The following is a 115,343-nucleotide window of genomic DNA, read 5'->3' as shown; positions in this document are numbered from 1 at the left end:
TCCCGAGACCGTCGACGCCATCCTCGAGACCCTGCAGATGGCCGTCATCGCGACCGCCATCGGTGCCGCGATCTCGTTTCCGTTGAGCTTCGCGGCGTCACGCGTGACCAACCCGAACCGGCCGCTGCTGACGGTCGTGCGCGGGATCATGAATGTCGTTCGCGCAGTGCCGGATCTGCTGTACGCGGCGGTGTTGGTCGCGGTGGTCGGCACCGGGGCGCTGTCGGGAATTCTGGCGCTGATCGTGTTCAACGTCGGCATCATCGTCAAGCTCGTCTCCGAGGCGTTGGACTCGGTCGATCGCGGACCGCAGGAAGCCGCTCTCGCGGCGGGTGGCTCCTGGATCGCAGCGGATCGCAGTGCCGTTGCGCCGCAGATCTTTCCCGCCTTCGTATCGCAGAGTCTCTACACGTTGGAATTGAACGTACGCGCGTCGGCGGTGATCGGACTCGTCGGTGCAGGCGGACTCGGCATGCTCATCGACAATGTTCGGACCTTCTACAAGTATCACCAGCTCAGCCTCATCATCCTCGAGATTCTCGTCATCGTCCTGGCATTGGAGCTGCTCTCGTCCTGGGCCCGTCGAAAGTTGGTCGGATGACCGTCATCGACCGCACCACCCGTGCCACTCCGGCCCGGCCGCGCAAACCACGCAACCCCCTGCGCACCGCCGTGTGGGTGGGCATCCTCGCCGTGTTCGCACTGTCGTTGTACGGCATCGAGATTCGCTGGGACAGGTTGCTGGACCTGCCGCAGAACCTGGTGCGCTACGCCGGCCTGATGTTCGTGCCACCGGACGTGTCCGCACTCGGCAAGGCCGTCTCGGCCACCATCGAATCGGTGCAGATGGCCTGGTTCGGAACGGTGCTCGGCATCGTCGTGTCGTTTCCGCTGAGCTTCCTCGCAGCCGCGAACATCGGGCCGCTCTGGCTGCGATGGCCGCTGCGCATCGTGTTCGCCGTCATTCGCGCAGTCCCCGAGGTCGTCATCGCCATCCTCATCCTGTCTGTCACCGGGCTGACCGCGTTCACCGGCGCACTCGCCATCGCCATCGGCTCGGTCGGCACCCTCGGCAAGTGGGGCTACGAGGCCATCGAAGGCGCGGAGAAAGGTCCGATAGAAGCGGCCCGAGCGGCAGGCGGCTCGACGGCCCAGATCGTGCGGTGGGGACTGTGGACCGACGTCGCACCCGAGGTGTTCGCCTTCTGGCTCTATCGCTTCGAGATCAACGTCCGTGCGTCGGCCATCCTCGGTCTGATCGGTGCAGGCGGCATCGGCAGCATGTTGGTGGACAACGTGCAGTACCGGCAGTGGGGCGCGGTCGGCATGCTGCTGATCGTCGTCGTGGTCATCACCGTGATCATCGACCAGGTCTCCGGTCAGGTGCGTCGACGCATCATCGACGGGAGCTGGGGATGGCAAAGAAAAGTATGAGCAAGATATGAGCATGGATCTCGCGCCCGGTGGAGTCGTGCCGCACATCCGATCGATCATTCCGTCGTTGCTGCCGGCCGAGCGGGCCGTCGCCGAGGTGTTTCTCGAACGTCCCGCCGACATCGTCGAGATGTCCTCGCAGCAGGTCGCCGACGCGGCCGGAGCGTCACGGGCGTCGGTGGTGCGTACCTGCCAGAGTCTCGGCTTCGGCGGTTATCAGCAGCTGCGGGTCTTGCTGGCGCGTGATGCGGCTCGGGCGTTGCCCGCGCAGGAGCGGTCGGCGGACGGTCCGTTCGCGATCGTGACGGAGACGTTCGCCCACGTCGGAGATTCCATCGCGGCGATGACCGCACTGTTGACCACCGAGGACGTCACTCGCGCGGTGGCTGCGCTCGCCGGTGCCGAGTCCATCGTGGTCATCGGCAACGGACTCTCAGCGGCGCTGGCTGCCGATACCGACGCCAGGATGCGCTCGCTGGGCCTGCGCTCGCACGCACCAACCGACTCGATCGCGCAGCAGGTCGCCGTCCGGCTTCTCACCGATCGCGATGTGGCCCTGATCATCAGCGGATCGGGTGCCACGAGCGCGTCGACCAAGGCCGCTCAGGCCGCACGGGAACGCGGGGCCACCGTGGTCTCGGTGACGTCCTTTGCTCGCTCGACCCTGGCGGCCGCGTCGGACATCGCACTGGTGGTGGGCATGCGCGACCTCAGCTTCCAGCGCGAACTCGCCGTGACCAGCAGAATTCCGCACGTGATCCTGCTCGAAGGTCTGATGGCCGCTCTGACCGACGCCTTGGGTGACAGAGCGTCGGCAGCGATGGCCGCGACACTGGAAGTGATCTCCGGCAACCTCGGTGAGTGAAGCGTCACCTGTGGTCGGTGACACCGTCCCTGCGGTGCGCACGCTAGGTTCACTACGGTAGAAGGCGAGCAACGGCGCTTCGCCGCTGCCGCCGGCATGTCGACGACAGGACAGGGACCAACATCGTGAGTACAGACGACGCTGCCGTAGCAACGGTCGTTGCCGGAGTCGACCTGGGTGACCCGGAGCTCGCGCGATCCGTCGCCGACGGCCTCGCACGCGTCGAAGAACTGATGATCAGCGAACTCTCCGACGGTGAGGAGTTCCTCACCGAGGCCGCGTTGCACCTGGCCAAGGCCGGCGGAAAACGATTCCGGCCCCTGTTCACCGTGCTCACCGGCCAGCTGGGACCGTCTCCGACCGATCCGGCGATCGTCACCGCGGCCACGGTCGTCGAACTGGTCCACCTGGCGACGCTCTATCACGACGACGTCATGGACGAGGCGTCGATGCGTCGAGGCGCCGAGAGTGCGAACTCACGCTGGGGTAACAGTGTGGCGATCCTCGCGGGCGACTACCTGTTCGCGCACGCGTCTCGTCTGGTGTCCACGCTCGGACCCGACGCCGTGCGCATCATCGCCGAGACTTTCGCAGAACTCGTCACCGGTCAGATGCGCGAAACCATCGGAGCCAAGAGCACCGACGATCCCGTCGCGCACTATCTGAAGGTCGTGTGGGAGAAGACCGGTTCGCTCATCGCATCGTGCGGACGCTTCGGTGGAACCTTCAGCGGCGGCGATGCCGAGCACGTGGGACGACTCGAGCGCCTCGGGGACGCCGTCGGTACCGCCTTCCAGATCTCCGACGACATCATCGACATCTCCTCGGCCACCGAGCAGTCCGGCAAGACTCCCGGCACCGACCTGCGGGAGGGCGTACACACTCTGCCGGTGCTCTTCGCGCTGCGCGAGGAAGGGGCCGACGGCGATCGACTGCGCGAGATCCTGGCCGGTCCGGTCACCGAGGACGCCCTGGTCACCGAGGCTCTGGAGCTGCTGCAGCGTTCACCCGGAATGGTCTCGGCCAAGAAGACACTCGGCGAATACGCCGCTCGGGCGCACGCAGAACTCGCACTGCTGCCGCAGGGGCCTGCCAACGATGCACTCGGCCGGTTGGTGGATTACACCGTCGAACGCGTGGGCTGACGACCGGGAACTGCCGGTCGGGGTGTTTTCGTTGAATCGGGTAGTAACACCCGGTACGAGGAGGCACCTTCAGTCATGAACGGTTACGCGAACGGCGCAAAGACATTCGGCCTGCTGGTCGGGATGTCGGCGCTCATCGTCTTCATCGGTTCGCTGTTCGGTAACGCGACCATTCTGATCGGCTCGATCGTCCTGGCGGTGGGCGTCAACGGCTACGCATACTTCAACAGCGCGAAGATGGCCCTGAAGTCGATGCACGCGGTGCCGGTCAGCGAACTCGAGCAACCGGCGATGTATCGGATCGTGCGGGAGTTGGCGACGACGGCCCATCAGCCGATGCCTGCGCTGTACGTCAGTCCCACCAACAACCCCAACGCGTTCGCCACCGGACGCAATCCGCGCAACGCTGCGGTGTGCTGCACCGAGGGCATCCTGCGCATCCTCGACGAGCGTGAACTACGAGCGGTGCTGGGCCACGAGCTCTCGCACGTCTACAACCGCGACATTCTGATCTCGTCGGTGGCCGGGGCGATGGCTGCTGTCATTTCGGGCCTGGCCAACCTGGCCTTCTTCGCCAACGTCTTCGGCGGCCGCGGCAGCGGAGGCGCGAACCCGCTCGCGTTGTTGCTGGTGTCGATGCTGGGGCCCATTGCGGCCACCCTGGTACGGCTGGCGGTCTCTCGTTCGCGGGAGTATCAGGCAGATCAGTCGGGAGCCGAGCTGACCGGAGATCCGCTGGCGCTGGCGTCGGCGCTCCGCAAGCTCGAGCGGGGAGTGCAATTGGCACCGTTGCCGCCCGAGCCGCGCTTGGCCGCCGAGTCGCATCTGATGATCGCCAATCCGTTCCGCATCGGCGACAAGGCGGGTCGACTGTTCGCCACCCACCCGCCGATGGCCGACCGCATCGAGCGACTCGAGCGGATGGCCGGCCACCGGCCGTAGTGCAGAGCAGTGGTGTGCTCGAGTGCCTCCTGGGGCACTCGAGCACACCACTGCCGAAGGCACTATCGGTAGTTGACGAACTGCAGTGCGATGCCGAAGTCCTCGTTCTTGAGCAGCTGCTGGATGGCTTGCAGGTCGTCGCGCTTCTTGCTGCTCACGCGCAGTTCGTCGCCCTGGATCTGGGCCTTGACGCCCTTGGGGCCGTCGTCGCGGATCTTCTTGGAGATCTTCTTGGCGTTCTCGGTCGTGATGCCCTGCACGAGCTTGCCGGTGACCTTGTAGACCTTGCCGGACGCGGCCGGATCGTTGGTCTCGAAGGCCTTGAGGGAGACGTCCCGTCGGATCAGCTTCTCCTTGAACACGTCGAGGGCGGCCTTGACCTTCTCCTCGGATTCGGACGTGATGACGATGGTCTCGGACTCTCCGCTGCCGGACCATTCGATGCTGGTGTCGGATCCGCGGAAGTCGAAGCGCGTCGCCAGTTCCTTCGCGGCCTGTCCGACGGCGTTGTCCACTTCCTGTCGGTCGACTTTGCTCACTACGTCGAAGGACGAATCAGCCACTTCTCACACTCTCCAGTCGAATCGAAATTTGTTTTGGCGGTGGTGTCGGTCCACATCCCGCAGGGACTTTATCGGCCCGCTACCGACCGTATCCACCCGGTTTGCGTTCCGGGGGGACGTTCGTTGTATTCTTCTCACCGCGCCGAAGAGCAGTACGGGCTTCGATCGCATCACGGCAGATTGCCCGAGCGGCCAATGGGAGCGGACTGTAAATCCGTCGGCTTATGCCTACGTAGGTTCGAATCCTACATCTGCCACACCTGGAACCCCGGCGAGGTTTTCCCTCGCTGGGGTTTCCATGTGAAGAGGGACTGGAAGGGCTCGCTGACCACGCAATTTGGTACTGGGCGCTCCGAATGTGTAACCTCTTGAAGGCTTCAGCGCACGGCTTGATGTGCTCTGATCCCGCCCCCTTAGCTCAGTCGGTAGAGCGTTTCCATGGTAAGGAAAAGGTCAACGGTTCGATTCCGTTAGGGGGCTCGCTGGATTGGATGGCTCGACGTCGCGTTCCCCACGTGGGATGGTGGACGGTGAGCACCTGAGGCGGTGTAGCTCAGTTGGTAGAGCAAACGACTCATAATCGTTGCGTCGCCGGTTCAAGTCCGGTCACCGCTACACAGTAGGCAAGCACGACCCGTAGCACTCATGAACAGTCCTGATTGACCCTGATCAGATTTACCCGAAAGTAGGCGTCCAGTGGCCTCCTCCACCGATGTGCGGCCCAAGATCACCTTGGCCTGCGAGGTTTGCAAGCACCGCAACTACATCACCAAGAAGAACCGTCGGAACGATCCCGACCGCATCGAGCTGAAGAAGTTCTGCTCCAACTGCGGCACGCATCGGGCTCACCGCGAATCTCGCTAGTCCGCTCGGCTCGCTGGTTCGCATTTCCGTTCACCAGTCGGCGCCCGGCGTTAGGACACACTTCTTCCCCTAACGGCTCTTGCGTCCAGGGTAGAAAAGGTTGTCTTTCCGTGTCACAAGCTCCGCACGACGTCCCGGCCATGGATGCATCCGCTCACGCGGCGTCCATGGTCGGTTCTCATTTTCGCGTCGACGACTTCTACGAGGTCGGCCGCGAGAAGGTTCGTGAATACGCGCGTGCCGTCCAGGATTTTCATCCCGCGCATCACGACGAGGACGCTGCGAAGGGCCTCGGTTACGACGGTCTCCTCGCGCCCTTGACCTTCGTTTCCCTGCTCGGAATCATGTCGCAGACCCGGATGTTGCAAGAAGTCATCACGGGCTACGACCCGAGTCAGATTCTGCAGACCGATCAGAGACTGGAATTTCATCGCCCGATCCAGGTGGGCGATCGAATCTTCTGCGACGTGTATCTCGAATCGTTCCGGCAGATGAGCGGCAGCGACATCATGACCACCAAGAACATCATCACCGATCAGAACGGCGATCTCGTTCAAACGACCTGGACGACCATCGTGGCGCGTACCGGCGGGGAGATCGACGAGAACATCGCCCATGCGGTGAAGGAAGTGATCAGGCATGGCGCTTCGTAACTTCGACGAGGTGTCGGTCGGCGAGGAGCTTCCCGAGCGCATCGTCGCACTCACCCGCGGCGACCTGGTGAACTACGCAGGCGTATCGGGCGATCCCAACCCGATCCACTGGAGCGACGAAGTCGTCGAGCTGGCCGGATTGGACGACGTCATCGCGCACGGAATGCTCACGATGGGTCTCGGGGCCGGTTTCGTCACCTCGTGGCTCGGCGACCCGGGTGCGGTCACCGAGTACAACGTGCGCTTCACCAGTGCAGTGTTGGTCCCGGCCGACTCCCCGGCGTCGGTGGAGTTCACCGGCAAGGTCAAGTCCGTGGACGCCGAGAAGCGGACCGCGACAGTCGCCATCGTCGCGAAGTCCGCAGGCAAGAAGATTTTCGGGCGAGCCACCGCAACGGTGCGCTTGGCCTGAGCATGGTCGATCCGGTCGAGCTCGTTCACGGCCGGGACGACGGGATTTATCTGTTCCGAAGGGCGTGCAGTACACTGAGATTTCTGGGGTAATCCGGCGCTCTGCGCTGCCCGCGTCCTCTTCCGGAGGGTGTGCGGGTGGGGTGAGAGCCCGGATGGACACCAGAGCGGCCGAGAAAGTTTCGGCCGAAGGGGCGTAGCTCAATTGGTAGAGCAACGGTCTCCAAAACCGTAGGTTGCAGGTTCAAGTCCTGTCGCCCCTGCCCAAGGTGTCAGCAACTGAGAGGAACGACGTGAGCGAGGAGCGCGGTAAGCGCGACGGTCGATCGGAGGAGTTCGAGAACTCTTCGGCTGCAGACGACGTCGCACCTGGCTCCGAGGGCCGTCCTTCCGATGCTGACACCGCTGCCGGTGAATCCGCTGCAGACGCCGTGGTCCCCACCGGTAAGCGATCGACCAGCAGGTCCCGCGGTAGCGCTGCGGGCGTGTCGATGTCCAAGGCTCCGGCCGCATCCACCGCGCCGGCGAAGGCCAAGGCCGGTAGGACTCGTCCGGGCAAGGTCAAAGCCGACAAGCGGCCGAACGTGTTTCTGCGTCTGTTGCAGTTCTTCCGTGAGGTCGTCGCCGAGCTTCGCAAGGTCATCTGGCCGAACAAGAAGCAGATGGTCACCTACACCACCGTCGTGCTCGTCTTCCTGACGTTCATGGTTGCGTACATCAGTGGCCTCGACGTGCTCTTCATCCAGGGCGTCGGCTGGCTGTTCGGCTGACCGATCGCAGCTGCGCGACCTATCGACGATCGAACCGAGCAGGAACTAGAGAAAGGGTGCTGACGTGAGCACGCCGCACAACGACGCCACCGAAGTGGCCGCATTCGACGCCGATGTCGAGGCGACCAAGCAGGGCCTCGAAGCGGAGCAGGCCGCTCAGGACCGCGAGACCGACGAAGCAATCAAGGCCGATGTTGCCGCTGCCGCCGGTGAGGACGTCCCCGCCGACGACGGCGAGACCGTCGACGCAGATGTGACGGCCGAGCCCGAGGATCCCGTTGCCGAGATGAAGGCGGCTCTGCGCCGCGCTCCCGGCGACTGGTACGTCATTCACTCGTACGCCGGATACGAGAACAAGGTCAAGGCCAACCTCGAGACCCGCGTGCAGAACCTCGACGTCGGCGACTACATCTTCCAGGTGGAAGTTCCCACCGAAGAGGTCACCGAGATCAAGAACGGCCAGCGCAAGCAGGTCAACCGCAAGGTTCTGCCCGGTTACATCCTCGTTCGCATGGAACTCAACGACGAGTCCTGGGGAGCGGTCCGCAACACCCCCGGCGTCACCGGCTTCGTCGGAGCCACCTCGCGGCCGTCACCGTTGACCATCAACGAGGTCGTCAAGTTCCTGATGCCGCAGGAAGGTGCCAAGAAGGACGCGAAGGCGACCGCTGGCGCAGCCGATCAGAGTGGCGACACCACGTCGAAGCCGACCATCGAGGTCGACTTCGAGGTCGGCGAGTCGGTCACCGTCATGGACGGCCCGTTCGCCACCCTCCCCGCCAGCATCAGCGAGGTCAACGCAGAGCAGCAGAAGCTCAAGGTGCTGGTATCGATCTTCGGCCGTGAAACACCGGTCGAGCTCGGCTTCACTCAGGTCTCCAAGATCTAGAAGCCGACCACACAGACTTGCAGTAGCAACCGCAAGAAACCCGAGCGAATACAAGGAAAAAGAAATGCCCCCGAAGAAGAAGAAGCTAGCCGGGATCATCAAGCTTCAGATCCAGGCCGGTGCCGCCAACCCGGCACCGCCCGTCGGCCCCGCACTGGGCCAGCACGGCGTCAACATCATGGAGTTCTGCAAGGCGTACAACGCCGCGACCGAGTCGCAGCGCGGCAACGTCGTGCCGGTCGAGATCTCGGTCTACGAAGACCGCACGTTCGACTTCAAGCTGAAGACTCCTCCGGCTGCCAAGCTGCTGCTCAAGGCTGCAGGCGTGGCCAAGGGCTCCGGCGAGCCGCACAAGACCAAGGTCGCCAAGGTGACCATGGATCAGGTGCGCGAGATCGCCAAGACCAAGCAGGAAGACCTCAACGCCAACGACATCGATCAGGCCGCGAAGATCATCGCCGGCACTGCTCGCTCGATGGGCATCACGGTCGAAGGCTGATTTCCAGCCTCTCCAAGCATCACACGTGGGAGAGCCGGCCAGGCTCGTCAACCACACTGAACTCGAACGAAGGACAGTAAGACATGGCAAAGCGCAGCAAGGCCTACCTCGAGCAGGCCGCAAAGATCGACCAGGACAACCTCTACTCGCCTCTCGAAGCCGCCAAGCTGGCCAAGGAGACCGCGTCGAGCAAGTTCGACCCCACCGTCGAGGTCGCAGTGCGTCTCGGCGTCGACCCTCGCAAGGCCGACCAGATGGTGCGCGGCACCGTCAACCTTCCCCACGGCACCGGCAAGACCGCTCGGGTTATTGTTTTCGCCGCTGGTGAGAAGGCTGCAGAGGCCGAGGCAGCAGGAGCCGACGTCGTCGGCGCAGAAGATCTGATCGAGCGCATCCAGGGCGGATTCCTGGACTTCGACGCCGCGATCGCCACCCCGGATCAGATGGCCAAGGTCGGCCGTATCGCCCGTGTCCTCGGACCGCGTGGCCTGATGCCGAACCCGAAGACGGGCACGGTCACCAACGATGTGACCAAGGCCGTCAACGACATCAAGGGCGGCAAGATCAACTTCCGCGTCGACAAGCAGGCCAACCTGCACTTCGTCATCGGCAAGGCCTCGTTCGACGAGACCAAGCTGGTGGAGAACTACGGCGCAGCGCTGGACGAGATCCTGCGTGCGAAGCCGTCGTCGGCCAAGGGCCGTTACGTCAAGAAGGTCACCGTCTCGACCACCACCGGACCCGGCGTCCAGGTCGATCCGAACCGCACGCGCAACCTCCTCGAGGACGACGCGAACGCGTAAATCAGCTCAGCACCACAACGAAGGCCGGCACCGATACCTCGGGTGCCGGCCTTCGTTGCGTGACGAGGCCCGTCGCGCCTAGGCGGCCCGCGCGAAATTCGCCAGGATGATCCCGGCGATGCGGTCGATCAGCGCGGCAGGCAGGTCGTGGGCCATACCGTCGATCAACGTCAGCTCGGCGTCGGGGACGGCACGGGCGATGGCCTTCCCGCCCGACGGCCGCACCAGTTTGTCGGCGGTGCCGTGGATGACCGTGGTGGGTGCGGTGATCTTCTTCGCGTAGGGCCGCAGACTGCCGGTGCCGGTGATGGCGGCCATCTGCCGGACGACACCGGACGGGTTGTAGTTCCGCTCGTACATCACCTGCGCGATCTCGAGCTGCTCCTCTAGTGGAGTGCGGTAGCCGGGGGAGCCGATCGCGGCGAGCGTCTTCGCCGAGTGCGCGATGATCTCGTCCTTGGTCGCGTCCTTCCCGACGCCACCCATGAGCGGCAGCAGCGCGCGTGGGTCGGGCGGCGGCAGGAACGGCTCGTTGGTGCTCGAGAAGAGGATCCCGACCGACTTCGTTCGGTCGGGATAGCTTCCGGCGAAGACCTGGGTGATCATCCCGCCCATGGACGCCCCGACGACGTGCACCGAGTCGATGTCGAGATGGTCGAGCACGCCGACGGCGTCGGCCGCCATGTCCGTGATGGTGTACGGCACGTCCGAGGACATCCCGAACTCGTGCCGGATCAGGCGAAGAATCTGGGAACCTCGCACCTTCTGCCCGGTCATCTTGGTGGACAACCCGATATCGCGGTTGTCGATGCGGATCACCCGGTAGCCCGCGTCGACGAGACGGGTGCAGAAGTCCATGGGCCACAACGTCAATTGCGCAGACAGACCCATGATGAGCAGCACCGCGGGATCGTCGATCGACCCCATGTCCTCGTACGCGATCTCGACGGAGTTCGTCGGCGCGACACCTTGTTCGATTCTCATGCTCTCGTTCCTACCAGCCGGGCTCACCGAGTACCGGCACCACCAGGTAACTCGGACTCTCCGGGTCGATGTCGATGTCCTGCCTGCGCAGGCGGGTACGCACCAGATCCGGCAGGATCGGGATGAACCGCGGTGTGTCGGTGGCGAATACGCTCACGCGCAGGCGGTGGCCGGATGCGATGACGGCCTCGGTGGTCAGGATGTCGATGTCGAGATCGATGGGTTCCCCCACGGGTACCGGGAGCAGCGCTGCCTCGGTGAGTGGATGGTACGGACGGGTGTAATCACCGTTCGGGGCGAACAGTGATCGCTCGTCGTCGACGGCTCGGCGTGATGCGAGCAGGGCGCCGTTGCTCAGCACGATCGATCGGCCGCTCGGGGCGACGTCGCAGATCATGATGGCCCACATCGCCTCCGGCGCATGGCAGACCACACGCAGATGCAGGTTCATGGGACCGGACAGCACGGTGTCCGACTCGGCGGGCGCGGTGGTGAAGGTGACTGCGGCACCCTCGGCGAATCGATTGTCGTAGGTGAAACCGCCGCCCAGGACTGCCGTCACGCCTGCGAGAACCTGTGTGGTGTCACGAGATACGACGGCCCGCAGTGAGGGCCGGACCGTCAGGACGTCGGACTCGGCGGCCGGATCGCCGGTGAGGCTGCCGTCGGCGACGGCATGGGGCGCGGTGCCCGACGCCGCTGCCGACAGGTAGAGCCGGCGAGGTTGCGCCCGAGGAGCCGGAAAGCGCCCGTGCGCAGTCCAATTGCCACCCTGCTGACGCAGGGTGACGGGGCCGTAGTTCTCGATTCCGTTGTCCACGTCGCGCAGCCACTTGTCGAACCAGGCCCGCTCGAGTACGTCCAGGCGAGGCGGAAATCCCGGTTCGCCGAACCCGATTCCCGGGTTGCCGTGGTACCCGTCGCCGACGAGCAGCTGCTTGTATCCGCGTTCGAGAGCGAGCCGGTTGTAGATGTCCGGTGCGGAACCGCCGAATATGTCGTGCCAGCAGCCGTACAGAAATGTCGGTGCCGCGATGTCTTCGATGACGGCATCGATGGTGTCGTAGTACTCGTTGTCGTAGATTCGCGGATCTCCGCCCGAGACAAACCCTTTGGCCAGGTCGAGCAGATTCGTGGCCGGGGATCGAGCGCGATCGCGGAGCCAGGCGAGCGTGTCGATTCCGCCGACCGCAGGCGCCCATTTGAGCCCGTTGACGGCCGCGAGCCACAGCGGAATGAACGCCGAGGTTGCGCCTCCGGTGGCGAAGATCTCCCGCACGATGTCCACCGACCCCTCGACCGCGAACACCGCGTCGAGGCCTGCAGGCTGCTTGGCTGCGGCCTGCAGGGCGTTGATGGCGGAGTACGAGATTCCGGCCATCCCGATCCTGCCGTTGCACCACTGCCTGCGTCGCGCCCACTCGATCACTTCGAGCGAGTCGAGCTGCTCTCGGGGGCCCAGCACGTCCCAGGTGCCCGAGGAGCTGCCGGTGCCGCGGACGTCGACGATCATCTGCACGTACCCGCTGCGCACGAGATGACGGTTGACCGAGAGCAGGTCGGCCGCCCCGCCCGCCACCACCCGGGTGATCTCGGTGATGCCGTCGAATCTGGTTCCGGTCAGGTCGAACGCAGAGGAGAAAGCTCGGATCGCGCGACCGAGAACCGGGGTCTCGAGGATGGTGTCGATGCCCTTGATCAGCAGCTTGTTGTAGGGCGTGAGGTTCAGGACGGTGGGAAACACGCCCTCCACCGCCCGTCCCGACGCGTCCGCGGGGCGAAAGACGTATGCGCGCAATGCCGTTCCGTCGCTCATCGGTATGCGCACGTTCGCCGTGATGGACACCCGCGGGTAGCGCGGTTGCTCGCGCACGATGGTCGCCCATGCCGCCGCTGCGTCGCCGCCGCTCGGATCGCGTGCGGGTTGCAGGAGGGGGTGTGGCTGTACTGCCGTCATGGGAAACGATTAGACCGTCGAAGGGCCTCGTTTGTCTCGACGAATGGAAATCGCTGGAGATCGCCCCTACCGGCGCAGGGCGATTTGCCTAATTCGATTGGGAACACTCTCAACGCCGGTTGAGCGGCGCTGTGGGGGTTCCCAGACTTTTGTGGTCGACCGTTTATGGGCCCGCGTCATTGCTAACGTCTGCCCGTCCGAGTGATGTGGGACACCGACCGTTGCAGGGGAGCGCGAATGCACGTAGAAGCACTGTTCGGAGACGGATCGTTGCGTCCGATCTGGCCGCACGCAGATGCACTGATCACCAGCGAATGCCCGGGGCTTCGCTTTGCCGGGAAGTACGCCGACGTCGTCGCACTGAGCAACGGTGATCCGACGGCTCTGCGTCCGTTCATCGACGAGGAGACTCGCCGCCGCTTGGCGGACATGGCAGCGCCGCGCACCGACACCGCGCTCGTGTTCGGGGCCAACGGCTTTCTCGGTGCTCACCTGATCGGCCGTCTGACTCGTGATTCCGCCGTCGAGGTCGTGTACGCGATGGTTCGTCCCACCGAGGAGGAAACGGCTTTCGAGCGTCTGCAGCGCACGTTCGATCAGTACGAGATCGCGGTGGATGCCGACAAGATCCGCATCGTCGAGGGCACTCCGACGAAGTTCCGGTTCGGTCTCGACAAGGCCGCCTACTACGACCTGGCTGCCGGAGTGGGGCAGATCTTCAACTGCGCCAGTTCGACCGATTACACCGAGAGCTACGCCGACCTGCGCGACGACTGGTTCGTCAGCGTGCTGCGCATCCTCGAATTCAGCATCACCTCCACCCGCAAGCATCTGACGTACGTGGGCAGTATCGGTGCCCACCTGTACCAGAAGCCCGAGGACTTCCGTCGTCCCGATTCCTGGTGGTACTCCGGATACGCGCAGATGAAGTGGGTCAACGCAACGCTGCTCGGATGGCTGTCGATGTCGGACACCTACTCGGTCACCCTGTGCGAGGCTCCCTACATCCTCGGCAGCACCGAACTCGGTCGCGATCCGGGGCGGGTCTACAGCTTCTGGCGCATCATCGAACTGGCGATCGCTGCCGGTGCCATCTGGGACGGCCCGGGAATGAACTACGTTCCCGTCGACGTGATGTGCGACGTCATGGCGAGCAACTCGCTGCGCAGTCATCCTCTGACGAGGCTACTGCCGAGCAATCCCACCGGTTACGGTCACGATCTCTACGCCGACCTCCTCGGACTCGATCTGGTGAGCTGGGAGGAGTTCAAGGAGCGCGTCAGCGCACGCATCTCTCCTCGATTCGCCGAGACGATGCTGGCCGACAACATCGACAAGCTCATGCGCCTGGTGCACAAGCCCGAGGCGATCCTGCCCGTCGACCACGACATCTCCTGGTGCGATCACCGCCGACTCTTCGAGCTCTACTTCGAGAAAGCACAGCTCAAGACGCTCACGCCCGCCGCCGTCAACTGACGTGACGGACGGATTCGAGCCCACCTCGGTGCGCCTGCGGGACGTACCCATCGGCCGTGAGGTGACCAACGGCGTTCTCTCGCTCGGCTTCTACGTGGTGTGCGGGCTGATCGGGGTGCTGCCCGGCTCGGTGCGGATCCGGGCGGCCGATGCCTTCGTGACCTGGTCGGAGAGCGTCGACGAACAGCGGCACAGCTGATGTCCTGGGTTCGGTGGGCAGTCGGCCTCGGCGCGGTGCCAACAGCTCTGTTCGCGTTGTTCGTGTACTGGCGGACCCGGTTCTTCTTCCGCGATCCGCACCGCGAACCACCGGCCGATCCGCGGGCGGTACTCGCCCCGGCCGACGGGTTCGTCACGTACGTCAAGCGAGTGGAGGCGGGCAGTACCGCGTTCGCCGTCAAGAAGGGGCGGACGATCGTTCTCGACGAGATCGCAGGAGTCGGCTCGACCGACAGCGGTTACCTCATCGGGATCTACATGTCCGAATACTCGGTGCACCGCAATCGAATTCCGGTGTCGGGCACCGTCGGCATGCGTCGCCACCGGTCCGCGGCACCGTTCAACAAGTCGATGGCCAGGGTCGGCGCGAATCTGTTGACCCGACGCACTCCCTACGACGAGGGCTGCGACTACCTGCTCACCAACGAGAGGCTCACCATCTCGATCGAGCACGAGTCCGGTGCCGTGGTGACGGTGACGCAGATCGCCGATCTCTGGGTCGACCGCATCGTCGCGCACGTGGCCGTCGGTGACACCGTCGAACGCGGCCAGCAGTACGGGATGATCCGCTTCGGTTCTCAGTGCGACGTGTTCGTGCCGGACGCACTCGTCGACGAAATCACCGTCCGGCCAGGCAATTACGTGTTCGCCGGGGAGACGACGGTGGCCCGTTCACCGATCCTCGTCGACGGCAGTCAACGGAGCGAAGAGGAACGATGATCACGATCGAAGAGGTCGACGGCAAAGCAGGCTGGCGCGAGTTCGAGGCCGTCTCGGACCTGGTCTACCAGGGCGATCCGTACCGTCTTCCCGACGAGTCGATGGACCTGCGTCGAGTGCTCATCGCACCGCCGTCCTCGGTCGCGGCCACCCGCATCACGAAAGCATTCCTGGCGCGCGAGAACGGAATTGCCGTCGGTCGCGTCGTGGCCATCCACGACCTGTCGTTCACCGAGTACACGGGGGAGTCGATCGGCTTCTTCGGCTTCTACGAGGCCGTCGACGATCACGACGTCGCGAAGGCGTTGCTCGACGCTGCGGCACAATGGCTTTCGGCCCGCGGGCTCGCGACCATATCGGGGCCGTTCGGGCCGTCGATGTTCTACAGCGCAGGCGTCGTCGTCGACGAGATCCCGGCACTGCCCCTGGTGGGGATGCCGCACAATCCGCTCTACTACGCGGCCCACTTCGAGAAGTGGGGTCTGATGGCGGTCAAGGACTTCTACAGCTACCTCTTCGACGATCCGTGCATCATCTACAACGACCCTAAATACGCGCGGCACATGCAGATCTTCGAGAAGATCAAGGCGCGATCCGAGGTGACGTTCCGGTCGATGAAGTACCGGACGCTGCGGCGCGACGCGCGCATCGTGCGGGACCTCTACAACAAGACGTTCGTGAACTTCTGGGGCTTTTCGCCGCTGTCCTACACGGAGCTGTTCGAGTTGCTGAAGATGATGCTTCCGGTCATCGACCGCAGGCTCACCCTGCTGGCCGAACTCGACGGCAAGCCCGTCGGCTTCCTGATGGGAATCCCGGACGTCAATCAGGCCGCCGCGAAGGCGTCGCACCTGAAGTCTCGCTGGGCGCGAGACCTGGTGACGCTGTGGCACGTCAAGCGTCCGGGTCGCACGGAGGTCATCGACGGCGTGCGGGTGGACATGCTGTTCGTCGACCCCGATTGCCCGGATCGAGCCGTGTCCTCCCTGCTGATCATGGAGATGTCGGTGCGCATGCGCGACCTCGGGTTCACCCGTGTGGAAGCGGCTCCCGTGCTCGACGACAGTCCGTGGATGAAGGGCTCGGTCCTGTCCCGGACGAAACTCGCTCCGCATCGCACGTACCGCATCTTCAGCCGGGAGTTGACGTAGATGACCGAGACGATCTCGCGAATCGACCCGCAGGTGAGCAGGGGAAACATCGGCGACCGGTGGGGTCGACTCGTCGCCCGTCGGCGCTGGGTGGTGCTGGCGATCTGGACTCTGCTGGCGGTGGGATCGGCGGTTCTGTACCCGGCGCTGCAGAATTCGCTGGTCGGAGCCAACTTCTCGGTGCCGGGCACCGAATCGAGCCGGGCCGATGATCTGATCGAGCGTCACTTCGAGTCGTTCGGCTCCGAACAACTCGTCGTCACGTTCACCTCCGAATCGGTGAACACCTCGGACCCGGCGTTCCGCGAGCGAGTGGGGGAGGTCGTCGGTCAGCTCCGGCAGTCCCCGGACGTGCTGCGGGTCGTCGACCCCTACGAGACCGCAGGCTTCGTCCCGACGATCTCCGAGGACGGCACGTCTGCGCTCGCGTTCGTCGGTATCGGCGGAGAGGCCAGCGATCGGATCGCAGTTGCCGAACGCGTGCAGGAGATGATCGGCTCGGCCTCCGGCAACGGCGTCGAGGTCGCGGTGACGGGGTATTCCCCGATGACGGTCGATCTCACCCGTGTCGAATCCGAGGACGCGGTGCGGGCGGAGAGCATCGGTCTTCCCATCGCGTTCGTGGTCCTGATTCTGGCGCTCGGGTCGGTGGTCGCAGGCATCGTGCCGTTGGTCTCCACCGGCATCGGCGTGCTGGCGGCGTTCGGGATGTTCGCGCTGTTGTCCAACGTGATGACGTTCGACGTCCTCGTCACCACCGTGGCCGCGATGTTCGGTCTGGGTCTGGGAATCGACTACGCGCTCTTCATCGTCAGTCGATTCCGGGAGGAGATAGGGCGGACACCCTCGGACGATCCGGACCGGACGGAGCGCGCCGTCGGGGCTGCCATGGGCACCGCCGGGCACACCATCGTCATTTCGGGTCTGGTCGTGTTGATCGCACTCGGTGCCCTCGCAATCGTCGACGTTCCCGCGGTACAGAGCATCTCGTTGGTCGTCGCGCTCACCATTGCCACCGTCGTCGTGGTCGCGTGGACCTTGCTGCCGGCGATTCTTGCGGTATTGGGAACGCGCATCGGGGCCTGGTCTCTGCCGCGCCGATTCCAACCTCCGTCGGTCGACGAGCACGACGCCGCCGTGCCCACGTGGTGGTCGCGGTGGGCGCAGCACGTCATCGAACGCCCGTGGCGGTACACGGCGGCGTCGGCCGCGGTCCTTGTCGTCTGCCTGATTCCCATCGGTTCCATCTCGTACGGCGTCGACCTCGGCGCCGAAGCGCTCAGCGCGGAACCGTCCGGACGGGCCAACACGGTCCTGACCGAGAAATTCGCGCCCGGCACCATCTCACCGATCACCATCGTGTTCACCGGCGAGGACGACAGTCCGTTGGGACCGCAACAGATGGCCACCGTCAACGCGTTCGCCGACTCCGTGCGCGGCGACGATCGCGTCGCCTACGCGTTGGCTCAGCCGGAGGGCGGGCGGTCGTTGCTGATCGTCGTTCCGTCGGTGCCGATCGACTCGACGGAGGCTTCCGATCTCGTCGGATCCCTGCGTGAGCAGGCGGTCGCCGCAGGTGACCGGGACGGCACGAACGTCTCCGTCGGTGGCACCACCGCATTGGTGGTCGACGCCTCCGACGAGATCTCGGGCAAGTTCGCCTGGGTCGTCGCCGCGGTGCTGGCCTTCTCGCTCTTCTACCTGGCCGTCGTCTTCCGCAGCGTGGTGATTCCGCTCAAGGCCGTGGCCATGAACCTGCTGGTCACCGGCGCGGCGTTGGGTGCGACCGTCGCCGTCTTCCAATGGGGTTGGGGTTCGAGCCTTCTCGGCTTCGAGAGCCCTGGCTACATCCAGGTGTATCTACCGGTGACGGTGTTCGCCGTGGTCTTCGGCCTGTCGATGGACTACGAGGTGTTCCTCATCGGCCGCATGCGTGAGGTGTTCGTGCGGGGAGCGAGCAACGACGTGGCCGTCGTCGACGGCATCGAGCACACCGCCAGGCCGATCACGGCCGCCGCCGCGATCATGATCGCCGTGTTCGCCAGCTTCCTCACCGCCGATGTGCTCGAGCTCAAACAGTTCGGCTTCGCTCTCGCCATTGCCGTGCTGTTCGACGCGGTGCTGGTGCGCATGATGATGGTGCCCGCGATGATGAAGCTCTTCGGTGAGCGCAACTGGTGGCCCGGCTCGAACCGCAGCCGAGCCGACTCCGGACGCTACGAGGCCGTCGGCAGCTGAGCGCGCGCCAGGACGGCGCCGCCGGATGTGCGGATCTCGATGTCGGTCACGTCCTGGCGCAGTACCGCGGCGTTCATGCGGCACTCGATGGTGATGTCGCTACCGAGGAACGTGCCGGACGGGCGTTCGACACCCGTCCGGTCGACGAGAACCACCTCGTAGGGCCCACGATCGGAGATGCCGTCCATCTCCAGGACGGTCTCGGTGCCCCAGGTGTGGGCGACCAGACCTCCTTCTATGTCGACGCTCGGCGCAGTCGTGGTGAACGCGATTTCCTCGTATGCGCCGAGGGTTCCGGGTGGACCGGTGATCGCGGTGGGTGGATTCGCGGGCTCGCGGTAGGCGTCGACCCCGAGCACGACCCCACTGCCGACCACCACCCCCACGATTGCGGCCGCAGCGGCCAGACCTGCTGACCTGCGCTGCATTCCGAATCGCTGCGATCCGGACCGCTGTCGCGGGGAGTGTCCCGTCGCGACGAGGATTCGTTCGCGCAGGTCGGGTGGCGTCGCAGGTTCGAGCCAGGGCTCGCTCGGTCCGTGGTGGCCAAGGATGTCCGTCATCGCGCGCAGTTCGGCGATTTCGGTGTCGATCGTGGGGTCCGCCGCGGCGAGCTCGCGCAGTTCGGAGGCTTCGGCGTCGTCGAGGTCGTCGCCGACGGCAGCGGCGATCAATTCGGCTCGGCGATCGGGTGATGCGCTCATGTTTCCTCCTTTCCGTCGAGGTGCTCTCGTAGTGCCCGCAGTGCGTAGAAGGTGCGGGTGCGCAGTGTTCGTACGGCAACCCCGGTCGATTCCGACAGTTCCGCGTAGGTGCTGCCGCCCAGGTGCACTGCGACCACGACCTGCCGATGCTCGGGAGAGAGCAGAGCAAGCGCGGCGATGATGCGGAGCCGCTCGTCGACGTCGGGACTGGTGTCGCGCGTGACCCCGCCCGGCCCCCGATCGACGTCTTCGATCCGGTCCGAAGCCGGCATCGGCATTCTCGTCAGCGACCGCTGAACATCGACGATCACGTTGCGTTCGATGGCGAACAGCCACGTTCGCAGCGACCCGCGCCTCGGCTCGAATCGGGATCGCGCTCGCCATGCCCGAAAGAAGGTCTCCTGAACGCAATCCTCGGCCAGAGTTCTGTCCCGCAGAGCGTTGACGGCGAACCCGAGCATGGCCGACGCGTGCTCGTCGTACGCGGCAGCGACGTCGAAGTCCAGTTCGATCACGCTCCCGATGCTCATGACAGTGGATACGTCGGTGGACCCTCGGACGTTCATGTCGAGGGCGGGAAACATTTCTTTACCGAGCTTTGAACATTCTGGCATCGGCGCTCGTACACCTTGCACGGGCTCGCCTGCCCGATACTCCCACGGAAGGCACACGAGATGACCAGACGCTCGATTCCACGCCCGGCAACGTCGATCCGATCCACCGCCACAGCACTCGTCGGTGGTACCGCGGCCCTGATGCTGTTCGCCGCTGCCCCGGCCGGTGCCGATACCCCTGTCGCCGAACCGGATTCGTTCACCAGCGCATTCACGGCCATGGCCACTCCCGACCAGGTGCTCAACGGTGAGGGCGTCGCCACTCCGGGCCAGCCAGGCGCGATGGGTACTTTCACGCTGCGCATCAACTCCGACCTCGACATCATCTGCTACGACATCGCGCTCGAAGGCGTGACCGGCGACTACATGAGCCCGGCCAAGACTGCCACGCACATTCACCAGGCGGCGGCGGGCGCAGCAGGTCCTCCGCGTCTGGCATTCCCGAACCCGACCCCCATCGGCGACGGCCCGCGTACCAGCAGCGGCTGCATGCAGGGACCGTTCACCACCGGCCTCACTCCGGCCGGTGCCACCGCCGACAGCGGTACCGGGTTCACCCTCGATCAGATCGAAGCCGATCCCGCGGCCTTCGCCGCCGACACCCACACCGTCGACTTCTCGGCGGGAGCGGTGCGCGGCCAGCTCAGCCAGATCCCGGTCGGGTCCGTTGCGACCGGTGGCGGTGGGTCGGCGCTCGCGGCGTCCGATTCGGCGTCGAGCTCGGTGCTGCCCGTCGCAGGCGCGGTGGCTCTGGGTGCGATGGTCGTCGCGGGCGTGACGTTCGCGGCTCGACGCGAGGTGCGGAGCTGAGATATTCGGTTCTGATCGCGGCGGCGGCCGCGACGGTGGTGGTGGGCTGTTCCTCCCCGCCACCACCGTCACCGGCGCCGCCGCCATCGTCACCGACGCAGGCCGCCCCCGAGTCCTCGCAGCCGTCGTCGGGCATCGCCCCGACTGCGCCCGCAGCGGACTCGGTCAGACCTGCCCCGACGCGGGTGAGCGCCGTGGACATCGGTCTTGACGAGCCGTTGATCGGCTTGGGTCTCACCGCATCGGGGGAGATGCAGGTGCCCACCGACTACGACGACGTCGGGTGGTTCACCGGAGGTGGCCGACCCGGCGCGATCGGCAGTCCGACGGTCCTGGCCGGGCACGTCGACTCGACGACCGGACCCGCGGTGTTCGATCGGCTGTCGGAACTCGGACCCGGCGATGTCGTCGCGGTCGAGGACGAGGCGGGTGGTCGAGCCGAGTACCGCATCGTCGAGGTCGGTGACTACGGCAAGGCCGAGTTCCCGACCGCGCTGGTCTTCGGGGCGGTGCCTGCCGACGAGATCCGGCTCATCACCTGTTCGGGTGACTTCGACGCAGCCGTGGGCAGCTACGAGCGCAACCTGGTTCTCTACGGGGTGCGCATCTGACTGTGCGTACACGACTGCGAACGCCGAACGTTTTGGAGTTGACGCCGAACGTGTTGTAACCTGGGCGACGGTTCGGATCACGAGTGCTCGCACTGGTGCCCAGACCGCCCAATCAAGTTCTACCCAAGACCGTTGGTCACCGCCTTCTCGAAGGATTCACTTCCGGGAGTTGCGCGGTTGAAGGTCCGAGATCGCTTCGGACGGCCCACGCAGGAGAACGAGGTAGGGAACCGGTATGCAGTCCTCGTGGCTGCCACTCGTTCACGCCCCGTGTGCTTCTTGCGCCGGGGCGTTCGTCGTTTTCCGGCCCTCTCGCGATCGACACAACTTCCCACGAGAGGAGGCGAAGTATGGCAAAGCCCGAAAAGGTCTCAGCAGTATCGGAGATCACCGAACAGTTCAAGGGTTCGACGGCTGCCGTCGTCACGGAATACCGTGGTCTTTCGGTGTCCGGTCTGACTCAGCTCCGGCGTGCGCTCGGCGAAGGTGCCACGTACTCCGTCGCCAAGAACACCCTGGTCAAGCGCGCAGCAGCCGAGGCCGGCATCACCGGTCTCGACGACTTGTTCGTCGGACCGACCGCCATTGCATTCATCAAGGGCGAGCCGGTCGACGCAGCGAAGGCCATCAAGGCATTCGCCAAGGACAACAAGGCCTTGATCGTCAAGGGCGGCTACATGGACGGCGCAACGCTGTCCGTGGACGAGATCAACAAGATCGCAGACCTCGAGTCGCGCGAAATCCTGTTGGCCAAGCTCGCCGGCGCCATGAAGGGCAACTTGTCGAAGGCTGCAGGCCTGTTCAACGCTCCCGCATCGCAGTTCGCGCGTTTGGCGTTCGCGTTGCAGGAGAAGAAGGCTGCCGGCGCACCCGCCGCAGCCGAGGCGCCTGCAGAAGCAGAAGCACCGGCGGAAGCTCCCGCCGAAAGCTGATCCGCTGGTATCGGCGAACAGCTCAGCTCCACACCATCACCGAACACCAGTCGCGGATCAGCGACCAGGTACTTACAGGAAGGACCCGCCACCATGGCGAAGCTCAGCACCGAAGAATTGCTCGACCAGTTCAAGGAGCTCACCCTCCTCGAGCTCAGCGAGTTCGTGAAGGCATTCGAGGAGACCTTCGAGGTCACCGCAGCCGCTCCCGTCGCAGTTGCCGCAGCAGGCGCAGCCGGTGCTCCGGCCGAAGCTGCCGAGGAGCAGGACGAGTTCGACGTCGTCCTCGAGTCGGCCGGCGACAAGAAGATCCAGGTCATCAAGGTCGTCCGTGAGGTCGTCTCCGGCCTCGGCCTGAAGGAAGCCAAGGACCTCGTCGAGAGCGCTCCGAAGGCAATCCTGGAGAAGGTCGCCAAGGACGCAGCCGAGGCTGCCAAGGAGAAGCTGGAAGCTGCCGGCGCAAAGATCTCCGTCAAGTAAGACCGCTTCGTTGCAGTCGTACTTCACGCTCTGAATTCGAGGGCGAGTCGAGGGGCCGTTCCCACTCCGGTGGGGACGGTCCCTTTTCTGTGTTTCCGGTGGCACCGAATGACTCGTCGTTGTGATCGGTCACGGACTCCGCCGGATCGCGTGACACTCGCTCCGCGTCGCTGTTTACTCGACCTCGCCGAAGTCCGAAGCGTTACGAAGGGTTTCGGCAGTCATTATTTGTGGTGTGTCACAGCTTCCTGGCGCAGGGACTTGTCACAGTTCTGGCGAGTCGGCGACCGTGTCGCGTGAGATGAGCCACACTGATGCAAGCTCTACAGCCTGACTCGGGGAAGTTCTTACTGGGCGGTAAGCTCCTGTGTCGGAGCGGACACGTGCATGGGTTACAGTGACGCAACCCACATCTGGGTCGATGTGTACGAATTGTGGAGGTCAGCGTGGGAGTCGAGGTTTCGGTCGAGGGATTGACCAAGTCTTTCGGGGTACAGAAGATCTGGCAGGACGTGACGTTGACCCTGCCGAAGGGTGAAGTCAGCGCTCTCCTCGGCCCCTCCGGTACCGGCAAGTCGGTCTTCCTGAAGTCGCTGATCGGTCTCCTGCGGCCCGAGCAGGGCAAGATCTTCATCGACGGAACCGACATCCTGCAGTGCTCCTCGCGAGAGCTCTACGAGATCCGCAAGCTGTTCGGGGTGCTGTTCCAGGACGGCGCACTGTTCGGCTCGATGAACCTCTACGACAACGTCGCGTTCCCGTTGCGCGAGCACACCAAGAAGTCCGAGTCCGACATCCGCAAGATCGTGATGGAGAAGCTCGAACTGACCGGTCTGCTCGGTGCCGAGGACAAGCTGCCCGGTGAGATCTCAGGCGGTATGCGCAAGCGCGCCGGACTGGCCCGCGCCCTGGTGCTCGACCCCGAGATCATCCTGGTCGACGAGCCGGACTCGGGCCTCGATCCCGTGCGTACCACCTACATTTCGCAGACCCTGATCGACATCAACGCCGAGATCGACGCCACGATCCTGATCGTCTCGCACAACATCAACCTCGCCCGCACGGTGCCCGACAACATCGGCATGCTCTTCCGTCGCCAGCTGGTCATGTTCGGACCCCGTGAAGTTCTCCTGACGAGCGACGAGCCGGTGGTCAAGCAGTTCCTCAACGGAACGATGATCGGCCCTATCGGCATGTCCGAGGAGAAGGACGAGGCGCAGATGGCGCAGGAGCAGGCCATGGTCGACGCCGGGCACCACGCCGGTGGCGTCGACGACGTCGAAGGCATCGTGCCGCAGATGAAGGCCACCCCCGGAACTCCGGTGCGCCAGGCCGTCGGACGCAGGCAGGAACGGGTGCGCCAGATCATGCACACCCTGCCGCACAACGCGCAGGTCGCGATCCAGGAGAGCCTCGACACCACCGACCCCGGTCAGCGGCAGCCCGTGTACGCGGACCAGCAGCAGGGTTACGACCAGCAGGGTTACGACCAGGGCTACGGCCAGCAGGGTTACGACCAGCAGGGCTACGGCCCGCAGGGGTACGACCAGCAGGGGTACAGCGGGCAAGGTCATGAACAGCCGGGCTACCAAGCTCCAACACAAGGTCGGGGTCAATAGCAGACATGGGGGGATCGAAGAAGTCCGCGTTCGCTCCGGCGAACGCCGCTCTGACTCAAGCCGGCAATATCGTCGAACTGTTCGTCGAGGTGGTTCGGAACACCTTCCGTAGGCCGTTCCAGTTCCGTGAATTCATCGAGCAGGCCTGGTTCATCGCCAGCGTCACGATTCTGCCGACGGCACTGGTTGCGATTCCGTTCGGCGCGGTTGTCTCGCTGCAGACCGGATCGCTGATCAAGCAGCTCGGTGCCGAGTCGTTCACCGGCGCGGCCAGCGTGCTCGCGGTCATTCAGCAGGGCAGTCCGATCGTGACCGCGCTGCTGGTGGCCGGTGCCGCCGGTTCTGCTGTCACCGCCGACCTCGGCTCCCGCACCATTCGCGAGGAGATCGACGCCATGCGGGTGCTGGGAATCGACCCCGTGCATCGCCTCGTCGTTCCGCGAGTGCTTGCGATGATCCTCGTCGCACTGTTGCTCAACGGCCTGGTCTCGGTGGTCGGCATCGCCGGCGGATACTTCTTCAACGTGATCCTCCAGGGCGGTACCCCCGGTGCCTATCTGGCATCCTTCGGGGCCCTGGCGCAGCTCCCGGATCTCTATGTCGCAGAAGCCAAAGCGGCGATCTTCGGACTCATCGCGGGCATCATCGCCTCCTACAAGGGGCTCAATCCCAATCCCGGACCCAAGGGCGTCGGCGAGGCAGTGAACCAGACGGTTGTCATCACGTTCCTGCTGCTCTTCTTCGCCAACCTGATCCTGACCCTGGTGTATCTCCAGGTCGTCCCAGCAAAGGGAGCGTAACCGCGATGACTATCGCAAGAGGTCGCGGCGACCGCACGCTGATGCGCGTCAAGCGCGTCGGCAATGCCCCATTGAACGTGCTCGACCGCGCAGGCGAACAGATGTCGTTCTACCTGCGGGCGATCGGGTGGATTCCCAAGACCGCGGTGCACTACAAGAAGGAGGTGCTCCGCCTGCTGGCAGAGGTCACCTTCGGCAGTGGTGCGCTCGCCGTCATCGGCGGAACCATCGGCGTGATCGTCATGATGTCGGGCTTCACCGGCATCGTCGTCGGCCTGCAGGGTTACGCCGCACTCGAGCAGCTCGGTAGCTCCGTGCTCACCGGCTTCCTGTCCGCGTACGTCAACACCCGCGAAATCGCGCCGATCGTTGCCGGACTCGCACTCTCGGCCACCGTCGGCTGTGGCTTCACGGCCCAGCTCGGTGCCATGCGGATCTCGGAGGAGATCGATGCCCTCGAGGTGATGGCGGTACCCAGCGTGCCGTTCCTGGTGACCACCCGCATGATCGCCGGCTTCGTGGCCGTGATCCCGCTCTACATCGTCGGACTGCTGGCGTCGTATGTCGCCTCCCGAGGGATCAGCACCATCTTCAACGGGCAGTCCACCGGGTCCTACGACCACTACTTCAACCTCTTCCTACCTCCGGAAGACGTGTTGTATTCGTTCCTGAAGGTGTTGATCTTCGCCTTCGTGCTGATCATGATCCACTGCTACTACGGCTACCACGCCTCCGGCGGACCTGCCGGTGTCGGCGTCGCAGTGGGCCGTGCCGTTCGTACCGCGATCGTCACGATCGCGGTGCTGGACTTCTTCTTGAGCCTCGCCATCTGGGGCACGACCACCACAGTGAGGGTTGCGGGATGATCGACTCGCCGTCGCGACTGAAGCGAGTACTGCTCGGTTTGGCGTTCTTCCTGGTGCTCATCCTGTTCTTGGGATGGAGCATCACGTCCTACAACAAGACGTTCAAGTCGGTGGTGAACGTCAGTCTCGAAACCGACTCCGTCGGCAACGCTCTCCCGATGAACGCCGACGTCAAGGTGCGCGGAATGATCGTCGGTGAGGTGCGCTCGGCATCCACCGTCGACGGCGTCGTCACCTCTCGGCTCGCCATCGACCCGGACAAGGCTCCACTGATTCCGTCCAACGCGACTGCGCGGCTGCTTCCCAAGACATTGTTCGGTGAGCGTTACGTCTCGCTGATCGTGCCCGAGAACGACTCTGCGTCGCCGATCACCGAGGGCACGGTCCTTCGACAGGACACCAGCGGGAACGCCATCGAGGTCGGGCAACTGCTCGACGGCTTGCTCCCACTGCTGCAGGCGATTCCGCCGCAGGATCTGGCCAACACCCTCGGATCTTTGGCACAGGGCCTCAGCGGTCGCGGCGAGCAGCTCGGACAGACCATCGACAATCTGACCAACGTCGTGTCGGGACTGAACACGGAGTTGCCGAACATCCAGCAGACGCTGGTCGGTCTCGCCGACTTCTCGCAGACCTACGCAGACGCTGCGCCCGAGTTGATCTCGGCGCTGGACAACCTGAGGACGACGGGCAACACCGTGGTCGAGAGGCAGTCCAGCCTCGAAACGCTGTACGGCTCGTTGAGCTCCGCGTCCTACACCACCGCGGACTTCCTGCAGACCAACTCCGAGAACCTGATCGGCTTGGCCGCGAACTCTCGTGAAGCGCTCGAGCTGTTGGCAGAGTTCTCCCCGACGTTCGGTTGCACGTTCACCCAGTTCGCCGAAGGTGCCAGGCGCGGCAAAGTCGTGCTCGGCGAAGGCGACGAGTACCCCGGCATCAACGTCTCCGCATCGTTCGTCAACCCGAAGGGCCGTTACTTGCCGAACCAGGACGAGCCTCGCTTGTTCGACGATCGCGGAGCCACCTGCTTCGAGCCCGCAGCACCGGGTGAGTTCTTCCCGCAGTATCCGGGAGGTTCGATCAACGACGGCTCCTACCAGGTGCCGACCCGCAACCCGGGCCCGCAGGTGATCGAAGGACAGGGACCACCGAAGTCCGCTCAGAGCTCCATCGTTCCCGCCGTCTCCGCATCTGCGCAGCCGGCGAGCTACGAGGGCTCGGACTTCGAGCGTGACACTCTCTCCGTGATCTACGGACAGGCCAATGGTGTTGCACCGGACAGTATTCCGTCGTGGGCTGCCGCTATCGGCGCACCGGCATTGAGGGGAGTGGAGGTGACCGTGCCATGAGAGGCCTTCTCGCGCCGATCATCAAGTTGATCGTGTTCGCCGTGATCACGATCCTTGCCACGGCCACCCTTGCCTTCACCATCGCCAATTCCAGCGGCGGCGGCGGAACCAAGTTCTCGGCGATTTTCACCGACGTCACCTCACTGAACGAGGGCGACGAGATTCGCATCGCGGGCGTTCGCGTCGGCCAGGTCGACTCGATCGAGATCGCCAACGAGCGCGAAGCCAAAGTGGACTTCACCCTGAGCAGTCGCGACTGGCTGCCTGCCAGCTCGACGGCGACCATCCGGTTCAGGAACCTGGTCGGTCAGCGCTACATCGCCATCGAGCAGGGCTCGGGGGACCAGGGCCGGAAGATCACCGAAGGTGCGACCATTCCGTTGGAGCGGACCAAGCCTGCGGTGAATCTGACCACGCTCTTCGACGGCTTCCGGCCGCTGTTCACCACGCTCAGCTCCGATGACGTCAACAAGCTGTCGTACCAGATCATCCAGGTGTTCCAGGGGGAGTCGGGAACCATCAACGAGTTGGTGACCAACACGGCGACCCTGACGAACACCGTCGCAGACAAGGACCAGGTGATCGGCCAGGTCATCACCAATCTCAACAACGTGCTGGCGACGGTCAACCAGAACGACGGTCAGCTCGACAGCTTGATCGTCAACACCCAGCAGCTTGTCTCGGGTCTGTCTGCCGATCGCGGCGTGGTCGGCTCCGCCGTCACCTCGCTCGCCGGTCTGACCAACGCGACCGCCGACCTGCTCGAGCCGACCAGGCCGTCGATCCAGGGATCGGTGACTGCGTTGAACACACTGTCCGAGACGATCAACCGCCGCAGCGACGACGTCGACGCTGTCCTCGGAAATCTGCCCGTCAAACTCGACAAGCTCATTCGCACGGCCCAGCAGGGATCCTGGTTCACGTTCTACCTCTGCGGCATCGACATCGTCGCCGGACCGGGTAACTCGCCGAACCTGAATCTGCCGACCGGGCTTCCGACCGTCAACCAGCCGCTGTACACGAACTCGGCAGAGCGTTGCAAAGCTGGGGGGATCAAACAATGAAATCTCGTCGTAGTCCGGCCACCATCGGTGCACTGGGAATCGCCATCATCCTGCTCGCCACGATGTCGGTCTTCTTTCTCGACCGGCTCCCGATCATCGGTGCCGGCTCGGTGTACACCGCCGAGTTCAGCGAGGCAGCAGGTCTGAAGCCTTCCAACGAAGTGCGCATCGCGGGCGTCAAGGTCGGCAAGGTGACCGACGTGCGTCTCGAAGGCGACCGGGTGCTCGTGGACTTCACGGTGCAGGACGCCTGGGTCGGCAACGAGTCACGGGCCGCCATCGCCATCAAGACCCTCCTGGGACAGAAGTACCTGGCACTCGACCCGAGCGGTCCGGAGACACTGAGCCCGAAGGATCCGATCCCGCTCGAGCGCACCACGTCCCCGTACGACGTCATCGACGCGTTCTCCGATGCAGCGTCGACCATCAACGACATCGACACCGATCAGCTCGCAACGAGTATGCGGACCCTGTCCGAGGCGTTTTCCGAAACCCCCGCGAACATCCGTGCCTCGCTCGACGGCGTCACTCGGTTGTCGCAGACCGTGGCCAGCCGCGACGAGGAGCTCAAGAAGCTGTTCGCGGCCACCGGTGAGACGTCGAAGGTGTTGGCCGACCGCAACGAGCAGTTCAACAAGCTGATCACCGATGCAGGTCCGCTTCTCGAAGAGCTCAACAACCGCCAGCAGGCGATCTCGCAGCTGCTCACCGGCACTCAGCGTGTGTCGCAGGAGCTGACCGGCCTCGTTCGCGACAACGAGGCGACGATCAACCCGATGCTGCAGCAGCTCAACGGAGTCATCGAGATCCTGCAGCGCAACAACGACAACCTCGACCGTGCGCTCAAGCTGTACGAACCGTTCATTCGGCTGTACACGAACGTGACCGGAAACGGTCGATGGCTCGATATCACTCTGGCCAACCTCACACCTCCCGGAGTTCCGTTGATACCTGGCTACCGCCAGCCCTCGCTCGACACGTTGGCGGGGAACTGATGACAGACACGCAGGCAGCACCGAGGAACAAGAACAAGCTCGCGCTGATCGCCGTCGTGGTGATCGTGGCGCTGGTGTTGGCCGTGGCCGGCTGGTGGTTGTTCACCAGGGCCGGTACGACCAAGATCACCGCGTACTTCGACAAATCGGTCGGCATCTACTCCGGCTCGGAGGTGCGGGTGCTGGGCGTCAAGGTCGGCACGGTCGACTCCGTCACGCCGCTCGGTGACGACGTCGAGGTCGTGCTTCGTGTCGACCGTGGGGTCGACATTCCGGCCGACGCCAAGGCCGTACAGGTCAGCCCGTCGCTCGTCGCCGATCGCTACGTCCAGCTCTCGCCCGTCTACACCGGCGGCGACACCATGGCCGACGGCACGACGATCGGTCGCGATCGCACCGCCACCCCCGTCGAGGTCGACGAGCTGTACAAGTCCATCAACGACCTGTCGACCGCCCTCGGTCCCGACGGTGCGAACAAGGACGGCGCACTCACCGACCTCGTCAACACCGGTGCGGCGAACCTCGACGGCAACGGTGAAGCGTTGGGCGACAGCATAACTCAGCTTTCGGCCGCAGGCCGCACGCTGAGCGATTCGCGCACCGACGTCTTCGACACGATCAAGAACCTGCAGACGTTCGTCAGTGCCCTGGCCGTCAACGATCAGCAGGTACGCAACTTCAACACCCAGTTGGCCGACCTGACCGGTTTCCTGTCGGGCCAGCGTGAGGACCTGGGGGCTGCGCTCGAGCAACTTTCGATCTCGCTCGGAGACGTCGCGACGTTCGTCGCGGACAACCGGACCGAACTGACCGATGCCGCAAACGGTCTCGTGGTTCCGACTCAGACGCTCGCCGACAATCGTGAGCAGCTGGTGCAGACGCTCACGTTGCTGCCGCTGGCCATCAGCAACCTGGTCAACGCCTACGACGCCGAGTCCGGCACGCTCGCCTCGCGCGCCAACCTCCAGAACGAGACGCAGGATCCGCTCGGCACCGTGTGCAAGCTCCTCGATCTCGGTGCGCTCGTTCCCGGCGATCCGCGCTTCGAGGCCCTCGGTGCGCAGATTCAGCCGATCATCGATCAGTGCGCCAACATCACCACGATGATTCAGGCCCCGATCACCGACCAGAACCGGATCGTGCTGCCGTTCGGTGTTCTCACCAACGACATCGAGCAGAACGTATCCGTTCCCGGCACCGTTCCGGGCGTCGTTTCGCCGAGGCTCGGAAACAGCACGATGCCCGGACTGGAGCAGTCGTACATCGGAGGTGGGGGACAGTGAGAACCTCTGTGAAACGGAATCGAGTTCGTGTGAAGCGTTCCCTGGTCGTCGGAGCGGGTGTCTGTGTGGTCGCTCTGTCGGCCGGAGCCTGCTCGTCGGCCGGCATCTACGCCATACCGCTTCCCGGCGGTGCCGATGTCGGTGACAACCCGTTCAATCTGACGGTGCAGTTCGACGACGTGCTCGACCTCGTCCCGCAGTCGACGGTCAAGGTCGACGGTGTGGCTGTCGGCCGAGTCGACTCCATCTCCGTCCCGAACGACGGGTGGACGGCCGATGTCGACGTAATCCTCAACTCCGACGTTGATCTGCCCGCCAATGCGATTGCATCGGTGCAGCAGACCAACCTGCTCGGTGAGAAGTTCGTGCAGCTCTCGGCACCTCCCGGTGACGAGGCGGCAGCGCGGTTGCAGGACGGCGACACCATTCCGCTCGATCGCACCCGTCACGCCACCGACATCGAGCAGGTACTCGGCGCGCTGTCGCTGCTGCTCAACGGAGGCGGCGTCGGGCAGCTCTCGCCGATCATCAAGGAACTGAGCACGGCCTTCGACGGTCGCGAAGGCAAGACCAAAGAGCTTCTGCAGCAGGCGAACACGCTGATCGACGGCCTCAACCAGCAGCGTGACGACATCACCCGCGCCATCGATGGTCTCGACACTCTCAGCGGCCGCGTCAACACGCAGACCGACAAGATCGACGCAGTGCTCAAGGATCTGCCGATCGCCACCGAGGTTCTCGAGCAGCAGCGTCCGCAGCTGACCGAGATGCTCGGAGCGCTCGACCGCCTCGGAGCCGTCGGCACCGACGTGATCGACCGTTCCAAGGACGATCTGATCGCGGACCTGCGGGCCCTGCGCCCGACGCTGCAGGCCCTGGCCGATTCGGCGGACGACGTGGTGACCTCGCTCGCGGTTATCCCCACGCTCCCGTTCGCGGACGGTACCGAGAAGATCATCGAGGGCAACTCCGCCAACCTGTTCCTCTCACTGGACCTGTCGATCGGAACTGCGCTGCGGAACTTCGGCGTCGGTGAAGGCGATCCGGTCTACATCCAGCCCAAGTACGGCAACACGCTGCCGGTGGTCGACCCGTCGAATCCGTACTACAACGGAAACGGACCTCGGCCGGGTTGGCCGACGATCTCACTGCTGCCGTTGCCGCCGATCATCCCGTCACCGGTTCCCGGCCCGGGTGCACCTGCAGGAGAGGCCGCAGCGCCAGCAGCCCCCGCGCCGTTCGACCCGTTGGCACCGTTGAACGATTTGCTCGAGCAGTTCGGAGTTGGACAGTGAGATCGAGACTGGTTCGCATTCAGTTGGTCCTATTCGTCGTCGTAGCGGTTCTGGGTCTGGTTTTCGTCGGTGCCAAGTACGTGCGGCTGGACAACATGCTCGGGTTCGGGCAGTACCAGGTCGATCTGAACCTGGCCGATTCCGGTGGCATCTTCTCCAACGCCGAGGTCACCTACCGAGGTGTTCCGGTGGGAACCGTCGGAGATCTGGAACTGACACAGGACGGTGTTCGAGTCGCGCTGATGCTCGACAACGGAGGGCCCGACATCCCGGCCGACACGAAGGCCGTGGTGGCCAACCGATCTGCTATCGGTGAGCAGTACGTCGACCTCCAGCCCGACACCGATCAGGGCCCGTTCCTGGTCGACGGTTCGCAGATCGCTCAGGCCGACACCACCACGCCCGTGCCGGTGGAGGACGTCCTCGCCAACACGAACACGTTGGTCCGGTCGGTACCTCTGGACACGCTGACGCGCGTCGTCAACGAGCTCGGTGTGGCGTTCGACGGCAAGGGCACAGATCTCGCGTCCCTCGTAGATTCGCTCGGGAACATCTCCGAGGCAGGCAACGAGGCGCTGCCGCAAACGCTCGCACTGGTGCGTGACGCGGTGCCGGTGCTCAACACGCAGTCCGAGCAGTCGGATCTGATTCGTGAGTTCAGCACCAGCCTGGATCAGGTGACGGCTCAGCTGAAGTCCAGCGATCCCGACATCCGCCGCCTGATCGATACCGGTACCGCGGCCGGAGATCAGCTCGGTGGTCTCATCACCGATGCGGGTCCGGCTCTGACCACCGATATCAACAACCTTGCGCTGGTTGCCGCTCAAGCCGAACCGCGATACGTCGCGCTTCGTCCGTTCCTGACGTTCCTGCCTGCTCTCGGTGCCGGTATCTCGACGATCGTCCCGAACGACGGCACGATCCATCAGGGTCTGTTGCTCGAGGTCAACAATCCGCCGCCGTGCACGGTCGGCTACGAGGGAAGCCAGGCGATCCTCGACGAGGAGAAGCGGAAGAACCCGAACTTCGATCCGACTCGGGAGAACTACCCGCTGAACCTCGACGCGAACTGCGCTACACCGCAGGGCAGCGTGACGGGTGTCCGTAGCGCGAACCGCATCGTGTTCGCCGATCCGGACGTGCCGCAGCCGTGGGATCTCAAGCCCAAGGTCGATCCGGAGAAGCTCAACCTCAACCCCATCGCCACTCAGTTGGCACCGCTGATCGGCGTCACGCCGAAGTAGTGGAATCGGTGAAACTGCTGCTCAGCACTATCGTCGGGCCGAGGGCGGTTCGGCCGGATATTACCGAGTAGTAGGGTGGAAAGTGTGAACTCGAGCACCGAAGCCCTGGAGTCCCCAGCGACTCCAGGGCGCAACAAGACCGCGAAAATTCTGTTTGCCGTCGTCACGGTGATCGCCGTGGCCGCTCTCGCAGCGGCAGTGTTCTTCGGGTACGGCTGGGGCAACGCGCTTCTGAGCCAGAAGCCCACCGCGGACACCAGGGACGCGGCGCTCACCGGAGCGCAGCAGGCGGCAGTCAACCTCAACACGGTCGACGCGGCTCAAATCGATCAGTCGTTCGACAACATGAAGTCGTCCATCACCGGCGACCTGATGCTCAACGACCTCGAGCAGACGCGCTCGGGCATCACCGATCAGGTTCGTCAGTCCGGTGCCAAGAGCGAGGCCGAGGTGTTGCACGGCACGCTGACGGAGCTGAGCACGGACGAGAACACCGCCACCGCTCTTGTGGTCATCGCGACAACGACCACCTGGCCCGATCGCGTCGAGCGAAGCAAGCTGACGATGCGCCTGGCCATGGAGGAGGTCGACGGGGTGTGGAAGACCAACAAGGTCGATCCCATCGGTTCACGGATCTCGCTCGACAACCCGAACACCAACCCTGTCGTCCCGACCGATCCGGGCGGCCCCGCCGACCCGAACGCGGCCGATCCGAGTGCGGAAGCGACGCCGGCTCCCCAGCCGGACACCGGCGGCAACTGAGATACGTGGCAGTGGTGTTGTCCGTCTGTACCGAAGTGAGTTTCGAAGGAGTTCTGTAGTGCCTCCCCAGCGTCGCAAGATCGTTCCACCCACCACCACCAGCAAGGTTCGCCGCAAGGTGGCCGGTACCGGGAAGCCCACTGCTGCCAGCTCCGACACGGGCTCGACGACCGAGGGATCCGCGGCCGACGATACGACGGCTGTCACGACTCCATCGGCGAGCACGCCGGTTCTCGACAAGCCCGCGGCAGACAAGCCGGTTCTCGACAAGCCTGCACTCGACAAGTCCGCGACCGAGGAACCTGCACTCGACGAGTCCGCAACCGACGAGCCCGCTGCCGATTCCGCGTCGACCGACTCGTCCTCCGCCTCCGCGTCGGGTATCGGCTGGAAGCACGTGATCATCGTTGCGGTCATTGCCGTCGTGCTCGGCGCGTTCGCTGCGATTGCCGCGTTCAAGCCGTTCGCGACGATCGACAATTCGGCCTGGGTGGATTCCGCGGCCACGCAGGAAGTCACCTCGGCCGCGACCGATGCGTTGCAGACTCTGTACACGTACAAGGCCGCCACGATCGATGCCGATTTCGATGCGGCCCGTGCGGTGCTCAATCAGTCGATGCTCGACGAGTTCAACTCCACCGCCGAAACCACCAAATCTGCTGTGGTGCAGACGGATACGGGAACCGAGGCGATGGTCACCGATATCGGAGTCTCGCGGCTAGAGGACGGCATGGCCGAGTTGATCGCCAACGTGAACATCAGTGCCACCCAGAACGGCGTTGCCTCGGGCAGTGCCGAGGGGCCGTTGACGGTGAACATGGAGAAGGTCGACGGCACCTGGAAGCTGTCTGCCATCGACGATCAGTAGTAGCCCGGCCGGCATTCGACAAGGCCCCGTTCGACGCAGAAGCCCTGCTCGGACGGGGCTTTTTCGTGTGCTTTTCGGCCATCTGTCACCGGCTTTCCTTCGAGTTACCATCGCGTTTGCGTCCTGGCTTGGGACGAGCCCTGGTTGTTCGGGACAACCATTCGAAGCTCGACAGCCAGGGGTGGATCCGATGAAAACGGAGCATGCTGGTCATGACTGACACAACTATCGATTATTCCGTGGTGGAATCCAGGTCCGGTCGATCGGGGTTTGCCGAGCACGTCAATCCCGAACTGTATCGGCTGTTGTCTGCGCTGAATCTGGATCGCGAGTACGTGCGCGGCGACGGGACGGTTCTCTTCGACGCCTCGGGTCGTCGCTATCTCGACTTCGCCGGGGCGTACGGTGCGCTCCCGTTCGGGCACGGTCCGACTCCGATCTGGCAGGCGGTCAACGACGTTCGTTGCAGCGGGGAGGCGATTTTCGTACAGCCTTCGGTGCTGACCGCGGCCGGTGAACTGGCAGATCGGTTGGGGCGCATCGCACCCGACGGATTGACGCGGGCGACGTTCGTCAACAGTGGTACCGAGGCGACGGAGGTGGCGCTCAAGATCGCGCGAGCGCACACCGGTCGGCTGGGTGTACTGACCACCGGGAACAGTTTTCACGGCAAGACTCTCGGTGCTCTTTCTGCGACGGGAAACATCAAGTACCAGAGCGGTTTCGGTGCACCGGTCGAGGGCTTCGATCACATCGAATTCGGAGACTCGGACGCGCTCGACACGGCCTTGGCGGCGGCACCCGGGCACTACGCGGTGTTTCTGGTGGAGCCGATTCAGGGTGAGGGCGGAGTGGTGTGTCCGCCCGACGGTTACCTGCGCCGCGTGCGCGAGATCTGTGATCGGCACGGGGTGCTGATGGCTCTCGACGAGGTGCAGACCGGGCTCGGCCGGACCGGCAGGATGTTCGCGGCGGAGCACGAGGGTGTGGTGCCGGACATTCTGACCGTCGCCAAGGCACTCGGTGGCGGCATAGTGCCGGTGGGTGCGGTGTTGTGTGCGCCGAGGCTGGTGAACGAGAGTTTCGCGCTGCGCCACACGTCGACCTTCGCGGGGAACGCGTTGGCTGCGCGGGTGGGTATCGCGGTTCTCGACGAGTTGACTCGGGACGACTGCGCGGTGGTGGAGAATGTGGCCGTTCTCGGGCGGCAGTTGAAGAACGATCTGAGCGCGTTGGCCGAGAAGTATCCGTCGGTGGTCACCGAGGTGCGCGGGCGTGGGTTGTTGCTCGGCATGGAATTCACCGCGGACGTCAACATGGTCGGGCGGCAGTCGCTGCTGGGATCGATTGCCGACCAACACAATCTGGCGGTGGTGATCTGCTCGTACCTGCTCAATGTCGAGGGGATCCGAGTGGCTCCGACTCTGTTCGGTAACAGGGTGATTCGGATCGAACCGCCGCTGACGGTGTCGGCGGTGCAGTGCTCGCGTCTGGTCGCAGCACTGGATCGTGCACTGGGTTATGCGGCGGTGGGGGACATGGACGGATTGTTCGGGCATCTGCTGGGCCGTCCGACCGTCACCACTCCGCCTGCACTCGAGGCGATGCGTCCGGGTCGGACGCCCGATATCGCTGTGCGGCCCACGGATCGACGTTTCGCGTTCATTGCACATCCCCTCGATCTCGGGTTCTTCGCGGCGTTCGATCCGGCACTCGAGGTGTTCGACCACGGCGAGCGGCAGGATCTGCTCGAGCGGTTCGCAGCGTCGACGTCCGAGCTCGAACCCGCGTCGTTCGTCATCGGCAGTGGACGGGTCGTCGGGGGAGGGGAGGCGACGGCGCACGGAGATCTGATCGGGCTGCCGTACACCTCCGCGCAGTTGCTGCATCTGCCGCCCGAGCGTGCGCTGGCGGTGGTGGGCGGGGCTGTCGAGCTGGCGATCTCGCGCGGGGCGACGGTTGTCGGGTTGGGCGGCTATTCGTCGGTGATCACCGGGAACGGGTTGGGCCTCGGCGCGACGACGCGACCGATCACCACCGGCAACACGTTCACCGCTGCGGCTAGTCTGCGAGCTGTTCGACGCGTCTGCCGCGAACGCGATATCGATGTCGCGCGGGCTCGGGTGACGATTCTCGGTGCCGCCGGGGCGATCGGGCGAACCATCGGCAAGCAGTTGGCCGGCGAGGTCGGCAGCATCGTGCTGGTCGGTAGGCAGGGGGAGAGTTCGGTCATCGCGCCCAAGCTGTGGGCGGCCGCGCAGGAGATGGTGGCCAGCGCTCGGGTGGGTGCGGGTTCGGGAGATCTGGCCGAGGCCGCGCACGCGGTCGACGGCGATCTGGACGATCTGATCAGGTCGCGTCATGTCGAGTTCTTCACCGATCCTGTTGCTGCGGTGCAGGATTCGTTGATCGTCATCGCTGCGACGTCGGCACCGCATGCACTGATCGATCCGACGGACCTGATGGAGGGTGCCATCGTCTGTGACGTGGCGCAGCCGCCGAACATCGGCCGGGACGTGCGCAGTGAGCGGCCCGACGTCACGGTGTTCGACGGCGGCATCGTGCGGGTGCCGTCGGGTTCGGATTTCGGGTTGACCTACGGGTTGGCTCCGGGGCTGACGTATGCCTGCATGGCCGAGACGATGCTGATCGCGTTGTCGGGTGAGTTCGGTCTGCGCAGCATCGGCACCACCCTCGACGGCGACAGCGTCGAACGGTTGGGTGAACTGGCAGATGTCCACGGGTTCACGCTCGCCGAGGCCACGCGGTGGCGCGAGGCCGACCGGTAGACGGCAGGGGGGCGGGGCGCGTCGGCGTCCCCGCCTCCGGCTGCGTCAATGGACCATTGCATACGTCTCGGCGGTGCAGTGGTCCATCGACGCGACCGGTTCGAGTGCGGTCTCACGGAAAACGGATCGGGCCGAACCTCTTGACGAAGGGGGCGGCACGGTTCACTCTTGTCGTCAGGAGCACCCCCAGCGGTTTCGGGCGTCCGACAGGCGACACGCTTTCGTCGAGTCAGCGCGTGAATGGACCCCGGGTGCTACTTTTGATGCCCCCGTTGCGCTGTGCGCACATTTGGGGTACCTTTGGACGTTGCGCTGGCTGCCTCCTGTCCACCTCTCGATCGCTGTTACCCGAAAGCACGTTTTCGGGCCGCTGTGATGGGGATTCGGTCTGGTTGCACCAGCCGAAATTCGCCCCACATATAGCAAACAGATACAGCGGCGGTCGCACTGCACGAGCGACCCGCGTGAGGTGCTGGAAGGACGCATCTTGGCAGTCTCTAGCCAGACCAAGGCAGTTGTCGGAACACCGGGAGCCCCGAGGAGGGTTTCGTTCGCGAACATTCGCGAGCCGTTGGAGGTACCCGGTCTCCTCGATGTACAGACGGATTCGTTCGAATGGCTGGTAGGTGCGCAGAGTTGGCGTGACCGTGCCGCCGCCCGGGGAGACAGCAGTGTCGCCGGTGGACTCGAGGACATCCTGACCGAGCTCTCTCCGATCGAGGACTTCTCGGGCTCGATGTCTCTCTCCTTCTCCGACCCACGATTCGACGAGGTCAAGGCCTCGACCGATGAGTGCAAGGACAAGGACATGACGTACGCGGCTCCGCTGTTCGTCACGGCCGAGTTCATCAACAACAACACCGGTGAGATCAAGAGCCAGACGGTCTTCATGGGTGATTTCCCGATGATGACCGACAAGGGCACCTTCATCATCAACGGCACCGAGCGTGTCGTGGTGTCGCAGCTGGTGCGTTCTCCGGGCGTCTACTTCGATCATTCGATCGACAAGACCACCGAGAAGGACCTGCACAGCGTCAAGGTGATCCCCGGTCGTGGTGCGTGGCTCGAGTTCGACGTGGACAAGCGCGACACCGTCGGTGTCCGTATCGACCGCAAGCGTCGCCAGCCCGTCACGGTGCTGCTCAAGGCTCTCGGTTGGTCCACCGAGCAGATCACGGAGCGCTTCGGCTTCTCCGAGATCCTCATGGCCACGCTGGAGAAGGACAACACCGCCGGTACCGACGAGGCTCTCCTCGACATCTACCGCAAGCTGCGTCCGGGCGAGCCGCCGACCAAGGAGTCGGCGCAGACCCTGCTGGAGAACCTGTTCTTCAAGGACAAGCGCTACGACCTCGCTCGCGTGGGTCGCTACAAGATCAACAAGAAGCTCGGCCTCAACTCGGGTCAGCCCATCGTGGCGTCGACCCTCACCGAGGAAGACATCGTCGCGACCATCGAGTACCTGGTGCGTCTGCACGCAGGTGAGACCTCGATGACCGCACCCGACGGCGTCGAGGTTCCGGTCGAGGTCGACGACATCGACCACTTCGGCAACCGTCGTCTGCGTACCGTCGGCGAGCTCATCCAGAACCAGATCCGCGTGGGCCTGTCCCGCATGGAGCGCGTCGTGCGCGAACGTATGACGACTCAGGACGTCGAGGCGATCACGCCGCAGACCCTGATCAACATCCGTCCCGTCGTCGCTGCGATCAAGGAGTTCTTCGGAACCTCCCAGCTCTCGCAGTTCATGGACCAGAACAACCCGCTGTCGGGTCTGACGCACAAGCGTCGCCTGTCGGCACTGGGACCCGGCGGTCTCTCTCGTGAGCGCGCCGGCCTCGAGGTCCGCGACGTTCACCCGTCGCACTACGGCCGCATGTGCCCCATCGAGACCCCGGAAGGCCCGAACATCGGCCTGATCGGATCGCTCTCGGTGTACGCACGCGTCAACCCGTTCGGGTTCATCGAGACCCCGTACCGCAAGGTCGTCGACGGCAAGGTCACCGACGATGTCGATTACCTGACCGCCGACGAGGAGGATCGCCACACGCTCGCGCAGGCGAACTCTCCGGTCGACGATTCGGGTCGCTTCATCGAGGACAAGATTCTCGTCCGTCGTAAGGGTGGCGAGGTCGAGTTCGTCTCGTCCGACGACATCGACTACATGGACGTCTCGCCGCGCCAGATGGTGTCCGTCGCAACCGCGATGATTCCGTTCCTCGAGCACGACGATGCAAACCGTGCCCTGATGGGCGCGAACATGCAGCGTCAGGCCGTCCCGCTGGTTCGCAGCGAGTCGCCGATCGTCGGAACCGGCATGGAGCTGCGTGCAGCTGTCGACGCCGGTGACGTCGTCATCACCGAGAAGACCGGTGTCGTCGAAGAGGTCTCCGCCGATTACGTCACGGTCATGGCCGACGACGGATCGCGCAAGACCTACCGGATGCGTAAGTTCGCGCGTTCCAACCAGGGCACGTGCGCCAACCAGCGTCCGATCGTGGACGAGGGACAGCGCGTCGAGTCCGGCCAGGTCCTCGCCGACGGCCCATGCACCGAGAACGGTGAGATGGCACTCGGCAAGAACCTGCTGCTGGCGATCATGCCGTGGGAGGGCCACAACTACGAGGACGCGATCATCCTGTCGCAGCGCCTCGTGGAAGAGGACGTTCTCACCTCGATCCACATCGAGGAGCACGAGATCGATGCTCGCGACACCAAGCTCGGTGCCGAAGAGATCACTCGCGACATTCCGAACGTCTCCGACGAGGTCCTCGCAGACCTCGACGAGCGCGGCATCATCCGTATCGGTGCCGAGGTTCGTGACGGCGACGTGCTGGTCGGAAAGGTCACGCCGAAGGGCGAGACCGAGTTGACCCCCGAAGAGCGCCTGCTGCGCGCCATCTTCGGTGAGAAGGCTCGCGAAGTTCGCGACACCTCGCTCAAGGTTCCGCACGGCGAGAACGGAAAGGTCATCGGGATCCGCGTCTTCTCGCGCGACGACGACGACGATCTGCCTCCCGGCGTCAACGAGCTGGTCCGCGTCTACGTGGCTCAGAAGCGCAAGATCCAGGACGGCGACAAGCTCGCCGGCCGTCACGGCAACAAGGGCGTCATCGGCAAGATCCTCCCGCAGGAGGACATGCCGTTCCTGCCCGACGGCACGCCGATCGACATCATCCTCAACACCCACGGTGTTCCGCGTCGTATGAACATCGGTCAGGTCCTCGAAACCCACCTGGGTTGGATCGGCAAGACCGGTTGGAACGTCCAGATCGCCGCGGACGGCACGAAGCCCGATTGGGCCGAGCGTCTGCCCGAGGAGATGTTGGCGGCTCCGGCCGACAGCAACATCGCCACCCCGGTGTTCGACGGTGCCAAGGAAAATCAGCTCGCCGGCCTGCTGGAGAGCACGATTCCCAACCGCGACGGCGAGCAGATGGTCGGATCCGACGGAAAGGCCACGTTGTTCGACGGCCGCTCCGGCGAGCCGTTCCCGTACCCGGTGTCGGTGGGCTACATGTACATCATCAAGCTGCACCACTTGGTCGACGACAAGATCCACGCTCGTTCGACCGGGCCGTACTCGATGATCACGCAGCAGCCCCTCGGTGGTAAGGCGCAGTTCGGTGGTCAGCGCTTCGGTGAGATGGAGTGCTGGGCCATGCAGGCCTACGGTGCCGCGTACACGCTGCAGGAGCTTCTCACCATCAAGTCGGACGACGTTGTCGGCCGCGTGAAGGTGTACGAGGCGATCGTCAAGGGCGAGAACATCCCGGAGCCCGGTATCCCCGAGTCCTTCAAGGTGCTCCTCAAGGAGCTCCAGTCGCTGTGCCTCAACGTGGAGGTGCTGTCCTCGGACGGCGCAGCCATCACGATGGCCGACGGTGACGACGAAGACCTCGAGCGTGCCGCAGCCAACCTGGGAATCAACCTCTCCCGCAACGAAGCTGCCACGGTCGACGACCTCGCTCAGTAGTTCTGTGATCCCCGTGCCTGCGTCACCGCAGGCACGGGGGTGATCACGCTTTTTCTGATTCGGTATCACAACACCCATAACGGGGAAAGGAAGTTACGTGCTCGACGTCAACTTCTTCGATGAACTTCGCATTGGCCTTGCCACTGCGGACGACATCCGTCAGTGGTCCTACGGCGAGGTCAAGAAGCCGGAGACCATCAACTACCGCACGCTCAAGCCCGAGAAGGACGGCCTCTTCTGCGAGAAGATCTTCGGCCCCACCCGGGACTGGGAGTGCTACTGCGGCAAGTACAAGCGCGTCCGCTTCAAGGGCATCATCTGTGAGCGTTGTGGCGTCGAGGTCACTCGCGCCAAGGTGCGTCGTGAGCGCATGGGCCACATCGAACTGGCCGCTCCCGTCACGCACATCTGGTACTTCAAGGGCGTGCCGTCGCGTCTGGGCTACCTGCTCGACCTGGCTCCGAAGGATCTCGAGAAGATCATCTACTTCGCTGCCTACGTCATCACCACGGTCGACGACGAGCTCCGTCACAACGAGCTCTCGACGCTGGAGGCCGAGATGGAGGTCGAGAAGAAGGCCGTCGCAGATCAGCGCGACGCCGATCTCGAGGCTCGTGCGCAGAAGCTCGAAGCCGACATCGCCGAGCTCGAAGCCGAGGGTGCCAAGTCCGACGTGCGCCGCAAGGTCAAGGACGGCGGCGAGCGCGAGATGCGTCAGCTCCGTGACCGTGCGCAGCGTGAGCTCGATCGTCTCGAGGAGATCTGGACCACGTTCACCAAGCTCGCTCCCAAGCAGCTCATCGTCGACGAGCTCATCTACCGCGAGCTCATCGACCGGTACGGCGAGTACTTCACCGGTGCCATGGGTGCCGAGTCGATCCAGAAGCTCATGCAGACCTTCGACATCGACGCCGAGGCGGAGTCTCTTCGCGAGACCATCCGTAGCGGCAAGGGTCAGAAGAAGCTGCGTGCGCTCAAGCGTCTGAAGGTCGTCGCTGCGTTCCAGGCCGGCCGTAACTCCCCGATGGGCATGGTCCTGGACGCTGTCCCGGTCATCCCACCGGAGCTTCGTCCGATGGTGCAGCTCGACGGTGGACGTTTCGCGACGTCCGACCTCAACGACCTGTACCGCCGCGTCATCAACCGCAACAACCGCCTCAAGCGTCTGATCGACCTCGGTGCTCCCGAGATCATCGTCAACAACGAGAAGCGGATGCTGCAGGAGTCGGTCGACGCCCTGTTCGACAACGGCCGTCGTGGACGTCCGGTCACCGGACCGGGTAACCGTCCGCTGAAGTCGCTCTCCGACTTGCTCAAGGGCAAGCAGGGTCGATTCCGTCAGAACCTTCTCGGCAAGCGCGTCGACTACTCGGGCCGTTCGGTCATCGTCGTCGGCCCGCAGCTCAAGCTGCACCAGTGTGGTCTGCCGAAGCTGATGGCCCTCGAGCTGTTCAAGCCGTTCGTGATGAAGCGTCTGGTGGATCTGAACCACGCGCAGAACATCAAGTCGGCCAAGCGCATGGTCGAGCGTCAGCGTCCGCAGGTGTGGGACGTTCTCGAAGAGGTCATCGCCGAGCACCCCGTGCTGCTGAACCGTGCACCCACCCTGCACCGGTTGGGCATCCAGGCGTTCGAGCCGCAGCTCGTCGAGGGCAAGGCAATCCAGCTGCACCCGCTCGTGTGTGAGGCGTTCAACGCCGACTTCGACGGTGACCAGATGGCTGTCCACCTCCCGCTGTCCGCCGAGGCTCAGGCCGAGGCACGCGTGCTGATGCTGTCCTCGAACAACATCCTCTCGCCGGCATCGGGCCGTCCGCTCGCCATGCCGCGTCTGGACATGGTGACGGGTCTGTACCACCTGACGCGTCTCGACGCCGGTGCTGTCGGTGAGCGTTCCGACGCCAAGACCGATCAGGCCGAGTTCGGGGCGTACTCCTCCCCGGCAGAGGCTCAGATGGCCGTCGATCGTGGATCGCTCACGGTTCAGTCGCAGATTCGGGTTCGTCTCACCACGCAGCGCCCGCCGCGTGACATCGAGAACGAGCTGTTCCCCGAGGGCTGGAACCGCGGCGACGCATGGACCGCAGAGACCACTCTGGGACGCGTTCTCTTCAACGAGCTGCTTCCGGCGGACTACCCGTTCGTCAACGAGCAGATGCCGAAGAAGCGTCAGTCGACCATCATCAACGATCTCGCCGAGCGTTACCCGATGATCGTCGTCGCACAGACCGTCGACAAGCTCAAGGACGCAGGCTTCTACTGGGCCACGCGTTCGGGTGTCACAATCTCGATCTCCGACGTCCTCGTGCCGCCGGAGAAGCCGCAGATCATGGAGACCTTCGAGGCTCAGGCCGATCAGATCGAGAAGAAGTACCAGCGTGGCGCACTCGACAAGGTCGAGCGCAACTCCGCACTGGTCAAGATCTGGCAGGACGCGACCGAGCAGGTCGGTAAGGCCATGGAGGCCCACTTCCCCGACGACAACCCGATCCCGATGATCGTGAAGTCCGGCGCAGCCGGAAACATGACTCAGGTTCGCTCGCTCGCCGGCATGAAGGGCTTGGTGACGAACCCGAAGGGTGAGTTCATCCCGCGTCCGATCAAGTCTTCCTTCAAGGAAGGCCTGACGGTCCTCGAGTACTTCATCAACACGCACGGTGCTCGTAAGGGTCTGGCCGACACGGCGCTTCGTACCGCCGACTCGGGCTACCTGACGCGTCGTCTGGTCGACGTCTCGCAGGATGTCATCGTTCGGGAAACCGACTGTGGCACCGAGCGCGGCATCGTCACGACGATCGCGGAGAAGACCGCCGACGGCAAGATGATCCGCGACGCTCACGTCGAGACCAGCACGTACGCCCGCACCTTGGCGAACGACGCTGTCGACGAGAACGGCACGGTCATCGTCGCTCGTGGACACGATCTCGGTGACCCGGCCATCGATGCGCTGCTCGCTGCGGGCATCACGTCGGTCAAGGTTCGCTCGGTGCTCACCTGCACCACGGGAACCGGCGTCTGCGCCACCTGCTACGGCCGCTCGATGGCCACCGGCAAGCTGGTCGACATCGGTGAGGCCGTCGGTATCGTTGCCGCACAGTCCATCGGTGAGCCCGGAACCCAGCTGACCATGCGTACCTTCCACCAGGGTGGTGTCGCCGGAGATGACATCACCGGTGGTCTGCCTCGCGTGCAGGAGCTGTTCGAGGCACGTGTGCCGAAGGGCAAGGCTCCGATCGCGGACGTGTCGGGACGCATCCAGCTCGAGGACGGCGATCGTTTCTACAAGATCACCATCGTCCCGGACGACGGCGGCGAAGAGGTTGTCTACGACAAGCTCTCCAAGCGTCAGCGTCTGCGCGTCTTCAAGCACGACGACGGCACCGAGCGCCTTCTGGCGGACGGTGACCACGTCGAGGTCGGCCAGCAGCTCATGGAAGGTGCTGCCGATCCGCACGAGGTCCTGCGTGTGATGGGTCCCCGTCAGGTGCAGATCCACCTCGTCAACGAGGTCCAGGAGGTGTACCGGTCGCAGGGTGTGTCGATTCACGACAAGCACATCGAGACCATCGTGCGCCAGATGCTCCGTCGCGTGACGATCATCGACAGCGGCTCCACCGAATTCCTGCCCGGTTCATTGACCGAGCGCAGCGAATTCGAGTCGAGCAACCGTCGCGTCGTCTCCGAGGGTGGCGAGCCCGCAGCCGGACGTCCGGTACTGATGGGTATCACCAAGGCGTCGCTGGCCACCGACTCGTGGCTGTCGGCAGCGTCCTTCCAGGAGACCACTCGTGTGCTCACCGATGCGGCGATCAACTGCCGTAGCGACAAGCTCATAGGTCTCAAGGAGAACGTCATCATCGGTAAGCTCATCCCGGCTGGTACCGGCATCAACCGGTACCGGAACATCACGGTGCAGCCGACCGAAGAGGCACGCGCCGCGGCATACGCGGTGCCGTCGTACGACGATCAGTACTACAGCCCGGACGGCTTCGGCCAGGGAACCGGTGCTGCAGTGCCGCTCGACGACTACGGTTTCTCCAACGAATACCGCTAGAGCGACTCCGTCGCACGTGAGCAGAACCTCGTAGTCCACTACGAATTTCCGCTCACGACGACAGAGCCCGCAGACACGAGCCCCGCATCGACTTCGGTCGATGCGGGGCTCTTGTCGTATCTGGTGGAGAGTTCGTATCGGCGTCCGCGGGGAGTTTTCCGTGCCACTCGGGTCAGTAACGGCATGACCAACCCAGAATCCAGCACCATCGTGAACATCGGCGTGGCCATGTTCACCGTCTCGGACCAGGACGCGGCTCTCGAGTTCTATTCGCGTGTACTCGGCTTCGAGCTACGCGACGATACGCGTTTCGGTCCCGAGGGCGAATATCGGTGGGTCGAGGTGGCACCGCCCGGTTCGACGGCGCGGCTCGCCCTGAATCCGCCTATGGGTGATTCGCCCGGCGGGTCCTCCATCGGTGTCGAAACTTCCGACGTCGCGGCGGAACATGCGCGACTGAGCGCGATCGGCGGTGTCGACATGGACGCGATTTCCGGGACGGAGGACGGTGCGCCGCCCATGTTCGCGCTGCGTGATCCCGACGGCAATTCGGTGTGGGTCGTGCAAGCCTGACGGGGCGACCGGCTATTTCCGGTCGATGAACGTGTACAGCTCGGCGATCGTGCCGTCCTTGATGACGGCGAAGTCCTGGCCGGTGACGACGGCTGGGGCGTCGGGTGGCGAGAGTGCCCAGGAGATGCGTGCGACGTCGCCCAGCACGGCGGGTTCGACTGTGACGGAGAAGGACAGGCCGGCGGAGTCGGTGAGGAGTGCGGTGATCGCGTCGATGACGGCGTCGCGTCCGGTCGCGGTGTTCTCGGCGTCGTAGAACACCGCGTCCGGGTGGTACAGGGCTTCGATCAGCTCGCGTCGTCGGTCGGCGTCGGTGGTGTTGAAAACCTCGACGACGTTGCGACGTACCAACTCGGCGTGCGACGTGCTGTCCATGGTTGGCCCCTAAGGTTGGTGGTCGGGGTTCGGTGCGCCACCGCCCCGGCCTTCAGCATCTCAGAAAGTGCGTGACATGTCACCTAATAGCTCCGAGGGTAGCCCGTGGTTGACGACTACTCAGGAGTCGGCCTGGCGCGCTTACATGGGGTTGTCGCTGCAGATGACGTTCGAGATGAACCGGCAGCTGACCGAGGGGCACGGTCTTTCCCTGGCCGACTACTCGGTTCTCGTTGCGCTGGCGGACAGTCCCGACGGCCGGTGCCGAGTGACCGACCTGGCGGCCGAGATCGGCTGGGAGCGCAGCCGGGCCTCTCACCACCTCGCTCGGATGTGTGCACGGGGACTCACCGATCGGGCGGTCTCGACCACCGACGGCCGCGCCACGGATGCCGTTCTGACCGAGGCGGGCCGGGCGGCTCTGGACGCGTCGGCACCGGGTCACGTCGAGCTGGTGCATCGTCTGTTCTTCGACGGATTGGCAACCGAGGAGGTCGACGCTCTCGGATCGATCCTCACTCGTCTGCGCGACCACGTGCGAACCAATGGGACGCTGCCCCGGCCGCAGTGACACCTCCATCAGGTCGCTACGGGGCGAATCACTCGTGATGGCAGACGGCCTCGAGGTCGATGCCGTTGAGGTCGCGCACGAATGATCCGTAGTACGTGGCGTGGTATTCCGGCTGCAGTCCCGGCGACCGGAGCTCGACTGCTCCTGCGGACAGTGCTGCGGCGTGGAAGGCATCGACGGTGGCTCGATCCGGGGCGCTGAAGGCGAGATGGGTGTGCGGTCCGATGGCCGATCCCGGGGCGTCGACGATCCAGAAGAAGGGCTTCAACTGCGCCCAACCGAACGCGATCATGGCGAGCTGGTTCGCCTCGGGGGTATGCGGTACTCGCATGATTTCGCTGATTCCCAGCGGTTTCAGTGCAGCACCGTAGAACTCGGCGCTGGCGGCAAGATCGGCGACGCCGATGTTGAGGTGGTCGATTTGGGAGCCCGTGCGGTCGATGTTCGTCATGCGCTCGAGTGTGGTCGGCATCGCGGACGAGTTCGGTCCTGAATCGAATGAAAACTTCGTGTTCACTTCCCCGTTCGATCGATGACGGGCACAGTTCGCCCGGGCGCGAGAACCTCGAAGGATGGTGAGACGGGGTAACGAGATACGGATCGGGCAGGACATCTCTCTGCGGGCGGGGGCCACGCGTCGACAGTTCCTGACGTGGGGTGCATTGGTGGGGGCGCTGGCGTTCACCCCCGAACTCGCGGGAACCACGGCGACGGCAGGTGCGCAGTCCGTGGTGACCCCGGACTACCCGTTCCGTCTCGGCGTGGCATCTGGCGACCCACTGCCCGATTCGGTGGTGCTCTGGACCAGACTCGCCACCGATCCCTTCGCACCACTGGGTGGAATGACTCCCGGCGTGGTGCCGGTGCGGTGGCAGATCTCGGCGGACGAGCGATTCGCGAGCGTCACCCGCGAAGGTATCGAGCTTGCCACCGAGTTCGACGGCTGGTCGATTCACGTCGACGTCCGAGGGCTCGAGCCGGCTCGCGAGTACTTCTATCGCTTCCTCGTCGGACGGCATGCCAGTCCGGTGGGCCGCACCAAAACGGCACCGGCACTGGGCCAGCCGTTGAGTAAGCTCGATTTCGCCTGGGCGTCGTGCCAGAAGTGGGAGGACGGCTTCTTCGGCGCGTACCAGGACTTGGCGGCGTCGAATCTCGATGTGGTGTTCTTCCTGGGCGACTACATCTACGAGTACGCGATCAAGGACGAAGGTGCGAGGCAGGGCGAGCCGCGCACCGAATCGGCTGCCCGAGAAACCATGGTGCTGGGCGACTATCGCGACCGCTATGCCTTGTACAAGGCGGACGAGAATCTCGCTGCGGCACATGCGTCGGCCCCGTTCGTCTCGACGTTCGACGATCACGAAGTGGACAACAACTGGGCCTCGCAGATCAGTCAGGACGACGACGATCCGCGAGAGTTCCTGTTGCGCAGAGCCGATGCGTTCAAGGCGTGGTGGGAGAACACTCCGGTTCGGGCGGATCTGAAGCCCGTCGGACCGGACATGACGGTCTACCGCCGGTTCTCGTTCGGCGATCTGGTGGACTTCTCGGTGCTGGACACGCGGCAGTACCGCAGCGATCAGGCGCACGGCGACGGCGAGCATGCGCAGGACGCCGAGACGGCCGATCCGTCGCGCACGATCACCGGTGCGGCGCAGGAGAAGTGGATACTCGACGGTTTCGCGTCACCGTCGAGGTGGAACTTCCTGGCGCACCAGACGGTCATCTCGGACCTGGCCCGTGGCCTCGGCAGCGATCGCAAGGTCGGGATGGATCCGTGGAGCGGATACGAGGCGTCTCGGCACCGAATTCTGGACGGGGCCAGGGATCGTGGCACGAAGAACGTCGCGTCGATCGTCGGAGACATTCATCGCACGATCGTCTCCGAACTACGCCGCGACTACCAGGATCAGGCGTCGCCGATCCAAGGTGTGGAGATCGCGACCACCTCGATCGCGTCGGGCAAGGACGGTGCCGATGTGGACTCCGCCGGTGCGGCTATCGCCGAAGCTTCTCCGCACGTCAAGTACGGCAATGCTCGGCGCGGCTATCTCCGTAGCACGCTGACGAACACCGAATGGCGTTCGGAGGTGAGGGTTCTCGATGCGGTGTCGACGCCCGGCAAGGCGGTGCGAACCGCTGCGACCGTCACCGTCCCCGAGGGCCGCCCCGAGATTCAGCTGGGCTGACGACGACGGTCACTGACCAATTGCGAACATCGGCATCGCCAGACCCAGCAGCATCACGGTGAACAGGAACCACGCCGCGCCCTGCCAGATCGGCCACGTGCCACCCGCGCGGTAGGACTTGTATCCCAACGTCAGAGCTCCGATACCGCCGAGGAAGCACACCGCGGGCACCGACGCGGCCAACACGGGGTTCGTGCGGTCGACGACAAGGAACACCGCGGTCAGTGCCGCAGCCGCCGCCACCACTGCCGCGCAGTATCCCGCAGCTTTGCGAAGGGCACCGGGGTCGTTCCAGCGCTTTTCGACGTCGCGGTCGGCGATGGTGCGTTCGGTCGGATCGTTGGCGGGCATACCTGTGGGCTACCCGTTCGGCGCGGGTCTACCCACTTCGGGAGGTCAGCGACCGTCGGCGATGATCTGCGCGACGTTGCGTTCGGCGAGTGCTGTGATGGTCAGCGACGGGTTCGCGGCTCCGGTGCTGCCGGGGATCAACGCACCGTCGACGACGTAGAGCCCGGGGTGGCCCTTCACCCGGCCGTAGCCGTCGGTGACGTCGCCCAGAACCGCGCCGCCGAGGGGGTGGGCGGTGAAGGTGTCGTCGACGTCGCGGGTGAACGGCTCGGCCGCGACGATGGTGCCGCCGGCCTGGGCCATCCGATTCTGTACCGCGCGCAGGGCCTCGACGGTGTCCCGGCTGCCACCCTTCGGCCAATTCAGCGTCAATCGGTCTGTGGCGGAATCGAATCCGAAGTTTCCGCGCAGTGGGTCGATGGTCATGCCCAGTGAGCCGATGAATCCGAGGTTCATGGGAACGCCTGGCACGTACCAGTTCTCGACGGTCAGTGGCAATCCGGAGTCGTCGACGATGCGTGACGCGCAGGGCGCACCCTGCGGTCCGGCGGACATCGGCCCGAGCGACCGCGTCATCGACGCGTCGCCGTTGGTGCCCCAGCCGGTGCCGACGAATTCGTTGAGGTTCGTCAGTGCTCCGGTGGTGCGAGCGCGCATCAGCAGTTCGGTGGTGCCGATGGACCCGGCTCCGAGGACGAGGGTGTCGCAGGTGAGCGTGCGGGTCTCGACGATGTTGCCGAACGGGTCGAGGCGTTCGATCTCGACGCGGTAGCGACCGCCGGATTCGGCACCGATCGCCGCGACGCGGTGGCTGTGACAGACCGTCGCGCGGCCGGTGGCCTCGGCCTGGGGGATGTAGTTCTGTGTCAGGTCGTGCTTGGCACCGTTGGAGTTGCCGAAGGTGCTGGCACCGACGGTCGCGGACGGCCTGGAGCGTCCGCCGATCTCGTCGCGCACGACGTTCCAGTTCCAGTTGCCGTCCACTGCCTGTGGGGTGAACCCTGCTCGCCGGGCGTGGTCGTCCCAGGTGCGCGAGTGTGCGAAGTTCGGGCTGTTGTAGACGTCCTCGGGCATCGGCGACGGCCGGAGCATCGAGCGGGCCTTCGGGTACCAGGTGGCGGCCATCTCGTCGTAGTTCAGTCGTCCGCCGAAGGACGCGTCGAAGAACTTCTTGTCGGGGGCGATGGTGACGCCGGTGTAGACGATCGAGCCGCCTCCGACGGCGGCACCGCGCCAGACCGAGAGGTTTTCGTAGCGGGTGGTGTCGAGTACGCCGCCGAACAGGTCGACCGGTCCGACGGGCATTCCGGTGATGTTGGTGAACGAGGTCTGTTGCCACAGTCCGCGTCCGTCTGCGGTCATGTCGGCGGTGAAGATCTCGCGCCACGGGTCACGTGGCCAGCGCAGTCCACGTTCGAGGACGGTGACCTGGGTACCGGCCTGCGCCATGCGAAGGGCGGCGGCGCTGGCACCGAATCCGGAGCCGATGACGAGGACGGGAGAGTGGTCCGGTGGGCGCGGGGGATCGGCGAACAGCTCGGGGACCAGTGATCGGATTCGTTCGGCACCGATGGGGAGCGCGCCTGCTGTGGCAGAACCCGGTGCCCCGGCGGAGCCCAGGACCGGAGCGGCAGCAGCGCCGAGCATTCCGGCAGCGGCCAAACGCAGCAGTTGCCTACGATTCACGGAAAACTTCCCCCTCGTACGTGCGGACAGCGCTCTCGATTGTGTCGTGTTTGCTGCGAGAAAGCGAACACTTCGGTCGGATATAGGGACGGCTCCCAGCTCGGCCTCAGGTTTGCCTGTCACACTCCGCTCATGGTTTCGGCATCGGTGGCTCTGTTACTGCTCTTCGCAGCAGTACTGGGCATCGCAGCGCACCTTCTCGATGCCCGGGGGCAGGCGATGCTCGTCTTCGGTGCTTTGGCACATGTCCTCATGCTTGCCGCGGTGCCGGGCACCGCGCTCGCGGCCGTGGCGTTCGGTTGGTGGGGGCTGGCGGCGGGCGCGGTTGTATCGATGGGTGCCGCCGCCACGCAGATTCCTCTGTACAGGCACCGCTCCCGGACGACGGCCCGGGCGCCGAGTCTGACGGTGCTGCACGCCAACATCTGGTTGGGTCAGGCCGATCCCGACGCGCTGGTCGCGCTGGTCGAGCAGCACCGACCCGACGTGCTCACTCTCGTCGAACTGACGCCGGAGGCCGATGCCCGACTTCGCCCGATCCTGTCCGGCTCGTTGCCGCACGCGCACGTCAGCGCTGCTCCTGGCGGCGAAGGCACCGGAATCTACAGCCGCTTCCCGCTCGTCGATCAGCAGCGCCACGACGGTTTCGTGACAGAGCTGCTCTCTGCGCGGGTGGAGATGCCGGGCCGGCCGCTGGTGTTCGCGGTCCATCCGGTGCCGCCGTGGCCGCGGGAGCCGTCCGAGTGGGTTCGTGAGCTGGGGCTGTTGCGCCAGCTGTTGGCCAAGATCCCCGTCGACGACGGTCCCGTGGTGGTCGCGGGCGACTTCAATGCCACGCAGGACCATCGTCGGTACCGAGATCTGCAGGACGGCCGGTTCGTCGATGCGGCGGTGGCTACCGGGGCGGGCATGCTCAGGACGTACCCGGCGCATACCTGGTACCCGCCGGTGATCGCCATCGACCATGTTCTGGTGGCAGACCTGGCCGTTCGCTCGGTCGAAGCCGTGACGATTCCCGGTTCCGATCACCGCGGCATCCTGGCCCGGCTGGTCCCGGGCCAGTCCTAGATCCGGCGAGTCAGGACTGCGCGGGCAACTGCTGCACCGACCACTTGTTGCCGTCGGGGTCGGCGAAGTACACGAACGTGCCCCAGCCCTCGTCCTTGGGCGGATCGATGGTCAGGCCGGCCGCCGTGAGGTGCTCGTAGGCGTCCTGGACGTTGTCGACGACCATCAGGATCCCGGCTCCCTTGCCCGGCTCGGCGTCGGTGATGCCCTCCCCGATCGCGATGGAGCACGCCGAGCCCGGGGGAGTGAGCTGGACGTACCGGATGCCGTCCCAGGGGCGGGCATCGTGGTCGGCGTTGAAACCGATCGAAACGTAGAAGTCCTTGGCGCGGTCCACGTCGGTGACGGCCAGGGTGACGAGTTCGAGCTTCATGGTGAGGTTCATGAAGCAATAGTGACGGCCATTGCGGACAACTTCGGTCCGCGTCGAACGAACAGTTCGAGAAATATGCCCGACGCCTCGTCGGTTGAATTATCTGTGCTCTTCTCACTTCTCGACAGATCCCGCACTCGATCCGGAATGGACGACGCCTCGGCGCTGCGCCATACCGTCGAACGAGCGGTACATGCCGAGAAGATCGGGCTGCACCGGTTCTGGGTGGCCGAGCATCACGGCGTTCCAGGGATCGCGTCGGGCGCGCCTGCGGTTCTCGCGGCGGCGGTGGCGTCGCGCACCTCGCGCATTCGCGTCGGATCCGGCGGGGTGATGCTGCCCAACCATCAGCCGCTGGTCGTGGCCGAGCAATTCCTGATGTTGGAGTCCCTCTTTCCCAGCCGGATCGATCTGGGTGTCGGCCGCTCCCTCGGTTTCACCGAACCGGTTCGGGCGGCATTGCGCAGTGAGCACGCCGACACGTTCGAGGCCGACATCGCCGAATTGCGTTCGTATCTGGACGGTTCCGGTCCGGTGACGGCCCGGCCGGCGGTGTCGTGTCCGCCGGTGTTCGTCCTCGCGACCGGAGCCGGTCTCGAGGTGGCCGCCCGCGCAGGTCTTCCGGTCGTTGTCGGTGGACCGGTTCTCCAACACGATGATCCATTGGCGCTGTATCGCAGGCACTTTCGACCGTCGTCGGCGAATCCTGAACCGTACGTGATCGTCTCGCTCGACGTGACGATCGCGGCTGACGCCGCCGATGCCCGCAGGCTCGCCGTCCCGGAGGCATGGGCGATGGCCAGGTCCAGGCGCGAGGGCGAGTTCCCGGCTCTCGAATCGGCGTCGGCGATCGATGAAACGCAGTGGACGCCGCAGACGCGGAACCGAATCGAGGCGTCGTTGGCGTCGAGCATCCTGGGCACGGCGGGGCAGGTCCGTCCGCGGCTCGAGGCGGTGGTCGAGCGCACCGGCGCGAACGAGATCATGGCCTCGACGTCGACGTACGATCGCGCCGAACTGTTCGACGCCGATGCCGCGTTCGCTCAGCTCGCAGGAGTGGCGGGCTGAACAGGTGCCGTGGGTTTGACAGGTGCAGTGGCCGCCAGGGCCGCCACGAGGTCGCGCTGAATGTCGGTGGCGGGCACGGTCGCGTCGACCACTGCCGATACCGGTAGCCGCAGCCTGCGGTCGGCCTCGGTGCGGAAGACCAGGCCGGTCTTGGGGGTGCTGTCGGCGGTGCTGGCGTACAGGATGGACCAGCATTGCGGGTTCTTGAGGAGTTCGGCGCTGGCGGTGTGATCGGACGCCACGGGTGGGCCGAAGCTCAGCGGCAGTCCGCTGCGCTTCATCTCGCGCTCGATCACCCGGTGCAGCAGGATCTGCTCGCTCCGCTTGGGAAGCAGCAGGGGGTAGCCGGCGAGCTGACTCAGGCTCGGGTTGTTCTCGCCCGCCAGCGGATGGCCCTCGGGGAGGACGACGACGAGGTCCTCGGTCCACAGCTCGGTCACGTGCAGACCGGAGCGTTCGACGCTGCCGCGGATCAGCGCCACCTGGCAGTCGCCGGACGTCACTGCTTCGATCTGTTCTGCGAATCGTTTCAGGACGAAGTCGATCTCGGCGTCGGGATGGCGCTCGCGGACCGCGACGATGGCGGAGATGGCGTTGGCTGCGAACGTCATGTTTCCGGTCAGACGCAGTTGGTTCCGCCTCCGGGTCGTCAGTGCCAGGGCGGACTGCTCGAGCTCCACCATGTGCCGGGCGATGGAGACCAATTGTGCTCCGACAACGGTCAATCGGACGGTCCGTGAGGTCCGCTCGAACAATGGCTCACCGATTTCTCGTTCCAGCTTGGAGATCTGCAGGCTGATCGCCGATTGCGAGACGTAGCAGCGTTCGGCAGCGCGAGAGAAGTTCAGTTCCTCCCCGACCGCGAGGAAGTACTTCAGCTGCCGCAGTTCCATGCCGCCATTCAACCATGAGCTCAGCTCATAGATGCTATTTCAACTTCCGCGTTGATAGAGCATCGCGGGCGGAGTTTCATGGAGGTAGTTCTTCGTAGAGGAAATGACTCGAGCCGAAAAGGAAAGTGCTGTGCAAACGTACGACGTCGTCATCGTGGGATCGGGATTCGGAGCATTGGCCGCCGCCAAGTCTCTGGGCAAGGCCGGTGTGACGTTCTCGCTGATCTCCAGCACCACCGAACACCTCTTTCAGCCGCTGCTCTACCAGGCCGCCACCGGAATGCTCTCGACGGGCGAGATCGCCCCGCCGATCAGGCGCATCCTCGCGCAGTACGATTCGGCCGACGTGCGTCTCGGACGTGTCGTCGACGTCGATCCCGAAGCTCACCAGGTCACCTACATCGGTGCCGGGCAGAGCCACACCATCGGCTTCGGTCGTCTCATCGTCGCCACGGGAGCCACGCAGGCGTACTTCGGCCGCGACGAGTTCAAGGACCGCACGTTCGCGCTCAAGACCGTCGACGACGCGATCGCTCTGCGTGAGCAGATTCTGAGCTGCTACGAAACCGCGCATCTGACAACCGATCCGGCTGCTCGCAAGGAATTGCTGAGCTTTGTCGTCGTCGGTGCAGGCGCGACGGGTGTCGAGCTGGCAGGCCAGATCAGGGATCTCGCGCACCGCTACTTCGCCGGCTCGTTCCCGGACATCGAACCCGACGACGTCACGGTGACCCTCGTCGACGGAGTCAAGGAAGTACTGCCCGCGTTCGGCGGCAAGCTCAGCGCGTACGCCCGCACGAAGCTCGAGAAGTCGGGCGTCGACGTCGTCACCGGGGCCATGGTCACCGATATCGCCGACGACGTCGTGACCGTGCAGGACGTGGACACCGAGACCTCACGGACCTTTGCCGCCAAGACGGTCATCTGGTCGGCGGGCGTGCAGGCCAGCGAACTGGCCGCCACGATCGCCGAGCGCACCGGTTGCGAGACCGACCGTGCCGGAAGGCTTCTCGTACACGACGACCTGACGGTCGGTTCGGCGGAGGACATCTACGCGATCGGCGACGTGACGTCGTTGAACAAGCTCCCCGGTCAGTCGCCGGTGGCGATGCAGCAGGGCAGGCACGTTGCGAAGATGATCATCGGGAAGGTCGACGCGGGAACGCCGTTCGAATACACCGACAAGGGCAGCATGTCGATCGTCGGTCGATTCAGCGCTGTGGCGCGGCTGTTCGGCAAGGTCGACATGTCGGGCCCGATCGCCTGGCTCATGTGGCTGGCCGTGCACCTGATGTACCTGGTCGGCTTCCGGAACCGCTACGTTGCGGTGGTGTCGTGGATGACCTCGTACATCGGCGACAAGCGACCGCACTTCCAGTACACCGACCACTCCGCTTCACTGGTGGAGGACACCAGCGAGACTGCTGACGAAGACGAGCGCAGAGCGGCCTAGCTGTGAAGACCTACGTCGCGATGCCGTTGCGGTAGGCCCAGATCACCACGTGCACTCGGGTGTTGACGTCGAGTTTGCGGCAGATGTTGCCGACGTGAGTTTTGACGGTGCTCTGTTCGAGTTGCAGTGAACGCGCGATCTCGTTGTTGCCCAGGCCCTGCGCCAACAGTTGCACCACTTCCATTTCACGCAGACTCAGGTCGTGTTGCGGTGCAACGGGAGTGGCTCGACTCGGACTGCCCCGGCGAGCGAACTCTGTCATCAAGCGCGGAGTCAGTTCGGGGGAGAGGACCGATCCGCCGCCGGCGACGGTGACCACCGCGTCGGCGAGTTCGTCGGGATCGGTGTCCTTGAGCAGGAAGCCGGACGCTCCACTGTCGAGAGCCGCGAACACGTACTCGTCGAGGTCGAACGTGGTGACGACGATGACGCGAACGCTGTCGAACTGCGCCAGTATCTCGCGCGTTGCGGTCAGTCCGTCGCCGTTCGGCATCCTGATGTCCATCAGTACGACGTCCGGTTGCAATGCCGACACCTGATGCACGGCATGCTTTCCCGAGCTCGCATGCCCGACGACCTCGATGTCGGGATGGCCGGCCAGGAACAGCTCGAATCCCTGCCGAACGACCGGTTGATCGTCCGCGATGAGTACGGTGATCACGCAGGCACCTCCAGTGGCCGGGAGATAGTCCCGCCGATGGGCAGTCGAGCGCGTACGGTCCACGTCGTGCGGTCGTCGGACGATCCGGCATCGAGGGTGCCGCCGAGTAATGCGGCCCGCTCACGCATTCCAGGGATGCCGAATCCCTGCCCCGAGGACTCGCGCAGCTCGGAGCTGTCCGGCATGAGCGTGTTGGTGACGGTCACTTCGATGGCCGAGGATCGATCCGATACCTCGACGCGCACAGCGCAGTTCGGCGCATGACGTCGGGCATTGGACAACGACTCCTGAACGATGCGGTAGCACGTCAGTTGCACGGCGCTGTCGGTGTCGTCGCTGTCTGCCACAATGCTCATCTCGATGCGCCCGAACGACATTCGTGACTGCTCGATCAGTTCGGGAAGGTCGGCGATCATCGGCTGAGGAGCGCTGTTGTTCATCTCGCTGGGGCGCAGGATTCCGACGATCTGGCGCATGCTGTCGAGGGTGCGTTGTCCGTGTCCGATTGCGCCGGTGAGTAGTTCGCGTGCGTGCTCGGGGTTGCTCGTGATGAGTGTCTTCGATGCCTTGGCTTGGATGAGCATGCCGGTCAGGTGGTGGGCTGCGACGTCGTGCAGTTCGCGTGCCATGGCTCTTCGTTCGTTGTCCAGGGCAGCGTTCAGCCGTTGCCGGTGTTCGAGTTCGGCTCGGCCCAGGGCGGCCTCGCTCTCGAGTTCCTGCGCGCGGTTTCGTGCGATGTACTTGCCCAGTGCGATGAGCACCGTGTAGTTGATGGCGAGGTTCGCGATCTGCTCGGCGACCACGCCGATCGTGCCACCGGGGCCGGCCGCGGCATCCGGGTAGGACAGGCGGGTGTCGACGCTGACAGCGATTTCGAGAATCAGCCCGACGGCGATGGGGGCGAACAGGCGTGGCCCGGTCACCCGAATTGCCAAGGCGGCGATGGCGAACCAGTACAGCGGGGTGAACCCGAGAGTCCGGTCCGGCAAAACCAGAATCAGTGCGACGCTGATCGCCACCACCGACAGGTATGCCGTGACGGGGAAGGATCGGCGCACGCACGTCACCGCGGTCATCGCCAGCAGGGCAACGACACTCACCGCGATCAGGGGTGGGCTGCTGACGAGTTCGTCTCCGGTGTCACCGACCATGCCCGTGGAGAGCTGGAATCCGGCGTAGACGAGCGTGGCCAGGAGCATCTCGATCGGCAATACCACGGGATTGCGCGGGCGCCAGGACGGGCGAAACGTGCGCATTGCGCGGTGAAAGCCCAGTACCCGGGAACCACCCAGCATCAGAGTCGACTCCGTTCTCCTGCCGCATCTTTCGAGCTCGAGCTCTTCGTACCCGCAGTTTTGGAACCCAGCACCCACAGCGGTCCGGTGACGAACCAGAAGAACGTGATGATGCCGAGCGGCTGGATCACGGTCTTCAGCGCTGCTGCCTGCTCCGAGTCTGCCACGGTGTGGGCCAATGCGTAGGTGATCACCAGCGCGATGGCGGCGGCGATCAGCCACTTCACGAATCCCCGGATCTCGTTGCGGTAGGCCTGCGGACCGGTCTTCGGGGGCTTGACCGGTGCGGGTCCACCGGCGAATCGGTGCGCAAAGCGCACATCGAGCCAGGCCACCGTCGAGTGCGCGAACACGACGGTCCAGCCGAGGTAGATGCCGGCGAGGCGATGCGCGAATTCGACGTCGCCGCCCCGGTGCAGATCGAGCGCCACGGCCGCGATCAGAACGATGTCGAGGACCGGGAGAAGGGCGAGCGTGATCGTGCTGGCCCGTCTCATGCGTGCCAGGTAGCGCAAGCACAGGCCACCGATCACCAGAACCCAGAAGCCGACCTCGCAGATCGCGATGGTGAGCAGAATCGGATTGTTCATGGACCAGATCTCACCGCAGCCGATGCGTGCGCGGTACCCCCGCGGAGGCGTCGTACCTGGTGGTTCGGCCGAAGGTACGACGCTGCGCTCCACCGAAAGTCGTAGTCGGGCGCGCTATTGTGGAAGTACGCAAACAGGACAAGCAGGCAACAGGAGTCCGTCATGGCAGGCAAGAAGATCGACAGAGTGCATGCACAGTCCGCGCTGGAGACGGTTCGCGAGAATCCCGGCATCGCGTTGATCGCCGCCGCGCCCGCGTTGGTGGTGCTGGCGGTGGTGTGGTGGCTGCTCGGGTTCCCCGCCGCGTTGATTCTGCTGATCGCCGCGGGCGGTGCCGGCTACCTCTACCTCAGGAACCGCTGACTACCGACCAGCACTGATCACTGCTCGGCGCGCGGGATGCAGAACTCTGTGATGGTTGCCGAGCCTGCGGCCAGCTCTGCCCAGGACGCCTCGGTGGTCAGCACTGCGATTGCCGAGGTGGGGAAGCGGTGTCGCACCTCTCGGGCCAGGTCGGTGTCGTCGTCCGCGGCCAGTTCGAGTGCGGTCCACGGGATTCCGGGCTCATGCCCGACGACCAGCAAGGTGGATACCGTGACGTCGTCGAAGTAGGTGTCGGCCAACCGAACTTCGTCGATGATCTCGTCGGCGGATCCGCCGTAGATGTCTCGCTCGAATCGAGTGGGTAAGTCGCCTAGACCGGTGGCGACCAGGGTTTCTCGAGTGCGCAGAGCCGTCGAGCACAGCACTGCGTCGACCTTGCCGACGTGCTCGGTGATCCAGGCTCCGGCCAGTGCGGCCTCGCGTCGGCCGCGGGCGGCGAGGGGCCGTTCGTGATCCGGTACTCCGTCGGGGTAGCCGGATTTGCCGTGCCGCATCAGCACAAGGGTCCTAGTGGTCGCCATGCCGTCCACCGTAAACGGTCAGGGCGGCGGGATCGGGGAGAACGTCCACCTGCTCCGGGAAGACGAACTTGCGCATCGCCCACCATCGGAATGCGGTTGCCAGCAACGTGCCGATGATGGATCCGCTGACGAAGTCGGCGATGTTCTCGGTGAGGAAGGACACGTTCGGTGACCGCAGATCCAGCATGTAACTCGACACCCACAGCGGTAGCTGGTTGATTGCCAGGCCGGTTCCTGCGACGGCGAAGAACAGCGCTGCTTCGTGGTGACGACGTCGTCCGCCACGCGCTGTGAACGACCATTCCCGGTTGAGGATGTAGGACACGATCGTCGCGATCAGCACGGCCAGAACGTTCGCTGTCACCGGCTTGTCCTGCAGGATCGTCCACTTCAGGCCGAAGAACAGTACGACGGTGACGACGAAGGTGATCGCTCCGACGATGAGGAACTTGAGGGCCTCGGCGTGCTTGACGAGGGGCTCGAGCCATCGCTGGGGAACGTGGTCGGTGAGGCGGTCGGACACATGCATCCCATCGACGTTACCTCGAGTAACGGATCAGGCCGGATTCGTCGCGGCTGCGAAGACGGCCTAGAGCCGCGTCTGCAGGTGGTCTCGCAACAACCGGCGCACCTCGTCGGCCGCGAGTTGCTCGGGATAAGTCACCGCCTGCAGGGTCAGCCCGTCGACGAAAGTATGCAGTTCGGCCGCTGCACGTTCGTCCGCCGCGCTGTCGAAGGTGAAGGCGGGGGAATTCGGTCGATCGAGATCGTGCAGGTGCGCCCACGCGAGCCGGCACAGGTACCGGCTGCCGAACCACCCGGCCGTCTTGAGCGCGGCGAGTCGCTCGTCGAATCTGGCTCGCACGATCGCTTCCAGCCACACCGACGCCTCCACGCTGCGGTCCTCGTCGAGGGGCAGCAGCTCCTCGAGGACGCGGATCGCGCGAAGGAGGCCGTCGCCGTCGGTCGGATGCGCCTCCAACCGCGCTACGACGCGTTGCGTCATGGCCTCGGCCGCGAAGAGGACGAGTTCTCCTTGGTCGGAGAAGTAATACCGCAGTGATCCGGGGGAGACGCCGGCTTCGGCGGCGACGCTGCGTACCGTCGCCCCGTTCATCCCTGCTCGTTCGATGACGCGCCACACGGCGGCGACGATCTCCGCCCGGCGTACGTCGTGGTCGACGATCTTCGGCATCGGTCTGTTCTAGCACGGGGAATTGTTTTAACACGCTTGTATCGAAATCCTGTTACGGTACAGCTGTGTTAATTCAGCTGGCCGGACTGGCGCTGGTCGACAGCATCGGCGTCGGAACTCTTGCGGTTCCGCTGTGGATGATGCTGCGGCCGTCGTTCCGGGCGCGTGTCGTTCTGCTGCATCTGGGTGTGGTGGGACTGCTCTACCTCGGGGTCGGCATCGCCGTCTGGGCGGCCATCGACGGCCTGAGTGTGGTGATTCCTGGCGACGCGTGGATTCGGTTGGCGGTGGGTGTTGTCATCCTGCTCGTGGGGGTGGTCTGCGACCGTCGGCGCCGAGTCCCCAGCAGTGCGTGGTGGACGCGGCCTCCGGGAAGTGTTCGCGGGGTTGTTCTGCTCGCGGTCGTTTTGGGCGCGATGGAGGTGGCGACGATGCTTCCCTACTTCGCAGCGATCGACGCGGTACGTGATGCCGGACTGGGGTGGGGGTTCTCGTCGCTGCTGCTCGCGGCGTACGTGCTCGTGACACTCTCACCTGCACTTGTCCTACTTGCCGCCAGAGTGCTTGTGCAGGAGCGTGTTTCGTCGATCGCACCAACTCTGCTCCGGCGCGTGGATCGCTGGAGTGGGGACGTGTCGGCGACGGCGTTGCTCGTGGTGGGCGCACTACTGGCCGCGAATGCGGCGATCGAATTGAAGCTGGTCTGAATCGATGGGAGGAAACACGATGAACGCAAGAGATACGCGCAGCATCGTCATGATTGTCGCCGGCGCTGTGCTGGCGCTGTTCTTCTGGGACCTGCAGGTGTTCTGGTTCCAGGGCGGTCCGATCGGCTGTGTTCTGGTGGTGCTCGCGATGGTGGACGTATGGGAATCGCGTCGCGGCACCCCGAAGAAGGGGCTGCTCGCGGAGCTGCGAGACGACATCGTCGGCCGTAAGGATTCGAGCGATGAATCCGAGCGTGACTCTCGGCCGTGAGTGGCATCGCCGGGACGGTACTGAATTCTCGGCTCAGGCGTGATAAACAAGCTGTTCGGCGATCTGTATCGAGCGGAATGGTGGTGACCTGTGACGACCGGTGTCGACGCGGGGCTCGCTACTGGCTCGCCTCGGCGTGCTCTGACTGCTGCCGGCACCACGGTGATGGTTCTGGGTCTGGTGGCCGGTTGGGTTGTCGTCTACTCGGTGAGCCTGATGGGCGCGCTGTGGCGCTTCCGTGAACCCGACGCGCCGGCACCGACGCTCTCGATGGGTGACCAGTGGGCCGATCTCGCGGTTGGCGCGGCGCAGGTGACGGTGGGTGCTGTGGCGATCGCCGTTGTCTGTTTCGTTCGGCGTCGGAAGCTGCCTGCGGTGTGGCCGGCCCGCAGGGGCACCGCGTTCAAGGCCGCGCTCACCTGGTGTGCCGCGATCGGTGCCGCGTCTGCTTCGCTGCTCGTGTTGTCTCGCATGGACATCGTCCGATTCAGCTTCTCGGTTCCGGCCTCGGTCGAATCCGATTGGCTCGCTGTGGTTTCCGCGCTCGCGGTGGGTCTACGCGAGGAGCCGATTCTGGTGGCGCTACCGGTGTTGCTGCTCGTGGGCCGGCTCCCGATCTGGGCGATCATGGCGTTGTCGGCCACGATGCGAGGCCTTCTCTACATGTACTTCGGTGGCGGCGGATTTCTGTGGGCACTGTGCTGGGGTGCCGCGGCAGTCTGGGTGTTCTATCGCTACCGGCGGCTGTGGGTGTTGATCGCAGTCCACGGACTGGTGATGAACATCCAGGTGTTCGATCGAGTGATTCCATCCGAGAATGCGGCGACCGTTCTGCAGTGGATCAACATTCTGATTCTGTTCACGGCGCTGCTGTGGTGGCTCACCCCGCGTGCGCTGGAGGCGTTCCTGCCGAACACTGTGGCCGTTCGGTACGGCGATACGACCGTCGAGACGACTCCGATGGTGGCCGAGGTGGTCCTGAACCCCGAGAAACTCGATCCCGACGAGTCCAGACGAGAACCGCCGGTCAAGCCCTGACCATGCGGGCTTCGAGGCACTCCCAGAGCGGGTCGAACTTCTCGGTGCCGTCCAGCTCGAATCGATGCTTGCGGTAGAACGCCACAGCACGCTCGTTTGCCGCTGCCACCCACAGGTATGCGGATACCTCCCGGTCGATGACGGTGGCCATGAGTTCAGTTGCGACTCCGGTGCCGTGGTGCTCGGGCACGACGTTCAGGGACCACAGTTCGGTCGACGCCGGCGGATTGTCGTCGCGTGGTGGACCGCCGGTGGCGAAACCGACGATGCGTGAATTATCGGTGTCGACGGCGCAGCGGGTCCGCACACCGCGGCTCGACTGCTCGTCGCGGCGGGCGATGATCTGCTCCCATCGTCCGATGCGGTCGCGAGGGCGTATCGCATCGAGCTTGGCGCTGTTCATCATTCCCGCGTACGTCGCCTTCCAGATCGCCACGTGCGCTGTGCCGAGCTGCTCTTCGTCGCCCGGACGGATGTCGCGAATCGTGTAGCCGGCCACGGTTGTAGTTGTACCGATACGGCTCGAATTGTTCGTCCGAGTTTTTTGTCAGACCCCTCTCGTACTATCGAAATCATGTTCGATGCCGGTGGGTGGGGGGTGGCGGAGACGCCACCGGTCGATGACTGCATTGCGGGGTTCCTCGACGTCATCGCGCTCAACCGTGTCACCGAGAACCTTGCTCGGGCGGCGACCGTGCTCGCGTACTGCGACGTGCTCGAGATGCGCCTCGAAGCAGCCGAAGTGGACGGCGGAGATCCGGGCGAGACCGTCCGCGGTGCTCTGTGCGATCTGGCCGTGACGATGACCGGAACGCGTCGCGATGCGTCCGTGGTGCACGAAGTCGCGGAGCGTCTGCATCGAATGCCGTTGACCGCCTTGCGTTTCGTGACCGGCAGCTTCGACTGGTCGACGGTGGTGACGATCACCTCGGTGCTGCACCGCGCCGGTGACGAGGCCATTGCAGCGATCGAGCACGAGGTCTGTGCGGCGGGTGGCCGGATGCGTCCGCAGGCGTTGCGCAACCGGATCTGGCGGCTGTGGATGAAAGCCGATCCGGTCGGTGCCGCAGCTGCCCGCGAGACCGCGAAGTCCGAGGAAGTCGGTGTGCGAATCGACCGCACCGGTCCGGGTGGGATCGCGTCGCTCATTGCGAAGATCACCGACCTCGAGGCAGCGGAAGCGGACGCACTCATCGTCGAGATGATCGGGACGGTCTGTAAGCGCGACCCACGATCGACAGGGACGCTACGGGCAGCGGGTCTGATGGCGTTGCTGCACGGCGAGCATTCACTGGCATGCCAATGCGATCGCGGCGATGACTGCCCGGTGGCCGGCGCTGCCGACGACATTCCTCCTCGGCGCGGCCATCTCCTCCAGATCGTGGTGGCGGTGGAGACGCTGCTGGGACTGTCCTCGGAGCCTGCAATCCTCGCCGACGGCACGCCCATCGACCCCGAAGTGGCGCGCATCGTCGCTACCGACGCGAAGTGGCAGGCGCTGCTGACCGAGCTGGTCGAGATGCTGAAGCCCGAACAGAGAAACACGGCCAACGACGGATCGAACGACGATGGCCGGGACAGCGGTGGCCACGATGACGGCGGTCCAGACGATGATGGCCCCGATGACGGTGGTCCGGACGATGGTGGCCCGGATGATGGCGGTCCGGACGGTGGTGGCAGCACGTGCAGCCCCGACGGTGGTGGCCCTCTCGACGGTGGTGGCAGCACTTGCGGCCCCGACGGACCGGCCCCGGAACGCCCCGATGGTGGTTCGGACTCCGGCCCCGGGCAGCCGAACGGTGTTGCCGGCTCCGGCCCTGGCCGTGCCGGCGTCCGCAGTGGCGGTGTGCCGGGTTCGGTGTCGAGTCCGTTAGGGGCGTTCTCGACGGCTCCGTCGCTTTTGCGTCGGGTCGTCGGCATGGGCCGGGTGCGTGGTGCCGCCGAGCTTCCGTCCGTGCGCCTCGTGGTTGCCCACTGCCTCCCACCTGCAGTCCCGCTACTGGGGGAGGAGTCTGTCCGCGATGGGCTCGTCGCACGGTGGCTTGCATGGATCGTCGAACAGCCCGAGCGTGCTCGCGGCATCTTTCCTGACGGTCATGGCGGCGAGTCCACTCCGTCGAAGTCGGCGGTGACGTACCGGCCAGGCGCTCGCGTCGCCGCGTTCGTTCGGGCTGCATATCGCACGTGTACGTTCCCGAACTGCGACGTGCCGTCGGCCCGGTGCCAGATCGATCATCTGGTTCCGTTCGATCACGACGATCCCGAGCGCGGCGGTTGGACGATCGTGACCAATCTTCAGCCGGTGTGCGTGTTCCATCATCAGGCCAAGACCTCGGGGGCGTGGTCTGCGGTGATGCTCGCAGGCGGCACGATTCTGTGGTCGAACTCCCTCGGTCTGCGCAGAGTCACGTTGCCCGAGTTGTGCATCGCAACTCCCCGGCCCTCCCGTCGACGGCGAAGGGCTTCGGCTCGGCCAGGGGCGAGTCCGGTCGAACCCACCCGCTGGGAGCTCGAATACAGCGGGTGTGCACCGCCGACTCTCGACGACTTCCGCTCTGCAGCAACGGATATCGACCGAAGAAAGTTGGCGGAGAAGCGGCGGGCCTACCTCGAACACTGTCGTGTCGTCCATGCGCGCGTGCGATTCGACCGCACCCGATACGACCCTCCACCCTTCTGAACAACACCGTGCCGGTGTGGCACAGGCCGCTGGCCTGCTACCTTGAACGCCGTTCAAGTCTCTGGGGCAGGTCACCGCCCCACTCCTCGAGGAGCCAACCGTGTCAGATGTCGACAGCAGTACTCGCCCGCCGAGCCGTAAGGTCAGCCGAATGAACGTCTCCGCCCGCGACATGGCGCAGATTGCGGTGTTCGCTGCACTCATCGCTGCTCTCGGCCTGCCGGGGTCGATCACGGTCGGATTCTCGGGCGTCCCCATCACCCTGCAGACCCTCGGCATCATCCTGTCCGGTGCCATCCTCGGACCCCGCAAGGGCACTGCCGCAGTCCTGGTGTTCCTGGCCCTGACGATGATCGGTCTGCCGCTGCTGGCCGGTGGACGCACCGGCCTCGCAGCCATGGCCGGGCCCACCGTCGGGTACCTCATCGGCTGGATACCGGCCGCGTTCCTGATCGGCCTGCTCACTGCGCGCATCCTGCCCAAGTACTCGATCGTGCTCGGCCTGCTGATCAATGCGGTCGGCGGAATCCTGGTCGTCTACGCATTCGGCATCATCGGACTCGTTCTACGCACCGACGTCGGAATCTTGGCCGCCGTCACGTCCAACGGACCGTTCCTGCCCGGTGACATTGCCAAGGTCGTCGTCGCCACCGTCGTCGCCAAGAGCGTCCACCGCGCGTACCCGGGCCTGATCAAGGCGTGACTCTGACGCTGGGAGGTCGAGGTCGCGACAACAGCACCGCTGTCGCCTGGGCGGGTCGCACCCTCACCTACGCCGACCTCGAAGCAGCCGTCGAGCAGTGGCCTCACCTCCCGGTGCACGGGGATCGATCACACGACGCGTCAGCATTGGATCTGCCGGACGCGTTGATCTGCGTTTTCGCGGCGGCCAGGCAGGGCAGCGCGGTGCGAGTCGAGGATCCGGCCACCAGACCGGAACGTGCCGAGGAACCGAGTCCCGACGCGTTCCTACTGGTGGCGACCTCGGGCTCCACCGGCCGCCCGAAACCGCTCGCGCGCACCGTCGCGTCGTGGGTGGACAGCTTCCCCGAGTTCACCGACATCTCCGGTATCCGACCGACCGACACCGTTCTGATCACCGGACCGCTGCACGCCACGATGCACCTGTTCGCCGCAGTGCACGCTTTGTGGCTGGGTGCCTGCGTCACCGACGATCCTGCGCAGGCCACTGCCGTTCATGCGGTGCCTGCGGTCCTCCGTGACGTCCTGCGCCAGATGCCTCGTGCGCGGGTTGCCGTCGCTGCCGGGGCCGGCCTCGACGATGCTGCTGCACAGACGATCTCGGCGCAGGAAGTCAGGCTGGTCGAGTACTACGGCTCGGCGGAGCTGTCGCTGGTGGCGGCACGAGTCGTGGGCGAGCGCACGTCACTGAGACTGCTCCGAGACGTCGAAGCACGCACCGAGGACGGGTACCTGTTCGTCCGATCGCCGTACGCTGCGCTCGGTGCGCGCGGTTGGTTCGGCGTCGGTGATCTGGCCGAACTCAACGGCTCCGAACTTCTCGTCCACGGCCGCGGGGATGCAGCGATCAACGTGGGCGGAACCACCGTGATCGCCGAGGACGTGGAGAACATCCTGACCGCACTCGACGGCGTCCGAGCTGCGGCAGCGATCGGCACACCGCACGCGGTTCTCGGCGAAACAGTCACTGCCGTAGTCGAACTCGACGGAACCCGCGACCTCGACCTCGTTCGCGCCGACGCTCGCGCAGTAATGGCCAAGGAAGCACTGCCGCGACGCTGGACGGTGGTGCAGCAGTTACCCCGCACCTCGAGCGGCAAGATCGCGCGAGGGGCATTGCAGGGAACGACCCTGCAATGACTATCCCTGCTGTGAACATCCCCGTCATCGTTGCGGCGAAACGCACGGCAATCGGTATCGCCGGGCACGGCTTCGCCGATGTCACCGCCCCCGAGTTGGCTGCTCCCGTGCTGAAAGCCGTTGCAGCAGAGATCAGCTCACTCGACATGCCGATCGACGACGTGATCCTCGGCAACTGCCTCGGTCCCGGCGGCGACGTCGCACGTGTCTCGTCACTGCTCGCGGGCCTCGGAGTCGGCGTTCCAGGAGTCACCGTCGACCGGCAGTGCGGATCCGGGCTCGACGCCGTCATGCAGGCCGCGTCGCGCATCCGCAGCGGCGACGAGACGCTGATTCTGGCCGGTGGCGTCGAATCTGCCAGCACCAGCCCGTGGCGGTTCTGGCCACCGGTCGACGGCGAAGAACCCGTCCGCTACACCCGAGCCCCGTTCGCGCCGAACGGCTTCGAGGACCCGGACATGGGTGTTGCTGCGGACGACCTCGCGCGAATCCGCGATATCGGGCGCGAACGGCAAGATGCCTACGCGGCGCGGTCGTTCGCGCGCGCGGCGGCCTGCGACTTCTCGGCCGAGATCGTCACTGTGAACGACGTCGCAACCGATGAGCGCATCCGCCCCAACATGACCGCCCAGCGGCTTGGCAGGCTGCGCCCCACCTTCACCTCCGACGGCACGGTGACCGCGGGCAATTCGTGCGGAATATCCGACGGCGCAGCAGTTCTGGCCGTCACCACGGCCGAGCGGGCAGCCGGGATGCCCGCGTTGCGCATCCTCGGCAGTGCGGTCGCAGGGTCCGACCCGGCTCTTCCCGGGCTCGGGCCGGTTCCGGCGATCGAGAAGCTACTCGCCCGCACCGGGGTGCGCCTCGCCGACATCGACACCGTCGAAATCACCGAGGCGTTCGCGTCGGTCGTGCTCGCGGTCTCGGATGATTTGGGTCTCGACGAAGGCCGCATCTGTCCGGAGGGCGGAGCCATCGCCATGGGGCACCCGTGGGGAGCATCGGGCGCAATTCTGCTGGTACGGTTAGCGTCTCGAATGCTGCAACCCGGAGGCCCGGCATTGGGCCTGGCGGCCTGCGCCATCGGCGGCGGGCAAGGAATAGCGATGCTGGTGGAGCGAGCAACATGAGCGGGTGTTTATGAGCACGATCAAGTTCGAGAACATTTCGCACTCGTTCGGGGAACGGCAGGTGCTCAGCAGCATCGACCTCGAATTCGACGAGCGCCGGATCGGCATCATCGGCTCCAACGGTTCGGGCAAGTCGACGCTCGCCCGGATGATCAACGGCCTGATCAAGCCCGATACCGGCCGCGTCACGGTCGACGGCGTCGACGCTGCGAAGAAGGGAGCGCAGGTTCGCAAGAAGGTCGGCTTCGTGTTCACCGATCCCGATTCGCAGATCGTGATGCCCACGGTCGCAGAAGATCTCGCGTTCTCGTTGCGCAGGTCCGGCCTGAGCAAGGCCGAGGTGGCCGAGCGGGTGGAAGAGATTCTCGTTCGCTTCCGTCTCGATCAGCACCGCGACCATCCGGCGCACCTGCTCTCGGGTGGACAGAAGCAACTGCTGGCGATCGGTGCCGTCCTCATCCGACGACCGGAGGTGGTCGTTGCGGACGAACCGACGACGCTGCTCGATCTGCGCAACGGACGCGTCGTAGCGCAGGCTCTCGATTCGATGAACCAACAGGTCATCGTCGTGACTCATCAACTGGCACTGCTGGACAGCTTCGAGCGCGTCATCGTCATCGACGACGGCCGTATCGCGTTCGACGGAACCCCCGCCGCCGCGGTCCCGGCTTACCGGGAGCTGATCGGATGATCGGTCTCTACCGGCCCGGCCCCTCGCTGCTGCACCGGATGAGCCCGGGATCGAAGCTGCTGGCGCTGATCTTCGCGATCCTGGCGACGGTGATCTTCGCGCGCACTCCCCTCGAAGTAGGTGTGGTGGCGCTGCTGGCCGCGGCGTTGTTCGCAGTGGCCCGCATCCCGGCGAAAGTGGCACTGGCGCAATTGCGTCCGGTGCTGTGGATGGTGCTGATCATCGGCGTCTTCCAGGTGATCATCACTACCTGGCAGCGCGCCGTGGTGGTGTGTGGCGTGCTGGTGATCTCCGTTGCCCTGGCAGCGCTCGTCACCCTCACCACCCGGGTGACCGACATGCTCGATACCGTCACCCGAGCGCTCGGGCCCGTCCGACGCTTCGGCGTCGACCCGGATCGGATCGGACTGCTTCTGGCCCTGGCCATTCGGTGCATCCCACTGCTCGCGTCCATCGTGCAGGAGGTGTCGCAGGCCCGCAAAGCACGCGGACTGCAGTGGTCGATGACGGCACTGGCAACCCCGGTCCTGGTGCGCGCCCTTCGCACCGCCGACGCGATGGGTGATGCCCTCGTGGCCCGCGGTGTGGATGACGTTGGTGTGGATGACGATGACGAGTGAGTTGCTAGCCGCCCGGGTAGCGCGGCATTCCGACCGTCCTGAGGCAGCTGTCGTCGATGCGACCGGTGACATCACCTATCGTGAATTCTGGGATCGAGTGACATGCACGGCGACCGCATTGGTCGGGACGCGTCGCATCGCGGTACTGCCGACGTCGGATATCGGGTCCTTGGTAGTTGTCGTCGCGGCGATGCGTGCCGGGGTGAGTGTCGTTCTGCTGCATCGACATCTGTTGGCTGATGAATTCGCCGATGCCATGGCGGTGGGTAAGCCCTCGGTGATTGCCGCGCACCCGCGTCAGCACGGGCGGCTGCATGGTTGGGGTGCAGGCCACGTTTCAGCCCCCGACGATCTTGCAAGCGGGCCCACCGAAACCATCCCCACACCCACACCGAATTCCGAGTTGCTCGTGGGCGTCACGTCGGGAACCACCGGACCGCCCAAGTTGTTCATGCGCAATCAGGCGTCGTGGGCGGCGACGCTGGATCGCTCCGATGCCTTGTTCGATCTCGGTCCAGGAGATCGGGTGTCCGCGCCAGGCACTCTCGATCACACGCATTTTCTCTATGGTGCGTTGCACGGGCTGACCAGGGGTGCGACGGTGGACGTACGCAAGGCGGCGGTTGCTCTCGAAGATGATCCGACACATCTGTATTCGGTCCCGACCATCGCCTGGGACATTGCTCGCTCGGGAGTGCGATCGACGAGTGTCCGTGAGGTGCTCTCCTCTGCGGCGCGATGGCCGCAGTCGGGTCGAGCGGCACTGGCGACGGCGCTACCGAACGCAACCATGACGCACTTCTACGGCGCTTCCGAGCTCAGTTTCGTCTCCTACGACCGAAGCGAAAGCAACGGCACCGAGGTCAACGGGCAGCTGTTCGACGGGGTGGAGGTCGAGATCAGGAACGAACTGCTGCACGTTCGCAGCGACATGCTGTTCGACGGCTACCTGAGCCGAGTGGGAGATCGCACGACCCTGACGAACGGGCCGGACGAAAACGGGTGGATGACCGTCGGCGATCGCGGCACAGTCGAAGACGGTCGACTGATGTTGCTCGGCCGCGGCAACGAGACGATCGTTCGAGCCGGACTCAACGTCGAGCTGGCTCCGATCGAGGCCGCCTTGCTCGCAGTTCCCGGTGTGCTCGAGGCCGGGGTGGTCGGGTTGCCCCACGACCGAACAGGTGAGGTGCCAGCGGCCGGAGTGGTTGTGGCGCAGGACGATTCGATATCCGTGGCTCGTATTCGCCGTCACCTGAGCGCCGTGCTGCCGGGTCCCAGCCTGCCGGTGGTGCTAGCCGTCGTGGACAGCCTGCCGCATACGCCGCGCGGCAAGCTCGACCGTCAGGCTCTGGCGGCAACCTTGGCGACGGTGCGCACCGTCGGCTCGCCCGATGCCCCGGTGACGACGAACCAGACGGTGAGCGACCCTCCGTCGTAGCGGTGGCGCAGAGTGACACGTTCGTTCGCCAGCACCGGGGTCAGGTATTCGATGACGGCGCGGTGCGGCGCGGCGGCCAGCTCGGGCACGTCCACCAGCAACTCCTCGATCGCATGCCAGTAGGCAGCGTTGTTGAGGTGGTTGAATGGATCGATATCGGTTGCGCGCAAGGGGAATTCGAGATCGGTCGACGATTCGGCCTGCACCGGCTCGGTCAGCCATGCCTTCCATCGCAACCGGTGCTGATCGGTGGTGCGGGCCAGCATTTCCAGTGCGCCGTCGCTGATGCGGGTCGGCATTCCGGTGTCCTTGCTGATGTTGATCCAGAAGCCCTCGGTCTCGATGCGCCCACCCTTCGGTGTCGTCAACGCAACCCGCATGTTCGACCACCGCGTCGACATCGAGGAACACCAGCGCCGCATGTGCACGCGGTCCGGGAAGTGGATCGGCTCGAAGACGTCGATGACGGTGCGTCGCACGATCCACATCGGATCGGTCTTGCCCAACGGCGTGGCGTCGAGGTTGTCGGTACCGATGTCCTGCAAGTAGCGGGCGACTCCGTCGAATCGCAGTCGGTTGTTCGGATCGATGTCGCCGGTTCGCACCGGCCAGCTGGTCTCGAAGCCCTCACCGGGCGGCGGCTCCGGTGCCAGTTCGTCGTCGAAGCCGGCCGGTTCCACGCGTGCATTGGTCACGATCGCACTGTACGCGGACAGGCCGAATGCGGGCCCGTCAGACGATGTGCCGGGCCCGCATGCCGTCGAACACCGGTGCCACACGCACCACGTCTCCGGTGGTGGGAGCGTGCACCATCTGCCCGTTGCCCATGTAGATCGCGACGTGACCCGGCCCGGCCGGTCCGAAGTTTCCGAACAGCAGGTCGCCCGGTTGCGCGAGCTCCATCGGAATCTCGGTGCCCACGTTCCACTGAGTTTCCGAGGTGCGGGGCAGTGTCACTTTTCCGCCCGAGGCCTTGTAGAGGGCGTACGACGTCAGGCCCGAGCAGTCGAATCCGCCGCCGGACGGTCCGTTGATGTTTCCGCCGCCCCACACGTACGGCAGTCCCAGGTAGTCCATCGCCAACTGCACCGATCGGCCGCCGATTCCGGTGAGGTCGAGTCCGGCGAAGGGGGTGAGGATGGCCGCGAACTGCGCTTCGGTCGCCCGGATGCGAGAGACGTACGGCTTGGTCTGCGTCTCGTAATCGAATGTGCCCGAGGGCATTCCGCCCGACCGCAGTACCGCTCCCGCGCCTGCGTTGTATCCGGCCAGGGTCAGATCCAAGGTGTCACCGGACACCTTGCCCTCCCGCTTCCACCCGTCGACCTGTCCGTAGATATCGCACAGCAGTGTGCCCGACGCCATCACCGAATCACCGATGCTGTTGACGTCGGTGACGCCGTTGCCGTCGTAGTCCTTGCCGTACGTCGCCCAGGTGCCGGGCATGAACTGCCCCGGGCCTTGCGCGCCGGTGCTCGAGACCGGAGCAGTCGGGCCGTGCCGAAAGCCGTTCTCGGCGGCATACAGTGCCGCGATCGTCGTCGCCTTGACGCCGCCGCAGATGTTGCCTGCTTTCTGCAGCCACGGCACGAAGGCGGTGATGGCTCCCACTGCACCCAGGCCGATAGCGCCCACATTGATGCCGGTGAACGTGGCGGGTTGACCGGGGAACAGCGCACGCCGAATGGCCTCGGCCGACGCCATGAATGCGGTCTGGGTGGCGATATCGGCGGCGGTGTAAGTACGGCCGGCGAATTGAACGGCACCGGCACCGAGTGCGGCTGCGGTGGTGGAGACCGCATTCGACGAGAACACGCTGAACGGCAGTGGCGCAGAGGGAGAACCGGTAGCAGCTACGGCCGCAGCTGCGGTGGGGAGGGCGGCCAAAGCATCTCCCGGCGCGGTCGGCACCGCTGCCCCGGTGGCGGCTGCCTCTGTGGCGGCTGCTTCGATGTCGACTGCTTCGATGTCCTCCACCGTGGGCAGGTCGGGGAGCATCGGTTCGGCTGCGGTGTGCAGGCCCTCGGCGGCGTCGGAGAGGGTGCGGTCGGCGATGTCGGCGGCGGGTTCGGGCAGAGTGCCCAGCAGTTCGGTCCACTGATCGCTCATCGTCGTTGCCTGATCCTCGGCGTTGGCGGCAATCTCCGCCGCCTGATCCTGCACCGCCTGATCCGGAATCGGAGCCGGGGCGTCCGTTCCGGCGACGACACCGGCCGCGGACACGATGACGGCAACGATGACTGCGAATGGATCGCCTGCCATGTATCGACTCCTGCTACTCGAACGATCTTCCCCGAGCCAGTAGCTGTGATCAGGCTCACTCGGGTGCTGCACCCATCATGCACGGTGCAGACGTTCGACTCATGAGATTCGCAAAAGGAACTGCAGGGTTGTCAGAACAAGGTTTTCAGAACAGCGATGCCCAGTAGTCCGAGAAGCGGATTCCGATGAGCGCGATGACGATTGCGTACCACACCGCGAGCAACGTCCACCGCCATTCGAGGAAGAAGCGGCCGACGGTGCCGCCGTTGTTCGGGCCGGAGGCGACCAGTCGGCTCAGAGCCAGCACGAACAACGGCATCGTCACCGCCCACACCACCATGCAGTACGGGCACAGGGCGTTGATCTCGTACAGGCTCTCGAAGATCAGCCAGTGTACGAACACTTCACCGAGCAGCAGGCCCGCGCTCATGCCGAGCCAGAACCAGTGCGGCAGTTCGACGCGGCCGAGCCACAGCACCCCGGCGACGAGCGCAACCGAGAATGCGACGATGCCGAGGATGGGGTTCGGAAAACCGAACAGCGCCGCCTGTTTCGTCACCATCACCGACCCGCACGACAGCACCGGATTCAGGCTGCACGACGGCACGTACGACGCGTCCTCGAGCAGTTTGAATCGCTCGATCGTCAGCGTCAGCGCTGCGAGCAACCCGAGAGCGCTGAACAGGGTGAAGACAGCGGCACCTGCGCGGGTTCTCATGTCGGTTGTCGGATGCTGCTCAGTTATCGGCGGCGGCGGTCAGGATGTTCTCGGGCGTCGGGTTGGCGATGTCGGTGCCGTTGACCCGCACGTTCGGCGTTCCGTTGATGCCTTCGCCGAGGACCGACTGCGTCTGGGTGGTGACCCAATCGGTGTAGCTGCCGTCGGTGATGCACGACGCGACGGCGGGGGAGTCGGCACCTGCAGCGGCGGCGATCGCGACGAGCTCGTCGTCGGTCAGTCCGGTTCCGCCCTCGGACGGCTGCTGTTCGAACATGGCGGTGTGCCAGTTCATCCAGTTGTCGCGGTCGTTCTCGGCGACGCAGACAGCAGCGCTCGCGGCGCGGGTCGAGTACATGGTCCCGTTCGAGAACCGATCGAGAATGGAGATGGGGCGGTAGTCGACGGCGACATTGCCTGCGTCGGCCAGCTGCTGCAACGTCGATCCGCTGATGGACTCGAAGTTCTTGCACGCCGGGCACTGGAAGTCCTCGACGACGCTGATGACGGTGGTGGCGTCGGGATTGCCGAAGCGGATGGCGCCGTCGTCCGTCAGCGACGTGGGGGTGAGTTGGGCCCCGGTCGACGCGCCGGAGCCGGCGGCAGATACATCCCCCGACGTCGAATCTCTGTTGACGATGAAGAGGGCAATCGCTGCCACGAGCGCGATCAGAACGACTGCTACGACGACCTGAATCAGAGTCCGACGATTCTTGTCGCCGTTCTGCATGGCCTTGATGTCTTTGGAGACGTTCTTGCTCGTGTTCACGGCGACCAGTTTAGGCAGTCGATCCTGAGCGCCGGATGAGAGCTGGCGTCAGACCAGAGACGTGTCAGACCAGAGATGTGTCAGACCAGAGAGGCGAGTCGTTGGATGGCGAATCGGTAGCCGTCGATCCCGAGTCCGGCGATGACGCCGCTGGCGATGGGGGAGACGAAGGAGTGGTGCCGGAACTCCTCGCGGGCGTGCACGTTGGAGATGTGCACCTCGATGATCGGCACCTCCGGGATCACGAGTGCGTCGCGCAGTGCCACGGACGTGTGCGTCAACCCGCCCGGATTGATGACGATGCCCGACGCCACCCCGCGGGCCGCGTGAATCCAGTCGATGAGCTGGCCCTCGTGGTTGGACTGCTCGGCCCGGACGGTGAGTCCGAGCTCGGCACCGGTCTTCTCGCACAGGGTGACGACGTCGGCGAGGGTGGCGTGGCCGTACACCTCGGGCTGCCTGGTTCCGAGCATGTTCAGATTCGGGCCGTTCAATACCAGTACCTGTTTGGCCATGACTCGACTCACTTCCCGTACTCGACGAACTACCGCGGCCGATCATTTCACAGAGCCCTTGAGAGACTGTTCCGGTGAAAGCAGTGACCGCGTGAGAACAGGGACAGCGTGAGAACAGGGACAGCGTGAGAACAGTGTGGGTGGTGTGGGGCATCGGTGTCTTCGCATACATCGTCGGCGTGCTGCATCGAACGTCCTTCGGCGTCGCGGGCCTGAGTGCGGCCGATCGGTTCTCGGTGTCGCCGTCGCTGCTGTCGTCGTTCGTGGTGCTGCAGGTGGTCGTGTACGCGGGTATGCAGATCCCGGCCGGGGTACTGCTGGATCGCATCGGTTCGCGGAAGATGATCGCTGCGGGCGCGCTGATCATGGCGACGGCTCAGATCACGCTGGCGCTCACGGAATCGCTCCCGGTTGCGGTGGCCGCGCGGGCGTTCGTCGGTGTCGGTGATGCCCTCACCTTCATTTCGGTGCTGCGGTTGGTTCCGGTGTGGTTCACGCCGCGGCGAGTACCGATCGTCTCGCAGCTGACCGGTCTGCTCGGCCAGCTCGGACAGGTGCTCTCGGCGGCCCCGTTCCTGATTCTGTTGAACGGACCCGGCTGGACGTTCGCGTTCGGCAGCGCAGCGGCACTCGGGCTCCTTGCCCTCGTACTGGTTCTCGCGCTCGTCAGGGATCGCCCCGACGACGGAGCTGCCCCCGTGTTCGAGCCGACGACGTTGCGACAGACCCTCACCTCCATCGCCGAGGTGTGGCGACGGCCCGGCACGCGGCTCGGCTTCTTCTCGCACATGGGCACCCAGTTCTCGATCACGGTCTTCGCGTTGCTGTGGGGTGTGCCGTATCTGACGTCGGCGCAGGGCCTGTCGGCGTCGACGGCCGGAGCGTTGCTGACCGTGTCGGTGGCGGCCGCGGTGGTGTCGGGCATCGTGGTCGGGCTCCTCACCGGGCGTTACCCGATGCGGCGGTCGTGGCTGGTGCTGGCGATCATGATCAGCAACGCCGCGATGTGGGCCATCGTGCTCTCGCTTCCCGGGCCTGCGCCGCTGTGGTTGCTGGTGCTGCTCGTGGTGGTGATCTCGGTGGGTGGTCCCGGTTCGGTGATCGGTTTCGACCTCGCCCGCACGTTCAATCCGAGCGCCAACCTGGGGACGGCTCAGGGGATGGTGAACATCGGCGGCTTCCTGGCGTCGCTGTTGGTGATCGCGGGAATCGGATGGATTCTCGACGCGATGGGCGGCTACACGTTCGACAGCTTCCGAGTCGCATTGCTCGTGCAGTTCCCGGTGTGGATCATCGCGATCACCGGAGTTCTGCTGACGCGCCGCAAGACTCGCAAGGTGCTCGCGGCGGAGGGAATCCACCCACACACCATGCGTGAAGTGCGCGACCGGATCCGGCGTAAATAATTCTTTGCACCGAGGGCTTTCTGCGCGCATGCTGGTGTCCCAATATCGTTGTAGGACACAAGCAAATGCTACGTAAAGGTGCGTCAAAGAGATGGTAACCGAGCCTGAAGTGACCCCCGCGTCCGGCGAGTATTCGCATCGCGAGATCATGACGATTCTGTCGGGCCTGATGATGGGCATGTTCCTCGCCGCCCTCGACCAGACCATCGTCTCGACGTCCGTCCGCACCATCGCCGACGACCTCAACGGGTTCTCGGTTCTGGCCTGGGTGACGACGGCCTACCTCATCACCTCGACGGTCTCGACCCCGTTGTACGGCAAGCTGTCCGACCTCTACGGGCGCAAGCCGTTCTTCATGACGGCCATCTCGATCTTCGTCGTCGGATCGATGTTGTGCGGCATCGCGACGTCGATGTACGAACTCGCCGCCTTCCGCGCCATCCAAGGCCTCGGTGCAGGCGGTCTGATGTCGATGGCGCTGGCGATCATCGGCGATATCGTGCCGCCGCGCGAACGTGCCAAGTACCAGGGCTACTTCCTGGCGGTGTTCGGCACGTCGAGCGTGCTCGGGCCGGTCATCGGTGGTCTGCTCGCCGGGCAGTCGTCGATTCTCGGAATCACCGGCTGGCGTTGGGTTTTCTACATCAACGTCCCGCTGGGCATCATCGCGCTCGTGGTGGTGTGGCGAGTGCTGAACCTGCCGGTGTATCGCCGTGAGGCACGCGTGGACTGGTGGGGCGCAGTGCTTCTCAGTGTCGGCCTGGTGCCGCTGCTCATCATCGCCGAGCAGGGTCGTGTGTGGGGATGGAGCTCACCGCGGGCCCTGCTGTGTTTCGGAATCGGCATCGTCGGCGTCATCGCGTTCGTGCTCGCCGAGATCAAGATGGGCGACGACGCCCTGATCCCCATGCGATTCTTCCGAAACCCGTTGTTCTCGTTGTGCATTGCCGTCAGCGTCATCGCCGGTGCGGCCATGTTCGGCGGCATCTCGCTGCTGCCGCAGTACCTGCAGGTGGTCAAGGGATCCTCGCCCACGCTGGCCGGTTACCAGACCCTGCCCCTCGTCGGTGCCCTGATGGTTGCGTCGATCGTCTCGGGTCGGATGATCTCGAAGACGGGTCGCTACAAGATCTTTCCTATCGTCGGTACCGCACTGATGGCCATTGCGATGTTCGTCTTCCACTACGTGCACGCCGATACCCCGCTGTGGCAGACGATGGTCGTCATGGGCGTGTTCGGCCTCGGGCTCGGTTCGATGATGCAGCCGCTGACCCTGGCCATCCAGAATGCGATGCCGCCCAAGGACATGGGTGTATCCACCTCTGCTGCAACGTTCTTCCGGCAGATCGGTGCGACGGTGGGTGTGGCCGTCTTCCTGTCGATGCTGTTCACCCAGCTGACCCCGAAGACGAGTGACGCGTTGGTCGCCGCGAGTTCGACGCCGGCGTTCCAGCAGGCAGTGCAGAGCGCATCAACGAGTTCCGATCCGCTCGAATCGGGTTTCGCCCGAGCCATCGCCTCGGGTGACGCCTCCGTCGCAGGCAGCGCGCTGCAGGACAGTTCGTTCATTCAGAAGCTCGAACCGGCTCTGGCCGAGCCGTTCCGTATCGGGTTCTCCGACGCCATGGATTACGTGTTCCTGGCCGTGTCGATCCTGATGGTCCTCGGATTCGTACTGGTGCTCTTCCTCGAGGAGGTTCCGCTGCGCACGATGTCGGGCCTGGCCGCTGCGCAGCAGGAGCGAGACGAAGAACGAGCGAACGAGGCAGGCACCGGACTGCTCTGATGGCGTGAAGTCCGATGCCGTGAATCCTGGGACCAGGGTACGGCTCGGTCCGGTGCGGGCCCGGGAGCGTCGATCCGCTCAGATCGGGATTGCGGTGATGCCTCGGAACAGCACGTCGAGACCCAACTCGAGTTCGCGGGCACCGTCGTACTCGGTGATCAGAGGTGGCAGCGTCGACAGCAGGGGAAATGTGTCGATGGGGAGTCGGCGCAGAGCGAGGCTGAGGCGGTCGCCGGTCTCGTCCGGGTGGTCGGTCGTTTCCTGGGTCTCGCTCAGTAGATGGCCGCGTAGGAAGGAGATCATCAGCCGATAGCTCGTCAGGGCCTCGGGCAGCGTGAATCCTGCGGTGGTCAGCAGAACCAGAATGTTCTCGAGTGAGGCCAGTGACCGGGGCGTGCCCAACCCCAGTGGGGTCGCCTGAGGGCAGGTGGTCAGCAGCACCGCCGCGTGTGGGTGTTGGAGGGCGAGCTCACGGTAGTGCCGCGCAAAAATTCTGAGCTGACGCTGCCAGTCGGGGTCTGCGCAGTCGACGCAGACGAGTGTGCCCAGTACCGCATCTGCGATGGCGTCGAGCAACGCCTGTTTGGTGGGCAGGTATCGGTAGACGGTCATCGGATCGCGATGGATCGATGCCGCGAGGCTCCGGATCGTCAGGCTGTCGAGGCCGGTTCGATCGACGATGCTGAGGGCAGCGGACACCACGTACTCGCGGTCGATCTTGATACTGGAGTGTGGGCCCGGTCGGTTCGTCGTGGACATCGGTAGGCAACCTCTCGTAAGCAGTAAACCGACCGGTAAGTAGCGGCCAAACAAACTTGTTGTTCGACAACACTTTTCGCTTGACTCATTATCCTACACATGGTGTGCTGTAGCTCTACACCGTAGAGATACGGGGAAACTCTTAGTTGCGGAGTGGGCACGAGCCTCCGCTGATCGCATAGCTTTGTCACCTTGCCGAAGACCGTCGGCCGGTGACGTCATCGAATACGGAACCGCGATACCTCCACGCACTCGGATCGGTCCGGGGCGGCCGTTGAGAGTCGCGACATTACTTGCTGCGCAATCGAACTCGTCGGGGGATCGATTGCGTGGTTCACGAAGTCCGGCAACAAGTCCGCTTCGCCCAACCAGCAGAATGGTATGCAATCCATGCCCGCTACACAGCACAACCGCACGTCGACCCCCATCAGGCGTAGGGGCAGAACCCTCGTTCCGCTTGCCGGTTCGGTCGCGTTGGCCACCAGCGCACTCATGCTGATCAACGTCCCCGCAGCCGAGGCTCAACCCACCACCGTCGAACTCGGCACCGCGGAGAGTTATGCCGTTCTGGCCGGCTCCAAGATCACGAACACCGGCCCGTCGAGGATCGGCGGCAACGTCGGAGTGAGCCCAGGCGTCGGTGTCGAACCGTTCATCACCGGATTCCCACCGGGAGAGCTCACCAGTGGAGTTATCAACGACCGCAATTCGGTTGCAGCGCAGGCGAAAGCGGATCTGAGTACCGGATACGACGACGCGGCCGGTCGACCGGGAGCAACCTCGACCGGAGTCGAACTCGGCGGACAGACATTGTTGGCCGGGTTGTACGGTTCGGGCACGTTCGGCCTGACCGGAACACTGACACTCGACGCGCAGGGTAACTCCAACGCCGTGTTCATCTTCCAGGCGGCATCGACGCTGATCACGGCATCCGACAGCAGTGTCTCGCTGATCAACGGGGCCAACCCGTGCAACGTGTTCTGGCAGGTCGGAAGCTCGGCCACACTCGGCACCGGTACCGATTTCGTGGGCACGATCATGGCACGGGCGTCGATCACGGCGACCACGAATGCCGATGTGCAGGGACGGCTACTGGCTCTGGACGGAGCTGTCACCCTCGACTCGAACACGATCACCAACCCGGGTTGCGGAACCACCGAGCCGCCCGTGACCACCACACCTCCGATAACGACGACACCCCCGGTGACCACCACGCCTCCGGTAACCACCACGCCTCCGGTAACCACCACGCCTCCGGTAACCACGACATCTCCGGTGACCACCACGCCGCCCGTGACCACGACATCTCCGGTGACCACCACACCTCCCGTCACCACGACATCTCCGGGTGATGGTGGCGGTACGCCGGGCACGCCGGGTGACGGTGGCGGTACGCCGCCGATCGTCATCGAGGTGCCCCCGATTCCGGGTGTGCCGCCGGTGATCACCATCCCGCCGATCCCGGGTGTCCCCAACGTGCCGAACCAGCCGAACGTGCCGAACGTGCCGAACCAGCCGAACCAGCCGAACGTGCCGAACCAGCCGAACGTGCCGAATCAGCCGAACGTGCCGAATCAGCCGAACGTGCCGAACGTGCCGAACGTGCCGAATCAGCCGAACGTGCCGAACACGCCTGATCAGCCCAACACGCCGAATCAGCCGATCACACCGGGTGGCCCGGATCAGCCGGGCACGTACAACCCGGGTGGTCAGATCACACAGATCCCGAACGGTGGTGTCGACACCGGTGACGGCAGTACCGTGAACCGTTCGAGTGCAACGTCGTTCGCTCCGATGTGGACATTGCTGGCCGTGCTCGCGTTCGGTGCGGTCTCTGCCCTGGCTCTGACTCGTCGTCGGAACTGATCGGTGAGACCTACCGTCGAGGTATCGGTACCTCTGATTGAATCCGCCCGCACCACGACCCGTCATCGGGTCGTGGTGCGGGCGGTGGCAGCGGCGTTCCTGCTGCTGCTGTCGCTGGTTGCCGGTTGCGCAACGCCCTCGGATGCCGGCCCCGCGCAGAACGAGTCGATGCCCTCGGCTTCTGCTCCCGCCGTCGTCACGCCGTCGGGTGAGGTCGGTGCCGAATCGTCGTCGGTGCCCGGGTCCCCGCCTGCGCGACTCGAGATCGGTGCGATCGGCGTCGACTCCGACGTGATGGGTCTGGGTCTGCGTCCGGACGGCTCGATGGAAGTACCCGCGGGCGGTTTCCCCGCCGGTTGGTACACCGGGTCGCCGGTTCCGGGGCAACTCGGACCGTCGATCGTTGCGGGACATGTGGATTGGGGCGGCAGCCCCGGTGTCTTCTACCGGCTGCGCGACCTCGAACCGGGCGACGATGTCACCGTTGTCAGCCAGGACGGCAGTACGGTCCGGTTCGTCGTCAGCGCGGTGGAGCAGTATCCGAAGGATGCGTTTCCCACCGACAAGGTCTACGGAGACATCGACCACCCAGGCTTGCGCTTGATCACCTGCGGCGGCCAATTCGACTCGGATATCTCCAGCTACGACGACAACATCGTCGTGTACGCCGATCGCGTCTGAGCGAACTCTCCCGCTCACAGCAAGTTCGCAGGCTGCTCCCAGCCCGGCCGACGGTCCGTCGCACATTCTCGTAGTCGACAACTTCGACGAACAGGATCTGCGATGACTGCCCAACTCGACCGACCGGCCGCGATGCCTCCGTCGCACGCCCGCCAGCCGTCCTGGCAGGACAGGTGGTGGTATCGCCGCCGGCACCTGCTCGGGCTGCTAATTCTGCTCGCTGCCACAGCAACGCTGTACCTGTGGAACCTGACGGCAAGTGGCTACGCGAACACCTTCTACGCCGCTGCAGTGCAGGCAGGAACCAAGGACTGGACGGCGTGGTTCTTCGGATCGCTCGATTCCGAGAACTTCATCACAGTGGACAAGCCGCCCGCCGCACTGTGGGTGATGGGACTGTCGGCTCGTGTGTTCGGGTTCTCCAGCTTCAGCCTGCTTCTTCCCCAGGCGCTGATGGGTGTTGCCTCGGTGGCGGCGGTGTATGCCGCGGTCAAGCGGGTCGCGAACCCCACGGCCGGTTTGCTCGCCGGCTTCACCCTGGCGTCGGTTCCGGCGGCGGCGTTGATGTTCAACTTCGACAACCCCGACGCGCTGCTCGTTCTCCTCATGACACTCGGCGGCTACTTCGTCGTGCGGTCTCTGCAGACTTCGGCCGGGCGTCGGGCTGCAATGTGGCTCGCATTGGCCGGTGTGGCGCTCGGGTTCGCGTTCCTCACCAAGATGTTGCAGGGATTGTTGGTGCTGCCCGCGTTCGGTCTCACGTATCTGGTTGCAGGACAAGCGCAGTTACGGGCCCGGTTGCTACACCTCGTCGGCGCGTTCGCAGCGCTGATCGTCGCCGCGGGGTGGTGGGTGTTGACGGTTCAGTTGTGGCCGGAGAGCGCCCGACCGTACATCGGCGGATCCACCGACAACACCGTGATGGATCTGGTGCTCGGGTACAACGGGCTGGGCCGAATTTTCGGTAACACCGGTGGTGGCGGGATGGAAGCTCCGGCCGGAATGAGTGCGGGGGCAGCCGGGTCCAGCTTCGGTGGCTCGACCGGTCTGGACCGACTGTTCGGCAGTGAGATGGGAATTCAGATCTCCTGGCTCATCCCGGCGGCCCTGGTGGCACTGGTCTTCGGGTTGATCGCTCGTGGCCGAGCGCCACGTACCGACCTGCTGCGAGCGTCGATGATCCTGTGGGGCGGCTGGTTCCTGGTGACAGCGCTGATCTTCAGCTACATGTCCGGCACGATCCACCCGTACTACACCGTCGCGCTAGCACCTGCACTCGCGGGCATGATCGGAACCGGCGGTTACGCACTGTGGCATCGACGCGAATCGATATGGGGCAGAGCCGGTATGGCCACCATGATGGTTGCGGCCGGTACCTGGAGCTGGGTGTTGTTGCACCGCAACGCGGACTGGCTGCCGGCACTGAAATGGATCCTGTTGGTGGGGACCATCGTCGCTGCTGTGATGATTCTGCTCGCCGGGCGGTACCGAAAGCTCACCGCCGCTGCGTTGATCCTCGGAGCCGTGGCCGGTCTCGGTGGCGGCGCGTCGTATGCCATCGCTACGACGACGAACGCGCACAGTGGGTCGGTTCCGAACGCAGGTCCGACCGGTGCTGTCGTCGACGGAGGCATGGGTGGAATGCCGGGCGGCGGAATGCCCGGCGGTGGTACGCCGAGTGGCGGTGTGCCGAGTGGCGGTATGCCGACGGGAGCGATGCCGGGTGATGCTGTGCCGAATGATGCTGTTTCGGGCGATGATGCGGGCATGCCTGCTGATGCGGCAGATCTTCCGGCAGGCTTCGCCACCGGTGACGGCGGCACAGGCGGCATGCCGAGCATGGGTGGCATGGGCGGTGAGACCGACGAGGAGTTGACTGCTCTGCTCGAGTCCACGTCCACGCGGTGGTCCGCTGCGGTGAACGGTTCCATGTCTGCAGCGGGATACGAGCTGTCGTCCGATACGGCCGTCATGGCCATCGGCGGTTGGAGCGGTGATCCTGCGCCGTCGCTCGACGAATTCATCGACTATGTCACCAACCACGAAGTGACGTACTACGTGTCCGGAGGCATGGGTGGCGGTATGGCTCGTGGGGGAATGGGCGGTGACTCGGAGAGTACGTCCTCGCAGATCCAGGAGTGGGTCGAGGCGAACTTCACGGCGACCACGGTCGGCAGCGCGACGGTGTACGACCTGAGTACCTACGCAGGCTGACACCCACGAACGACCACTCACAGTTGTTCCGCCGCAGACGTATTCGACTGCGGCGGAACGCCTGTGTGCACTCCCGGGTCCGGTCGGAAGGGCGGTGGCTCGTCCTCGGGTACAGAGGCGGGCATCGGGGTCGGTTGTGGATTCGTCGGCCTCCGGGTCGACGAATCGCGCTGAGGTGCCGACCCTCGCGGCTTCGAGTGGATCTTCGGTAGGTGGCTGAAGTCCGCGAGTTGTGTCGTGCCTGGAACGGTGACTGCGGTGGTGCCGGCATCGGAGATCCAGAACTCGACCCCATCGGCGAGCATGACAGGAGTCCACAGACCCATGGTCTTGAGGCCGTGGTGGTAGCGGCACAGGCAGTGCAGGTTGGTGTCGATGGTCCAGCCTCCCGTCGATGGGTTGCGATGGAGATACGGGACGATGTGGTCGATCTCGCATTGCTGGGCCGGGACATCGCAGCCTGGGTGTCTACAGGTGCGATCGCGGTATCGAATACGTTCTGCGAGTGCAGTAGTGGGCCGATAGGCGAGTGCTCCGGGTGGTGGCAGCGCCAGGCCACCGTGCCCGTCTGCGTGCAGCGCGAGCCCAAGGGTGGGATCTGCTGCGATGGCCGCTTCGAGTTCGGCAACGAAGGTGTAAGTGCCGCGATACGGCGTGGCGACACAGCTGCTTCGTGGTGGTTGTGCTGACTTCGGTGCCCGAGGGGGCCGAGGAACAGAACCACCGATCCGACGACGACCGCGCCCCAGCGGATGAAACACCACATGCGACCTGTTGCCCCCGGACCTGCTGTTCTTTGTCCTACGTGCCGTCGATCCTCGGGTCTTCTTCTGGCCACCTCTCGATCCGCTTGGGTTCTTCCGACTGCTGCCGCTGTCGGAACTGCTGTCGGCACCCTTGTCTTCGGTGTCGGTGTCGGTGTCGAGATCGATGAGTGATTCCAGGTCGTCGCCGTAACCGAGTTTCTCGGCGAGGTTGCGTGCCTCGGTGAGAAGAATCTGCCAGTGAGCGTTGTCGGCGAGTTCCCGGGCGTATTCGGCATCGATGGTGCCGTGCCCGGACAGGTGAGCAGGATTGGACAGCAGACCGGCGAGCGTGGCGAGGTCGACCGTGATCACCGTCAGCGGCGCACGCCGATCCGGGCGTGAGGTATCTGCCGTGCACGGATTGTCATCGTCGGGCTCGCACAAGCATGCTATCGACGACTCCTGATGCAGCAGAGCAACATACGCGGCTGCGCGCTTCTGCCCTCTGTTTCGCGGATCGCGTCGGCACACGGTAGCGGCCATCTCGTTGATGAGTTGCCAGGCCGCGGCGGCGTCGGCCGCGGTGAGGTCGGCTTTCAGCGTCGACAACACATCTTTGTCGGTGTATGTGACGTTGGTGTGCCGTTTCAAGTCCTTGCGTAGAGCGGCAGCCTGTTCAGGAGCGATGCGAAACATGATCGACCAGATTTCCGTCGCCAGAGGGCCCGGTGACAGGCGTCGGGCGGCGTACAGAACCTCGCTTTGGACGGCCGTCGCCGCGTCCTGCGTCAGGTTGTGGGTGCAGCGGTAGATCGCGCGGACGCGGGGCAGATCGAGTTCGCCGGCCTCGAACGCGGCCGCGACGGCGGGAAGTCGCAGTCGAAGGTCCATTCCGACCTCGGCGTATGTGTTCGCAACGGTCTTCGAGCAACCCAGGACGTGCGCAATTTCGGAAGCCGCATAGTTGCCCGCGTCCTGAATGACATCACCGACGAGGACGTTCTGATGAATGCACGTGTCCCAGATGGCGGCGGCCAGAGCGACCTTGCGAGCGCACGCCTGATTTTCCAGAATCGCGACATCTCGAATCTCGGCCAACGAAGCAGGCTCGATGTACGGCTTCGATTGTGGCCCGAGATAGGCCGCGAACCGACTGCGCGTCGATGTGGTCACTGCGTCATCGCCCCGCGGCAGATGGTCCAACGAAAAGTAGAACGTGCGTTCGATAGTACGCCCCTGCGAAGCGTTCGTCAACACCAATAGTGTTGCGACGAAACAGAATCGAACTGTAAGTGCCTATACACCTAGCCACTGACACGATGTATTGACCCGGACGCTGAGTCAGGGCGCGCGGTCACACGAGTGCGAACCGCTCCAGCACCACCTGGGTGTCGTCGTTCACGGTGAAGTGTGGATCGCCCAGCTCTTCGCGGACCTCCGCCGACTGCCAGAATCTTTCGTGCCCGGCCCGCCACTGTGCGACGTCGACGTATCCTTCGCCCTCGTCCAGCGCGTGTTGCAGCGAAACATCACGCAGCGCAACGATATCGACGCCTGTGGTCTCGATGACTCCCACCGGGACGCCCGCCGAATCCACCACCGCGCCGCGTTCGCCGACTCTCGGCAGCTCCTCGTCGACATACTGCGCCAACAGGCTTGCTGTACTGGTCTTCTCGCCGGAAAGAACGGCCGCGACCAGGGCATCCCGCAGGGGGCCGGGATACGCGAATTCGACAATCGGTAGGTCGGTCACGCGCCCATCATATTTCGAGGTCGGCCCACACCAGTCGGTGGTCCGAGGGATGTTCCGCCTGATTCGGCCAATACACCTGAGAATCGACAACCGTCAGATCGTCCGAGGGCAACACGTAGTCCACGCGCAGGTCGCCCGGCGTCGGGTCGGCGAAATCTGCTGTGTCCGTGCCATGTTCGGCCGAGGTGGGTGCCGGATCCTGAACCCGCGGAAGGTCGAGAACCTGCGCGATGGCACCGGCAACCGAATCACCGTCGACCGGATCGCTGTTCTGATCACCCAGCATGACGAACGACGCTCCGTCCTCGAGCCCACCGCGCACACCGTTGTCGTCGTAGAGGTAGTCCGCGCCCGAGATGTAGTCGGCACTGAGCCTGATCTCGTCGTGGTTGCGCTTGCCGTTGCGGTCCTCGGGTCCGTCGAAGGACGGGGGAGTGGGGTGCGACGCCAGCACGTGCAGCGTCTTCCCGTCCACGTCGATCGGCACGTCCCAGTGCGATTTGCTGGACAGTCGAAGCCGGTCGGACACGTCGCCGTAGTAGTCGCGCGGCAACAGCGAATCCGGCATGTCCTTCCACAAGAAATTCTGGAACGTGCGTACCGAATCGGTCGCGATCGGATATTTCGAGTACACGACCATCCCGTACTGGCCCGGGAACTGACCGAACCCCCAGGCGTCACCCGGTCCGCCGAGTTCGCCATCCCGGTCCAGGTCGAGCCCCGAATCGACGCCGGTGTTCACGGGCGCGGTGAAGGAGTGCGGGTACTGCCCGTCGAGGTAGTTGTCGTTGAACAGGGCCACTGCGTCGTCGCCCGAAAAGTCGAACTCGTTGACCAGCAACACATCCGGTGAGTTCGCGGCGATCACATCGGCTGCCGCGCGAGCCTGAGCGTTCTCGCCCTGCAGGTCGGTCATCAGCTGCCCGGCTGCGGATCGATTGAGGCTGGCGTTGAACGTCGCCACCCGGATGCTCGACGGTTCGTCGGTGGCGGTGTCCGCAGAGGAGCAACCGGCAGCCATGAAGGTCAGGGTAACGGCGACGGCCGCGAGTCTCGACATTTTCACGTTCCGCACCGTAGAGACGGCAAGCGAACGTAAGGTTACGAATTAACAAGCAAGCGTGCTTGCTTTTTTCAGGACCTCCTGTGAAGCTGGGCTCATGGCAGACCTCGACCCTCTCGTCGACGACCTACGCGCCGAGGGCAACGACCTCGATGCACTCGTGGCCGAACTGACCCCGGAGCAATGGGCGGCACCGACACCGGCCGCGGGCTGGACCGTCGCGCACCAGATCGCACATCTTTCCTGGACCGATCACGTCGCGGAGCGAACTACGTCCGCAGCGTCCGGCGATATCGAGGCCAAGGAGGAGTTCGCTCTCACTCTGAAGAAGGCATGGGAGAACCCCACCGGCTTCGTCGACGAGGCCGCCGAGGAAGAATCTCGTAACCCGAACCTCCTGAACCAATGGCGAACCCGACGCACCGCCATGACGGACGCGCTGATGCGGGTGCCGTCGGGGACCAAGATCGACTGGTTCGGACCCCCGATGAGCGCCGCGTCCATGGCCACAGCGCGTCTGATGGAGACCTGGGCACACGGCCAGGATGTCGCGGACGCACTGGGCGTCACCCGCGTCGCCACCGACAGAATCCGCGGCGTCGCGCACATCGGCGTCCGCACAAGGGATTTCGCCTACGCGGTCAACGAGCAGGCTCCGCCCACCGAACCGTTTCGCATCGAGCTCACCGCACCGTCGGGTGAGCTCTGGACGTGGGGACCCGAGGACGCTGCCCAACGCGTCAGCGGACCGGCCCTCGACTTCTGCCTCCTCGTCACCCAGCGCGCCCACCGCGACGACCTCGACATCCATGCCGACGGAACCGACGCCGCGCACTGGCTCACCATCGCCCAAGCCTTCGCAGGCCCTCCCGGGGTCGGACGGCCACAGTCAGGACGAGAGACAGCATGACCGTACGAATCGGTAATTGCTCCGGCTTCTACGGAGACCGCCTCTCCGCCATGCGTGAAATGCTCGAGGGCGGTGACCTCGACTACCTCACGGGTGACTACCTCGCCGAGCTGACGATGCTCATCCTCGGCCGCGATCGGATGAAGGACGCGACCCGTGGCTACGCCAAAACCTTTCTGCGGCAAGCAGAGGACTGTCTGGGCCTGGCGCTGGACAAGGGTGTCAAGATCGTCGCCAACGCAGGCGGACTCAACCCCAGAGGCCTGGCCGACGCATTGGAGAAGCTGGACTCCGGCGCGAAGATCGCCTACGTCGACGGCGACGACCTCCTCGGTCGAGCGGCCGAACTCGTCCTCGGCAGCCCGCTGACCGCAAATGCCTACCTCGGCGCGTGGGGCATCGTCGAATGCCTGAACTCCGGGGCGGACGTCGTCGTCACCGGGCGCGTCACCGACGCCAGCGTCATCGTCGGACCTGCAGCAGCCCACTTCGGCTGGACGCCGACCGATTACGACGCGTTGGCGGGGGCCGTGATCGCCGGACACGTCATCGAGTGCGGAACGCAGGCGACTGGCGGCAACTACTCCTTCTTCACCGAGATCGCCGACATGTCCCGTCCCGGATTCCCCATCGCCGAGATCGAGTCCGACGGTTCGTCCGTCATCACCAAGCACGAAGGCACCGGCGGTGCCGTCAACGTGGGCACCGTGACCGCTCAACTGCTGTACGAAATCACCGGCGGGCGTTACGCGAACCCCGACGTCACCGCGCGCATCGACTCGGCGGTCCTCACTCAGGAGTCCAGCGATCGGGTGACCATCACCGGCGTGACCGGCGAAGCGCCGCCGCCCACCTTGAAAGTGTCGCTCAACTCGCTCGGCGGGTTCCGCAACGAATTCACCATGGTGCTCACCGGGCTCGACATCGAAGCCAAGGCAGAACTGGCGCAACGACAATTCGAGTCCTGGCTCACGGCGCGGCCGACCGAGCTGGACTGGACCCTGGTACGCACCGACAAACCGGACGCCGAGACGGAGGAGACGGCCAGCGCGCTGCTGCGCTGCGTCGCCCGCGACAGCAACCCCGACGTCGTCGGACGTCAGTTCTCGGCGGTGGCAGTCGAACTGGCACTGGCCAGCTATCCCGGGTTCTCGGTGACCGCGCCACCCGGAAACGGTGCTCCGTACGGCGTGTTCACCGCCGGCTTCGTCGACGCAGCCGAAGTACCGCACACCGCGCACCTGGCCGACGGGACCGAGACTTCCGTAGCTCCGTCGCAGCAGACGCAGGTGCTGGAGCCCGTGGAAGAACCGGCGCTACCGGCACCGCGAGCGGACGAGGCGACCATCCGGCTCCCACTCGGCACTATCGCCGCGGCCCGAAGCGGCGACAAGGGCGGCAACGCCAACGTCGGTGTCTGGGTTCGTACCGATGACGAATTCGCCTGGCTGGTACACGCATTGACGGTCGAGACTCTCAAGCAGATGCTGCCCGAGGCCGAGCCGCTCACCGTCACCCGCCACGTTCTGCCGAATCTGCGAGCCGTGAACTTCGTCATCGAGGGCATCCTCGGCCAGGGCGTGGCTTCTCAGGCCAGATTCGATCCACAGGCCAAGGGACTGGGCGAGTGGCTGCGGTCGCGGTACATCGACATCCCCGAAACCCTGGCATTCAAAGGAGACTTCACATGAGTATCTGGACGACGCCGGAGCGTCAACAGCTTCGAAAGACCGTGCGTAGCTTCGTCGAACACGACATCGCACCGCACATGAATCAGTGGGAAGCCGACGGCGAAATTCCGCGTGATCTGCACAAGAAGGCGGCGGCTCTCGGTCTGCTCGGAGCAGGCTTTCCCGAAGAGGTCGGTGGCAGCGGCGGGGATCTGGCCGACGCGGTCGTGATCTGCGAGGAAATGCATCAGGCCGGTGCGTCGGGTGGCTTGTTCGCGTCGCTGTTCACCTGCGGAATTGCGTTGCCGCACTTGATTGCGGCCGGTGATCGGCAGCAGATCGAGAAGTGGGTCGAGCCCACGTTGGCGGGGGAGAAGATCGGCTCGCTGGCGATCACCGAGCCGGGTGGCGGTTCGGACGTCGGCCACCTCAGGACGAAGGCGGTCAAGGACGGCGATCACTACGTCGTCAACGGATCCAAGACATACATCACCTCGGGGTGCCGAGCAGATTTCGTCGTCACTGCGGTCCGTACCGGAGGCGAAGGCGCAGGAGGTGTCTCCCTGCTCGTCATCGAGAAGGGCACACCCGGGTTCGAGGTGACGAGCAAGCTCGACAAGATGGGTTGGCGCGCATCGGACACCGCAGAGCTGTCGTTCGTCGACGCCCGCGTCCCCGTCGCGAACCTCGTCGGTGCCGAGAACAGCGGCTTCGCGCAGATCGCACAGGCATTTCTCACCGAGCGCATCGCTCTCGCTGCTCAGGCCTACGCCAGCGCGCAGCGATGCCTCGATCTCACTCTGCAGTGGGTCCGCGATCGTGAAACCTTCGGAAAGCCGCTCATCGCACGGCAATCCGTACAGAACACCGTCACCGAAATGGCGCGCAAGATCGACATCGCGCGGGTCTACACGCGATCCCTCGTCGAGAGGTCCATGGCCGAGAATCACGACTTCATCGCCGAGGTCTGCTTCGCGAAGAACACCGCCGTCGAATCAGGAGAGTGGGTCGCCAATCAGGCGGTACAGCTCTTCGGCGGGCTCGGCTACATGCGCGAGAGCGAGGTCGAGCGGCAGTACCGCGACATGCGCATTCTCGGCATCGGTGGCGGCACCACCGAGATCCTCACCGGACTGGCAGCAAAACGATTGGGGTATCAGGCATGAGCGTGCTGAAGTCCACCCTCGACACCGCATCGGAGCAGTACACCGGAAGCGTCGAGGCGATGAACACCAAACTCGGCGAGATCGACGCCGAGCACTCGAAGGCACTGCTGGGCGGCGGTCAGAAGTACGTCGAGCGACACAAGAAGCGCGGCAAGCTTCTGGCGCGTGAACGCATCGAGTTGTTGATCGACGAGGACTCGGCGTTTCTCGAACTGTGCCCACTCGCGGCCTGGGGCAGCGACTTTCCCGTCGGGGCCAGCACCGTCATGGGTATCGGCGTCGTCTGCGGCGTCGAATGCCTCATCGTCGCCAACGATCCGACGGTCCGCGGCGGAGCCAGCAACCCGTGGACGCTGAAGAAGGGGTTCCGCGGCAACGACATCGCCACGCAGAACCGGCTTCCGGTGATCTCCTTGGTCGAGTCCGGTGGAGCCGATCTACCGACGCAGAAGGAGGTGTTCATCCCCGGCGGTCGCATGTTCCGTGATCTGACGCAGCTCTCGGCGGCGGGCATCCCCACGATCGCCCTGGTGTTCGGTAATTCCACTGCCGGTGGCGCGTACATCCCCGGCATGTCCGATCACGTCGTGATGGTCAAGGAACGCTCGAAGGTCTTCCTTGCCGGCCCACCGTTGGTGAAGATGGCGACCGGCGAGGACTCGGACGACGAGTCGCTCGGCGGGGCCGAGATGCACGCCCGAAAGTCCGGTCTCGCAGACTACTTCGCCGTCGACGAGCAGGATGCCATCCGCATCGGACGCAGCATAGTCTCCCGATTGAACTGGAAGAAGAAGGGCCCCGAGCCTCGGGTCGATGTCATCGAGCCGCTGGCCGACCCCGAGGACCTGCTGGGCATCGTCCCCACCGATCTGAAGATCCCGTTCGATCCGCGCGAGGTCATCGCCCGCATCGTCGACGGTTCCGACTTCGACGAGTTCAAGCCCATGTACGGCGGATCGCTCGTCACCGGATGGGCCGAGCTGCACGGCTATCCGATCGGCATCCTGGCCAACGCCCGCGGTGTGCTCTTCAGTGAAGAATCGCAGAAGGCAACACAGTTCATCCAGCTCGCCAATCGGTCGAACACCCCACTTCTGTTCCTGCACAACACGACCGGATACATGGTCGGCAAGGAGTACGAAGAAGGCGGGATGATCAAGCACGGCGCGATGATGATCAACGCCGTGTCCAACTCCACGGTGCCGCACATCTCCATTCTGCTCGGTGCGTCCTACGGAGCCGGTCACTACGGCATGTGCGGACGCGCATTCGATCCGCGATTCCTCTTCGCCTGGCCGTCCAGCAAATCCGCCGTCATGGGCGGCGCGCAACTCGCGGGTGTCATCTCCATCGTCGGACGCGCCGCCGCCGAGGCTCGCGGACAAGCCTTCGACGCCGAAGCCGATGCCGGAATGCGCGCAATGATCGAAGGCCAGATCGAGGCCGAGTCGATGCCGATGTTCCTCTCCGGACGCCTCTACGACGACGGCGTCATCGACCCCCGTGATACCCGCACGGTGGTGGGAATGTGCCTGTCGGCCATCGCCACCGCCCCGATCGAAGGCACCGCCAACTTCGGTGTCTTCCGGATGTGACGCCATGACCATAACGTCCGTTCTCGTAGCCAACCGCGGCGAAATCGCCCGACGAGTCTTCACCACCTGCCGCGCCGAGGGCATCGACACGGTCGCGGTCTTCTCCGACGCCGATGCCAATTCCCCGCACGTGCGTGAGGCCGACCAGGCAGTGCGGCTACCCGGCAACAGCTCGGCCCAGACCTACCTGCGCGGCGAGCTCGTCATCGCGGCAGCTGCGGCCGCCGGAGCCGACGCCGTGCATCCGGGATACGGATTCCTCTCCGAGAACTCCGATTTCGCGCAGCAGGTGCAGAACGCAGGCCTGACCTGGATCGGGCCGCCCGTCAAGGCCATCGAACTGATGGGCTCGAAGGTCGAGTCCAAGAAGATGATGGCCGATGCCGGAGTTCCGGTGCTGACCCAGCTCGATCCCGAGTCGGTCACCGAGAACGAACTGCCGGTGCTGATCAAGGCCTCCGCGGGCGGCGGCGGGCGCGGCATGCGCATCGTGCGTAACCTCGAGAACCTGGATTCGGAGCTCGAAGCTGCCGGCCGCGAAGCGCTTTCGGCCTTCGGCGACGGAACGGTGTTCGTCGAGCGGTACATCGAGACCGGTCGACACATCGAAGTGCAGGTCATGGCAGACCGATTCGGCACGGTGTGGACGGTGGGCGAGCGTGAGTGCTCGATCCAGCGCAGGCACCAGAAGGTCGTCGAAGAGGCACCGTCGCCGCTCGTCGAACGCATCGACGGCATGCGCGAGAAGCTGTTCCATGCAGCGACGCTGGCCACCGAGGCAATCGGATACGAGGGTGCCGGCACCGTCGAATTCCTCGCCGACGAGAAGGGCAACTTCTTCTTCCTGGAGATGAACACACGTCTGCAGGTGGAGCATCCGGTCACCGAATGCACCACGGGACTGGACCTGGTGGCCTTGCAGATCAGGGTCGCCGCGGGGGAGCGGTTGCCCGCCGAGCAACCCAAGACGCGTGGACACTCCATCGAAGTTCGCCTCTACGCGGAGGATCCGGCCCAGGACTGGCAGCCACAGAGCGGGGCCGTGCACCGATTCGAGATCCCCGGCGCGCAGTTCGAGGTGCTGGCCAAGTCCGGCATCAGGGTGGACTCCGGCGTCGAGAGCGGCAGTGTGGTGGGAACTCACTACGACCCGATGCTCGCGAAGGTCATCTCGTTCGCGCCGACGCGGGATCAGGCTGCGAACTTGCTGGCGAAAGCGTTGCAGAAGGCCACCGTTCACGGCCTGAAGACCAACCGCGATCTGCTGGTCAACATTCTCCGACATCCGGCGTTCCTGGCCGGGGACACCGACACGGCGTTCTTCGACACGCACGGGCTCGAGGTTCTGGCTCAGCCGATCGCACAGGGCCGTGCCCAGGAACTGTCGGCTCTCGCAGCTGCTGTGGCCGACGCAGCGGCCAATGTCGCGCGAGCGCGAGTGAATCGGGGACTGCCCGGTGGCTGGCGCAATCTCCGGTCCCAGCCGCAGCGCAAGACATACAACGACATCACCGTCGAATATTCGATCGGACGCAGCGGACTCACTTCCTCGGTGGGGGGCGTCGAACTCGATGGCGTCGAACTGGTCGAGCACACGCCGACCTCGGTGACGCTCGACGACAACGGAATCCGTCGCATCTTTCAGGTGAGCAGCTACGGGTCGGACGTGTTCGTCGATTCCGCACTGGGCCCGGTCAGGTTGATCAAGGCCCCGCGGTTCACCGATCCCACCGACGAGGTCGCGGCGGGTTCGCTCCTCGCGCCGATGCCGGGCAGCGTCATCAGAATCGCTGCTGCGCAGGGCGATACCGTCACCGCCGGGCAGCCGATCCTGTGGCTCGAGGCGATGAAGATGGAACACACGGTGACCGCCCCTGCCGACGGTGTCCTCACCGAACTGAACGTCACAGAAGGTCAACAGGTCGAAGTCGGCGCAGTTCTGGCCGTGGTAACCGAAGGAGCAGAACAATCATGAGTTTCATCGAGACCGAAGAGCAGAAGGGACTGCGCAACGCAGTCTCGTCACTGGGCAAGCGGTACAACTACATCGACTACGTTCTGCCCAAGGCGCGCAAGGGCGAGCCGCTGACCGAGCTGTGGAACGAGGCGGGCAAGCTCGGCTTCCTCGGCGTCAATCTGCCCGAGGAGTACGGCGGCGGTGGCGCAGGCATCTACGAGCTCGCGCTCGTGCAGGAGGAGTTGGCCGCGCACGGTGCCGGTCTCCTGCTGGTGGTCGTCAGTCCGGCCATCTGCGGCACCATCATCGGCAAGTACGGCACGCCCGATCAGAAGCAGGAGTGGCTCACCGCCCTCGCCGACGGTTCCAAGATCATGGTCTTCGGTATCACCGAGCCCGACGCCGGATCCAACTCGCACCAGATCACCACGACGGCGCGTCGCGACGGTGACGAGTGGATTCTCAAGGGCAACAAGATCTACATCTCCGGTGTCGATCAGGCCGATGCGGTCCTTATCGTCGCACGGACCGAGGACTCCAAGACCGGCAAGCTCAAGCCTGCCCTGTTCATCGTGCCCACGGACGCTCCCGGTTTGCAGAAGACGCAGATGGAGATGGACATCGTCGAGCCCGATCACCAATTCGTGCTGTTCCTCGACGACGTCCGGCTCCCCGCCGAAGCACTCGTCGGCGAGGCCGACGCCGCCCTGATGCAGCTGTTCGCGGGACTGAACCCCGAGCGCATTCTCGGTGCCGCGATGGCCATCGGAATGGGCCGGTACGCCATCGACGCAGCGGTGAAATACGCCAAGGAGCGCACCGTCTGGAAGACGCCGATCGGAGCGCATCAGGGTCTCGCGCATCCGTTGGCGCAGTGCAAGATCGAACTCGAACTCGCCAAGCTGATGATGCAGAAGGCCGCGGTGCTCTACGACTCCGGCGACGACTTCGGCGCTGCCGAGGCGGCCAACATGGCGAAATACGCTGCGGCCGAAGCCAGTATCAAGGCGCTGGATCAGGCGATCCAGACCCACGGTGGTGCCGGCCTGAGCAGTGAGTACGGCTTGGCTGCGATGCTCGGAGCTGCCCGTATCGCCCGTGTCGCGCCGGTGAGTCGGGAGATGATCCTGAACTTCGTGAGCCAGCACTCGCTCGGATTGCCGAGAAGCTACTGATGGCCGTTCTCGTCGAGTCGGGCAAGGACACAGCGTATTTGACGCTGGATTCGCCGGAAAACCGGAACGCGCTGTCCTCGGTGTTGGTCGAGGAGCTGACGGCCGGCCTCATCGCTGCGGCGCACGACGACGACGTCAGAACGATAGTGCTCGGCCACACCGGTAGCACGTTCTGTGCCGGTGCCGACCTCCGAGAAGCCGGATCATCACCGGAGCTGCGTACCCGGCAGATGCTCGACCTGATGCGGTTGATCATCGACACCCCCAAACCCGTCGTCGTGCAGATCGACGGACATGTGCGGGCAGGCGGGATGGGGCTGGTCGCGGCGTGCGATATCGCAGTTGCCGGACCCCAGAGTTCGTTCGCGCTGACGGAGGTTCGCCTCGGCCTGGCCGCATCGGTCATCTCGGTGGCCGTGCTACCGCGGCTTTCGTCCCGCGCGGCGAGTCGCTTCTTCCTCACCGGGGAGACGTTCGACGGTGCCACCGCCGAGGCGATCGGTCTGGTCACCGTGGCCGACGCCGTTCCCGCGGCAGCGGTGGCCGACTACATGATCATGTTCAGGAAGTGCTCGCCGCAGGGCTTGGCCGAGTCGAAACTCCTCACCACGGCCGCGATCCGGCGCGAGATCGACGAGCGCGGGACGGCCGTCGCCGAGCAATCGGCCAGGTTGTTTGCGTCCGATGAGGCCCGAGAGGGGATGATGTCCTTTCTGGAGAAGAGGCCACCGTCCTGGGTCGTCGAGAAATAGGGCGGCCGAGCGTCGGTAGGAAGGAGTACGGCGATGGTGATGGCGCGCGAACCCAAGCAGGACCGCAGCAGGGTGACGCGTCAGCGACTGCTCGAGGCCACGATCGATTCACTCGCGGAGCAGGGCTGGGGTGCAACGACGGTCGGCGTGGTCGCCGAACGTGCAGGCGTATCCCGCGGCGCGACCCAACATCATTTCCCGACGCGTGAGGACCTGATCACCGGAGCACTCGAGTACATGTTCGACACTCGGATGGACAGCGCTCGCCGCGAGGCACAGGAGATTGCGGCGGGCCCCGGCCGGACGAAACTGGTGGTGGAGCGGCTCGTCGAGTACTACACCGGGCCGATGTTCAAAGCGGCACTGCAGGTCTGGACAGCAGCGTCGGCCGACCCCGAGTTGCGCGATCGCATCGTCCCCCTCGAAGAACGGTTCGGCCGTCGTGCCCACCAGATGGCCGTCGAGAACCTCGGGGTCGACGACAACGATCCCGTCACGCACCGTCTCGTACAGGCGACCCTCGACCTCGCTCGCGGACTGGGTCTGGCCGATGTCCTGACCGACGACGCACGACGACGTGCCGAGGTCGTGCGCTCGTGGGCAGAGGTATTGGATGCGTCGTTGAACGCGCGGCTGTCCGCTGCTCCGGCGGGAGCGCTCTAGACCCACACGGTCTGCAGCACTGCGCAACCTGTGCTTGAGTCTGGCGGGTGACTTCCGATATCGCGCGCGTGCACCGCGGCCACATTTTTCACGTCGCAGGCTCGCCCACCGTGGTGAACGCGGCGGCCTCGTTGGTGTCGATTCCCGACGGTGCGCTCGTGGTGTCGGGTGAGGGGACGATCGAGTTCTGCGGCGAGTTCGATTCTCTCCCAGACCGATTCGTGCAGGTGCCGATTGCGGATCATCGACCGGGGTTTCTGTTGCCCGGTTTCGTCGACACCCACGTCCACTTCCCGCAGACCTACGCCGGAGATTCCTACGGCGGCGGGCAACTGCTCGAGTGGCTGAACACCTGCATCTTTCCGTCCGAGTCCCGCTTCGCCGATCCCGAGTTCGCGGCCGCAGCGGCCAGAGACTTCTGTGCCGCGCGAATCCGGGCCGGAACGACGCAGGCGATGGTGTTCGGATCGGCGTTCCCGCATGCGCAGGACTCGCTGTTCGCGGAGACGCTCGAGCACGGGCTGCGCATCGTCAGTGGACGCGGAGTCCAGACCACCGGCCCGGCGTCGGCGCAGGACTTGATCACCGGTGAGGACGAGGCGATCCGGCTGGTGTCCGAGGAGATCGAGAAATGGCACGCGGCAGATACCGGCGATGTGGACACGGCGATGCTGCACGTTGCCGTCGTACCGCGGTTCTCGCTTTCGGTGACGACGGAAACGCTGAAGAACCTCGGCGAGCTCTACGATTCCGTTCGCGCGCGAGGCGTCTACTTCCACACACACCTGAACGAGAACAACCGGCCGGGAACCGGCGAGATCGACGCCACCAAGAACGCCTACGGCGTGGATACGTACCTCGACACCTACGACGGCAAGTTCCTGCCGGGCTCGCAGGTCGGCGGCAAGAGCTTGCTGGGTCGACGCACCATCCTGGCCCACGCGGTGCACTGTCAGGACGTCGAACTCGCGCGAATGGCAGAGACCGGCACGTCCATCGCGCACTGTCCCACCTCGCAGCAGTTTCTGGGCTCGGGCACCATGCCATGGATGCGGACCGTGGCCGCGGGGGTGAACATCGCCATCGGGTCGGACTTCGGCGGCGGTGACGAGTGGCTGCTGCCGCAGGTGCTCGCCGATGCGTTCAAGGTGCACATCTCCGAGGCCGGCGACGCCGGACTGTCCCTGCATCCCGCCGAACTGCTGTTCACCGGAACACTCGCCGGGGCGCGCGCCCTGGACATGGAGAACCGGATCGGCAACTTCGACGCAGGTAAGGAAGCCGATTTCGTCGTCGTCGATCCGTCCGCGTGGCCGCAGCTCGCGGTGGCAGTCGATCACGGCGTCCGCGCCGACGATCCTGAGCTCGCCCGCGACCAGACCCTGTTTGCTCTACTGATGGCGATGCGCGAGCCGGCCATCGTCGGGGTCTACGTCCAGGGCCGGAAGCTCGCCGCTTCGCGGTAACGTATGGCGACTCGCTTCCACAGGATCAGGAGACACACAGGTATGGCTCGTCGGACTCGATTCGGTTTACTCGCAGCTGCACTCGCAGCTGTGGGCACCATGGCCCTCGCGCCGGTCGCACAGGCCCAACCGCCTGCCGATGCGCTGCCTGCACCCGCCGAGAACGCGCCTGCGGCCCCGCCCGGACCGGTTTCTGTCCCCGTTCTGCAGATCCCCAACCTCGGCGTCACCGTCGGCGGACTCGTCGTTCCGGATCAGTGGATCGGCACGATCGAGGTCGCGAGCACCGAGACGCCGGGACTGACGCACATCTGGGGCCGCGCCGCCGAGCCGCGGATCTGTACGTCGTACCAGAACTTCGCCAGCCTGCAGGTGGACTTCGTCAACATCGCCAACGGACGCACCGGGTCGGTGAACGCACCGATCTGCCAGCAGGGCAACGGCGTGTTCGTGCCCTCGGGCCCGGTCGTCGCAGACACCGGAAGCGGACCGATTCTGTTCACCGCGCATGTTCTGGCCTCAGGCATTCTGTTCGACATTCCCGGCGTCGGCGGATTCTCGGCCCCGTAGATGTGAGCCACTGGATGACGAGACGGTTCGCGTTGGTCGCGGCGGCAACAGCTGTGCTGATCGCCGGGTGCGGTGGTGCGGAGGACGACGCTGCGCAGCCGGAGGACACAGCCCCGACCACCGCGGCGTACGAGCCCGGTCCCTTCTTCGGCGAATGCGGATCGATCACCGACGCCGAGGTGCAGTCCGCGTTCGGCGCGGGCCCGTTCGCGCAGATCACCCGCAATTCCGTCGGGTGTCAGTGGGAGACGATCGGCTTCGGCGGACCCGGCGTCAGCTTTTCCTGGTACCGCGGCAGCCCTATCGGACGCGAACGCGCCGGTTCCGAGCTGATCGGCCGTCCGGCGAAGGACATCGAGATCGACGGCAACCCCGGGTTCGAGGCCGAGCAGGACACTCTGTGCGAAATAGGTGTGCAGTTCGGCGACGACTTCTTCCACTGGTCGATCACCTACTCCCTCGGACCTGCGGCGCGCCCGCCGTGCGACGTCGGAAACGAACTCGCGACGCTCACAGTGGAGCGCAAGCAATGACCAGTGGAGCGCAAGCAATGACCCGCAGACGAGTGATCGCGGCGGCGTCGACCCTGTTGCTCGTTGCCGGCTGCGCCCAGACCGTCGAGGGAACCGCGAGACCGGCGAGCTTCGCCGGATCCGATGGCCGAGAATTCACCAGATTGTTGACCGAGTGCGATGCCGTCTCCGACGACCAGATCGCCGAGACGACCGGTGCCGACGCCATCGAACGTGGCTTCTTCGGGGCCATCTGTCGGTGGGATCTCGTCGGTTCCGCGGGCACGGTGAAGGTGACGTTCAACTGGTTCGAGTCCGGCACTCTGGCGGCAGAACGAGCCGCCGACGAAAAGATGATGTACACCGTCACCGACACAACGGTGCAGGGCCGCAAGGCAATCCAGGCTCAGCGTCCCGACGATTCGGCGTCGTGTGGCGTCTCGGCCGGGGCGGATCGGGACGGCATCTTCGGGTGGTGGGTGCAGTACCAACCGGACGCCGCCCACCCCGATCCGTGCCAGGCCGCAGCGGAGCTCGCCGATCTCACGCTGAACCTCAGTCGGTGATCGCGTACCCACGCGAGGGGTGTTTTGACCCGAGGTGACGCCGCCGGGTATCGTTATGGGTCGTGTCCGGCCTGGCCGGAACGTTTGTGTGCCTATGCGAGGTACAGCCGTGCGCACGTTCGCTCGAAGAGCGCGCAACCGGCTGGACGTGTGGGGGTATGCGACACACCCGACCGCGGGGTGCAAGAGACCCGCGATAGCAGTACTGGAGCAGCAGCAGTACCGGGTGAGGAGCAGTGTTCTCTTGCTCCAACTGCTAGATCCCTGTTTATCGACACGAAGAAAGCCGGTTTATGCCAACGATCAACCAGCTGGTCCGTAAGGGACGCACCGACAAGGTCGCGAAACTGAAGACCGCTGCCCTCAAGGGCAGTCCACAGCGCCGTGGCGTGTGCACTCGCGTGTACACCACCACCCCCAAGAAGCCGAACTCCGCTCTCCGTAAGGTCGCGCGTGTTCGCCTGACCTCCTCGGTCGAGGTCACCGCATACATCCCCGGTGAGGGTCACAACCTGCAGGAGCACTCGATGGTGCTCGTTCGCGGTGGTCGTGTGAAGGACCTCCCGGGTGTGCGTTACAAGATCATCCGCGGCTCGCTCGACACCCAGGGTGTCAAGAACCGCAAGCAGGCTCGCAGCCGCTACGGAGCCAAGAAGGAGAAGAGCTGATATGCCACGCAAGGGCCCAGCACCCAAGCGGCCGCTGATCAACGACCCGGTATACGGATCGCCGTTGGTCACGCAGCTCGTCAACAAGATCCTTCTCGACGGCAAGAAGTCGACCGCAGAGCGCATCGTCTACCAGGCGCTCGAGCAGGCTCGCGAGAAGACCGGCACCGACCCCGTCGTCACGCTCAAGCGTGCACTCGACAACGTCAAGCCGGCCCTCGAGGTTCGCAGCCGTCGCGTCGGTGGCGCCACCTACCAGGTGCCCGTCGAGGTTCGTCCCGGCCGTTCCACCACGCTGGCACTGCGCTGGCTGGTCACGTTCTCGCGCGCTCGTCGTGAGAAGACCATGGTCGAGCGTCTGGCAAACGAGTTGCTCGACGCCAGCAACGGCCTCGGTGCCGCTGTGAAGCGTCGCGAGGACACTCACAAGATGGCCGAAGCCAACAAGGCGTTCGCCCACTACCGCTGGTGATCCCCTCGCTCGGGCGGCACTCGGAACTATCCGATGCCGCCGGAGCGTTGATCAGCTCAGGCAATACCTCTTCCAACACCAAGGCGGGTTAACTCGTGGCACAGGACGTGCTGACCGACCTCAACAAGGTCCGCAACATCGGCATCATGGCCCACATCGATGCCGGCAAGACCACCACTACCGAACGCATCCTCTTCTACACCGGTATCTCCTACAAGATCGGTGAAGTTCACGATGGCGCAGCCACCATGGACTGGATGGAGCAGGAGCAGGAGCGTGGCATCACGATCACCTCTGCTGCCACGACGTGCTTCTGGAACGACAACCAGATCAACATCATCGACACCCCCGGTCACGTCGACTTCACCGTCGAGGTGGAGCGTTCGCTCCGCGTCCTCGACGGCGCCGTCGCAGTGTTCGACGGCAAAGAAGGTGTCGAGCCGCAGTCCGAGCAGGTGTGGCGTCAGGCCGACAAGTACGACGTGCCGCGCATCTGCTTCGTCAACAAGATGGACAAGCTCGGCGCGGACTTCTACTACACCGTGCAGACCATCATCGATCGTCTCGGTGCCAAGCCGCTGGTCATCCAGCTGCCCATCGGTGCCGAGAACGACTTCGAGGGCGTCATCGACCTCGTGCAGATGAAGGCTCTCGTGTGGAGTGGCGAGACCAAGCTCGGCGAGAAGTACGAGATCCAGGAGATCCCGGAAAACCTCAAGGAGCGCGCGGACGAGTACCGCACCATGCTGCTCGAGACCGTGGCCGAGTCCGACGAAGCGCTTCTGGAGAAGCACTTCGGTGGCGAAGAGCTCACGATCGACGAGATCAAGGGCGCCATCCGCAAGATGACGGTCAACAGCGAGCTGTACCCGATCCTGTGTGGATCCGCGTTCAAGAACAAGGGCGTTCAGCCCATGCTCGACGCGGTCATCGACTACCTCCCGTCTCCCCTCGACGTTGCCGAGACCATCGGACACGCCGTCGGCGACGAGGAGAAGGAGATCACTCGCAAGCCGTCCGCCGACGAGCCGTTCGCAGCTCTCGCGTTCAAGATCGCGACTCACCCCTTCTTCGGCAAGCTGACCTACGTCCGGGTGTACTCGGGCAAGGTCGACTCCGGCGCTCAGGTCATCAACTCGACCAAGGGCAAGAAGGAGCGTCTGGGCAAGCTCTTCCAGATGCACTCCAACAAGGAGAACGCGATCGCGACCGCATCTGCCGGTCACATCTACGCCGTCATCGGCCTCAAGGACACCACGACGGGTGACACGCTCTGCGATCCGCAGAACCAGATCATCCTCGAGTCCATGAGCTTCCCGGACCCGGTCATCCAGGTCTCGATCGAGCCGAAGACCAAGTCCGACCAGGAGAAGCTGGGAACAGCGATCCAGAAGCTCGCCGAAGAGGATCCCACCTTCTCGGTGAAGCTGGACGAGGACACCGGCCAGACCGTCATCGGCGGCATGGGCGAGCTGCACCTCGACATCCTCGTCGACCGTATGCGTCGCGAGTTCAAGGTCGAGGCAAACGTCGGCAAGCCGCAGGTCGCGTACCGCGAGACCATCCGCAAGACGGTCGAGAAGCACGACTACACCCACAAGAAGCAGACCGGTGGCTCCGGCCAGTTCGCGAAGGTCATCATCAAGCTCGAGCCTTTCGAGGGCGAAGACGGTGCGACCTACGAGTTCGAGAACAAGGTCTCCGGTGGTCGTGTGCCCAGGGAGTACATCCCCTCGGTCGACGCAGGTGCTCAGGACGCCATGCAGTACGGTGTTCTCGCCGGATACCCCCTGGTCAACGTCAAGGTCACACTGCTCGACGGTGCGTACCACGACGTCGACTCGTCGGAAATGGCCTTCAAGGTCGCCGGCTCACAAGCGTTCAAGGAAGCCGCCCGCAAGGCCAGCCCCGTCATTCTCGAACCCGTCATGGCCGTCGAGGTCATCACGCCCGAGGATTACATGGGTGAGGTCATCGGCGACCTGAACTCCCGCCGTGGTCAGATTCAGGCCATGGAGGAACGCAGCGGTGCCCGTATCGTCAAGGCACTGGTTCCGCTGTCGGAGATGTTCGGCTACATCGGAGACCTTCGGTCGAAGACACAGGGCCGCGCAAACTACTCCATGGTCTTCGATTCGTACGCAGAAGTTCCCGCGAACGTCGCGAAGGAAATCATCGCGAAGGTGAACGGAGAGTAATTCTCTCCGCTTGCTGGACCACGCTCGACCTGTAATAAGAAACAACACATACGCGTGCATGCCCCGCAGGGGTACGCACAGATCAGTCCAGGAGGACACACAGTGGCGAAGGCGAAGTTCGATCGGACGAAGCCGCACGTCAACATCGGCACCATCGGTCACGTTGACCACGGTAAGACGACGCTGACGGCTGCAATCACCAAGGTTCTGCACGACAAGTTCCCGGACCTGAACGAGGCATCGGCTTTCGATCAGATCGACAAGGCTCCGGAGGAGAAGGCTCGTGGTATCACGATCAACATCTCCCACGTCGAGTACCAGACCGAGAAGCGCCACTACGCGCACGTCGATGCACCGGGTCACGCCGACTACATCAAGAACATGATCACCGGCGCGGCACAGATGGACGGCGCAATCCTCGTCGTTGCAGCAACCGACGGCCCGATGCCGCAGACCCGCGAGCACGTGCTGCTCGCCCGCCAGGTCGGTGTTCCGTACATCCTGGTCGCACTGAACAAGGCCGACATGGTCGACGACGACGAGATCATCGAGCTCGTCGAGATGGAGGTCCGCGAGCTCCTCGCTTCGCAGGAGTTCGACGAGGACGCACCGGTCATCAAGGTCTCCGCACTCAAGGCACTCGAGGGTGACGAGAAGTGGGGCGAGTCGGTTCTGGAGCTCATGCAGGCCGTCGACGATTCCGTCCCGGACCCGGTCCGTGAGACCGACAAGCCGTTCCTCATGCCCGTCGAGGACGTCTTCACCATCACCGGCCGTGGCACCGTGGTCACCGGACGTATCGAGCGCGGCTCGGTCAACGTCAACGAAGAGGTCGAGATCGTCGGCATCCGCCCCGGCTCGACCAAGACCACCGTCACCGGAATCGAAATGTTCCGCAAGCTGCTCGACTCGGGTCAGGCAGGCGACAACGTCGGCCTCCTCGTTCGTGGCATCAAGCGCGAAGACGTCGAGCGTGGACAGGTCATCATCAAGCCGGGCACCACGACTCCCCACACGGAGTTCGAGGGCAACGCTTACATCCTCTCGAAGGACGAGGGCGGCCGCCACACGCCGTTCTTCAACAACTACCGCCCGCAGTTCTACTTCCGTACCACGGACGTTACGGGCGTTGTGACCCTTCCCGAGGGCACCGAGATGGTCATGCCCGGTGACAACACCGAGATGTCCGTCACGCTGATCCAGCCGGTCGCCATGGATGTCGGCCTCCGTTTCGCAATCCGTGAGGGCGGTCGTACCGTCGGAGCCGGTCGCGTCACGAAGATCGTCAAGTGATCTAGTTCCACCAGCTGTACCTGAAAGCGGCACTCACCCGAAAGGGTGGGTGCCGCTTTTGCGTTCGCCCCCCGTTGGCGTCAATGGACCATTGCACCGCTCAGACGTATGCAGTGGTTCATTCACGCGGCCCGATGCGGCCACCCACGGTGGGTGAATGGACCCTTGCACCGCTCAGACGTATGCAGTGGTCCATTGACGCGGCCCGAGGTGGCACCCGGAAAATGGGACGCGTCGGACGCCCCGCTCCCGTAACGTCGCTGCGGTGCTACTGACCGTGACTGCAAATGCCACAACCGATTTCCCGGACGCCTCCGACATCGGGTATTTGTTGCACAAGCACCCCGATCGCGTGCAGACGCGAAACCTGCCGATGGGCAACACGACCGTGCTGTACCCGGAAGTCTCGGCCACGCGCACCACAGTCGCAGTTCTCGTCGATGCCGACGCAGCCTCGGGACTGGCGGTGGCACTGTCGCGACTGTTCAAGCAGACGCTCGCCGGCGTGTGCACCGGTAGACCTGAATTGGTTTCTGCTGCAATCGATCTGACGATCTCGATGCCGGCCGCGCCGTCGCGCGGCGGAAACGATCTCGCGGGTCGGCTCTTCGGTCCCCTCGGATGGATTGTGGGCGCGACGCCCATTCCGCTCGATTCGACGCAACCGCGCTGGGGCGACTCCGAATACATCGACCTCGTTCTCACCGGCACGTTCACGCTGTCGGCCGCGCTGCGGCACCTGTACGTCCTTCTTCCGGTCCTCGACGACGCCAAGCACTACTGGGTGGGCGAGGACGAGGCCGACAAACTCGTTCGCGCAGCAGGGGATTGGCTGGGAGATCACCCGGAATCAGCATTGATCGCGTCCCGCTACCTGGCGCACCGTCGCGAACTGGTGGCGTCTGCGTTGGACCGGCTCGTCCCGGATGTGCCCGACGACGTTGCAACGCCGAGAGATCCGACGTTGGCTGAGCAGCGGGTGCGTGCCGTACTGGCGGCTCTGGCAGGCGTCGGCGCGAAGTCGGTGATCGATCTCGGTTGCGGTGAGGGTCGACTGCTGCGAGAGCTGTTCTCAACCAACGATTTCGAGCGTATTGTCGGTGCCGACGTGAGTGATCGCGCACTTGCCAAGGCTCAGCGCAGGCTGCGTCTGGACGACATGTCCGATCGGCAGCGCGCTCGGATCGAGCTGCTCCAGTCCTCGGCCACGTACCGCGACGTTCGGTTGCACGGATTCGACGCAATGGTGCTCATGGAGGTCATCGAACACGTCGACCTCGACCGGCTCCCGGCGCTGGTGCGCTCGGTGTTTCTTCAGGCGCGTCCGCGAACGGTTCTCGTCACCACACCCAACTCCGAGTACAACGTGCTCTATCCCGGTCTCGAACCGGGAGCCTTCCGTCACGTCGATCACCGATTCGAGTTCACTCGCACGCAGTTCGAGCAATGGTGTTCGTCGGTGGCACGTGAACACGCCTATGCGGTGCGCGTCGAGGGAGTCGGCCCCATCGACGACATGCACGGCACCCCGACCCAGATGGCCGTATTCACCCGAGAGGAGAAGTCCCGATGAGTACCTTCGACATTCCGGATCGGTCCCTCGTCGTACTCGTGGGTATCAGCGGCTCCGGTAAGTCGTCGTTCGCCGCGCAGCACTTCGGTCCGTACGAGACGGTGTCCAGTGATGCCTGCCGAGGCATGGTGAGCAACGACCCCAATCTGCAGAGCGCAACCAAGGACGCGTTCGCGCTGCTGGAATTCCTGGTCGCAACCAGGCTTCGGGCCGGTCTGCTCACCGTCGTCGACGCGACGAACGTCCAACCGGCTGCGCGTAGAGCACTGATCGCGTTGGCTCGTGAACACGATGTACTCCCGGTGGCCGTCGTACTCGATGTGCCGGAATCTGTGTGTGCACAGCGGAATGCGGAGCGAACCGACAGAACGTTCGGCCGAGACGTGCTGCGTCGCCAGCAGTCTCAGTTGCAGCGCTCCATGCGAGGGCTGTCCAAGGAAGGTTTCCGCTCGGTCCACGTACTCGACGGTGTCGAGGCGGTAGCGTCGGCGACGTTCGTTCGCACCCCGCTGCGCAGTGATCGCCGGGAGCTCACCGGCCCCTTCGACGTGATCGGCGACATCCACGGCTGCCTCACGGAACTCGAAAGCCTGCTCGCAACAATGGGTTACGCGATCGAGCGGGACGATGACGGCCGCCCGGTCGGTGCGACGCCACCGGCCGGTCGTACCGCGGTGTTCGTCGGCGATTACGTCGATCGCGGACCGGACTCGGTGGGAGTCCTGCGGCTCGTTATGGGAATGGTCGGTTCCGGAACGGCATTGGCAGTTCCGGGTAACCACGAGAACAAGCTCGTCAAGGCACTGCGTGGGCGGAAGGTGACCACCTCGCACGGTCTGGCCGAGACCCTCGAACAGCTCGAATCGGAATCCGACGAGTTCCGCCGAGAGGTTCTCGAGTTCTGCGACGGCCTCGTCGCGCACCTCGTGCTCGACGGCGGCAAGCTCGTCGTGGCGCACGCCGGACTGATCGAGAAGTACCACAACAGGGCGTCGGGCAGGGTTCGAAGCTTTGCTCTCTACGGAGATACCACCGGCGAGACCGACGAATTCGGCCTGCCGGTGCGGTATCCGTGGGCGCAGGACTATCGGGGCTCGGCGACGGTGCTCTACGGGCACACGCCGGTGCCGGAAGTGGAGTGGGAGAACAACACTGCGTGCCTCGATACGGGATGCGTCTTCGGTGGGAAGCTCACGGCGCTGCGCTATCCGGAGCGTGAGGTGGTGTCGGTTCCGGCCGAGAAGGTCTGGTACGAGCCTGCCCGCCCGATGGGCACGTTCACGCGGGATGCAGCATCGCTCGATCTGTCCGACGTCATCGGCCCGACTGGCGTCGAGACGTCGCTGCGTGGGCGGGTATCGGTTCGGCCGGAGAACGCCGCGGGCGCACTGGAAGTGATGAGTCGGTTCGCGCTGGCTCCGCAGTGGCTGCACTATCTGCCGCCGACGATGGCTCCGAGTGCAACATCGGAGCGCGAGGGTTATCTCGAGTATCCGACAGAGGCATTCGACGCGTATCGCGCGCTCGGTGCGTCGACGGTGATCTGCGAGGAGAAGCACATGGGCTCGCGGGTGGTTGTTGTGGTGTGTCGAGATTCAGCCACCGCTCGAAAGAAGTTCGATGCGCCGGAGGGAGTGCGCGGCACCGCGTACACGCGGACGGGTCGTCCGGTGTTCGACGAGTCGCTCACCGGCGAGATGATCTCCGGGGTGTCCGACGCGATCGAGAAGGCCGGTGTGTGGGACGAATTGGCCTCGAGCTGGCTGATTCTCGATTGCGAACTGATGCCGTGGTCTGCCAAAGCGGAGGGCCTGATCAAGACCGAGTACGCCGCGGTCGCTGCGGTGTCCTGGGCGAATCTCGGGGCCGAAGCGGCGGTCCTGGCATCGGCCGGAGCGCGCGGTTTGGCTGTGCAGGAGTTGCAGGAACGCAACACCGTTCGGCAGGGCAACTTGGGCGAGTTCACCGACGCGTATCGCCGGTACATCTGGCCGACGGACGGACTCGACGGAGTTCGGATCGCGCCGTTTCAGGTGCTGGCGTCGAACGTCGAGACGTATGCGGATCGTCCGCACACGTGGCACCTCGACGTCGCCGACCGATTGGTTGCAGCAGCCCCTGAGGTGTTCGCCACCACTCGGAGAATCGAAGTCGATCTGTCGAACCCGGATTCGGTTGCGGCAGGGGAGAAGTGGTGGGAGGAGTTGACGGCGCAGGGCGGCGAGGGCATGGTCGTCAAACCGGCAGCGAACGCTCCACGCGGAAAGATGCAGCCCGGCACGAAGGTTCGCGGCCGGGAGTACCTTCGGCTGATCTACGGTGCCGACTACACCGACCCGGATCGACTGACTGCACTGCGCAACCGAAACGTGGGACACAAGCAGTCGATGGCGCTACGCGAATATGCGCTGGGAATGGAAGCACTGGGTCGGTCGGTGCGCGGTGAGCCGCTGTATCGCATCCACCAGGCCGTGTTTGCGGTCCTGGCACTGGAATCCGAGCCGGTCGACCCGCGGTTGTAGGTGCCGTGGGCAGTGGTGGGGTCGAGTGCCACCTGGGGCACTCGATCACACCACTGCCGCAGGCACTAGCCCCTCGGCGACGAGAACGGACTGATGCCTGCGCTGATCGGTGCCGCAATTGCTGCAACGACGGCTATGGACGCCCAGAACGTCGGTGAGTCCAGCATCAGACCGCCTGCGAGACCACACACTGCGACGACGACGCCGCATCCCAGCAGCAGTGCCGATCCCACAGCGGCGTGAACTCGGCCGCTTCTGTCCGGGCCGGAACGTGCTTTGAGCCAGATCATCGTGCCGGTCGTGACGAATACCAGTGGGGAGTAGAAGAAGACCGAACTGCCGCCGAGTTTCGAGGCGAAGGCGGCAACAACCAGTACCGCTCCGAATGCAATGGGCACGGCGAGGGGCATGCCGCCGGACCATCGCTGGAACCTAGTGCGCGTCGATGCAACCATGGCTTCACCGTACCGCCGGGGCTGCTACCGCCGCTTGTCGACGTGCAGTTGAATGCGGGTGGCGACGTGTGTGCCGGCGAGTGATTCGGCCACGAAGGCGGCACGTGATTCGGCCCGGGCGGTGAAGTCGACGACATCGAAATCTGCTGCAGCGTAAACAGACACAGCGACGGTGGGCATTCCTCGATCATCGATCGCCGTACCGCGGGCGCGTCGAACACCGGGGAACTCGGCCAACTCCGCGGCGACGCCCGAGGCGATGGCGCTCAGATCCACGTGCGCCGAGAAATGAGGCTCCTCGATGACGCTTGCCGTTCCGGTCGTGCGCGGAGAGAAGTTGCCGATCAGCAGAAGCAGCGCCACGACCACTGCGATGCAGGCAACCACAGCCAGCGTCGGCACCCACCAGCCCTGTTCCGGTAGTTCCGAAATCCGTGCGCGGTCGAAGCGAGACAGCGTTTCTCGCGCCCATTCGATGTCGTAGTGCCAGACAAGCGTGAATCCGCCACCGGCGATCAAGCCCACTCCGACCGCGACGGCAAGGAGTCGATCCACTGCGGCGACAAGTCGTTTCATCACGACACCCTGGCAGGAACTGCCACCGACTGCTTCACCGTCAGGCGTCGCCCGCCCGCAGCAACCGACAGTGTCGGAGCGAGCGTCTCGCGCACGTCGACGTCGACACGGTCGGCGCCGTAAGCAGCATCCCGCTCGACTCGCACCTCGATCTTCTTACGCGTGACAACGGTGTGTGCGTCCACCACTCCGCGGGTGGACTGCGCTGCAGCACTGCACAATCGGGCGATGTCCGTGGCGGTGGCCCAGACCGTCGACGCGCCCAGGCCGGAATGCGTTCTCGTTCGAGGCTTGACCCCGATGAACACCAGAAGCAGCCCGACGACGGCAGCTCCGATCGCCGCGGCGATCATCCAACTCTGCCAGTGCAATCGGGCGACCCATGAGATGGCACCGGCGATCCACGGGCTACCACCGAGGTGGCTGCGTGCGATCAGGAATTCCCTGCCTGCGACGAAGGCCACACCGATGAGTGCGAACCCGAACAGCAGTGCCAGCGGCATCGCGGCAGGCCCGGCCGTGGGTGGCCGAGGTGCAATGACTTGCGATTCTTCGGTATTCGAAGTGGACGAGAAACCGGTGTCCAACGTGGTGTCTGATACCAGGACGTTCACTCGATGCACGTGCAGCCCCGTCATCGTCGCCAACGCGGCCTCGACGGTGGCGTGCACGGACTCGGTCACCTCGGTGATCTGCGACGGCCAGGTCACCCCGATGTAGAGGTTGACGGCGATCGTGTCCTCGCCGAGGGTGACGTCGGCTCGGGGGAGTTCTCGACCGGTCAGTCGCGAGAAGCCGCCGGTGGTGCGCGTGACCCGAGGATCCTTCAGTGCCGCCGCGATGGCGGTCCGGGAAATGGCCCGATCCTTGATCTCGACGCTGCCACGCATCTCGCGGCCGTCGTCGACCTCGTCGGATCCAGCCTGCGTCATCACCGAGAATCCTTTGCGCCGGTCGCGGCTCGCTGTGGTGCGGCACGCGCTCCACAACTGTAGTGACGACCGGTGGCGGATGACGTCACGAGAGTAATTGTTCCTGGCATACTGCCACCGTGTCGGAAATTGTGCGGGTGACCGCGTCGGATATCGCCTCGGCCGAGGAGCTGCTGGAGCCGGTCATGCGCCGGACCCCGGTGGTGGCCTCGCGAATTCTGTCGGACCTCACCGGCCACGAGGTGCGCCTGAAGTGCGAGAACCTGCAGCGCACCGGATCGTTCAAGCCGCGCGGGGCGTACAACCGCATCGCCCGGCTCGACGCCGACCAGCGTGCACGCGGGGTCGTCGCGGCCAGCGCGGGCAATCACGCTCAGGGTGTCGCCTGGGCGGCGTCGCAGGTGGGGATCGACTCGACCGTGTTCATGCCGGTGGGAGTGTCGCTACCCAAGCTCGTGGCCACCAAGGCCTACGGCGCGACGGTTCATCTGGTGGGCAACACGGTGGACGAGGCGCTGACGTCGGCGAGGGAATTCGCCGAACGCACCGGTGCCACCCTCATTCACCCGTTCGACCACCTCGACATCGTCGCGGGGCAGGCGACGCTGGGAACCGAACTGCTGCAACAGATGCCGGACGTCGGCACCATCGTGATTCCCACCGGCGGCGGAGGACTGTTGGCCGGGGTCGCCGCGGCGGTCAAGTTGACCAAGCCCGATATCAGGATCGTCGGCGTGCAGGCCGAGGGCGCTGCCGCATGGCCGGCGTCGCTGAAGGCGGGGCATCCGGTCGCGTTGGCATCGATGTCGACGATGGCCGACGGTATCGCGATCGGCCTGCCCGGATCGGTGCCGTTCGATCACGTGCAGGGCTGGGTCGACGACGTGGTGACCGTCAGCGAGGATGCGCTCTCGCGTGCGTTGGTGCTGTGCATCGAGCGCGCGAAACTCATCGTCGAGCCGGCGGGGGCGGCGGCGGTGGCAGCGCTGATGACGCACTCGGCGGACGAACTCGGATTGACCGGCTCGGTGTGTGCCATTCTCTCCGGTGGGAACATCGACCCGCTGCTGCTCACCCACGTGATCACTCACGGTCTTCGAGCGGGTGGACGTTATCTCGCGGTGCGCGTGACCATTTCGGACAAGCCGGGCGGACTCACCGGTGTACTCGGGGTGGTGCGCGACGCCGGTGCCAGTGTCGTCGACGTCGTCCACTCCCGTACCGGTGGACGTCTGGGCCTCGAGGAGGTCGATGTGATGCTGACCGTCGAGACCCGCGGACCCGACCATCGAGGTTCGGTGCTCGATGCCTTGGGTGCGGCCGGCTACGCGGTGCACGTCGAAAGCTGACCTGCTGGTCGACACAACCGATTCAACGCCGCAGACTTCGACGGATCACCTGGCCGACACGAGCACCTGCACTGCGCATGTAGAACAGTGCCGGTGTCCAGTAGCTTCGTCGAATCGCTGTGTTCACAGCCTGCCTCAGTTCGGCGTGGGAAATACCCGACGCCTGCATCGCGGCGAGTGCGGTTTTCAGATAGCCGCGATCGCGGCTCCTCAGATTCATTCGACGAACAGCGCGCACATCGATGCCTCCGGGGAAAGTCGTGCACTGTGCACCTGCGACCGACAGCCCGATCTGGGTGCGAACGCACTTGGCGCACCTGCCGCAATTGAAGGCCCCGTCGGGGTTCTCCCAACAGACCCGCAAATGGTTCATCGCGGTCCGGTTCCCGCCGATACGACGAATTTTGCCCAGACGCTGCAGATCGAGCTCATGGTGCTCGAACACGACTGTGCCACTCGACCACAACGGGTCGAGGTCGGGATGAGAGCCCCACGGGGCGAGTTCCTCGCGACAGTTCGAGGAGGGAATGATGACGGTGCTCAGGTGTTGCGACAGCGCCAGACCGACGTGCGCCAACGCGGCGCCGTGAAAGTCGTATCCCCAGTCGAGGGGCAGTCGGTTGCCGAAGGCCGACCTGATCGTGGTCTTCACCTCGATCAACGGCTTGCCCAACTCCGCCGCCGACTCTCGGGCTCCGGCCAAAGCTCTGATCGCCAGGCTTTCGTCGTCGATACCGATATCGAAACCGTGGACGAAGATCAGGTGAGTGATGCGGTCCGACTGCGTGATCGCGGAGTAGAAGCTGTCGACGCCCCCGCTGAAGAAACAACCCACTCCCGTCGCGCCGGTAGCGACACGGCCGGGTTCGGCCGAGATCGATACTTCTCGAAAACGCTTGGGATACCAGTCGAGAAAGACCTTCTGAACCTCGGATGCACCCCGAAGTGCAGTCGAATCCACGGGGCCGTCGAACGTGATGTCCCAACCCTTGCGCATCCCGGCCGTCAGGAGCGGCGGAAGCCACGGGGTGTGGGAATGGTCCAGCGGATAGTTCGATTCCGTCGTCACCCGTGCCTCGGCACCGGATGGGGTCGTTATTCGCGCGGTGATGGGGCCGGCACCGGTGCCTTCGACATGCACCGACATCGGGCTGATCACCGGCCTGAGTGTGCCACAGCGAGCGTCGTCCAAGCCGGATTCGTCTCGACGGGCCGCTTCGGGACCGACTGGTACCTTGATCAGCGACTTGGACCAGGACATCGGTGGGAGATATTTGCATGGCTCGGCTTGTCGCGATCGTCTCCGCTGTCCTGGGAATTCTACTGACGATCGCGATACCGCTGCTGCCGATCGAGCAGCAGCAGTCTTCGCTGACTTGGCCGCAGTCGAACACGATCGGCAGTGTCGAAGCTCCGCTCGTCGGCTACACCCCGATCAGCGTCGACGCGACCATTCCGTGTGCGGCCGCGAATCGTGTGCCCGACGGCGGGTTGTTGTTGTCCACTTCGCCCAAGGGTTCGCCCGACGCCTATCGCTACGGTCTTGTCGCGGAAGTAACCGGCGGTGAGGCGTCACGACTGAAAGTGACGCTGCGTGATTCCGTCCTCCTCGAGAAGCCGGTCTCGGAACTCGGCCCTTCGACTGCGGGCGACTGTGCGCTGACGATCACCTCCAACGGCACGGCGACCACCGTCGGACTCACGGGCGAAGACACCGTCACTCGCGAGGGTGACGAGCGGCCTCAGCTGGTGGGCGTGTTCAGCGATCTTCAGGGCAACATTCCCGGTCTGTTGCTGCAGGCCGAGCTGGACAGTCGATTCTCGTCGACCCCGAGCGCGCTGAAGTGGTTCGCGATGATCGTCGGTGTACTCGCCACGGGCATCTCGCTGGTGGCACTGCATCGCATGGACCTGTCCGACGGCCGACGGGCCCGACGGTTCCTCCCGCGACGCTGGTGGACGTTCGGCGGTGCCGATGCGGTGGTGATCGGGACGCTGCTGGTGTGGCACATGATCGGCGCGAACACCTCCGACGACGGCTATCAGTTGGGCATGGCGCGCACGGCCGATCACGCCGGGTACATGGCCAACTATTTCCGCTATTTCGGTGTGCCCGAGACACCGTTCGGAACACCGCTCTACGACATGTTCACCCTCATGTCGCACGTCTCGACGGCCAGTGTCTGGATGCGTCTGCCGACGCTGATCTGCGCTGTCGTCGCGTGGCTCGTTCTCAGTCGCGAGGTAATTCCCCGATTCGGTGCGGCCGCTCGCGCGTCGAAGACCGCGCTGTGGACCGGTGGCCTGGTGATGCTCGCGTTCTGGCTGCCGTACAACAACGGCCTGCGCCCGGAGCCGTTCGTAGCGCTCGGAGTGTTGCTGACGTGGTGCTCGG

At 64.7% G+C, this 115,343-nt stretch carries 108 protein-coding genes and 4 tRNA genes (2 of these 112 running past the window's edge); 81 read left to right on the top strand and 31 right to left on the bottom strand.

Annotation, left to right across the window (positions count from 1 at the left end):
- The 5 genes from phnE (CH251_RS07190) to htpX all read left to right on the top strand — a co-directional run.
- Positions 1–601 carry the 3' portion of a phosphonate ABC transporter, permease protein PhnE gene (phnE, locus tag CH251_RS07190; RefSeq protein WP_094612503.1) on the top strand. 194 nt of this gene lie to the left of the window's left edge, so only the last 601 of its 795 coding nucleotides appear in the window; the start codon falls outside the window, past its left edge; its stop codon occupies positions 599–601.
- Positions 598–1,434: a phosphonate ABC transporter, permease protein PhnE gene (gene phnE, locus CH251_RS07185; RefSeq protein ID WP_094612502.1), complete on the top strand. Its 837-nt coding sequence runs from the start codon at positions 598–600 to the stop codon at positions 1,432–1,434. The genes phnE (CH251_RS07190) and phnE (CH251_RS07185) overlap by 4 nt, the downstream gene beginning before the upstream one ends.
- 7 nt (positions 1,435–1,441) lie before the next feature.
- Positions 1,442–2,299: a MurR/RpiR family transcriptional regulator gene (locus tag CH251_RS07180; RefSeq protein ID WP_094612501.1), complete on the top strand. Its 858-nt coding sequence runs from the start codon at positions 1,442–1,444 to the stop codon at positions 2,297–2,299.
- 125 nt (positions 2,300–2,424) lie between these two features.
- Positions 2,425–3,444: a polyprenyl synthetase family protein gene (locus tag CH251_RS07175; RefSeq protein ID WP_094612500.1), complete on the top strand. Its 1,020-nt coding sequence runs from the start codon at positions 2,425–2,427 to the stop codon at positions 3,442–3,444.
- A 75-nt stretch (positions 3,445–3,519) separates the two neighbouring features.
- On the top strand, positions 3,520–4,386 hold the full coding sequence (gene htpX / locus CH251_RS07170; RefSeq protein ID WP_094612499.1) for a zinc metalloprotease HtpX: 867 nt from the start codon (positions 3,520–3,522) through the stop codon (positions 4,384–4,386).
- Positions 4,387–4,448: 62 nt separating this feature from the next.
- Here the strand turns inward: htpX and CH251_RS07165 are convergent, their stop codons facing one another.
- On the bottom strand, positions 4,449–4,949 hold the full coding sequence (locus tag CH251_RS07165; RefSeq protein WP_008713817.1) for a YajQ family cyclic di-GMP-binding protein: 501 nt from the start codon (positions 4,947–4,949) through the stop codon (positions 4,449–4,451).
- A 174-nt stretch (positions 4,950–5,123) separates the two neighbouring features.
- Here CH251_RS07165 and CH251_RS07160 point away from each other — a divergent pair.
- The 11 genes from CH251_RS07160 (at position 5,124) to rplA (ending at position 9,838) form a co-directional block, all read left to right on the top strand.
- A tRNA-Tyr gene (locus CH251_RS07160) sits at positions 5,124–5,206 on the top strand.
- Positions 5,207–5,356: 150 nt separating this feature from the next.
- A tRNA-Thr gene (locus tag CH251_RS07155) sits at positions 5,357–5,429 on the top strand.
- Positions 5,430–5,491: 62 nt separating this feature from the next.
- Positions 5,492–5,564: transfer RNA gene (locus CH251_RS07150), tRNA-Met, on the top strand.
- Between the two features lie 81 nt (positions 5,565–5,645).
- Entirely contained in the window at positions 5,646–5,813 is a 168-nt protein-coding gene (rpmG, locus tag CH251_RS07145; RefSeq protein ID WP_027498281.1) for a 50S ribosomal protein L33, read from the top strand.
- Between the two features lie 140 nt (positions 5,814–5,953).
- Positions 5,954–6,466 carry a (3R)-hydroxyacyl-ACP dehydratase subunit HadA gene (hadA, locus tag CH251_RS07140; RefSeq protein WP_045840660.1) on the top strand — a complete coding sequence of 171 codons (513 nt, stop codon included), beginning with the start codon at positions 5,954–5,956 and terminating at the stop codon, positions 6,464–6,466.
- A complete protein-coding gene (gene hadB / locus CH251_RS07135; RefSeq protein ID WP_094612498.1) occupies positions 6,453–6,878 on the top strand; it encodes a (3R)-hydroxyacyl-ACP dehydratase subunit HadB in 426 nt (141 codons plus the stop codon). The genes hadA and hadB overlap by 14 nt, the downstream gene beginning before the upstream one ends.
- Before the next feature lie 189 nt (positions 6,879–7,067).
- Positions 7,068–7,140: transfer RNA gene (locus tag CH251_RS07130), tRNA-Trp, on the top strand.
- Positions 7,141–7,170: 30 nt separating this feature from the next.
- Positions 7,171–7,647, top strand: a complete 477-nt coding sequence (gene secE / locus CH251_RS07125) for a preprotein translocase subunit SecE (protein WP_094612497.1) — start codon at positions 7,171–7,173, stop codon at positions 7,645–7,647.
- Between the two features lie 64 nt (positions 7,648–7,711).
- Positions 7,712–8,536 carry a transcription termination/antitermination protein NusG gene (gene nusG, locus CH251_RS07120; RefSeq protein WP_094612496.1) on the top strand — a complete coding sequence of 275 codons (825 nt, stop codon included), beginning with the start codon at positions 7,712–7,714 and terminating at the stop codon, positions 8,534–8,536.
- A 64-nt stretch (positions 8,537–8,600) separates the two neighbouring features.
- On the top strand, positions 8,601–9,035 hold the full coding sequence (rplK, locus tag CH251_RS07115; RefSeq protein WP_008713829.1) for a 50S ribosomal protein L11: 435 nt from the start codon (positions 8,601–8,603) through the stop codon (positions 9,033–9,035).
- An 83-nt stretch (positions 9,036–9,118) separates the two neighbouring features.
- Positions 9,119–9,838, top strand: a complete 720-nt coding sequence (gene rplA / locus CH251_RS07110; protein WP_027498276.1) for a 50S ribosomal protein L1 — start codon at positions 9,119–9,121, stop codon at positions 9,836–9,838.
- Between the two features lie 78 nt (positions 9,839–9,916).
- Here rplA and CH251_RS07105 read toward each other — a convergent pair whose 3' ends face one another.
- Together CH251_RS07105 and CH251_RS07100 are read right to left on the bottom strand one after the other, a co-directional pair.
- On the bottom strand, positions 9,917–10,822 hold the full coding sequence (locus CH251_RS07105; RefSeq protein ID WP_094612495.1) for an alpha/beta fold hydrolase: 906 nt from the start codon (positions 10,820–10,822) through the stop codon (positions 9,917–9,919).
- Between the two features lie 10 nt (positions 10,823–10,832).
- Positions 10,833–12,779, bottom strand: coding sequence for a CocE/NonD family hydrolase (locus tag CH251_RS07100; protein ID WP_094612494.1), 1,947 nt, complete (start codon positions 12,777–12,779; stop codon positions 10,833–10,835).
- 237 nt (positions 12,780–13,016) lie between these two features.
- Between CH251_RS07100 and CH251_RS07095 the strand changes: the two genes are divergently transcribed.
- Genes CH251_RS07095 through CH251_RS07075 form a run of 5 tightly spaced genes read left to right on the top strand, consistent with a single transcriptional unit; the run spans position 13,017 to position 18,583 of the window.
- On the top strand, positions 13,017–14,255 hold the full coding sequence (locus CH251_RS07095; RefSeq protein WP_094612493.1) for an SDR family oxidoreductase: 1,239 nt from the start codon (positions 13,017–13,019) through the stop codon (positions 14,253–14,255).
- Position 14,256: 1 nt separating this feature from the next.
- Positions 14,257–14,454: a serine/threonine protein phosphatase gene (locus CH251_RS07090; protein ID WP_094612492.1), complete on the top strand. Its 198-nt coding sequence runs from the start codon at positions 14,257–14,259 to the stop codon at positions 14,452–14,454.
- 35 nt (positions 14,455–14,489) lie between these two features.
- Positions 14,490–15,194, top strand: coding sequence for a phosphatidylserine decarboxylase (locus tag CH251_RS07085; RefSeq protein WP_256978880.1), 705 nt, complete (start codon positions 14,490–14,492; stop codon positions 15,192–15,194).
- Complete coding sequence (locus CH251_RS07080) at positions 15,191–16,345, top strand: hypothetical protein (protein WP_094612490.1); 1,155 nt, start codon at positions 15,191–15,193, stop codon at positions 16,343–16,345. Before CH251_RS07085 ends, CH251_RS07080 begins: the two co-directional genes overlap by 4 nt.
- Positions 16,346–18,583 (top strand): MMPL family transporter, encoded by a 2,238-nt coding sequence (locus CH251_RS07075; RefSeq protein ID WP_094612489.1) that lies wholly within the window; start codon positions 16,346–16,348, stop codon positions 18,581–18,583.
- Here the strand turns inward: CH251_RS07075 and CH251_RS07070 are convergent.
- Positions 18,562–19,287, bottom strand: a complete 726-nt coding sequence (locus CH251_RS07070) for a hypothetical protein (RefSeq protein WP_094612488.1) — start codon at positions 19,285–19,287, stop codon at positions 18,562–18,564. The two genes, CH251_RS07075 and CH251_RS07070, sit on opposite strands and share 22 nt — an antisense overlap.
- Positions 19,284–19,817: an RNA polymerase sigma factor gene (locus CH251_RS07065; protein WP_256978879.1), complete on the bottom strand. Its 534-nt coding sequence runs from the start codon at positions 19,815–19,817 to the stop codon at positions 19,284–19,286. The genes CH251_RS07070 and CH251_RS07065 overlap by 4 nt, the downstream gene beginning before the upstream one ends.
- A 144-nt stretch (positions 19,818–19,961) precedes the next feature.
- Here CH251_RS07065 and CH251_RS07060 point away from each other — a divergent pair, with 144 nt between their 5' ends.
- The 19 genes from CH251_RS07060 to CH251_RS06970 all read left to right on the top strand — a co-directional run bounded on the left by CH251_RS07060 (position 19,962) and on the right by CH251_RS06970 (position 46,274).
- Entirely contained in the window at positions 19,962–20,711 is a 750-nt protein-coding gene (locus CH251_RS07060) for a CHRD domain-containing protein (RefSeq protein WP_094612486.1), read from the top strand.
- A 194-nt stretch (positions 20,712–20,905) separates the two neighbouring features.
- Positions 20,906–21,322: a class F sortase gene (locus CH251_RS07055; RefSeq protein ID WP_256978878.1), complete on the top strand. Its 417-nt coding sequence runs from the start codon at positions 20,906–20,908 to the stop codon at positions 21,320–21,322.
- A gap of 350 nt (positions 21,323–21,672) precedes the next feature.
- A complete protein-coding gene (gene rplJ, locus CH251_RS07050; protein ID WP_032380459.1) occupies positions 21,673–22,254 on the top strand; it encodes a 50S ribosomal protein L10 in 582 nt (193 codons plus the stop codon).
- Positions 22,255–22,347: 93 nt separating this feature from the next.
- A complete protein-coding gene (gene rplL, locus CH251_RS07045; RefSeq protein WP_032380460.1) occupies positions 22,348–22,734 on the top strand; it encodes a 50S ribosomal protein L7/L12 in 387 nt (128 codons plus the stop codon).
- A gap of 446 nt (positions 22,735–23,180) precedes the next feature.
- A complete protein-coding gene (locus CH251_RS07040) occupies positions 23,181–24,353 on the top strand; it encodes an ABC transporter ATP-binding protein (RefSeq protein WP_179273553.1) in 1,173 nt (390 codons plus the stop codon).
- A gap of 5 nt (positions 24,354–24,358) precedes the next feature.
- Positions 24,359–25,153: an ABC transporter permease gene (locus CH251_RS07035; protein WP_037191254.1), complete on the top strand. Its 795-nt coding sequence runs from the start codon at positions 24,359–24,361 to the stop codon at positions 25,151–25,153.
- A 5-nt stretch (positions 25,154–25,158) separates the two neighbouring features.
- On the top strand, positions 25,159–26,019 hold the full coding sequence (locus tag CH251_RS07030; RefSeq protein ID WP_027498223.1) for an ABC transporter permease: 861 nt from the start codon (positions 25,159–25,161) through the stop codon (positions 26,017–26,019).
- Positions 26,016–27,371 carry an MCE family protein gene (locus CH251_RS07025; RefSeq protein ID WP_094612483.1) on the top strand — a complete coding sequence of 452 codons (1,356 nt, stop codon included), beginning with the start codon at positions 26,016–26,018 and terminating at the stop codon, positions 27,369–27,371. The genes CH251_RS07030 and CH251_RS07025 overlap by 4 nt, the downstream gene beginning before the upstream one ends.
- Positions 27,368–28,435 carry an MCE family protein gene (locus CH251_RS07020; RefSeq protein WP_094612482.1) on the top strand — a complete coding sequence of 356 codons (1,068 nt, stop codon included), beginning with the start codon at positions 27,368–27,370 and terminating at the stop codon, positions 28,433–28,435. The genes CH251_RS07025 and CH251_RS07020 overlap by 4 nt, the downstream gene beginning before the upstream one ends.
- Entirely contained in the window at positions 28,432–29,430 is a 999-nt protein-coding gene (locus CH251_RS07015; protein ID WP_094612481.1) for an MCE family protein, read from the top strand. The genes CH251_RS07020 and CH251_RS07015 overlap by 4 nt, the downstream gene beginning before the upstream one ends.
- Positions 29,430–30,713 carry an MCE family protein gene (locus tag CH251_RS07010; RefSeq protein WP_094612480.1) on the top strand — a complete coding sequence of 428 codons (1,284 nt, stop codon included), beginning with the start codon at positions 29,430–29,432 and terminating at the stop codon, positions 30,711–30,713. Before CH251_RS07015 ends, CH251_RS07010 begins: the two co-directional genes overlap by 1 nt.
- Before the next feature lie 29 nt (positions 30,714–30,742).
- On the top strand, positions 30,743–32,008 hold the full coding sequence (locus CH251_RS07005; RefSeq protein WP_094612479.1) for an MCE family protein: 1,266 nt from the start codon (positions 30,743–30,745) through the stop codon (positions 32,006–32,008).
- Positions 32,005–33,252: an MCE family protein gene (locus tag CH251_RS07000; protein WP_094612478.1), complete on the top strand. Its 1,248-nt coding sequence runs from the start codon at positions 32,005–32,007 to the stop codon at positions 33,250–33,252. The genes CH251_RS07005 and CH251_RS07000 overlap by 4 nt, the downstream gene beginning before the upstream one ends.
- A gap of 84 nt (positions 33,253–33,336) precedes the next feature.
- Positions 33,337–34,014 (top strand): hypothetical protein, encoded by a 678-nt coding sequence (locus tag CH251_RS06995; protein WP_256978877.1) that lies wholly within the window; start codon positions 33,337–33,339, stop codon positions 34,012–34,014.
- Between the two features lie 58 nt (positions 34,015–34,072).
- The gene (locus CH251_RS06990; protein WP_094612477.1) at positions 34,073–34,882 is read left to right on the top strand and encodes a hypothetical protein; all 810 of its coding nucleotides are present in this window, start codon (positions 34,073–34,075) and stop codon (positions 34,880–34,882) included.
- A gap of 212 nt (positions 34,883–35,094) precedes the next feature.
- Positions 35,095–37,671: an aminotransferase class III-fold pyridoxal phosphate-dependent enzyme gene (locus CH251_RS06985; RefSeq protein WP_094612566.1), complete on the top strand. Its 2,577-nt coding sequence runs from the start codon at positions 35,095–35,097 to the stop codon at positions 37,669–37,671.
- A gap of 469 nt (positions 37,672–38,140) precedes the next feature.
- Positions 38,141–41,647, top strand: coding sequence for a DNA-directed RNA polymerase subunit beta (gene rpoB / locus CH251_RS06980; RefSeq protein WP_094612476.1), 3,507 nt, complete (start codon positions 38,141–38,143; stop codon positions 41,645–41,647).
- Positions 41,648–41,744: 97 nt separating this feature from the next.
- Positions 41,745–45,701: a DNA-directed RNA polymerase subunit beta' gene (locus tag CH251_RS06975; protein WP_094612475.1), complete on the top strand. Its 3,957-nt coding sequence runs from the start codon at positions 41,745–41,747 to the stop codon at positions 45,699–45,701.
- Between the two features lie 183 nt (positions 45,702–45,884).
- Complete coding sequence (locus CH251_RS06970) at positions 45,885–46,274, top strand: VOC family protein (protein ID WP_094612565.1); 390 nt, start codon at positions 45,885–45,887, stop codon at positions 46,272–46,274.
- A 12-nt stretch (positions 46,275–46,286) separates the two neighbouring features.
- Here CH251_RS06970 and CH251_RS06965 read toward each other — a convergent pair whose 3' ends face one another.
- Entirely contained in the window at positions 46,287–46,649 is a 363-nt protein-coding gene (locus CH251_RS06965) for a nuclear transport factor 2 family protein (protein WP_094612474.1), read from the bottom strand.
- Positions 46,650–46,725: 76 nt separating this feature from the next.
- On the opposite strand from CH251_RS06965, the gene CH251_RS06960 reads away from it, so the two are divergent.
- Positions 46,726–47,220: a MarR family winged helix-turn-helix transcriptional regulator gene (locus CH251_RS06960; RefSeq protein WP_094612564.1), complete on the top strand. Its 495-nt coding sequence runs from the start codon at positions 46,726–46,728 to the stop codon at positions 47,218–47,220.
- A 28-nt stretch (positions 47,221–47,248) separates the two neighbouring features.
- On the opposite strand, the gene CH251_RS06955 is transcribed toward CH251_RS06960, so the two are convergent.
- Positions 47,249–47,671, bottom strand: a complete 423-nt coding sequence (locus CH251_RS06955) for a VOC family protein (protein WP_094612473.1) — start codon at positions 47,669–47,671, stop codon at positions 47,249–47,251.
- 121 nt (positions 47,672–47,792) lie between these two features.
- Between CH251_RS06955 and CH251_RS06950 the strand changes: the two genes are divergently transcribed.
- Positions 47,793–49,412 carry an alkaline phosphatase gene (locus tag CH251_RS06950; protein ID WP_094612472.1) on the top strand — a complete coding sequence of 540 codons (1,620 nt, stop codon included), beginning with the start codon at positions 47,793–47,795 and terminating at the stop codon, positions 49,410–49,412.
- A 9-nt stretch (positions 49,413–49,421) separates the two neighbouring features.
- Here the strand turns inward: CH251_RS06950 and CH251_RS06945 are convergent, their stop codons facing one another.
- Complete coding sequence (locus CH251_RS06945) at positions 49,422–49,763, bottom strand: hypothetical protein (protein WP_094612471.1); 342 nt, start codon at positions 49,761–49,763, stop codon at positions 49,422–49,424.
- Positions 49,764–49,808: 45 nt separating this feature from the next.
- Positions 49,809–51,449: a GMC oxidoreductase gene (locus CH251_RS06940; protein ID WP_094612470.1), complete on the bottom strand. Its 1,641-nt coding sequence runs from the start codon at positions 51,447–51,449 to the stop codon at positions 49,809–49,811.
- A 132-nt stretch (positions 51,450–51,581) separates the two neighbouring features.
- Between CH251_RS06940 and CH251_RS06935 the strand changes: the two genes are divergently transcribed.
- Positions 51,582–52,517, top strand: a complete 936-nt coding sequence (locus CH251_RS06935; RefSeq protein ID WP_094612469.1) for an endonuclease/exonuclease/phosphatase family protein — start codon at positions 51,582–51,584, stop codon at positions 52,515–52,517.
- 10 nt (positions 52,518–52,527) lie between these two features.
- Here the strand turns inward: CH251_RS06935 and CH251_RS06930 are convergent, their stop codons facing one another.
- Positions 52,528–52,902, bottom strand: coding sequence for a VOC family protein (locus tag CH251_RS06930; protein WP_094612468.1), 375 nt, complete (start codon positions 52,900–52,902; stop codon positions 52,528–52,530).
- 63 nt (positions 52,903–52,965) lie between these two features.
- Between CH251_RS06930 and CH251_RS06925 the strand changes: the two genes are divergently transcribed.
- Positions 52,966–53,958: an MsnO8 family LLM class oxidoreductase gene (locus CH251_RS06925; RefSeq protein ID WP_094612467.1), complete on the top strand. Its 993-nt coding sequence runs from the start codon at positions 52,966–52,968 to the stop codon at positions 53,956–53,958.
- On the opposite strand, the gene CH251_RS06920 is transcribed toward CH251_RS06925, so the two are convergent.
- Positions 53,934–54,851: a LysR substrate-binding domain-containing protein gene (locus CH251_RS06920; protein ID WP_094612466.1), complete on the bottom strand. Its 918-nt coding sequence runs from the start codon at positions 54,849–54,851 to the stop codon at positions 53,934–53,936. The genes CH251_RS06925 and CH251_RS06920 overlap by 25 nt on opposite strands.
- A gap of 130 nt (positions 54,852–54,981) precedes the next feature.
- Between CH251_RS06920 and CH251_RS06915 the strand changes: the two genes are divergently transcribed.
- Positions 54,982–56,304 (top strand): NAD(P)/FAD-dependent oxidoreductase, encoded by a 1,323-nt coding sequence (locus CH251_RS06915; RefSeq protein WP_094612563.1) that lies wholly within the window; start codon positions 54,982–54,984, stop codon positions 56,302–56,304.
- A gap of 10 nt (positions 56,305–56,314) precedes the next feature.
- On the opposite strand, the gene CH251_RS06910 is transcribed toward CH251_RS06915, so the two are convergent.
- The 3 genes from CH251_RS06910 to CH251_RS06900 are packed head-to-tail and all read right to left on the bottom strand — an operon-like array spanning position 56,315 to position 58,850.
- Complete coding sequence (locus tag CH251_RS06910; RefSeq protein ID WP_094612465.1) at positions 56,315–56,965, bottom strand: response regulator transcription factor; 651 nt, start codon at positions 56,963–56,965, stop codon at positions 56,315–56,317.
- Complete coding sequence (locus CH251_RS06905) at positions 56,962–58,260, bottom strand: sensor histidine kinase (RefSeq protein WP_094612464.1); 1,299 nt, start codon at positions 58,258–58,260, stop codon at positions 56,962–56,964. Before CH251_RS06905 ends, CH251_RS06910 begins: the two co-directional genes overlap by 4 nt.
- A complete protein-coding gene (locus CH251_RS06900; protein ID WP_094612463.1) occupies positions 58,260–58,850 on the bottom strand; it encodes a hypothetical protein in 591 nt (196 codons plus the stop codon). Before CH251_RS06900 ends, CH251_RS06905 begins: the two co-directional genes overlap by 1 nt.
- 162 nt (positions 58,851–59,012) lie before the next feature.
- Between CH251_RS06900 and CH251_RS06895 the strand changes: the two genes are divergently transcribed.
- Positions 59,013–59,213 carry a membrane protein gene (locus CH251_RS06895; RefSeq protein ID WP_027498199.1) on the top strand — a complete coding sequence of 67 codons (201 nt, stop codon included), beginning with the start codon at positions 59,013–59,015 and terminating at the stop codon, positions 59,211–59,213.
- A 17-nt stretch (positions 59,214–59,230) separates the two neighbouring features.
- On the opposite strand, the gene CH251_RS06890 is transcribed toward CH251_RS06895, so the two are convergent.
- From CH251_RS06890 to CH251_RS06880, 3 genes are read right to left on the bottom strand one after another with little or no spacing between them, the layout of a single operon-like run.
- Complete coding sequence (locus CH251_RS06890) at positions 59,231–59,755, bottom strand: histidine phosphatase family protein (protein ID WP_094612562.1); 525 nt, start codon at positions 59,753–59,755, stop codon at positions 59,231–59,233.
- The gene (locus CH251_RS06885; protein WP_032393981.1) at positions 59,742–60,284 is read right to left on the bottom strand and encodes a GtrA family protein; all 543 of its coding nucleotides are present in this window, start codon (positions 60,282–60,284) and stop codon (positions 59,742–59,744) included. The genes CH251_RS06890 and CH251_RS06885 overlap by 14 nt, the downstream gene beginning before the upstream one ends.
- Before the next feature lie 60 nt (positions 60,285–60,344).
- Positions 60,345–60,950 carry a TetR/AcrR family transcriptional regulator gene (locus tag CH251_RS06880; RefSeq protein WP_094612462.1) on the bottom strand — a complete coding sequence of 202 codons (606 nt, stop codon included), beginning with the start codon at positions 60,948–60,950 and terminating at the stop codon, positions 60,345–60,347.
- A 65-nt stretch (positions 60,951–61,015) separates the two neighbouring features.
- Between CH251_RS06880 and CH251_RS06875 the strand changes: the two genes are divergently transcribed.
- The 3 genes from CH251_RS06875 (at position 61,016) to CH251_RS06865 (ending at position 62,966) form a co-directional block, all read left to right on the top strand.
- Positions 61,016–61,657 (top strand): GAP family protein, encoded by a 642-nt coding sequence (locus CH251_RS06875; protein WP_094612461.1) that lies wholly within the window; start codon positions 61,016–61,018, stop codon positions 61,655–61,657.
- A gap of 19 nt (positions 61,658–61,676) precedes the next feature.
- Entirely contained in the window at positions 61,677–61,928 is a 252-nt protein-coding gene (locus tag CH251_RS06870) for a hypothetical protein (RefSeq protein WP_143537892.1), read from the top strand.
- 90 nt (positions 61,929–62,018) lie between these two features.
- Positions 62,019–62,966, top strand: a complete 948-nt coding sequence (locus CH251_RS06865; protein WP_094612459.1) for a CPBP family intramembrane glutamic endopeptidase — start codon at positions 62,019–62,021, stop codon at positions 62,964–62,966.
- Here CH251_RS06865 and CH251_RS06860 read toward each other — a convergent pair.
- A complete protein-coding gene (locus CH251_RS06860; RefSeq protein ID WP_094612458.1) occupies positions 62,956–63,465 on the bottom strand; it encodes a GNAT family N-acetyltransferase in 510 nt (169 codons plus the stop codon). The two genes, CH251_RS06865 and CH251_RS06860, sit on opposite strands and share 11 nt — an antisense overlap.
- Before the next feature lie 75 nt (positions 63,466–63,540).
- Between CH251_RS06860 and CH251_RS06855 the strand changes: the two genes are divergently transcribed.
- From CH251_RS06855 to CH251_RS06825, 7 genes are all read left to right on the top strand, one after another.
- Positions 63,541–65,646 carry an HNH endonuclease signature motif containing protein gene (locus CH251_RS06855; protein WP_094612457.1) on the top strand — a complete coding sequence of 702 codons (2,106 nt, stop codon included), beginning with the start codon at positions 63,541–63,543 and terminating at the stop codon, positions 65,644–65,646.
- A 151-nt stretch (positions 65,647–65,797) separates the two neighbouring features.
- Entirely contained in the window at positions 65,798–66,349 is a 552-nt protein-coding gene (locus CH251_RS06850; RefSeq protein WP_179273550.1) for a biotin transporter BioY, read from the top strand.
- Complete coding sequence (locus CH251_RS06845; protein ID WP_094612456.1) at positions 66,346–67,488, top strand: AMP-binding protein; 1,143 nt, start codon at positions 66,346–66,348, stop codon at positions 67,486–67,488. The genes CH251_RS06850 and CH251_RS06845 overlap by 4 nt, the downstream gene beginning before the upstream one ends.
- Positions 67,485–68,618, top strand: coding sequence for a thiolase family protein (locus CH251_RS06840; RefSeq protein WP_094612455.1), 1,134 nt, complete (start codon positions 67,485–67,487; stop codon positions 68,616–68,618). The genes CH251_RS06845 and CH251_RS06840 overlap by 4 nt, the downstream gene beginning before the upstream one ends.
- A gap of 10 nt (positions 68,619–68,628) precedes the next feature.
- Entirely contained in the window at positions 68,629–69,309 is a 681-nt protein-coding gene (locus tag CH251_RS06835) for an energy-coupling factor ABC transporter ATP-binding protein (RefSeq protein ID WP_094612454.1), read from the top strand.
- Complete coding sequence (locus CH251_RS06830) at positions 69,306–69,929, top strand: energy-coupling factor transporter transmembrane protein EcfT (protein ID WP_094612453.1); 624 nt, start codon at positions 69,306–69,308, stop codon at positions 69,927–69,929. Before CH251_RS06835 ends, CH251_RS06830 begins: the two co-directional genes overlap by 4 nt.
- Complete coding sequence (locus CH251_RS06825) at positions 69,913–71,370, top strand: AMP-binding protein (protein WP_256978876.1); 1,458 nt, start codon at positions 69,913–69,915, stop codon at positions 71,368–71,370. Before CH251_RS06830 ends, CH251_RS06825 begins: the two co-directional genes overlap by 17 nt.
- On the opposite strand, the gene CH251_RS06820 is transcribed toward CH251_RS06825, so the two are convergent.
- From CH251_RS06820 to aroQ, 5 genes are all read right to left on the bottom strand, one after another.
- Positions 71,274–72,065 carry an acyl-[acyl-carrier-protein] thioesterase gene (locus tag CH251_RS06820; protein ID WP_373454924.1) on the bottom strand — a complete coding sequence of 264 codons (792 nt, stop codon included), beginning with the start codon at positions 72,063–72,065 and terminating at the stop codon, positions 71,274–71,276. The two genes, CH251_RS06825 and CH251_RS06820, sit on opposite strands and share 97 nt — an antisense overlap.
- A gap of 37 nt (positions 72,066–72,102) precedes the next feature.
- Positions 72,103–73,632: an NlpC/P60 family protein gene (locus tag CH251_RS06815; RefSeq protein WP_094612452.1), complete on the bottom strand. Its 1,530-nt coding sequence runs from the start codon at positions 73,630–73,632 to the stop codon at positions 72,103–72,105.
- Between the two features lie 145 nt (positions 73,633–73,777).
- Positions 73,778–74,350: a vitamin K epoxide reductase family protein gene (locus tag CH251_RS06810; RefSeq protein ID WP_094612451.1), complete on the bottom strand. Its 573-nt coding sequence runs from the start codon at positions 74,348–74,350 to the stop codon at positions 73,778–73,780.
- A gap of 19 nt (positions 74,351–74,369) precedes the next feature.
- On the bottom strand, positions 74,370–75,119 hold the full coding sequence (locus tag CH251_RS06805) for a DsbA family protein (protein ID WP_256978875.1): 750 nt from the start codon (positions 75,117–75,119) through the stop codon (positions 74,370–74,372).
- Positions 75,120–75,199: 80 nt separating this feature from the next.
- On the bottom strand, positions 75,200–75,634 hold the full coding sequence (aroQ, locus tag CH251_RS06800) for a type II 3-dehydroquinate dehydratase (RefSeq protein ID WP_179273549.1): 435 nt from the start codon (positions 75,632–75,634) through the stop codon (positions 75,200–75,202).
- A 125-nt stretch (positions 75,635–75,759) separates the two neighbouring features.
- Here aroQ and CH251_RS06795 point away from each other — a divergent pair, with 125 nt between their 5' ends.
- Positions 75,760–77,040, top strand: a complete 1,281-nt coding sequence (locus tag CH251_RS06795) for a nitrate/nitrite transporter (RefSeq protein WP_094612449.1) — start codon at positions 75,760–75,762, stop codon at positions 77,038–77,040.
- Between the two features lie 91 nt (positions 77,041–77,131).
- Positions 77,132–78,826 (top strand): MDR family MFS transporter, encoded by a 1,695-nt coding sequence (locus tag CH251_RS06790; protein ID WP_094612448.1) that lies wholly within the window; start codon positions 77,132–77,134, stop codon positions 78,824–78,826.
- A gap of 78 nt (positions 78,827–78,904) precedes the next feature.
- On the opposite strand, the gene CH251_RS06785 is transcribed toward CH251_RS06790, so the two are convergent.
- Positions 78,905–79,585, bottom strand: a complete 681-nt coding sequence (locus CH251_RS06785; protein ID WP_094612447.1) for a TetR/AcrR family transcriptional regulator C-terminal domain-containing protein — start codon at positions 79,583–79,585, stop codon at positions 78,905–78,907.
- A 390-nt stretch (positions 79,586–79,975) separates the two neighbouring features.
- Between CH251_RS06785 and CH251_RS27705 the strand changes: the two genes are divergently transcribed.
- The 3 genes from CH251_RS27705 to CH251_RS06770 all read left to right on the top strand — a co-directional run bounded on the left by CH251_RS27705 (position 79,976) and on the right by CH251_RS06770 (position 84,346).
- Positions 79,976–81,451, top strand: coding sequence for an ice-binding family protein (locus CH251_RS27705; RefSeq protein WP_256978874.1), 1,476 nt, complete (start codon positions 79,976–79,978; stop codon positions 81,449–81,451).
- A gap of 3 nt (positions 81,452–81,454) precedes the next feature.
- Entirely contained in the window at positions 81,455–82,132 is a 678-nt protein-coding gene (locus tag CH251_RS06775) for a class F sortase (protein WP_256978873.1), read from the top strand.
- A gap of 102 nt (positions 82,133–82,234) precedes the next feature.
- Positions 82,235–84,346, top strand: coding sequence for a glycosyltransferase family 39 protein (locus CH251_RS06770; protein WP_179273548.1), 2,112 nt, complete (start codon positions 82,235–82,237; stop codon positions 84,344–84,346).
- 17 nt (positions 84,347–84,363) lie between these two features.
- On the opposite strand, the gene CH251_RS06765 is transcribed toward CH251_RS06770, so the two are convergent.
- The 3 genes from CH251_RS06765 to CH251_RS06755 form a co-directional block, all read right to left on the bottom strand.
- Positions 84,364–86,265 carry an HNH endonuclease signature motif containing protein gene (locus CH251_RS06765; RefSeq protein ID WP_094612555.1) on the bottom strand — a complete coding sequence of 634 codons (1,902 nt, stop codon included), beginning with the start codon at positions 86,263–86,265 and terminating at the stop codon, positions 84,364–84,366.
- Between the two features lie 181 nt (positions 86,266–86,446).
- The gene (locus CH251_RS06760) at positions 86,447–86,845 is read right to left on the bottom strand and encodes an ASCH domain-containing protein (protein ID WP_094612446.1); all 399 of its coding nucleotides are present in this window, start codon (positions 86,843–86,845) and stop codon (positions 86,447–86,449) included.
- Between the two features lie 7 nt (positions 86,846–86,852).
- Positions 86,853–87,905, bottom strand: a complete 1,053-nt coding sequence (locus tag CH251_RS06755; protein WP_179273562.1) for an endonuclease/exonuclease/phosphatase family protein — start codon at positions 87,903–87,905, stop codon at positions 86,853–86,855.
- A gap of 100 nt (positions 87,906–88,005) precedes the next feature.
- On the opposite strand from CH251_RS06755, the gene CH251_RS06750 reads away from it, so the two are divergent.
- From CH251_RS06750 to CH251_RS06665, 18 genes are all read left to right on the top strand, one after another.
- Complete coding sequence (locus CH251_RS06750) at positions 88,006–88,818, top strand: TIGR03084 family metal-binding protein (protein WP_094612445.1); 813 nt, start codon at positions 88,006–88,008, stop codon at positions 88,816–88,818.
- Positions 88,815–90,509, top strand: coding sequence for an acyclic terpene utilization AtuA family protein (locus tag CH251_RS06745; RefSeq protein WP_094612444.1), 1,695 nt, complete (start codon positions 88,815–88,817; stop codon positions 90,507–90,509). Before CH251_RS06750 ends, CH251_RS06745 begins: the two co-directional genes overlap by 4 nt.
- Positions 90,506–91,654, top strand: coding sequence for an acyl-CoA dehydrogenase family protein (locus tag CH251_RS06740; RefSeq protein ID WP_094612443.1), 1,149 nt, complete (start codon positions 90,506–90,508; stop codon positions 91,652–91,654). Before CH251_RS06745 ends, CH251_RS06740 begins: the two co-directional genes overlap by 4 nt.
- A complete protein-coding gene (locus CH251_RS06735; protein WP_094612442.1) occupies positions 91,651–93,249 on the top strand; it encodes an acyl-CoA carboxylase subunit beta in 1,599 nt (532 codons plus the stop codon). Before CH251_RS06740 ends, CH251_RS06735 begins: the two co-directional genes overlap by 4 nt.
- 4 nt (positions 93,250–93,253) lie before the next feature.
- Entirely contained in the window at positions 93,254–95,224 is a 1,971-nt protein-coding gene (locus tag CH251_RS06730) for a biotin carboxylase N-terminal domain-containing protein (protein ID WP_094612441.1), read from the top strand.
- Positions 95,221–96,381 carry an acyl-CoA dehydrogenase family protein gene (locus tag CH251_RS06725; RefSeq protein WP_094612440.1) on the top strand — a complete coding sequence of 387 codons (1,161 nt, stop codon included), beginning with the start codon at positions 95,221–95,223 and terminating at the stop codon, positions 96,379–96,381. The genes CH251_RS06730 and CH251_RS06725 overlap by 4 nt, the downstream gene beginning before the upstream one ends.
- Positions 96,381–97,133 carry an enoyl-CoA hydratase family protein gene (locus CH251_RS06720; RefSeq protein WP_094612439.1) on the top strand — a complete coding sequence of 251 codons (753 nt, stop codon included), beginning with the start codon at positions 96,381–96,383 and terminating at the stop codon, positions 97,131–97,133. The genes CH251_RS06725 and CH251_RS06720 overlap by 1 nt, the downstream gene beginning before the upstream one ends.
- A gap of 39 nt (positions 97,134–97,172) precedes the next feature.
- A complete protein-coding gene (locus tag CH251_RS06715) occupies positions 97,173–97,796 on the top strand; it encodes a TetR/AcrR family transcriptional regulator (protein ID WP_094612553.1) in 624 nt (207 codons plus the stop codon).
- Between the two features lie 59 nt (positions 97,797–97,855).
- A complete protein-coding gene (locus CH251_RS06710; RefSeq protein ID WP_094612552.1) occupies positions 97,856–99,262 on the top strand; it encodes a guanine deaminase in 1,407 nt (468 codons plus the stop codon).
- A 42-nt stretch (positions 99,263–99,304) separates the two neighbouring features.
- Entirely contained in the window at positions 99,305–99,832 is a 528-nt protein-coding gene (locus tag CH251_RS06705) for a hypothetical protein (RefSeq protein WP_143537891.1), read from the top strand.
- Positions 99,833–99,846: 14 nt separating this feature from the next.
- Positions 99,847–100,365 carry a DUF3558 domain-containing protein gene (locus CH251_RS06700; RefSeq protein ID WP_094612437.1) on the top strand — a complete coding sequence of 173 codons (519 nt, stop codon included), beginning with the start codon at positions 99,847–99,849 and terminating at the stop codon, positions 100,363–100,365.
- A 17-nt stretch (positions 100,366–100,382) separates the two neighbouring features.
- A complete protein-coding gene (locus CH251_RS06695) occupies positions 100,383–100,910 on the top strand; it encodes a DUF3558 domain-containing protein (protein ID WP_094612551.1) in 528 nt (175 codons plus the stop codon).
- A 293-nt stretch (positions 100,911–101,203) separates the two neighbouring features.
- Positions 101,204–101,578 (top strand): 30S ribosomal protein S12, encoded by a 375-nt coding sequence (gene rpsL / locus CH251_RS06690; RefSeq protein ID WP_008714048.1) that lies wholly within the window; start codon positions 101,204–101,206, stop codon positions 101,576–101,578.
- Position 101,579: 1 nt separating this feature from the next.
- A complete protein-coding gene (gene rpsG, locus CH251_RS06685) occupies positions 101,580–102,050 on the top strand; it encodes a 30S ribosomal protein S7 (protein ID WP_003941856.1) in 471 nt (156 codons plus the stop codon).
- Between the two features lie 95 nt (positions 102,051–102,145).
- Positions 102,146–104,248, top strand: coding sequence for an elongation factor G (gene fusA, locus CH251_RS06680; protein ID WP_032380505.1), 2,103 nt, complete (start codon positions 102,146–102,148; stop codon positions 104,246–104,248).
- Positions 104,249–104,350: 102 nt separating this feature from the next.
- Entirely contained in the window at positions 104,351–105,541 is a 1,191-nt protein-coding gene (gene tuf, locus CH251_RS06675; protein WP_032380840.1) for an elongation factor Tu, read from the top strand.
- A gap of 277 nt (positions 105,542–105,818) precedes the next feature.
- Positions 105,819–107,114, top strand: coding sequence for a 3' terminal RNA ribose 2'-O-methyltransferase Hen1 (locus CH251_RS06670; protein WP_256978872.1), 1,296 nt, complete (start codon positions 105,819–105,821; stop codon positions 107,112–107,114).
- Positions 107,111–109,636, top strand: a complete 2,526-nt coding sequence (locus tag CH251_RS06665; protein WP_094612435.1) for a polynucleotide kinase-phosphatase — start codon at positions 107,111–107,113, stop codon at positions 109,634–109,636. The genes CH251_RS06670 and CH251_RS06665 overlap by 4 nt, the downstream gene beginning before the upstream one ends.
- A gap of 65 nt (positions 109,637–109,701) precedes the next feature.
- Here the strand turns inward: CH251_RS06665 and CH251_RS06660 are convergent, their stop codons facing one another.
- The 3 genes from CH251_RS06660 to CH251_RS06650 are packed head-to-tail and all read right to left on the bottom strand — an operon-like array spanning position 109,702 to position 111,599.
- Positions 109,702–110,091 carry a hypothetical protein gene (locus CH251_RS06660; RefSeq protein WP_143537890.1) on the bottom strand — a complete coding sequence of 130 codons (390 nt, stop codon included), beginning with the start codon at positions 110,089–110,091 and terminating at the stop codon, positions 109,702–109,704.
- Between the two features lie 24 nt (positions 110,092–110,115).
- Positions 110,116–110,667, bottom strand: a complete 552-nt coding sequence (locus tag CH251_RS06655) for a hypothetical protein (protein ID WP_094612433.1) — start codon at positions 110,665–110,667, stop codon at positions 110,116–110,118.
- Positions 110,667–111,599, bottom strand: coding sequence for an Asp23/Gls24 family envelope stress response protein (locus tag CH251_RS06650; RefSeq protein ID WP_094612432.1), 933 nt, complete (start codon positions 111,597–111,599; stop codon positions 110,667–110,669). The genes CH251_RS06655 and CH251_RS06650 overlap by 1 nt, the downstream gene beginning before the upstream one ends.
- Before the next feature lie 185 nt (positions 111,600–111,784).
- Between CH251_RS06650 and ilvA the strand changes: the two genes are divergently transcribed.
- Complete coding sequence (ilvA, locus tag CH251_RS06645) at positions 111,785–112,948, top strand: threonine ammonia-lyase (protein WP_218828273.1); 1,164 nt, start codon at positions 111,785–111,787, stop codon at positions 112,946–112,948.
- A 22-nt stretch (positions 112,949–112,970) separates the two neighbouring features.
- Here ilvA and CH251_RS06640 read toward each other — a convergent pair whose 3' ends face one another.
- Positions 112,971–114,107, bottom strand: a complete 1,137-nt coding sequence (locus CH251_RS06640; RefSeq protein WP_179273547.1) for a hypothetical protein — start codon at positions 114,105–114,107, stop codon at positions 112,971–112,973.
- A gap of 119 nt (positions 114,108–114,226) precedes the next feature.
- On the opposite strand from CH251_RS06640, the gene CH251_RS06635 reads away from it, so the two are divergent.
- Positions 114,227–115,343, top strand: partial view of an arabinosyltransferase domain-containing protein gene (locus CH251_RS06635; protein WP_094612430.1) — the start only. It continues 2,015 nt past the right edge of the window; only the first 1,117 of its 3,132 coding nucleotides appear in the window; its start codon is at positions 114,227–114,229; the stop codon falls past the right edge of the window.

The organism is Rhodococcus sp. 06-462-5, from assembly GCF_002258315.1.
Taxonomy (GTDB): Bacteria; Actinomycetota; Actinomycetes; order Mycobacteriales; family Mycobacteriaceae; genus Rhodococcoides.
This window is presented reverse-complemented; position numbering and strand designations above follow the sequence as displayed.

Coding starts and splice junctions, on each gene's coding strand:
- CH251_RS07105 (WP_094612495.1), bottom strand. CDS start 10,822: ATGAGAATCGAACAAGGTGTCGCGCCGACGAACTCCGTCGAGATCGCG.
- CH251_RS06905 (WP_094612464.1), bottom strand. CDS start 58,260: ATGCTGGGTGGTTCCCGGGTACTGGGCTTTCACCGCGCAATGCGCACG.
- CH251_RS07025 (WP_094612483.1), top strand. CDS start 26,016: ATGATCGACTCGCCGTCGCGACTGAAGCGAGTACTGCTCGGTTTGGCG.
- CH251_RS06815 (WP_094612452.1), bottom strand. CDS start 73,632: ATGGCAGGCGATCCATTCGCAGTCATCGTTGCCGTCATCGTGTCCGCG.
- CH251_RS06730 (WP_094612441.1), top strand. CDS start 93,254: ATGACCATAACGTCCGTTCTCGTAGCCAACCGCGGCGAAATCGCCCGA.
- CH251_RS06695 (WP_094612551.1), top strand. CDS start 100,383: ATGACCCGCAGACGAGTGATCGCGGCGGCGTCGACCCTGTTGCTCGTT.
- CH251_RS06965 (WP_094612474.1), bottom strand. CDS start 46,649: ATGGACAGCACGTCGCACGCCGAGTTGGTACGTCGCAACGTCGTCGAG.
- rplK (WP_008713829.1), top strand. CDS start 8,601: ATGCCCCCGAAGAAGAAGAAGCTAGCCGGGATCATCAAGCTTCAGATC.
- CH251_RS06735 (WP_094612442.1), top strand. CDS start 91,651: ATGAGCGTGCTGAAGTCCACCCTCGACACCGCATCGGAGCAGTACACC.
- CH251_RS07010 (WP_094612480.1), top strand. CDS start 29,430: ATGACAGACACGCAGGCAGCACCGAGGAACAAGAACAAGCTCGCGCTG.
- CH251_RS06825 (WP_256978876.1), top strand. CDS start 69,913: ATGACGATGACGAGTGAGTTGCTAGCCGCCCGGGTAGCGCGGCATTCC.
- rpsL (WP_008714048.1), top strand. CDS start 101,204: ATGCCAACGATCAACCAGCTGGTCCGTAAGGGACGCACCGACAAGGTC.
- phnE (WP_094612502.1), top strand. CDS start 598: ATGACCGTCATCGACCGCACCACCCGTGCCACTCCGGCCCGGCCGCGC.
- CH251_RS06650 (WP_094612432.1), bottom strand. CDS start 111,599: ATGACGCAGGCTGGATCCGACGAGGTCGACGACGGCCGCGAGATGCGT.
- hadB (WP_094612498.1), top strand. CDS start 6,453: ATGGCGCTTCGTAACTTCGACGAGGTGTCGGTCGGCGAGGAGCTTCCC.
- CH251_RS07065 (WP_256978879.1), bottom strand. CDS start 19,817: ATGAGCATCGGGAGCGTGATCGAACTGGACTTCGACGTCGCTGCCGCG.
- CH251_RS07070 (WP_094612488.1), bottom strand. CDS start 19,287: ATGAGCGCATCACCCGATCGCCGAGCCGAATTGATCGCCGCTGCCGTC.
- CH251_RS06945 (WP_094612471.1), bottom strand. CDS start 49,763: ATGCCCGCCAACGATCCGACCGAACGCACCATCGCCGACCGCGACGTC.
- CH251_RS07180 (WP_094612501.1), top strand. CDS start 1,442: ATGAGCATGGATCTCGCGCCCGGTGGAGTCGTGCCGCACATCCGATCG.
- hadA (WP_045840660.1), top strand. CDS start 5,954: ATGGATGCATCCGCTCACGCGGCGTCCATGGTCGGTTCTCATTTTCGC.
- CH251_RS06745 (WP_094612444.1), top strand. CDS start 88,815: ATGACCGTACGAATCGGTAATTGCTCCGGCTTCTACGGAGACCGCCTC.
- CH251_RS06870 (WP_143537892.1), top strand. CDS start 61,677: ATGAACGCAAGAGATACGCGCAGCATCGTCATGATTGTCGCCGGCGCT.
- CH251_RS07030 (WP_027498223.1), top strand. CDS start 25,159: ATGACTATCGCAAGAGGTCGCGGCGACCGCACGCTGATGCGCGTCAAG.
- CH251_RS06830 (WP_094612453.1), top strand. CDS start 69,306: ATGATCGGTCTCTACCGGCCCGGCCCCTCGCTGCTGCACCGGATGAGC.
- CH251_RS06750 (WP_094612445.1), top strand. CDS start 88,006: ATGGCAGACCTCGACCCTCTCGTCGACGACCTACGCGCCGAGGGCAAC.
- CH251_RS06655 (WP_094612433.1), bottom strand. CDS start 110,667: ATGAAACGACTTGTCGCCGCAGTGGATCGACTCCTTGCCGTCGCGGTC.
- CH251_RS07075 (WP_094612489.1), top strand. CDS start 16,346: ATGACCGAGACGATCTCGCGAATCGACCCGCAGGTGAGCAGGGGAAAC.
- CH251_RS06785 (WP_094612447.1), bottom strand. CDS start 79,585: ATGTCCACGACGAACCGACCGGGCCCACACTCCAGTATCAAGATCGAC.
- rplJ (WP_032380459.1), top strand. CDS start 21,673: ATGGCAAAGCCCGAAAAGGTCTCAGCAGTATCGGAGATCACCGAACAG.
- CH251_RS06900 (WP_094612463.1), bottom strand. CDS start 58,850: ATGAACAATCCGATTCTGCTCACCATCGCGATCTGCGAGGTCGGCTTC.
- CH251_RS27705 (WP_256978874.1), top strand. CDS start 79,976: ATGCCCGCTACACAGCACAACCGCACGTCGACCCCCATCAGGCGTAGG.
- CH251_RS07100 (WP_094612494.1), bottom strand. CDS start 12,779: ATGACGGCAGTACAGCCACACCCCCTCCTGCAACCCGCACGCGATCCG.
- CH251_RS06850 (WP_179273550.1), top strand. CDS start 65,798: ATGAACGTCTCCGCCCGCGACATGGCGCAGATTGCGGTGTTCGCTGCA.
- CH251_RS06930 (WP_094612468.1), bottom strand. CDS start 52,902: ATGAACCTCACCATGAAGCTCGAACTCGTCACCCTGGCCGTCACCGAC.
- CH251_RS06700 (WP_094612437.1), top strand. CDS start 99,847: ATGACGAGACGGTTCGCGTTGGTCGCGGCGGCAACAGCTGTGCTGATC.
- CH251_RS06895 (WP_027498199.1), top strand. CDS start 59,013: ATGGCAGGCAAGAAGATCGACAGAGTGCATGCACAGTCCGCGCTGGAG.
- CH251_RS06955 (WP_094612473.1), bottom strand. CDS start 47,671: ATGACGAACATCGACCGCACGGGCTCCCAAATCGACCACCTCAACATC.
- CH251_RS07060 (WP_094612486.1), top strand. CDS start 19,962: ATGACCAGACGCTCGATTCCACGCCCGGCAACGTCGATCCGATCCACC.
- CH251_RS07020 (WP_094612482.1), top strand. CDS start 27,368: ATGAGAGGCCTTCTCGCGCCGATCATCAAGTTGATCGTGTTCGCCGTG.
- CH251_RS06715 (WP_094612553.1), top strand. CDS start 97,173: ATGGCGCGCGAACCCAAGCAGGACCGCAGCAGGGTGACGCGTCAGCGA.
- CH251_RS06985 (WP_094612566.1), top strand. CDS start 35,095: ATGACTGACACAACTATCGATTATTCCGTGGTGGAATCCAGGTCCGGT.
- CH251_RS06880 (WP_094612462.1), bottom strand. CDS start 60,950: ATGCCGAAGATCGTCGACCACGACGTACGCCGGGCGGAGATCGTCGCC.
- CH251_RS07035 (WP_037191254.1), top strand. CDS start 24,359: ATGGGGGGATCGAAGAAGTCCGCGTTCGCTCCGGCGAACGCCGCTCTG.
- CH251_RS06790 (WP_094612448.1), top strand. CDS start 77,132: ATGGTAACCGAGCCTGAAGTGACCCCCGCGTCCGGCGAGTATTCGCAT.
- rplL (WP_032380460.1), top strand. CDS start 22,348: ATGGCGAAGCTCAGCACCGAAGAATTGCTCGACCAGTTCAAGGAGCTC.
- CH251_RS06810 (WP_094612451.1), bottom strand. CDS start 74,350: ATGAGAACCCGCGCAGGTGCCGCTGTCTTCACCCTGTTCAGCGCTCTC.
- CH251_RS06890 (WP_094612562.1), bottom strand. CDS start 59,755: ATGGCGACCACTAGGACCCTTGTGCTGATGCGGCACGGCAAATCCGGC.
- CH251_RS06885 (WP_032393981.1), bottom strand. CDS start 60,284: ATGCATGTGTCCGACCGCCTCACCGACCACGTTCCCCAGCGATGGCTC.
- rplA (WP_027498276.1), top strand. CDS start 9,119: ATGGCAAAGCGCAGCAAGGCCTACCTCGAGCAGGCCGCAAAGATCGAC.
- aroQ (WP_179273549.1), bottom strand. CDS start 75,634: ATGGCCAAACAGGTACTGGTATTGAACGGCCCGAATCTGAACATGCTC.
- CH251_RS06720 (WP_094612439.1), top strand. CDS start 96,381: ATGGCCGTTCTCGTCGAGTCGGGCAAGGACACAGCGTATTTGACGCTG.
- CH251_RS06840 (WP_094612455.1), top strand. CDS start 67,485: ATGACTATCCCTGCTGTGAACATCCCCGTCATCGTTGCGGCGAAACGC.
- CH251_RS06920 (WP_094612466.1), bottom strand. CDS start 54,851: ATGGAACTGCGGCAGCTGAAGTACTTCCTCGCGGTCGGGGAGGAACTG.
- CH251_RS06835 (WP_094612454.1), top strand. CDS start 68,629: ATGAGCACGATCAAGTTCGAGAACATTTCGCACTCGTTCGGGGAACGG.
- CH251_RS07095 (WP_094612493.1), top strand. CDS start 13,017: ATGCACGTAGAAGCACTGTTCGGAGACGGATCGTTGCGTCCGATCTGG.
- CH251_RS06740 (WP_094612443.1), top strand. CDS start 90,506: ATGAGTATCTGGACGACGCCGGAGCGTCAACAGCTTCGAAAGACCGTG.
- CH251_RS07015 (WP_094612481.1), top strand. CDS start 28,432: ATGAAATCTCGTCGTAGTCCGGCCACCATCGGTGCACTGGGAATCGCC.
- CH251_RS06660 (WP_143537890.1), bottom strand. CDS start 110,091: ATGGTTGCATCGACGCGCACTAGGTTCCAGCGATGGTCCGGCGGCATG.
- CH251_RS06855 (WP_094612457.1), top strand. CDS start 63,541: ATGTTCGATGCCGGTGGGTGGGGGGTGGCGGAGACGCCACCGGTCGAT.
- CH251_RS06935 (WP_094612469.1), top strand. CDS start 51,582: ATGGTTTCGGCATCGGTGGCTCTGTTACTGCTCTTCGCAGCAGTACTG.
- CH251_RS07080 (WP_094612490.1), top strand. CDS start 15,191: ATGATCACGATCGAAGAGGTCGACGGCAAAGCAGGCTGGCGCGAGTTC.
- htpX (WP_094612499.1), top strand. CDS start 3,520: ATGAACGGTTACGCGAACGGCGCAAAGACATTCGGCCTGCTGGTCGGG.
- CH251_RS06725 (WP_094612440.1), top strand. CDS start 95,221: ATGAGTTTCATCGAGACCGAAGAGCAGAAGGGACTGCGCAACGCAGTC.
- CH251_RS06665 (WP_094612435.1), top strand. CDS start 107,111: ATGAGTACCTTCGACATTCCGGATCGGTCCCTCGTCGTACTCGTGGGT.
- CH251_RS06705 (WP_143537891.1), top strand. CDS start 99,305: ATGGCTCGTCGGACTCGATTCGGTTTACTCGCAGCTGCACTCGCAGCT.
- rpsG (WP_003941856.1), top strand. CDS start 101,580: ATGCCACGCAAGGGCCCAGCACCCAAGCGGCCGCTGATCAACGACCCG.
- CH251_RS06925 (WP_094612467.1), top strand. CDS start 52,966: ATGCCCGACGCCTCGTCGGTTGAATTATCTGTGCTCTTCTCACTTCTC.
- CH251_RS06970 (WP_094612565.1), top strand. CDS start 45,885: ATGACCAACCCAGAATCCAGCACCATCGTGAACATCGGCGTGGCCATG.
- CH251_RS06960 (WP_094612564.1), top strand. CDS start 46,726: ATGTCACCTAATAGCTCCGAGGGTAGCCCGTGGTTGACGACTACTCAG.
- CH251_RS06950 (WP_094612472.1), top strand. CDS start 47,793: ATGGTGAGACGGGGTAACGAGATACGGATCGGGCAGGACATCTCTCTG.
- CH251_RS06770 (WP_179273548.1), top strand. CDS start 82,235: ATGACTGCCCAACTCGACCGACCGGCCGCGATGCCTCCGTCGCACGCC.
- CH251_RS06755 (WP_179273562.1), bottom strand. CDS start 87,905: ATGTCGAGACTCGCGGCCGTCGCCGTTACCCTGACCTTCATGGCTGCC.
- ilvA (WP_218828273.1), top strand. CDS start 111,785: ATGCGCCGGACCCCGGTGGTGGCCTCGCGAATTCTGTCGGACCTCACC.